Here is an 86,846-nt window from a genome sequence, read left to right as displayed (position 1 = left end):
AATGTTCTTCGTTCTGGTTTGCTCATTTGATTCAATTAGTATGTAGCCAACAATATACCTTAACTTCGTGTCCAGTAAAATGTAGTAAGTCCATTGATTAGAATTAGCCAATGCCTGTCATTCTACATTTATAAATTCACCAACGAGTCCTTCCCCTTACAAAGGGGAAGACAGAAGGGGGCGTAAGTGCTAGACAAGCTTAATTTGCCTTATTTCCTCATCATGTCAACCATCCTGCCGGAATACAAGTCTAAGACTTGTCAGGGTTAAGCTATGTGCCATGTCAGACTACATCAGGGCTTTAACTTTTTAAGTTGCAAACTTAAAAGATCTACTTATGGATTCTGTTGATCTCAGATTCTAAATAATAATCATGCACATCCTCCAATCCTGATAATCATGGTTCTCAATGATAAACTTGCCAAGGCCTTGATATTTTAGCAACCCAAAACTCACCAACGAGTCCTTCCCCTTACGAAGGGGAAGACAGAAGGGGTCAAAAATGTACGGCAAGTTCCATCTGTTTTATTATCTCATCATGTCAACTATTCTACCATAATACAAGTCTAAGACTTGTCAGGGTTAAGCTATGTGCCATGTCAGACTACATCAGGGCTTTAACTTTTTAAGTTGCAAACTTAAAAGATCTCCTTAGGCCTCTTGATCTCAGATTCTAAATATTAATTATGCACATCCTCCAATCCCGCAAATCATGGTTCGCATTGATGCACTTGCCATTAAGAGAGAGACCTTAACTACCCCATCTTCCTATTTCCATTCTAACTCTACCCGCCAATACGTTCCCACGCAGAGCGTAGGAACGAGGAAAACTACCATTATGCGTGAGTGCTTAACTACCTGAGCTGCCAATCTTCAATTTTTAGTCTTCAATCTTTAATTCTCCCCACATTTCCCGGAATGTTCCCGCCAAATAATACGCTATATAAATATCGTCCAAAACATACATCCCGGTATCTCAGAATAATTATTGGAGATGATTGAAACCGTAAGTATGTTTTGTAGCTATATAGTTAACAACCCTAAAAATCATTTTAAATAAGCAATTATTTCATGGAAGTAAGCAGTATTTCAATTTCATCGGGACAAATACCATCCACCGAAGGAAACCCTATCCGCTATGATTTGTATTCTCCCATATCCAGAAATGGCTTGAGTTTTCCAGTTATCATTTTTCTGCATGGATTTAAGGGATTCAAAGACTGGGGCCCCTTTCCGGATGTTTGTGAAGAACTAACCCGCGCCGGCTTTGGAGTGGTTGCCATGAACTTCTCACTGAATGGCATTGGCGATAATCGTACCGAATTCACGGAGATGGATTTATTTGAACGCGAAACTTTTTCCCAGGACCTGGATGACATCGGTTCGGTTATTGATGCCTTGCAAGATGGTACTATATCTGATAAACATGCGCAGCTAAACACGGACAAAATCGGACTTCTGGGACATTCAAGAGGGGGCCATACCGCAATAGCCGCCGCTGCCGAATACACTCCTGTGCAGTGCCTGGTAACATGGTCGGCCGTAGCAGATTACCGGGAACGCTGGACCGAGGAGATGAAAAAAGACTGGGATGAAAAAGGCTACACGGAGATTGAGAACAGCCGAACCGGCCAAAAGATGAAAGTTGGAAAAGTGGTGTATGAAGATTCCATCAACAATGCCGATCGCGTGATTGCTATGGAACAAGTGAAAGAATTACGCATCCCTACCTTATTTATTCATGGACGCGAAGACGAATCCGTACCCCATACCGATTCAGAGAAATTGCATATCGCCTGTGCTTCTAAAGAAAAAGAACTTCGCCTGGTTGCCAATGGAAGCCACACCTACGGAGCAGCCCATCCCTTTGATAGTCAAGACTTTCCGAAGCCTCTGTCTGAAGTACTGGAATGGACCGAAGGATGGTTTTTGGAATATTTAGGGTAATTCTAAATTTCACATAAATTCATTTCTTCAAATAAGATTTATATCTGATTTATTAATGCATTGAAGCGCTTTTGTCAAAATTTAACTTTTTAAAAGCGCTTTCGGCATTATTACAAGTTTCATTTGCTTAGAAATTCGATTATTGTTGGGGATGCTACCTTTTTACAAGCATTAATTACTAACAATAAAGATCAGATATGAAAAAGCTACTACTATATTGCAGCTCACTGGTGCTGCTTTTTTTCGTTTCCACCGGATTTACTTATGCCCAGACAGTGTCTGGTACGGTTATTTCCGCTGATGACGAATCACCTATACCAGGCGTTACTATCCTGTTACAGGGAACAAACAAAGGAACCGCAACAAATATTGATGGTGAGTATGAAATAGAACTTACCGACTCAGAATTTGAGAACGGCATCCTTGTATTTTCGGCTGTTGGATTCATGGAACAACAAGTTTCTGTTAACGGTCGATCTACTATTGACATCGAATTAGCAACTGACACACAGCTTTTGGATGAGGTTGTTGTGACAGGTTATGGTTCTCAGATTAAGGAGAAAGTTACAGGCAACATCGCGTCTGTTTCATCAGAAGACTTCGAAACCGTTAGCCTAAACAGCTTTGAAGAAGCCATTCAAGGCCGTGCTTCAGGTGTATTTGTTCAGGCTGATAATGGTAAACTGGGCGGTGGTATCACTGTTCGGGTACGAGGTACAGCTTCTGTGAATGCCAGTTCACAGCCGCTTTATGTTGTAGATGGTATTCCCGTCAATACCACTGACCTTTCTAGCAATGGTTCGCCAACCAACCCATTAGCAGATCTCAACCCTAACGACATTGAGTCTATTGAAATTCTTAAGGATGCTTCGGCTTCTGCTATCTACGGCTCCCGTGCTTCCAACGGTGTTGTTTTGATTACCACAAAATCTGGTAGATCAGGAGATGCTCAGTTTAACGTAGACTATTCTCTGTCTACCCGCACCCCTACCAACCACAAAGAGTTTCTAAATGGTCAACAATACTATGACTTGTTTGATGAAGCTCGAGCAAACGTAGGTATTACCACTCCTATTGACGCATATTTTGATGTTTACTTAGGTGGTGTTTGGGACCCTGAAAACAATGTAGATTGGGAAGACCAAGCCTATCAGGACAACCTCTCTCAGAGTCTGGAAATTTCTACCAGCGGTGGAAATGACCAAACCCAATATTTTATAAGTGGTGCTTTTGATGACCAGGAAGGCCACATTATCGGTGATACTTTTAACCGAATTAACGGACGTGTAAACCTGGATCACCAGTTTACTGACCGTTTTGATATTGGCGTAAACATGGCATTAACTCGCACCTTGAACGAAAGGATTCCAAATGATAATTCCTTTGCTACGCCTATTCAGCTTGCTGCTCAAAGTCCTTTAACCCCGGTTTATACCGAAGACGGGACCTTGAACATGAACACCTTGTATAATAATGGTCTTTTATACCTGGACGGTACAAACTATGATACTGAAGTATACCGTACGCTGGGTAAAGCCTTTGCCCGCTTCGAGATAACTCCAAAAATCCGTGTTCAGGGTGAATTTGGATTGGATCTTCTGGATCAACAAGAAAAGGCGTGGTACGGAAGTTCTGTATTCCAGTTTACGGGTGCTAATAACGGTTCTGCCTTCCTTAGTAACGACCGCATTAGAACTATGATTAGTCAGGCTTATCTTGAATACAATGACACTTATGGCAGTGACCATAGCCTGGATGCCGTAGTTGGTACTTCTTATGAAAATACCCTTCAGGAATTCAATTCTGTATCTGCAGAAGATTTCCCAAATGATGATTTCACTCAGATCTCGAGTGCTACTACCGTTACGGCCGGTACAGGTGGGGAAACGGAATACAGCTTTGTAGGTTATTTTGCCCGTGCCAACTACAGCTTTAAAGATACCTACCTGCTTACTTTAAGTGGTCGCGTTGATGGATCTTCTCGTTTTGGTGAAGACAACCGTTACGGTTTCTTCCCTGCGGTTTCAGCCGGATGGATCTTATCTAACGAGGACTTTCTGGACGTTGAAAGCCTTAGTTTCCTAAAATTACGAGCCAGTGCTGGTGTAACAGGTAACGCTGCTATCGGTAACTTTAGCTCAAGAAACCTTTATGGTGCTGCAGGTTATGCCGGGCGGTCTGCTCTGGAACCTGATCAAACTCCGAACCCTGCCCTAAAATGGGAAACAGCTACTCAGTATAACCTGGGTGTGGATTTTGGATTGTTCTCTGACCGTGTTAGTGGTGAAGTTGACGTGTATTTGAAAAAATCTGAAGATCTGCTGCTGGATGTAAACATCCCAATTACTTCCGGATTTACCGAGCAGACGCGTAACGTTGGTTCTCTGGAAAACAAAGGTTTCGAATTTGTAGTGAATTCCATCAACACGGTAGGTGCTTTCAAATGGAACACAACCTTCAATTTCAGCATCAACAGAAACGAAATCACAAATATTGACGGCCAGGTAATTTCTGATGGAAGAAATCGCGCGATTGAAGGCGAGCCTATCGGTGTATTTTATGCACTGGAATGGGCTGGTGCCGATCCTGAAAATGGCGACGGCTTGTATTATGTGAACAGCCCGGAAGGCAAAGATCACAGCACCGGAACTACCAACAATCCCAATGCAGCTAACCAGGTTGTAATTGGCAATCCTAACCCGGATTTCATTGGTGGTATTACCAACAGCTTTGCTTACAAAGGCTTTGACTTGAGCCTGTTCTTCCAGTTCGTATATGGCAATGAGATTTACAATGGCGGCGGTGTCTACCAGGCATGTTCAGCTTGCTATTTTGATAACCAAACGCTCGACCAATACGAAGACCGCTGGCAAGAACCCGGTGATGTGACCGACGTACCTCAGGCACGTCTTTTCGACTTCAACGGATCAGCGCAGTCTTCCCGTTACCTGAGTGACGGAAGTTACCTGAGACTTAAAAACCTGAGCTTTGGTTATACACTGCCTTCTAGTCTTTCAGAAAAACTGTCTATCAATAGAGCACGCATCTACTTTACTGGAGTGAACCTGCTCACATTTACGGATTATGATGGATGGGATCCCGAGGTTAATACCGATATTAATGACGGAAATATTGCCATTGGTGAGGATTTCTATTCTGCACCACAGGCAAAGATCTATACCTTTGGTATAAGCCTTGGATTTTAATCTGAATTAATGAGCTTTATAAACATATTAGACTTGAACAACATGAAAAGATATAACCTATTAATTGCTACCGTCTTGACGCTTTTTATAGCGACAAGCTGCGATAGCTTACTCGATATTGAGCCCACTCAAGAGGTATCTGAAGAAGCTGCATTAGCAAGTTCAGAAAACATACAATCGATTCTGATTGGGGCGTATAACAGCATTGCTGACGATGATTTTCTTGGAGGCGGTTTGGCCACAGAAGCCGAACTGTTATCTCATGATAGTGCCGATCCTGAAATTAATTTCACCGGTACATTCCAAACTCTTCGTCAGATTTACAACAAGCAGGTTCAGACTACGAATGGCCAAATTGAAGCCACTTACAACCGTGCTTACATCACGGTCAACTTGACTAATATTGTCTTAGCAAACCTGGATAAGATTGAAGATGAAGCCGTTCGTCAGCAAGTGCAAGGCGAGGCTCTTTTCTTAAGAGGACTTACCTTCTTTGAGATGGTAAAAATGTATGCCGCACCTTATAGTGCTGGCAACACTGGAAGCAACCCTGGCATCCAAATTGTTACGGAACCGGAAGAAGATTATGCAAATATTCGCATGATCGGCCGAAGCTCCGTAGAAGATACCTACCAGCAAATCCTCTCAGACTTAACAACAGCTAAGTCTTTGATGGCTCCAACAAATGGAGTATTTGCCGGTTCGCTAACTGCTTCTGCCGTACTCTCAAGAGTATACCTGCAAATGGGAGACTATGAGAATGCCGCTATCGAAGCCAGCACGGTAATCGAATCCGGTGCTTATTCTCTGGTTAGTGATTATAGCGCTGCTTTCAATAACTCCAACGTGAATACTTCAGAAGATATATTTGCGATACAGGTAAGCGACCAGGACGGAGCAAACGACCTGAACCTCTACTTTGCAGCTGAGAGCGCTGGTGGTCGTGGTGACATTGACATCACCCCAGCCCACATTGCCCTGTATGAAGAAGGAGACGCTCGATTAGACTTATTCTACTACGACGATCCTTCAGCCCCAGAAACCAGTCCGCTTAGAACTGGAAAATGGAGAAACCAATATGGGAATGTTAATGTGATACGTCTGAGCGAGATGTACCTGACAAGAGCTGAAGCCAACTTTGAGCTCTCTGTTGCTAATCAGGTTGGACCTAATACTCCTATTGAAGATGTAAACATCGTTCGTGAACGAGTAGGCTTAGACCCACTCTTACCCGTCGACTTCACTCTTGAAGATATCCTGATGGAGCGTAAGCTCGAATTGGCTTTTGAAGGACGCTTACTTCACGACTTAAAAAGAAGACAATCTGATGTAGGTACGGTTGCTTACGATTCACAAGCAATCATTTTCCCTGTTCCACAGAGAGAAACCAACATCAATCCCGATTTAAATTAATCGCTTGTAGTTTCTACAAACGTGTTTAGTGAAAGGCCTTGATCCATACGATCAGGGCCTTTTTTATTTTTTTACACTCCTGTCTTTATTCCTACTTGATTAGCACATAAAGTAGCCTCAATTTTGGGTGCTACCATAAAAATCATCATTAAACCAATCACACATGACTAACGGGAAATTACCTATCACGAAACTCTCCGTGCTTTTCCTGGGGTTTGCACTTGCTTTCACAGGCTGTAAAACCGCAGAAAAGGCGGCGAAACCGGCTTCCTCATCCTCTGAGGCCCCGGCATCAAACGGAGATAAAAAATCTTTTGACGATATTATCACCGACGAGGCTGAAAGCGATGAAGGCCTTTTTACCGTACACAAAGTTGACGACAAATTTTATTACGAGATCCCAGACTCTCTGCTGAACCGTGAAATGCTTTTGGTAACCCGCGTTGCCAAAACAGCCGACAATATTGGCTATGGCGGTGAGAAACTGAATACGCAGATTATCCGCTGGCAAAAGAAAGGTGATGACATTCTGCTCCGCCATATTTCTTATGAAAACGTAGCTTCCGACACACTACCTATTTATGAAGCCGTTCAGAATTCTAATTTTGAACCCATCATAGCTTCTTTTGAAGTGGAAGCCCTGAATGAAGATTCAACCGGCTCACTCATCGAAGTAACCAGCCTGTTTACCGACGACATTCCTTCGCTGGGACTGGAAAGTGATCAGCGTAAAGAATATCAGGTACGCCGTCTTGACGGGAGCCGCACTTTCATCGAGCACATCAACAGCTATCCCCAAAATATTGAAGCCCGCAACGTATTGACCTACGACGCTGGCAACCCTCCTTCCAATTCATCTACCGGAACTATTTCCCTGGAAGTAAACCACAGTATGATTGTGCTGCCTGCTGAAGAAATGCGGGCTCGAAGCTACGATCAGCGCGTGGGCTTTTTCAGTGTAGAAAAAACCAAGTACGGCGAAGCTCAAAAAGCCGAAGACATCCAGCACATCACCCGCTGGAAGCTGGTCCCCAAAGACAAAGAAGCCTATGAAGCATGGCTGGATGGCGAAAGCGACGAGTTGGTAGAACCTGAAAATCCAATCATCTATTACGTTGATCCCGCTACTCCCGAGAAATGGAGAGAGTATTTGATTCAAGGTGTAAACGACTGGCAGGTTGCTTTTGAAGCCGCCGGTTTTAAGAACGCCATTATTGGTAAAGAAGCCCCGACGAAAGAAGAAGATCCTGAGTTTAGCCCTGAAGATGTTCGCTATTCTGTGATCCGTTACTTCGCCTCCCCTATTCAAAATGCATACGGTCCGCATGTACACGACCCACGCAGTGGCCAGATTCTTGAAAGTGACATTGGCTGGTACCACAACGTGATGAACCTGCTACGCAACTGGTTCTTTATCCAGACAGCAGCGGCCAATCCCGATGCACGCGGTGTTGAGTTTGATGACGAGATTATGGGCGAACTGATTCGCTTCGTATCTGCACACGAAGTAGGGCATACGCTTGGCTTCCCACACAACTGGGGTTCCAGCTATGCCTACACGGTAGATCAACTGCGTGATCCTGAATTTACATCCAATAACGGAACGGCTCCTTCTATCATGGATTACGCCCGTTTCAACTACGTAGCTCAGCCCGGCGATGGCGTTACCAACTTTTATCCCGCTGTTGGTCCCTATGACAAATGGGTTACCAAATGGGGTTACACTTGGTTCCCTGAAGACATGAGCGACGAAGAAATCGAAGCGAAACTGAACGAGTGGACCCTGGAAAGAGCCGGCGATCCGCTGTACTTCTATGGCCGTCAAACCGGTAGCAAAATTGATCCACGCTCTCAAAACGAAGATCTCACCAGCGACGCTATGGATGCCAGCGAATTAGGTCTGGCTAACCTACAGGTAATCACCGACAACCTGATTGAATGGACCGAACGCGATGGTGCCAATTATGATGAGCTTGAAGAACTGTATAACAACGTGATTGGCCAATGGAGACGATACATGGGGCATGTGCTTTCAAACATCGGTGGGGTTTATGAAAACTATAAAACCTACGAGCAAGAAGGTGCCGTATATAGTCCCGTAGAAGAAGCTAAGCAAAAACGTGCTATGGACTTCCTGCAAAAGCATGCCTTTAGTACTCCAAGCTGGGCGTTCAAAGCTGAAATTTTGGACCGCATTAATCAGGCAACCGCCATTGAAAGCTTCCGCAGTGCCCAGGCCGGTGTACTGAACCAGGTAGCTGACCCGCAACGCATTGCTCGCCTAATTGAATTTGAGCGACGTGCCGAAGGCGATGTGTACACCGCTTTTGAAATGATGGACGACCTCCGTAACGGTATCTTCAGCGAAGTGCGAGCCAGTGAAGACATTGGCGTACACCGCAGAAACCTGCAACGTGCTTATGTGGAACAAATGGAATCCCTGATGACGGAAGAACTTCCTTCTGTTCCTTCGCGATGGAGAGAATTCCTGGGCTGGACGGAAGTGGATGTGTCTCAATCCGACATCCGTCCTATTGTTCGCAACCAGCTTAACATCCTGGACCGTGATGCCCGGAACGCCCTTGCCCGCGGCGGTCTTGATCGTGCTACCCGCATTCACCTGGAAGATATCCGGGCACGCATTGCCGATATCCTGGATAGTGACGACTAATTATTTGTTGGGTTGATTTTATTCAACCTTGAGAAATGCTCAAAAAGCCCTCTGTTTCCGCAGAGGGCTTTTTTATTGGGTTGAGGTGGACTTTTGGCTGGTAAAGAAATCTCGTTACATTGACCGTTTTGGAAAACCAAATGCCTACTAACTAATAATGGAATTGGATAAGTAGTAAATCAGGAAAACCTACACCCGATGGCAACCTGTTAAGCATTGCCTGGCCAAGTTTCATTGGCAGTAGCCTCTGAATGACGGGACTTAGTTGATCTAATTCCCTATAATCCCATAGCGCCATCCTGAAGCTACCGTTGAAGGATCTTACAGCCTGTGGAAAGATTTAATTTTCAATCTTCCATTTTTTTAATCTGAAATTTGCAATCTGCAATTACCACTATCGCTTATAACACACCAGCGTTTGTTCGTCCTTACGTATCACCCGATAGCCCAGCAGGTGAAATATTTCCTTCACAAAAAACCGGGCAACTCTAAGATCTACGGTAAATGAACCATGGCCAACCTTATCAACCCCGGGTAAGAAATGCAGGTACTTATTTAAAAAACTATCCCGAAAAACAGAAGATACTTCCAGCCAAAACGGAGAACGGCCTTTCAGAATAAAAAAACCATCCCTCCCCTTGGATTGATACAGCGGCATAAAAATCAGTCCATCGGTTGGGGCATACACTGGCTTTTCGTGATCGTAAGCCAGCAAGTCACCTTTACTTATTGGATCAAAATTCTGATATCCTTTTTTCATATCAAATTCGCGGGCATCTTCCACAAAATGATGATAGGTGATTTCATAATATTCATCGAGGTTCCCGGAAGGAGCACTCATGACTTCTTCGCAACGCTGAAGCTCGGGCAGCTTCAACTTCAGGATGTTTAAGAAATGAAGGTATAGCCTCAAAAATGCTTCCGTACGCAATACCGATTGGGGATCGTTATGCTCGCCGGCTTCAAAACCAATGGCCGGATATCCCAGGTCATTAATAAAACTGAGCAGCGTACCATGGATGGATTCTTCAATACCCAGAATCTGTGGAACAGGAAACACTGATGCACTTCGCCTGTTTTCCAGGGTATCATTAAAAAGAATAAAAGCACAGCTTTGAGCAGAGGTAGTATGGAGGTCACAGAAATAAACATCACGGTGGGTATTCTTATGCTTGTCCACAATAGTATTGATGACTTGCAACAACTCCAGGCTCTCTTCCCACTCAATATCGTCCTGCAACTCGGGATTGGCTTTTACCCCTTCAGTTACCTCGTTCCAGATACGGTTCAAATCCCGGTTGATATACCGGTAGCCCATTTTAATGGCCTCCCGGTTTCCGCTAATCATGTAGACCGAGCCTTCCAGCTTATCCGTATTTTCGGATAGCTTTTTAGACAAACGCTGGCAAGCATAAATTCCTGCCAGCTCATTCCCGTGAATACCTGCAAAAATGACTAAAACCGGTCCCGTATCGGTCTCATGGCTCCATATTACTCTTTCAATATCTGATAAATCTGTATGTAAATCGGGGGGCGTCTCCATGAACGTTTTGGTCTGCAACAGCTTAAGCGTCTCCTTAAATTTATTCTTTTTGGCTTTCCAGGGTTTGCAGAAGGCGAATGGTGATTTTCATAAAATTGCCTTCGGTGATGATCCCTACCAGACGGCTATTTTTAACTACCGGCAGGCATCCAATGCCCTGATCCTTCATAATCGCCATGGCTTCCATAATAGAAGCTTCCGGGTGAATGGTAATAGGATTTTGAATCATAATATCCTCCACTGTGAGCGAACCGGTATCTCCTTCGTCATCCACGGATTTCGAATATTCCCGCAGAAGCTGGCGCATGGTGATCAATCCAATCAGGTGCTTTTGATCATCCTCGACGGGAAGATAACGAATCTTTCGCCAGTCAAGCAGGTTGGCTACAAACTCTAATATATCATCTTTGCGAACCGTGAATAAATCAGTCGTCATGAATTCTTCCACCATCAGGTTAGACGGCTTCCACTGATCCATCTCTTCAATACGGGCCCTGCCCCATTTGTGCACCGGCTCTCCTTTTTTCTGATTCTTCACCATGGCCGTTGTAATGGCCGAAAGGGCCTGCTCACGATTGTTTTCTTTCGTCAGGTTTCCGTACGACTTTACCAGCCAATAGGAACCGGTTTGTGCAGAATCCACTCGGCTCTCTATCACTCCAAGGTACGTATCAATATCTGAAGCATCTATATTCGCCTTTTCTAAACCATTACGCGCAATGGGAAGTAGTTCTTCTTTGATGAGATCCATAGCAGTAATCTTACGATCGCCCGTCCATTCAAACTTGGTATCCAGTCCCATTTTGGAAGCTGCAAAAAAATTCATTCGGGCACTGTCAAAATCCAGCTCTTGGGTGATATCAGGATATTTATCTTCAAAACCATTCAAGAGTCCGAGCCAAAAAGCCCCGTTCGCTACTTCATCTACCACCGTTGGTCCGGATGGAAACACCCGGTTTTCAATACGCAGATGAGGTTTTCCATTGCTGATACCATAACAGGGACGGTTCCAGCGATAGACCGAAGAGTTATGAACCTGCAGGGCAATAAGCTCAGGCACTTGCCCTTCTTCCATCATTTTTTCCACTTCTTCCCTTTCATTGGTACTTAGCATTACCCGGTAGCGGGAAATATCTTCCCGGTAGATATCAAGTATACTGTCTTTCAGCCATTCGTTGCCAAAAGTCACCCGTGGACTCGAATCCCGCAAATGCTCTCCCACTTGCCGGGTATCGATGGATTGGTGAAAAAGAGCTACCCGGGTTTCTGCCCATAATCTTTTTCCAAATAGAATGGGGGAATTTACGGCACAGGCTAAAACCGGGCCTGTTACCGCCTGGGCAATGTTATAACGATTTACAAATTCTGAAGGCTTTACCTGCAAATGTACCTGGAAACCGGTGTTGCAAGCTTCCAGCAAGGGGGAATCAAATTTCATCAGCAACTCATCCATTCCCTGAATGCGCAGTTCGTACTCCTTGCCCCGAAGTTTATTGATGGCCTTGCACAGGGCTTTATAGCGAGGAAGCGGAGTCAGGTTCTCCATATCCACATCCATTTTACGGATAGTGGGCAAAATACCGGTAAGCAAAATATCCCCGCCCATTTCCCGGACGGTATTTCGAACATGCTCCATTTCCTGGTGGAGGTTATGCTCCATCTGGGATAAACAATTGCCCCCAAACTCCAGGGGCTCCATATTTATTTCCAGGTTGAACTTAGCAAACTCGGTGGTGTAGTTGCCATCCCCCAGCCGCTCTAGTACCTCCAAGGACTTGGGAAAGATGCGTCCGTGCGGATCAACCATGCACAATTCCTGTTCGGCCCCAATCCGGATCGTATCCGTTTCAAACCAATCTTCGTCAAGCATTTTGTTGAGTGCCCGCAAGTCGCGAAGCACATGCTTCATAAAGGTTTGCACCTTTTCGTTATTGTCAGCAAGCGTTACGCGCTCTTCTCCCATCTGTGTCTGATTTTATAGTAAATGAACAGCCTTAAATACCGACTTTGTGCGGGCTTTTGCAAATTTTAGTTCGGTGATTTTAGGGGGATAAGTGAATTGGGGAATAAGGGGATAGGGTTGCGCTACAAAATGATTGCCCCAACAGTAACTGGATCCACTCATTCAGTTTAGCCACAAGAGTTTTCGTTCCAACGCAGAGCATGTGGAACGAGAAATAGATGAACATATAGGACTCGTTCTCAGAAAATATTATGAAATTGATTGGAAATTTTTGGGCGTTGGATACTTTCATCCACCCTCTATCCCCGCCTAAGCGGGGAACTCTCTGGGTTAATCCTAGCTTGAATTCTCAGCTTTACCCAATCTTCAATTTTTAATCTTTAATCTTTTAAACCGGTGCGTTATCTGGCCGGATGTTCGGCAGGTTTTTGTTGTCGTCGTGCATTTGTGTAGAAGTGGACGGCACTTTTAGTTTTTGAGGAACGGTAACGAAGCGTCCGTTAGCGTCCTTGCGTGCTTCGTGCAGTTGCGAATCCTTTATCCATGCCCGCCCGCCGTCGTGCTGAAGGCGTTTGGTGTTTTTATATTTAAAGGCTTGTTCGTGTAGTGATGGTAGTTTTTTCATGGGATAAATCACTTAATTTTTTGCTTTGCCCTAAATGTAAATGAAGTTTGTGAATTTATCAGCATAGATTTGCTTTGTTTTCTCTCATATAAACGCTATCTTTTCAAGCTCTGAATTAAATGCAAAAGAAAGAAATTAAACGATTATGTACGCTATTGTTGAAATCGGCGGACACCAATACAAAGTAGCTGAAAACGACGTACTGTTTGTGGACAAACAAAACAGCGGCGATGACACGCTTACCTTTGACAAAGTGTTGCTGGTAAAAGATGACAACGGAAATGTGAATATTGGAAAACCCGTTGTTGAAGGCGCTGAGATTACCGCTAAGCTTCTGGACACGGTTAAAGCCGACAAGGTACTGGTGTTTAAGAAAAAACGCCGCAAAGGATATCAAAAATTGAACGGTCACCGGCAAGTGATGTCTCAGATTCAGATTGAGACAATTACCGCTTCCGGAGCAACGGCCAAGAAAAAAGAAGCTGCTCCCAAAGAAGACAGTTCTTCTAAAAGTGAAGAAGCAGCCTCCGTTGATTTGAGCTCTAAAACGGTTGCGGAATTGAAAGACATGGCTAAAGAACAAGGCCTCACCGGATATTCCAGCATGAAAAAAGCCGAACTCATAGAAGCACTCTCATAAACTTTTTAACTAACAAACCCTACTGTTATGGCACATAAGAAAGGTCAAGGTTCTACAAAAAACGGTCGCGATTCGAATCCTAAAATGCTTGGCGTTAAGAAATTCGGTGGCGAATTTGTACGTGCAGGCGGCATCATTGTACGTCAGCGCGGTACCAAGTTCCACCCGGGCATGAATGTTAAACGAGGCGGCGACGATACCCTTTTTGCTACTTCCGACGGCACTGTGAACTTTAAAGTTCGTTCCGGCGGCCGTAAGCACGTTAATGTAGAGCCGGTTAACTAAACCAATCTGCATTTTTCAGAAATTAAGCCTTGGCTCCGTGGGAGTTAAGGCTTTTTTTATATCTTCAATTGGTTATTCGCGATTTGTTAATGGTTATTGGTAAATGCTTTTAGCAACGTACCTTTCATAAATAACAATTATCCATTAACCGATAACAGATTTAGCCTAGTCACCCGTTAACCGTCATAACTTGTATATAAAACCAGTCTGATGGAACACCCGCAAGTCCCCGGTCTCGACATTCCTGTTCGTACTATCTATTGTATCGGCAGAAACTATGCCCAGCATGCTAAAGAAATGGGCAGCCCTGTCCCAAAAATTCCCTTGGTCTTTTTGAAACCACTGGGCACCATCTGCTATGATAATGCTACTATCTCGCTTCCTCCGCAAAGCAATGAAATTCATTACGAAGCTGAAATTGTGGTAGCTATTTCTAAAACCGGGAAAAGCATTTCTCAGCAACATGCCCTGAAATATGTTGCCGGCTATGGAGCAGGCATCGATTTTACGGCGCGGGACATACAGCGGATTTCAAAGAAACAGGGCCGACCCTGGGCGGTGGCCAAAGGCTTTGACGATTTTGCGCCCATAAGTAATTTTGTGCCGGTGGACGAGATCGAAGATCCCCAAAACATAGACATCAAACTCTTCCAGAACGGTTTTGTTAAACAACATGGCAATTCTTCCGAGATGACCTTCCCCATTGCCAATCTGATTTCCTACCTCTCTCAGATTTATACTTTGCACAAAGGCGACCTCATTTTTACAGGCACGCCAGAAGGGGTTGGACAAGTAGCATCCGGGGATAAGCTGGAAGTGCTCCTGGAAAATGGCCTCCAATCTTTAACTGTCAATATTTCCTGAGCCGTGCGGTACATACTGTTATTTCTTGTTTTGATGATGGGCATAAGCCCTGGCACCGTTCAGGCTCAAACCTACCTATGGCCTACTGATTCCGGTCAGTACCTGAGCTCCACTTTCGGCGAAACCCGCTCCCAACATTTTCATGCCGGACTGGATATTAAAACCTGGGGCCAAGAAGGCTACCGTGTTTTTGCATCCCGAAGCGGTCACTTGTACCGACTCCTGGTAACCGAACGTGGCTATGGCAATGCCATTTACCTGAAACACGATGATGGCAGCTACACCGTATATGCGCATCTTCAACGATTTGCGCCGGAGCTCCAGGCCATTGCAGATTCCATTCGCTTGCAGGATTATTCTTTTGAAATGGATGCCACCTTTGATTCCACTGTTGCCACATTTGAGCAGGGCGACCTCATTGGATACACCGGCTCAAGCGGTATCGGACCGCCCCATTTACACTTCGAAGTCCGTGATTCTCTTCAAAATCCTGTAAACGCACTTACTACCAATTTAACTGTTAAGGATGAATTATCCCCTGTTTTCAGTTCTTTGATTGCGGAACCACTTAACAGCGAAAGCCGCATCAATAGCCAGCCGATATCACACTATGCTACTCCCGTAAAGCGGCCTAACGGTGTGTATGATTTTGGAACCATCCGCTTACACGGCAGTACAGGCTTAGCCGTAAACGTGTATGATCGCGCCAATGATGTATACAATGTCTATGCCATTTATTCACTGGCCCTGCTACACAAGAAAGACACCCTATTTTATCAAGAATTGAAGCAGTTTAGTTATGATGAATCCGGGGAAATGTACATCGACCGCATTGCCCCATTTGGCTCTACACGTCGGGGTCATCAGCGGTTGTATGCCAAAGAAGGTGGCGAACACCCTTTTCATCTAAAAGTTACTGACCGTTCAAGAATCTCTGCATCTGATTCAACCGATACATATACCATCATTGCAGCTGATTATTTTGGAAATACATCCAAAGCAAAAATCACGATTAAGCCTAATTCGTCATCAACAACCTCATCGCCTGTAGATTTAAGTCGCCCCATAAGTGATTGGTACTGGCATCAAGACTGGGTATCTCCGGATTTAATGAACACCATCAACCTTAAGAGAACTTCTGCTGGATGGCCCTGGACTGATGATCAACGGCTACTTTTTCGGGATGATACAAATTCAGTGCCCATTTTATTGGCTCGAGTTTACCCTGAATCAAGCAAAAAACTCACTCTGCCCGACCGGCGATTGCAGCTGCGCTTTCCCCGATCCGCATTTTTTGATACGCTTTCTGTTGCAGCTACCTACACCATTGAAGACGAGAAAGCTCACATTTCTGTTCAGCCACAGATGCTGGCCGCCAAGTCGGAATTTGGCATCGCTTTTTATTTGGGAGATCTGGCCAAACCGGGTGAAAATTACCGGCTGTTTCGAAAGCGCCCTTCAGGCTCCTTATCCTATGTTGATTCAAGATTGATTGGACGCACCGTATGGGGATTTCCTTCACAGCTTGGTGAATTTGTGATTCAGGCCGATAATGAAGCTCCGGAAGTATCCAGCTTTAAAATCTATAAAACCGACTATGGGGAATGGAGAGCCCGCGTGCGAGTCAGCGATGAAAAAACAGGCATCAACTCCTCCTCCGCCCGTTTTATCATCAATGGCCAACGGGGCATTGCTGAATATGACTATGAGGAAGAGGTTTTAATATATTACCTGCCTGATTTCACTCCTTCAAATACGAATACAGCCGAGATCTACATCGAAGACCCTGCGGGAAACGCCACCCGCATTCACTTTAAAGAATAAGCATCGGTCAGACTTCGTATTGCTCATATTATCGGGACTGAGTTTTACATAAAAAAGCCACTTCTACCTTAAGGTAAAAAGCGGCTTTAAAGACTTGTTAAGTTCCTTCTTTATATATGTGCAATACAACTGATTTCAACCAGCACATTTTTCGGAAGGGTTTTAACTGCTACCGTTTCGCGGGCGGGCGGGTCGCTCTCAAACTTTGCCCCGTATACTTCATTAACGGCCGCGAAATCATCCATATCTGCAAGAAAAATGGAACACTTAAGCACCTTTGAAAAATCAGAGCCGGCCTCTTCCAATACCGCTTTTAAGTTTTTCATAACCAAAGCCGTTTGTTCGGCGGCGGTTTCGCCCACAACTTCCATAGTATCTGGATTAAGGGGTATTTGCCCCGAGCAATAGAGTACGCCATTGTATGAAACTGCCTGACTGTAAGGGCCAATAGCAGCTGGAGCTGAATTTGTAGAATGTATTTTTTTCATGTTGATATTCATTAAAAATTAATGTGATAAGCTATATTTAGCTTATCTGCGAATAAATTGCAGGTAGTACCACATATGATTATTTTTGACAACATATAAATTTGATCTGATTTCAACCAAATTCAATACCACTAAAATGAAACATCACCTAAGCAAGTTATTAGCTGCCTTCCTTATTGTTGGGGTTCTGGCCAGTTGTGAATCATCTGACCCTCTGATTTCGGAAGCACAAAAAAATATTTATACCCAAAACTATGATGAAGCTATCGCCATGTTGGATAGCTCCATCGCTACCAATCCCAATAGCGGATTGCCTTATTACTACAAAGCTCTCGCATATTCTGAAAAAGCGCTGAGTTTTGATGACCCTGCTGAGCGCAAGCCTCCTTACAAAAACTTCCGGGAATCTATTGTAACTGCCCGTGAGCTTTTTGCTGGTATGGAAGAAACCCCCGACGTTGCCGGCGATGTTAACAACCTGATCCTGAATACCTGGGGTGTTGAACACAACGCTGCTATCGAATATGCCACCGATGATAGTGTAGCCGCTACGGTTGAACAACCGCTCAAGCTTGCTATTAATCACTTGGAAAATGCTATTATTGTAAACCCTGACAGTACGCTTTCTTATGATGTACTTAGCCAGGTTTACTATATGGATAACAACCTCCAGGGAGCAGCCAATGCTCTTAACCAAAGCATGGACCTGAAGAACCCTCCACCAGCTGCTGATTACGAACGACTCTCTGCCTACTATGCCAACCTCAACAAGGTAGATTCTTCGGTTGTAGTGTTGGAAGAAGGCATGGAAATTTATCCTGACAGTGTAAGTTTGGTACAGCGTCTGGCCGACTCATACATGCAAGCAGGAGATCGAGACCGATCTATTGAATTGATTCAAACACTGATCGAAACAGATCCAAGCAATCCACAGTATCGATTGGCTCTGGGTACACAGTTATTGCAGGCTACTTCTGAAATTTCTGAACAGGTAAGCGATAATTACGATCGCATTTACGAATTGCAACAAGAAGCACGTGGCGCCTCTGGACAAGCTAAAGAAGCCCTTAACGAGGAAATTGCTGAGCTTGAAACTGAAACTGCCGCTCTTGAAGCTGAAATCGCTGAACTCAGCACGTTAGCTGAAGAAGAACTTACTGAAGTTATAGAGCTTCGTCCTAACGACGATACCGCTTATAATGCGCTCGGTATCATCTACCAAAACAAATCTGCCGCATTGTTTGACAAGCGTAACTTTACGACCGATAATCAGAAAGCTGCTGAATATGATGAAATGGCTAAAGAAGAACTCACCAAAGCCATGGAATATTACGAGCAAGCGGCTGAGTTAGATCCTGACAATACTCAGTACTGGCAAACACTTTCTCGTATCTACGTAACACTGGATATGCCTGAGAAAGCACAAGAAGCCATGGAAAAAGCAGGAATGTAACATCAGATCATCTGCATTCAACATTATGAATAAACTTAAAAAATCATTTTTTACCCGGCTAACAGGCTTACTTCTGGTAGCCGGGTTTTTTTATTCTTGCAGTACCACTCAACCCAGTGTTGATCAGCTGCTGAATAACAAAAACTATCAACAGGCACTCACATCCATTAATAACCAACTGGCGGAAGATCCGGCCCAACCGGATTTATACATCCAAAAGGCAAAAATTCATGCTATCCTGGCCCGGGATAATGATCCTGAAGTGCGAGCAGAATATTATGAGTCTGCCGTTGAAAGTTTTAATGCCGCCGGGGACTATCAACCAACAACCCGCCAACAAAACCAAATTGACAGCTTACGCCAGCAGTACTGGAAGTTTGAACACAACCTTGGGCTTCAAGCATCCGAAAATGAAGAGCTCGATGAACATTTTCAGCGGGCAACCATTCACTTTCAGAATGCTTTAATACTTCAAAGCGATGCCGTGAGCACTTATAAAAGTCTGGCTATCACCCAATTTAAAATGGGAGAACTCGATGTAGCTATAGCTACGTACCGGCGAGCATTGAGCGCAAGTGATAATCCACCTCCCCAGCTATATGAGAACCTGGGCTACCTTTATCTTGAAAAAGGCGATCCCGAACAGGCAGCCTATTATTATGAGCTGGCCAATAAAAGCCTGGAAAATGACCTCAATACTGCCTTTGGCTTAATCAATGCTTACGTCTCCAATGGCAATCATACGGAAGCTGTTGAGATATTAAAGCCACTGGTTGAAGAAAATCCAGACAATGCCGGTCTTAGGAATGTTTATGGAACACAGCTCTATGAAATCACCGAGATTGTTATTGGTGACTTGAAAGCAGCTTACCGAGCTCAGGACAGCGCTTTAGTTAGCCAACTTCGTTTTGAAGCCGAAGGCACTGGTGAACAAGCCGAACAGCAGCTCATTGAGGCTTTCAGAAGAGATACCGCCAATGTTAATTACCTGGAAAGTCTGGCTGTGTTTTACAACAATTTGTCTGCTCAGTACTTATCCCTTCAAAAAGTAGTTTTCTCGGAAGACCTACCTGAAATACGAAGTAAAGCCTATACGTTAATTGACTTCGCCATTGATTACTATGAAAAACTAAGCGATGCCAATCCTGACAATGAACAATACCAGGCTAAACTGAGTACCCTGGAAAATTTAAAAGCGCAAAACTCCGCCTCCCCTAACAACTGATTTATGAAATTTAATACCAAAGCCATCCACGCCGGACAAGAACCTGAAGAAACATCCGGCGCGGTGATGCCTCCTATTTTTCAAACCTCAACCTACAAACAAGAAGCTCCTAACAAACACAAGGGCTACGATTACGCCCGCGTGGGTAATCCTACCCGAACTGCCCTGGAAAAAATGATTGCCGGACTGGAAGGAGCCAATGAAGCCGCTGTATTTTCAAGTGGTGTGGCGGCAATGGATGCCATCATGAAGATGCTCCGTCCCGGCGATCATGTGATTACTACCAATGATCTATATGGTGGATCATATCGTTTATTCACCAAAGTGTTTGAGCCCTACGGCATTGATTTTTCTTTTGTGGATATGCGGGAGCTTGATGAGGTGAAGAATGCTATCATCCCGAAAACGCGGCTCATGTGGATTGAAACCCCAACCAATCCCCTTCTGCGTTTGGTAGACATTAAAGCCCTTTCTGAAATTGCCAAAGAAAAGGAAATCCTTACCGTAGTAGATAACACCTTTGCGTCTCCCTATCTGCAGCGCCCGCTTGAACTCGGTGCTGACGCCGTGATGCACTCGGCCACCAAATACCTGGGCGGTCACTCCGATGTGATCCAGGGTGCAGTAGCCAGTTCGAACCAGGAGATTATGGAAAACCTCCGCTTTCAAACCAAGACATCGGGAGCCGTTCCCGGGCCTATGGATTGTTACCTGACCCTGAGAGGCATTAAGACACTGCATGTTCGCGTACAACGCTCCGTAGACAATGCAAAGAAAATCGCTGAATTCCTTGAGAATCATCCAAAAGTTGATGTGGTGAATTATCCCGGTCTGAAATCTCACCCGCAGCACGAGCTCGCCAAAAAACAGATGGATGATTTTGGGGCCATGCTTTCTTTCAGTTTGAAGGATGACTCTATCGAGGCGGCTGAAAAGTTCATGCAGAACACAAAGATTTTTACTCTGGCTGAAAGTCTTGGCGGTGTGGAATCACTAATCAGCCACCCGGCTTCCATGACCCACGGCTCCATCCCGAAAGAAGTCCGTGAAAAAGTAGGTTTGAAAGATTCGTTGATTCGAATCTCGGTAGGTATTGAAGATGCCGATGACCTGCTCGATGACTTAAAACAGGCCTTTTAATTACTTTCTTACCTAATACCTCAAACCCTCCAAGGGTTCAAAACCCTTGGAGGGTTGATTTTAAAACTTCCCTCCTCAATAACGCATCCAGTTTTTCCTTATACATTTTTTAAACTAATACTGCCGGAATTCCCTTCTTTCCGATATCATCATTGCAAGTACTTTATTATCTTTTCAACGCTTAGAAAAGCGCTTACAATACTTACATTTTATTAATCTAAAAAAATAGTCAGAATCATGCGAGACGTAGTCATAGTGGCAGCAAAACGAACACCCATGGGCGGCTTTGGCGGCAGCCTTTCCTCCTTCAGCGCCCCGGATTTGGGAGCTGCAGCCATCAGGGAAATCACCAAAGCGGGCGGCATCAAACCCGATGATATTCAAGAAGTGGTGATGGGCAATGTTTTATCAGCAGGAATTGGACAAGCCCCGGCCCGTCAGGCAGCACTCAAGGCAGGTTTACACGAACGCACTCCGGCTACCACTGTGAACAAAGTATGTGCTTCCGGGATGAAAGCTATTATGATAGCGGCCGATCAAATTCGTCTTGGTCAAGCTGATATCATAGCAGCCGGTGGTATGGAAAGCATGAGTAACGTACCCTACTACCTCCCCAAGCAACGCTTTGGTGCCAAATACGGTCATGTAGAAGCGCAGGACGGCATTGTAAAAGACGGTCTTTGGGATGTATACAACAATTACCTGATGGGTAATGCCGGTGATTTGTGCGCCCGCGAATGCAACATCAGTCGGGAAGAGCAAGATGAATATGCCATTACTTCTTATAAGCGAGCTATTGAGGCTACAGAGAAGGGTTATTTTGAGGATGAGATCATCCGCATGAAGGTGAAAGACCGAAAGGGTAACGTTAGTGAAGTGACCAAAGATGAAGAACTCGATAAAGTTCGCTTTGACAAAATTCCGAATCTACGACCCGTTTTTGATAAAGAAGGTACCGTAACGGCTGCCAATGCCTCTAGTATCAATGATGGCGCGGCGGCCGTATTGGTGATGAGTGCCGAAAAAGCCAACGAGCTTGGGCTGAAACCCCTGGCAAAAATTCTCAGTCATGGCAGCGCAGCCAAAGCACCGGAATGGTTTACTACAGCTCCTGCCGATGCCATCCCCATCGCACTCAAAAGAGCGGGTTTAAGCAAAGATGACATCGACCTATTTGAAATTAATGAAGCTTTCTCGGTAGTTGCTCTTGCGAACAACCAGATCCTGGAGCTGGATCCTGAAAAAGTAAACATTCACGGGGGAGCCGTAAGTATCGGTCACCCGCTGGGTTGTTCAGGTGCTCGTATTATTGTGACTTTACTACATGCACTGCGCCGAACAAACGGCAAATACGGATGTGCCGGCATTTGTAACGGGGGAGGCGGAGCATCCTCTTTAGTTATAGAAATGCTGTAATTAAGTAAAACAACTTAAAAAGAGCCTGTATAAAAACAGGCTTTTTTTTATTGACATTATTCGCTTACTAAGCTATTATATATGCGACCTGAAAACCAAACACAGCACACTATAGAGAAGACTCGTTACTATTCATTCGACAACGACAAATAAATAACAAAGAGTACAGGCTGTACTTATCTTTTAACAGGTCCCTTAATCCAAGAAGTACTATAGATATATAGAAAAACTGCTACTAAACCATCGCGCTTAACGCGTAAATTGTAAACCATAAATTTTCATATGCTTACCAAACTGCTAAAAGGTAGTTTGCTTTGCTTATTGTTTGCGTATGGGGTGCAAGCCCAGCAAGTGAAAGTAGTAGCAGAAACAGATACTTTTACGGATTATGAATTTCTTAATCCCAATCAGGAAATTCTATCTCCGCACGCCCTTACTATACCTGTTAGCGGCGGCTCTCCCCAATTCCAGATTTTGGAACAAAAAGTATCTACGCTCCCGGAAGTTATTTCGCAGGAAAAAGCTGCTGTTATGGCATTGGCAGATGATAACACTCCGCTTATTGAAACGTCTGCACCAGGCGTTTACCGTGGGAAAAGGGTCAGCCCATCCCAAATCCATATTGCCCGGGTTGGTGAGAACAGTACTAAAGTACTTACTTCCCTTAAATTACGTGTATACAAACAAGGAGAACGGGTATTACCACGTAAAGCAAACTCCGGAACAGAAACAGAGGGTCTCTTTGAAACCGGAACCTGGTACAAAATTCCCATTACCAAAAACTCTATTTACGAAATTGACGCAGACTACCTGGAAGAACTGGGAGTAGAAGTCTCATCTATTGATCCACAGAATATCCAGATATGGGGCAATGGCGGATACCCCCTACCCGAAGTAAACGATGCCCCAAAACCTGTATTCAAACAGATTCCTATCCTTGTAGAAGGGCAGTCTGACAATTCTTTTGACAGCGGAGACCGAATTATCTTTTATGCTAATTCTCCGGATAAAGTAGAACGCGATGTCGCAGGTAACTTCAGCCACCAGGTGCATCCTTACAGTAATGAAAACTATGTATTTCTTACGATCGGTTCAGAAAGCGGTGAACGCCTCTCCCCGGTAAATAACAATCTGGCGGCACCTTCCTCTACCATTAATACTTTCACTGATTTTATCTGGAAAGAGGAGGAATTATACCGCGCCGAAGAGCGCCACAAATCTGGCCGCGACTGGCTGGGACAACGCTTTCCTGCTTCAAGCAATGGCGTTTGGAACACTATTTTGCGTGATACCCTGCCCGGCATTACTCCCAGTCAGGTTGTAAAAATTGAAGGAGAATTGGTGAGCCGTTCTTCTAACAGCAGCTCTTTTGATGTACGGATGAATAATTCTTCTACGAGCAGCAGTATATATTTCACCAGGATAGACTATAACGAATCGACTGGAGAAAGTGCCGAATCACTCCGTTTTAATACTTCTTCAAGTGTTTTAAACGGAAATCAGATTGAATTAGAAGCCCGTTACCGGCACAGTGATCCAAATTCAACCGGCTTTGTAAACTGGTTACGGATTACCCTAAACCGCCGACTGCAAGCCAAAAATAACCGTTTGTTCTTTTTCACTTCGTACAACGGTTCTGATAATGAAATTGCCCGGTATCAACTTACCGGTTTTTCGGAAGAGCCTACTGTGATGGACGTTACTGATGTCACAAGCCCCAAACTGCTTTCTGTATCGGCTTCAGGCAATAGTTATAATCTTAATTACTACACCGGACCCAACCTGCAAATTATGGCTCAGTCTGGGTATTCTACTCCTGCAATGGGAGAGTCTATTGAATCCCAAAACATTCAAGCCATAGCCGGTTATCCCGAATACCTAATCATCACTTCAGAGTCTTTCCGCGACTATGCCGAAGACTTGGCTGGATACCGTGAACAACAGGATGGACTGTCTTCACTGATTGTAACCCAGGAACAAATCCTGAATGAATTTTCCAACGGCGTTTCTGATCCTACCGCTATTCGAAATTATGTGAAGTTTTTATACGACCGGGCCCTGCAAAACGGACAGGAACCGCCCCGGTATCTATTGCTATTTGGAGATACCACCTTTGATTACAAGAATATCATTGAAGACAGCTATACCAATTATCTCCTGACCTATCAAACAGAAGAATCCTTGCACCGAACTCAGTCCTTTGGAACGGACGATTATCTAGGTTTTCTTGATGATAACGAGGGAGATATTGATGGATCAACGACACCATCCTCCCATCTAATTGATATTGGTATTGGGCGCATATCAGCCCAAACCGAGACAGAAGCCCGTATAGCAATTGATAAAATTAAGCGATACGAGAACCCGGAAAACAATGGTGACTGGCAGAACATTTTTACTTTTGCAGCCGATGACGACCTCCCTGAGCCTGACGTTAATCGTGATGAACATACTTACAATGCAGATGTTACCTCTCGAAGACTACAAATTGTAGAACCAGGTATCCGAATTAACAAGATCTATGAATTCAATTATCCTGAAGAAATTACTGGTTCAGGGCGACAAATTCCGGGAGCCACGGATGCATTTATTAATTCTTTCAATAACGGAACCTTAGTACTTAACTATTCCGGACATGGGAATGAACAAACTCTATCTGATGAAAATCTATTTCATATTAATGACATACCTCGACTGAATAACAGGGATAAATTGGCAGTATTGGTCACCGCCACTTGTCAGTTTGGTCGATATGATGATATTGACGTCCAATCAGGAGCAGAACAATTATTTTTTGCAGAAAATGGAGGAGCTATTGCTGCATTTACTACCACTCGAGTGGTCTATACAAGTGTAAGGGAAAGTTCAAATAATAATTTTGCTCTTAACATCGCAATGTCCCAACGCATTACAGAGCGTAATCCGGATGGTTCTCCTCAAAGAATGGGAGATATAATAAAAAACACGAAAAATTCAATCATATCCGGAAACCGTATAATTTCTAGCGACAATAATAAAAAATTCATCCTTATTGGTGATCCAGCTGGCAAGTTCAAATTGCCTGAAAATCGTATACGCCTCAGCCAGATTAATGACCAAAACTCAGATACAGGTATGGTTACTATTCAAGCTCTGGATCAAGTGAATTTGAGTGGTGAAATCACCTCTCCTTCTGGTCAGTTGCTTTCAGACTACAATGGCGAGGCGACTATTACGGTATTTGATGCTCCTCGGGAAGTAAACCTGCCCACCGACCGCGATTGGGTAAGGGAAGACCGCTGTGTTTTAGATGAATGCAGTTACCAAGTTGAAAACGACATTATTTTTAAAGGAAAGGCGGGCGTCGAGAACGGGCGTTTTTCCAGCACCTTTGTAGTACCCAAGGATATCAGCTTTTCGGAAGAAACCGGGCGCATCGTTTTTTATGCCGAAGGTACCGAAAACACCGCGGGCGGTTCTTTTACCAACGTACAGTTTAACGGCATTAATGAAGACGCCGAGAACGACGGACAAGGCCCCGAGATGGATGTATTTCTTAACGACGAGCGTTTTGTGAATGGAAACCTCGTCAACAGTTCACCAACACTAATTATTGAGCTTGAAGATCAATCAGGCATAAACACTACAGGAACAGGAGTAGGACATGAAATAATTGCTACTATCGATACCAAACCACAACAGTCATTTGTTCTCAACGATTTTTATGAGGGCAGTCTTAATGATTTCACGCGGGGGCGTATCGAGTACCCTCTGGACCAGCTTCCGGAAGGTAGTTATACCCTTACTGCTCGGGCGTGGGATGTGCATAATAATCCTTCAGAGAAAGAAATTTTCTTTGAAGTAAAATCGAATGAGGAGTTATCCGTTAGAAACGTGTTTAATTTCCCGAATCCGATGAATGATGCCACCCGTTTTACCTTCGAGCACAATCAGCCCGGCACCCCACTGGATGTATCCATCCGGATTTACACCTTAAGTGGCAAGCCGGTACAGCAAATTCAAGAATCACTCATAACTACAAGTTCTTATGCCAGTATTTCATGGGATGGCCGTGACCGGGATTATGATCGCCTGGGTAACGGTACTTATATTTATGTGCTTCGGGTTGCAGCAAATACCCCGAAAGGAAGACAATCAACAGAACAAATCGAAAAGCTCGTGATTATTCGATAGTCACAATATTTAAACCGGAATCTTTTATATTCATTCTTTTAAATCAGCAGTAACTATGAAACGAACAGTAGCCATTATTGCGGCCGCCATTGTATTTATGTGGCCCGCTTTTTCTAACGCACAAGTTGCCATTACGGCCGTGCCTTTTCTCCAGATTGAACCAGATTCAAGAGGGGCAGGTATGGGGAACACCGGTGTGGCCATTGCAGACAATGCCTCCGCTCTATACTGGAACCCAGCCGGTTTAGCTTTTCAAAAAGGCGGAAACCAGGCTAGTATCACCCACTCCAACTGGTTGGCCAACTTTAATGTAGATGACCTTTTCTACGATTACCTGGTAGGCCGCTATTATGTGGAAGGGATTGGTACTTTTGGTGCCCACATCACCTTCCTGAACCTGGGTGAACAAGCCGAAACCCGGGAAGACAGCCCGGAAATCATCTCCCGCTTCCAAAGTTATGAAGTAGCCGTGGGTGGTTCTTACGGATATGAGGTGAGTGATAATTTTGCTGTTGGTACCAGCCTGAGACTTATTTATTCCAGTTTGGCCAGCGGAACCACGATTAGTGCCCAGAAAGTAAATCCCGGTAGTAGTGTTGCCGTTGACCTTTCTTTCTTATACCGCACTGATCCTTTTGATTTAGGTGGCAGAAACGCTCGTTTCAGCTTTGGTACCAACCTGGCGAACCTCGGTCCTGGTATCCAATACACCGATAATGCCCAAAAAGATCCGTTGCCAACTACCCTGCGCTTCGGCTGGGCTTTTGATATTGATTTGGATGATGAAGGCATCAACCGCCTGACCATTGCCAACGATATTTCTAAAGTAATGGCACGTACTACGCCAAAATATACCGAGAACCCAGATGGCTCCACCGATACTACACGTGTTGCTGCAGGTCCTATTGAAGCCCTGTTTAAATCATGGGATAGCTTCACCCGTAATACCGGTGGCGGTAACATGGTAGAAGTAGGCGTACTTCAGCAATTTATGATTGGTGCCGGTTTGGAATACTGGTATAACGATCAATTTGCCCTGCGCAGCGGTTATTACTACGAAGATCCCAACAACGGCGACCGTGAGTATATCACCTTTGGTGCCGGTATCCGCTACAACTTCATAGGCGTAGACTTTAGTTACATTAGGACATTAGAATCTGACCACCCGCTGGCGAATACCCTCCGATTTAGCTTGCTTATCGACTTTTAATACATGCAGAACGTAACGCATTTCATAAAGAGCATGTTAGCTTTTAGCATGCTCTTTCTATTTGGACAACAAGCCACACACGGCCAACAAATACCCATCAAACGTACACATGCCCTCTCGGAACTCTCCGAAGACATGCTACAAACCCGAAGACCTGCTACAGGCGTTTTAAACGTCGTAGCTATTATGGTGGAATTTCAACCGGATAGTAATCGGTTGACTTCAGGAACCGGGATTTTTGGCGAAAACGGAATGGAAGGATTGCCCTACATGAGCAATGCCGAAGATGTCCGTATTGAGCCTCTTCCCCATAACCAGCAGTATTTTGAAGCACACCTCGAGTTTGCTAAAAATTACTACGAGAAATCCTCTGATGGACAGCTCACCCTGAACTACCAGGTGCTGCCCGATGTGTATCAGCTTCCCCGAAAAATGGAGACCTACTCTCCCACCGGTGAGACTTTTACCAATGAAAAAGTAGCGCAACTTGCCCGGGATGCCTGGCAACAAGTAGAGGAAAACGGAGGGTTCGATGCTACCGGACTCAATCCCGAAAACACAGCTTTCGTGATTTTTCACGCCGGTGTGGGCCGCGATATCGAACTTACCGGTACCAGTCTCGATATCACCCCATTTGATATCCCCTCCCTGTATTTAGGAAAGGATAATCTGGGCCGTTTACTGGATCAGCCTGGGTTTAATGGATTTTCTGTTAATGACGGCCAGTTTCGCGTCACCAACTCTATGATCATTCCCCGTACGGAATCACGCCGCGGAGAAGATATCACCGAAACCGAATACGTGTTCTCCCTTTCCATAAATGGGCTGCTGGTGGCTTCTATCGGTAGTCATTTGGGACTCCCTGATCTATTTAATACCGAAACAGGCGATCCCGCAATCGGACGTTTTGGGTTGATGGACGGGGCAGGTTTCTTTGCCTTTAACGGTTTGTTGCCACCTGAGCCTTCTGCCTGGGAGAAAATATACCTGGGTTGGGAAACGCCCTTTGTGATTCAAACCAATGGCGGAGAGCAAGAAATTGAGCTTCCAGCCGGTTCACTGGATGAACCCAACAGTATTGCCAAATACGAACTTTCCAATACCGAATACTTTTTGGTTGAAAACCGTCATCGCGATCCAAATGGCAATGGAGTTACTTTCACAATCCGTCAGCCCGATGGAACCGAGGTTCAGCAAACTTTTACCAATGATGCTGAAGATACCTCGTTTGTCTTCCAGCAAGCGGACTTTGATACCCTTTTACAAGCTGGAACTTTCGTAGATGCCTCAAATTTTGACTTTAGTCTGCCCGGGGGCTTCTTTATTCAAGATAAAAATGACCCTTCCGATGATCGCTTATATAATGGAGGCATTCTGATTTGGCATATTGATGAAGCTATGATTCGTGCTCAATTATCAAACGAGAGAGTAAACGCTGATCCCTGGCGTCGCGGGGTAGACCTGGAAGAAGCTGATGGAGCTCAGAATATCGGACCTGGTATACCAGGTGCTATTAATAACACCGCTTCTTTTGGTACTGAGTTAGATTTTTGGTGGAGTGGAAATGATAGCTATACTCAACTTGAATCAGGACGACGCGTCTCTTTGTATGAAAACCGTTTTGGTCCGGATACTTACCCCGATAATGAAAGCAATTCTGGTGCTCCCTCCTTTTTTGAGTTTTTTGAGTTTTCTGACATCCTGCCGGTAGCATCTTTTAAACTTCGTGAAGTGCAACCGGAGCATGGACTCTTCCGGTCTGGATTTACTGCAGAACTACCAGAAGACAACGATTATTTTACCGGGGATGATGAGTATTATAATTACTATCCCCTTTCTTTAACTACGTATGAAACCGCTACGGATACATTCCTGGTGATACCCAGCCAAAGCGGTGCCTGGGCATACAATCTCAGCCAACCTGAAAGTGCTCCGTATGAGCTTACTGATGTGCCCGTACAGCAACCTTTTATTGGCAATGAGCTGGTACTGGCAGAAAAGCCCTCTGCTGCCTCCGACGAGATCAATGTGGTATCATTGCAATGGAACAGCAGTATGGCAACTTTCGATACTTCCTGGACCGCAACTGCACCTGCCAACCTGGGCTTTTTAAGCTCAAATGATGGCAACACCATTCATCCCGATTTTACCGCAAACGGACTGAATGCCGCGGATGGTAGTATAATAGATTTAGGCAATGCCCCCTTTCAACGATCTGAAGTGATTGGCGGAGAATATGCAGAAGCTGAAAACAACCGCGTTACCTTTACGGCCCTGCCCTCCTTCACTTTCAACCCTCAGAGTACCGAAAACCGACTGTACACAGGTAGCATTCTTTTGGGGAATAGATCCCTGGCTTATGTTTTTGAGAACGACCGCTTTAGCCTGATTGATCCTGAGATGAGTAATCCTGTTTCTGTTTTATTTGAAGAAGAACAGGCAGAATGGCCTGCTATTCTGGATGATGCTCAGGTTTTAAGGGTTGATAAGATCCATAACCGTATTACCGGCGAAAACAAAATTGGAGGGCAGCAAAACTTCACCCCTATTGATGCACCGGATGGTGTCCGGTTTATAGGTTCGCCACTGGTTGCCGATATCAGTGGAGATGCCACAGAATATTCAACCTTAGTGGTTGGTCAAGACAGTTTATCGCTCAACATTTATGCCTATTCCAATCGCGGAAAACTCATGGAGGGATTTCCCTTATATGTGGGCGCTGTAGAATCAGCTGATACCCAACCCATTCATCCGGTTATCTACAATAACCATTTATATGCCCTCAGCCACGATGGAGTTTTAAAATCGTGGACCCTCCCCAACATCACCAACATACAATGGGGAAGCAGATACGGCAATGCAGCCTGGAATAAAGTATCGGCCCGTGTTTTTGCCGACGCTGATAATCAAGCTTCTGATTTCGGGGTGATCAACGGCGATGAAACCTACAACTGGCCCAACCCTGCCACGGACGAAACCAACATCCGGTTTGAAGTGGCCAAGCCTGGTGGAACAGTTGAAATTACGGTGATTACCACCAGTGGACGCATCATTTTTGAAGAACAATTAGATACGCCCGGCGGATACCCGCAGGAAATTCAGGTTAACACCCAGTATTGGGGAAGCGGCGGTTATATTGCCCGAGTGAAAGCTACAGTAAACGGCAAAACAGAAACCAAACTCATTAAAATTGGAGTTGTACACTAATGAGAAAACTATTATTCATCTTTATTGCCGCCGGTTTTTGTTTTAGCTCTCAGCCGGTTTCGGCCCAAACCGACATCGAATTTTATGACTATCCCCAAAACCACCTGGATTGGTTTACCATTGAAAGTGAGAACTTTCTGATTCATTTTCAGGAAGGTAACAGCCGCTCGGCACAGGTAGTTTCTCGTGTTGCGGAGGAAATATATGGCCCTATTACCAGCCTGTACGAATACACGCCCGATGAAAAAGTAAGCATAGTGCTCAAAGACCGCGAAGACTATAGTAACGGTGCCGCGTATTTTTTCGATAACAAAATAGACATCTGGCTGCCCGCCCTCGATACGCCTTTACGCGGTACTCACAACTGGCTGCGTAATGTAATTGCCCACGAGTACGTGCATATCATACAAATTCAAAAGGCCATGAAGCGCGGCCGAAAGATCCCTGCATTTTATCTGCAGTGGCTGGCCTATGAAGACGTGCGCCGCCCCGATGTACTCTATGGCTTTCCGAATGGAATTGTGACCGCTCCGTTTGCCACGGTAAATGTTCCTGCATGGCTGGCCGAAGGAACGGCTCAGTATCAAACCGCAGGCCTGTTATATGAAACCTGGGACAGCCATCGAGATATGATTCTGCGCACCCGAATTTTGAATGACACCTATTTTTCACTGAATGAGATGGGCTCTTTCACTTCTAAAACCAGCCTGGAACGTGAAACGGTCTACAACCAGGGCTATGCTTTTGTGATATACCTGGCCAGCCGTTTTGGCGATGATGTGTTACGTGAAATAAGCGAAGCACTCGGCACCAGGGGAGTTTATCGTGTTTCTGAGGCTATTGAAATGGCTACAGGCGTCAACGGTTACGAGGTTTTTGACGACTGGATTGCCGAACGCAAAGCATTTTATGCGGATGCCGTCGCCCCCATCACCCCCACCGAAACGGATACTGTAGAACCCTTGGGATTCTATAATTTCTATCCGCAGCTCTCTCCAGATCAGTCTAAACTGGCGTACCTGTCTAACAAATTCCTCGATTTTGGTTTGTTATCACTTTATTTGGTTGATGCCAATGGGGATTCCACCGAGGTAGCCGTAGTGGATGACATGCAGTATCGCTCATCCCATAATCACGCTACTTCATTTGAACCCAAGATTACTTTTCTCGAAACAACATTTTCGTTTTCTCCCGATGGAAATCAGATTGCCTATGCCATCAACAAGAAAAATAAGTATGGCGAGCATTACCGCGACATTTTTCTTTATGACATAGATAAAGACGAAAGTACACGCCTCACCAACAGTGCCCGTATTCAATCACCTGCGTGGAGCAATGGCGGAGAACAAATTGCGGCTATTCAGTTTAATGAAGGTACACAGAACCTTGTAATACTTAATCCGGATCAGCCCGATTCCGTTACTCAACTCACTGATTACGGACATGGCGAAACAATCTTTACTCCAGCCTGGAGTAAGGACGATTCAAAGATCTATTTTGCCTCGGCAAGCCTGACTAATCGCAACATTTATATCTATGATATAGAATCAGGCGAGATTAATGCCCTGCTTGAAGATGAATACATCGACTACCGTGATCCGCGTATGGGACCCGATGGAAAATACCTTTATTACTCCTCCAACCCGGATGGCATTTTTAATATTTACCGGATGAACCTGGAAAGCGGCGACACTCAGAAACTGACCAGCGTACTTGGCGGCGCTTTTATGCCCTACATTGGAGACAATGGGCTTTTGTATTACTCAGAGTATCAAAAAGGAGGATACAAGATTAAATCCTCCACTCTGGATGAACTTTTGGCACAAAATACCTCAGGTTCATACAGCCCAAATATTCCTGAAGGCTATCAAAATACTTCCGAAGAAATGGCTAAAATCGAAGAGCTCAACGATTTTGACGATGCCGATATCGAGCCTTTTGATGAAAAAGCCATGGCCGTAGCCGATACCGGCAACTATTATTTTGACCTGGAAACCAAAGGGTCACCCGATCAGCGTCGCTTTAGCGAATACACCGATACCTACTCCGGTTTCAGCATTTTCCCCGTATTGCGTTTCGACAATTATACCAAGAAGAACGGCAGTAATGGCACACTCATCAAAAACGGAGACATTGGAGGGCTGGGGGAGAATTTGCTCAGGGATGTAAAACCCGGCCTGTATTTTTCCTCCCGGGACGTAATCGACAAGCTGAGTTTATTTGGCGGGTTGATGGTAGGGGTAGGCTCACAGCCTGCCGAAAGCATTGGCGGCTTCTTCCGCCCCGATCGCTTGATAGGTTTAGACCGCGATGCTTTCCTGATCGTGGAACACCGCGGTTTGCCTTTTATCGAGCGTAGCTGGTCGCCGACTGTAGCTCTTGAGCTGTACAATATGACCCGAAATGTATCCAATGGACTGACCATTGAGGAGTTCCCCTGCACCTCATGCCTGCCCGATACGGTAAACACCGACATCAAATACGACATTTGGGAAGCCGGACTTTTCCTGAGAAGTAAACTAAGCCGCCGAAGCATGCTTGAACTTGGGGTAACTTACAGCCCATATCGTGTTTCTACCGAGAATTTTTATTCCAGAGAACTGAAGCAAGATGTTCCGGGTGAATCCTCGCAGTATTTCAGAGGAACTACCTTCTCGGCGGCCTACAATTTTGATTATTACATGTACTCTAACGACGCCGACATTGCCCCGCTGGGTTTAAAAGGCTATGTACGTTATCAGTATCAACCCTCTAAATTACTGGAAGAATACGAGATCAAAGAGGGTACACTCTCACCGGTCTATAAAACGTCCAACAATCATTCAGCCGAAATACACATGCGGTATGGGTTTAAAACATTTGGCAATCAATCCTTCCAGGCGCGCATACGTGGATTCAATTATTTCAACAGCCCCGGTGATTCCTTTTACTCGGATTATGTAGGCGGCTTTTTGGGCATGCGGAGCTATCCTTACTTTGCACTGGCCGGAAGTACCACTGGCTTTACCAGCTTGTCTTGGTTCACTCCTATTTTCAGGAATATCAACAAACAGGCCGGCCCTTATACCATCGACAAGCTTTTTGCACGCTTCTTTTTTGAGACCGGAAATGGTTGGCGTAGCCCTTATGAAACAGGCAACAATTTAAAATCAGGTATTGGAGCTGAACTTCGCCTGGCCGTGAATGGATTTTACCTTTTTCCACTCAAGCTATTTGTGAGTGGATCTTATGGACTCAACCGTTTTACTCTGACTTTGCCGGATGAATACATCACCAACTCTCAGGATAATAAAGTAACCTATGGGCGAGAGATTTTGTTTCACTTTGGCATCACCTTTGACTTTGAACTGCTATGATACGATTCACACTGATCTTACTGTCAACGCTCTGGGCCTGTAGCTCCATACAAGCTCAAAACCTGAGTGCATTTCAAAACGAGATTTTTAAACAGGAAGAGTCTTCCTCTCCAGAAAAACCTAAAGAACTGGACATCTCAGATTTTAGGTACCAGGGAAGTTATGCTTCCTCTTCTTCGGTCTTAAGTCTTCCGAGAGAAAAAGCCGGTGCTGCTTTTTTGGCATCTGCACTGGTTCCGGGCTCAGGTCAAGCCTTCAATAAAAAATGGGTGCGAGCCGGACTTTATTTTACCGCAGAAGTTCTCGGCATTGTTTATTACCTGGACCGCAATGCCACCGCCCGCCGGCAAGAAAAAAATTATGAGGAATTCACGCATCAAAACTGGAGCGTGATGGCTTATGCTCAATGGCTGGTTCGTTATTCGGATGCCAACAATCTTAGCCAGCCCCAGCTGGATCAACTTCGCAACATGGTATTTGAAAACGGACGCCCCCTTAACCCAACCTGGGGAAATACCCCGGCCGACTGGCAGAAGGTCAATATTTCTGTGTTACACACGGTAGAAAATAACACCCCCTTTATTTTAGATACTCCTGCTGGTTGCTGGGATAATGATCCCCCGGATTGCAATCGCCGTAGCAACTTTTCGCACACGCTCCCCCAATATGGTTCTCAGCAGTATTATGAGCTCATAAGTAAATATTATCAGTACCAGTCGGGGTGGAGAGACTGGTACGGCAATGTAACCACGGCCGAAAACCAGGATGCACCTGCTCTTTATCAATACATGTGGAACGGCCGGGATGAACCCAACGGACTTTTTTACACTGGGCGCGACCGGGCCGAAGAGTTTAACGACAATTACCGAATCGCAGGGAACATTCTTAAGTTATTGGTAGTAAATCATGTTGTCTCGGCCTTTGATGCCTTTATTACAGTAAAGCTGAAAAACAGCCGCATTGAAACCCAAGCCAACCTGTTGCAAATGGAACAGGTATCTCTGACTTGGCACTTTTAACCTGTACTTACTTCCTGTATTTTAGGGTATGTTTAAAAAATTACTAACCAGCAAATATTTGTATATCGGTCTTTTATCAGTGGCCGTGTTTGGTGCCCTTGTTTTGTTATTGGCGGATAAAGTGATCATGCCTGCCTACACCAACTACAATGAAGGCATCACTGTACCCGATGTAACACGTATTTCTCTAACGGAAGCAGAAAGTATGCTGGGGAAATATGGCCTTCGCTACGAAGTAACGGAACGTCGCGCCAATGCAGCTTACCCTGCTGATTATGTGATTGATCAAAGCCCCGCATCCGAGACTATTGTAAAACCCAATCGCAAGATTTACCTAACCGTTAACACCCAGATCAAACCAAAAGTTGAAGTACCCAAAGTGGTTGAACTATCACTGCGTAATGCGGAACTTCAGTTGCAAAATTATGGACTCACCGTTGGCTCCAAAAGCTATGAGTCTTCAAGATTTAAAAATGTGGTGTTACGGCAGTCTATTCCGGAAGGCTCGATTGTTGATAAAGGTTCGGTTGTGGATTTAGTAGTAAGCGACGGACTCGGAGAACGCATCATTGAAGTACCTGAAATTATAGGCGACCGGCTCCCCACTGCACAGCAAAAACTAAGTGAAGCCGGATTTAGAATCGGAGCTATTCAGTTCCGCCCCACCCGGGATGTAATCCCTAACACCGTACTTGATTACTCTCCCAAAGAGGAACAATTACGAGAAGGAGAAACCCTGGACCTCATTATTTCTGAACGCTATGAAGCTATTGAGCAAAGTGAAGATGGGGCCGTGATTATCGATTCTACCGACCAGCAGTCACAAGAACAACCAGCCGATTCTGTTAATAACCAACCCGACATCAATAATTGACAATTAGATGAATTTTGAACTGCCCGTTCTGGCACCTTCCATTTTAGCAGCAGATTTCACCAAACTGGGAGAGAATATCCAGGATTGTACCAAAGCCGGGGCTTCCTGGATCCATTGCGATATCATGGACGGACATTTTGTACCCAACATCAGTTTTGGTCCTTCGGTAGTTGCAGCGGCTAAAAAGGCAGCGCCCGAAGCCTTTGTTGACGTTCATTTGATGATTGAAAACCCTGATAATTTTGTAGAGGATTTTGTTGAAGCCGGGGCTGATTCCATCACCGTACACTACGAGACTTGCCCCCACTTACACCGAACCATCCAAAATATTAAGAAATACGGGGTGATGGCCGGAGTTGCCATAAACCCTGCCACAACCATCTCAAATATTGAACCTATTTTGGGTGATGCGGATTTAGTACTCGCCATGAGTGTAAATCCGGGCTTTGGCGGCCAAAGTTTTATACCTGCTACCTATGATCGTATTAAAGAACTCGCTCGCATCCGGGATGAGAAGGGCTACAGTTACCTAATTCAAGTGGACGGCGGGGTAAACCTGAGAAATATTACCAAAGTAGCAAAAGCAGGAGCCGAAGTATTGGTAGCGGGCAGTAGTGTATTCCGGGCTGAAGACATAACCACACGCGTTGAAGAACTCACCGAAAAACTTAGCAGCTCTAACGAATAGTCCCGACTCTTTTTTTCAAGTTATTATTATAGAGGCCGATCAGCTTATTCTTCTTGTACATTGGCCTTGTTAATCTTTAACTTTTGTCGAGTCAAGATATAGGGCAGTTGCCCGCATTAACAACGTGGACAACTATTCTTATTTTTCTGCCCTTCTGATATTGAAATCAATCATTTTTTATTCTATCTTGTCAGACTTTCCAATAAGATGAAAATAACAGAGTTTAATCGTGGACACAACAAGTTTTAAAACGTACTCAGCCAAACCCAGCGATATTGAAAAGAATTGGGTGCTCATAGACGCAGAAGATCAACCCCTGGGGAGACTGAGCAGCGTAGTTGCCAGCATTTTGAGAGGTAAGAACAAGCCAACCTTCACTCCGCATATGGATACGGGTGATAACGTGATTGTTATCAATGCCGAAAAAGTGAAACTAAGCGGGAAAAAAATGACGGACAAAACATATTTCCGTCACACCTTCTACCCTGGCGGTGAGAAATTCACTACCGCAGAGGAAGCCTTGGAAAAAGACCCGACATTCTTAGTTACAAATGCAGTAAAAGGCATGCTCCCCAAAAATAAGCTGGCGAGCAAACTGGCTACCAACCTCCGAGTGTATGCCGGACCTGTTCACCCGCATACCGCACAAGAACCAGAAATCATTGAGCTTTAATCCATCCAAATTAACTAGTTAATGGCACAAGCGAATTACATAGGACGAAGAAAAACAGCTACTGCCCGCCTGTATATACAATCGGGAAGCGGCGAAATCCTCGTCAACAACAAACCTATTGAAGAATATTTTCCAGTAAAAGCACGCCGTAACATCGCGCTGCACCCTATGACCGTTACTGAAACGGAAGGGCAGTACGATATCAAAATCACTGTGCGTGGCGGTGGTAGCACCGGACAAGCCGGTGCTATCTCTCACGCTCTTGCACGTGCTTTAGACGGAGAGAACGAAGATTACCATAGCATCCTGAAAGGACACGGATTGCTTACACGGGACGACAGAATGGTGGAGCGTAAGAAGTACGGTCAGCCTAAAGCCCGTAAGAAATTTCAGTTCTCTAAACGATAATTCCGTTATTCGTTATTTGTTAATGGTTATTGGGCTGGAAGCACACGCATCCACCAATAGCCATTATGCATTTAATTGATAACCCACAACAAACTGAATCACACATATGCGGCGACCCTGCGTTTGGTGTTCTGGCGCCGGAAAGTATCCGGAACAGGATTAACGTTCGGGGCAGACCCGCATAGAGGATTAACCTAAACATACATACTAATACACATGCCAAAAGCTGCATCTATCCAAGACCTGCTTAAGTCAGGCGCACATTTCGGTCACCTTACCCGCCGATGGAATCCTAAAATGAAGGAATTCATCTTCATGCAACGTAACGGGATTCACATCATTGACCTGAAAAAAACTCATAAATACCTGCAAGAAGCTCTCGACGAAGTTCAGAAGCTTTCAAGAGCCGGAAAAACTATCTTGTTTGTAGGTACCAAGAAGCAATCTACTGAAATTATCAAAACGGAAGCTCTCCGTTGTGGTATGCCTCATGTAACCCATCGTTGGTTAGGTGGTATGCTCACAAACTTTAGTACCGTTCGCAAAAGCATCTCTCGTATGGAAGATATTGAGCGTATGAAAACAGACGGTACTTTTGAAGAGCTTACCAAGAAAGAGGGCCTGATGCTTCAACGCGAGCAGGACAAACTGAATGATACCCTGGGTGGTATCAAAAACATGGGCCGCCTTCCCGGTGCTATCTTTGTAGTTGATATCATCAAAGAGCACTTGGCTGTAAGTGAAGCCATCAAGCTGAATATCCCCATCATTGCTATGGTTGATACCAACAGTGATCCGGATGTACCTGATTATATCATTCCTTGCAACGATGACTCTGCACGTACTATCCAGTTGGTTGCAACACAGGTTTCCGATGCCATTATTGAAGGTACTGCAGAACGTGAAGCTCAGCAGGAAGAAGACGTAATGGAAAAAGCTGCGGCTGAAGCCAACGAAGGCGATGATTCTGAAACTACCGTTAAAGAAGCCAAAGGTACCCGGTTGCGTTCTCGTCGTAAGAACAAAGACGACGACAATACCAAAGATGCTGCCGACAACGACGGCGACAGCAACGACGAAGAAGAATAATTACAACCTCATAAAACACTATTCAAAATAATGAGCATTTCTGCTGCTGACGTTAAAAAACTTAGAGACATGACCGGAGCGGGCATGATGGATTGTAAAAAAGCTCTCTCCGAAGCAGACGGTGACTTTGACGCTGCCGTTGAACTCCTTCGTAAAAAAGGACAAAAAGTATCTGAAAAAAGAGCCGATCGTGAAGCGAACCAGGGATTGATCCTGAGCCGCATCAGCGACGATAAATCTAAAGCAGCCCTGCTGGAAATTAACTGCGAGACTGACTTTGTAGCTCGTAACGATGATTTCCAAGAAGACGCAGAGCTGTTTCTGAACGCTGCTTTCGATAACGACATCGACAACAAAGAAGAACTACTTGAGCTTGAATTGGATGGCCTCACTGTAACCAAGCGTCTGGAAGAGATGGTTGGTAAGATTGGTGAGAAAATCGAAATCAACAATGTAGTACTTGTTAAAAGTGAAGGAACACTGATCGATTATATCCACCCTGGCAATCAGTTAGGTGTTTTGGTTGAATTTGACGGTGACCTCACTAACGAAGACATTGGCAAAGACGTAGCTATGCAAGTAGCCGCCATGAAGCCACTGTCCGTTACCCGCGATGGCGTTGACAGCACTTTGGTTGAGAAAGAACTGGAAATTGCCAAGGATCAGCTGTTGAATGAAGGAAAGCCTGAGCACATTGCCGAGCAAGCTGCCAAAGGTAAACTGCGTCGTTTCTATGAAGAGCGCGTTTTACTGGAGCAGAAGTTTGTGAAAGACAATGGCGTTTCTGTGAAAGAATATCTGGAACAGAACGATGCTCCGCTGGTTAAGTCCTTCCACCGGCTTCAACTCGGCGAAGACTCTTAAATATTTTCTTTACCTTAAGGCTGTCAGAATTGACAGCCTTTTTTTTGTCTAATAATTATTAATAAAGATTACACGTGGGAAAAAAATACAATAGAGTACTTCTCAAACTCAGTGGAGAAGCTCTTTTAGGAGAACAAGGGCATGGTATTGATGCAGACATTCTAAGCACCTATGCTCAGGAGATTAAAGCCGTACAAGAAGCCGGCGTAGAAGTGTCCGTCGTGATTGGCGGAGGAAATATCTTTCGGGGGGTAAAAGGCGCTACACAGGGCATGGATCGCGTACAAGGTGATTATATGGGCATGCTTGCTACCATGATTAACAGTATGGCCTTGCAGGACGCCCTGGAACAAATCGAAGTACAAACCCGGCTAATGAGTGCCATTCGTATGGAGGCCATTGCCGAGCCATATATCCGCCGTAGAGCCGTTCGCCACCTTGAAAAGGGTCGCGTAGTAATATTTGGTGCCGGTACCGGAAACCCCTACTTCACTACCGATACGGCAGGATCTCTCAGAGCCATTGAAATTGAAGCAGACGTTATCCTAAAAGGAACAAGAGTGGATGGCATTTTTGATTCCGATCCTGAAAAAAACAAAGAAGCCAAGAAGTTTGATCAAATCACCGGGGATGAAGTCCTCAAGCGACGTCTTTCGGTCATGGATCTTACCGCTTTCACCCTTTGCCGTGAAAACGAAACCCCTATTATCGTTTTCAATATGAATAAAAAAGGCAACCTGAAACGCATTGTGGTGGATGGAGAGCCTGTAGGTACTACGGTAATTTGGGATTGAATTGATAAGAACTTGTTAAGTTATTTTCGTGCTTTGGATTTATGTAGAAGTCACTGATTGTTTACTATAAATGCTCTTACCACCACGTTTAATATGCTTAATGAGTTCTTCATTCTGTAAATGATGAAAGAGTGATAGATCTATTTTCCAGGGCAAAAGCAGGTCATCCAGCTCGTTTTCTACTTTTGTTAACTCTCGTTCACTCATATCGTTTCCCCGGATCACCAAGTCAATATCGGATGCTGGTTTAAAATTGCCCTTGGCTCTTGAACCATATAAAATTACTTCTTGAATAGCTTCGTGCTTTTCAAAGCAACCAAAAATTTGTTCCCATACACTTTCTTTTAATCCGTACATAAGAAGACCTTTAAACTTTTTGTGGTGTTGGTCGATTACAATAAGCTTTTCATTTTTTTGCTGAAACTTCTAAAAAGATATATATAAACATTAAATATACTGTCAACAATTTCAGCTGCTGTTATTTCATCATACAAATGTGAGGTCTTATTTCTGCTTTTGATTGTTTCCATCCATGCCTCTCCATCCTCAATGATTTCTTTCTGAAAAGCTTCCCGAAAAGCATCTCTTGAACCGGTTAATCCTGTAATACCCTGATATTCCAGGTAATCCTTCATCACTTTCCAGGCCAATTCCTGAGTATACTCAAACCGTTGTATCACACCTTCTTTCTCTAATTCACTCAATTCATCTGGCGCTCTGGTTTCAACTACATCTGCAAGCTTATCCAATGCTTTTTCATAATTCGAATATCGCTGTTTCCATCTAACATCTTGCTCAGACATAGGCTGTGATTTAAAAATGAATTTTGATGTGTTTCATTAGACAATCAATAAACTTCAATTAACAGTTAGCATAAATCTATAGAAAAATTCTGATACTACCACATAATACAAAAAGGGCGTCAATTGACGCCCTTTTTTCTTCATTAAACTAAGTAAGCCTATAGCTTCTTTAAAAAAAACTACCAGACTAAAGTCATTATTCGTTCTTCAAGCGTTCCTGAAGATCGTCCCAGTCAGCAAGGAAACGCTCCAGTCCGCTATCGGTCAATGGATGCTTAAGCAGACTCTTAATTACGCCAAGTGGCATTGTAGCTACATCCGCTCCTTCTTTGGCACATTCGAGCAGGTGCATTGGGTGACGGATACTGGCTGCAAGCACTTCCGTTTCGTAGCCATAGTTGTCATAAATCTGAACGATGTCGCGTATAAGCTGCATGCCATCCGTAGAAATATCATCCAAGCGTCCCAGGAACGGGGAAATGTAAGTAGCACCAGCTTTGGCAGCAATCAGTGCCTGGGTTGGAGAGAAGCACAATGTACAGTTCGTTTTAATGCCTTCTTCCGTCAGGGTTTTGATAGCTTTGATGCCGTCTTTGATAAGCGGAATTTTTACCACTACATTATCAGCAATAGCAGCATTAGTACGGGCTTCTTCCATCATCTCATCATAGGTGGTAGCAACTACCTCTGCAGAAACATCGCCATCTACGATATCGCAAATTTTGGCAATATGTCCTTCAAAATCTCGTACTCCTACTTTGGCACACAAACTCGGGTTAGTGGTAACACCGTCTAATACCCCGAGGTCGTTCGCCTCTTTGATTTCGTCTAAATCAGCTGTGTCTATAAAAAATTTCATAAGTGAGCAAAAGTTTGGTTTGTGATTAGCATCAAAATAAGGATTCATTTGCATTCATTCATACTGAAAGCCCATTATTTGTTGCTTTTTTTTACAAAAAAAATACGCTCAAAAATAAACTTTTTATTGAACTTAGATGTAGAGCAAAAAGCAGCTTACTAAACCCAATAACTCATTCATCAAAAATATCAGAACGTGAAACAATTATTTGTTCTAACAGCCCTTACCAGCTTACTTATTCTTGGTTGTGGCAACGACAATTCTAACGGAAATCAAGGTGGATTTGGAAACTTTGGCGGTGGTCCCGGGCAACGAGCTACCAGTGTAGAGACGAGTGACATACAAATTGGTACCATTGCCGAGCAAGTACGGTCATTCGGTAATGTGAAGGCCCAAAATGTTGTATCTGTTATACCCCAGGTGAGTAACCGTATCACTGAGATGTATGTTGATCTTGGAGATACCGTACGTCAGGGAGAAGTGCTGGCTAAAATCCATGATGCCACTTTTCGCGACCAATTGGCACAAGCCCGCTCCCAAGTAGCACAGAGCCGGGTAGCTGTTCAACGTGATAGCACCGAGTATGCCCGTATGCAGCAGCTTCGTGAACGGGATTTAGCCAGTGAGTCTGAACTGGATGCCGCTCAAGCCACCTACCAAAGTTCCCTGGCACAGTACGAATCGGCCCGGGCATCGCTGACACAAGCGCTCGAAGATTTTAACAATACGGAAGTAAAAGCACCGGTTCGCGGAGTGATTACGTTACGGGCAATGGAAGAAGGCGACCTGGCAACAACCGGAACTGAAATGTTCCAGATTGCCAGCACAGGTGGGTACGAATCCCGCATTTATTTGCCGGCTGAGGATTGGAGAGCAGTAAAAATCGGGCAGGAAGTAAATCTGAGAAGCTCTAATGAAAGTGATATCAGCGCAAGAGGCGTGGTGTCGAGAAAAAGTCCCCAGCTGGACGCCACAACCGGCTTGGGAGAAGTCGTTATCACCATAACCCAGGCTGGTTCTTCTGTTTATCCCGGTGTACTCACTGAAAACATTGTGAATATTGAAGTGAAGGACCAGGCCATGATTGTGCCCCGAAGTGCCCTCGTGGAACAGGTGGAGACCGTCATCAACCCGGAAACAAACACCATAGATTTAAAGCGCAGTTATTCTGTGTTTGTATCTCGGGGTGATTCTGTGGCCGAGCGCCGAAATTTAACCCTGGGTATCCAACAAGGTGACCGCATTGAAGTATTAAACGGATTGCTGCCTGATGATCAAATTATTGTAACCGGCCAAAATGGGTTGGAAGACGGCGCTCGCATATCTGTAGCCACCGGCGTACAATTCCAGGCCCCTGAGCAACGCCCCATCAATAGCGGCGATGCAGACACGGCCAGCCAGGACGAAACCGCAGCAGATTCAACTTCAAACGAATAAGGACTATGGGATCTTTGTCCAAACTGGCGGTTGACCGTCCAATTACATTTTTGATGAGCACGCTCATTTTGCTGGGCTTTGGTATCTATGGCCTGCAAAATCTGCGGCTTGATTTATACCCCGATGTCTCCTTCCCAACCATCACCGTGTATACCAGTTATGAAGGTGTAGCGCCGGAAGACATCGAAACGCTGGTAACCCGCCCCATCGAAGAAGCGGTGGGCAGTATCAGCGGGATACGCCGGGTACGTTCTCTCTCAAGCCAGGGCGCTTCGGTGGTAAAATTGAATTTTGAGTGGGGAACCGATTTATACGAAGCCGAAAACGATGTCCGCAAGGAATTGGGCTTTGTAGAACGCGCCATCCCTGATGATGCAGAGACTCCTCTGGTATTCTCCTATGATCCCAACCAGGAACCCATCGTGGTTTTGACGGTAACCTCCAACGCACGCAGCCAGAGAGAGTTAAGAACGTACTCGCGTCAAATTCTGGAGCAGCGGCTTGAACGGCTTAACGGTATCGCCTCGGTAGAAACCTCCGGCGGACTGGAAAGACAAATCAATGTTCGCATCAGCAACAACAAGATGCGACAGTTTGATGTAACTATTGCCGATATCTCCTCAAAATTACAGCAGGAAAACATACAGGTACCGGCTGGTCAACTTGCAGAGGGCAATACGATTTATTCGTTGCGTACTATCGGTGAGTTTAAAGATGTGGATCAAATACGCAACACCATCATCACCGTACGAGACGGACAACCACTGCTACTAAAAGACGTGGCTGAAGTGGAAGATGGTATCGAGCAACCCATCGGCAACGTGCGCATTAACGGTGAAAATGGGGTTATTCTGAACGCCTATCGCCAAAGCGATGCCAATGTGGTGCAGGCTGCCAACGCCGTAGTTAACAGCCTGGATGAGATCAAGCAAAGCCTGCCGAATGATATTCAGATTAAAGTGCTCACCAATAAAGCCGACTTCATCGAGCAATCGATCAGTAACCTGCTGCTAACCGGAATTCAGGCTGTTATACTCGTAGTATTGATTCTACTGGCTTTTTTACGCAGCGGACGATCAGCCCTCATTATTGCTATCTCAATCCCGGTATCTATTATCACCACTTTTTTGGTGATGGATTTTGCCGATCTCAGTCTCAACATTATTTCATTGTCGGGGCTTACACTGGCGGTCGGGATGGTAGTGGATGATGCAGTGGTAGTACTGGAAAACATTTTCAGGTTCCGCGAGCAAGGCTCGGATCGTGATGAAGCGTCGGTGAGTGGCGCTAAAGAGGTAGCCGTTCCCGTAGTTGTTTCCACGCTCACCACGTTGGTGGTATTTCTGCCCATTTTGTTTGTGCCGGGTATTGCAGGATTTCTTTTTCGGGATCTCGCCCTCACTATCTCTTTCTCACTGATTGTCTCCTCGCTGGTAGCTCTCACACTCATCCCGCTGATGACCTCACAGTTTTTCAAGGACGGTGTTCAATCTTTTGAAGCGAAAAATAAGATCGCCCGCTTTTTCAGCAATCTCCTGAATCGACTTGAGTCCAGCTATCATCGGCAATTGGATTCCGCCCTTAATAGAAGCGGATTGGTTGTAACCGGAGCCATTGTATTGTTTGTGGCCAGCTTGCCCATTTTCTATTTAATCGGGGGTGAGTTTTTCCCCCGCGTGGATGAAAATGCTTTCACCCTGGAAGTACAGCGCGAACCCGGCGTAAACCTGTTTGAGCTGGAACGCTCCATTGGTCAGGTTGAGTCCATCATCCAGCAAGAAGTGCCCGAAGCCCGCTTGGTAGTATCCGATTATGGGGATAAAGAAGGCATCGAAGGAGCCGACGATCCCGGAGGGTTCACCGGCACGGTTCGGGTAGAACTGGTTCCACAAGACGAACGAAGTCGTTCCCAGTTTGACATCACTTCCTCCCTTCTGAAAGAGCTACAGGTGGTACCTGGGGTAGAAATTCAGGAAGTGATTGTAGATCCATTGAGCCCCGACGGTGAAAATGGATTGATTGTTCAGATTTTTGGCTATGATCCTGAGGTCAAAGAAGATTTAGCTGATGGCGTAAAAGAAAAATTACTGGAAATTGACGGTATCACCAGTGTATTCAGTACGGCTGACCAGGGACGCCCTGAGCTCCGGCTGCAAATGGACCGTGAACGTATATCCCGGGTAGGAATGACGACCAACCAGGTTGCCACTGCGGTAAGTAACGCTGTGAAAGGCAACATTGCTACTGCCTTTGTAGACCAAGGCGTAGAATACGAAGTAGTTGTTGAGCTTTCCGCTCAGGATAAAGCACAGTCGGTGGATTTAGAAAACATCCAGGTGCAAACGCCCGAAGGCGAATGGATGCCTCTGAAAAACCTGGCACGGTTGGAATATTACACAGGTCCTACCAATGTGTTGCGTATCGACCAGGAACGGGTTACCGAAATTACCGCCGAACTTTCAGGCATAGACCTGGCTACTGCTTCAGAAGAAGCACGAGCCATCCTGGATCAGGTAGAATGGCCGGATGAATACCGTTATCAGATCTCGGGTACTGCCGAGGAACAAGCCGAATCCTTTGGCTTCCTGATGATCGCTTTTATGATAGCCGGCATTCTCACTTATATGGTGATGGCCTCCCAGTTTGAGAGCCTGGTTGAACCTTTTATCATCATCCTGACGATTCCTTTGGCCCTTACCGGGGTGTTGTTAATGCTCTGGGTAACCGGGACTTCGATTAGTGTGACCTCGATGGTTGGGCTTATTCTGCTCACTGGTATTGTTGTAAACAACGGGATTGTAATGATTGACTACATCAAAATTTTGCAGGCACGGGGTATTGAGCGGCATAAAGCCATTGCTGACGGCGCCACCCGAAGGTTACGTCCCATTTTGATGACCGCCTTTACCACCATCCTCTCTATGGTGCCTTTGGCGCTGGAACTGGGTTCCGGCTCCGAAACGTGGAGCCCCATGGCCCGGACCGTTATTGGTGGGCTCACTATGAGTACCTTACTGATGCTGTTTGTGGTTCCCTGTTTCTATAAAATCATCAACAGCATGGTTGAGAAAATGGGTTTTGATGCCGTTCATAAAACGGATCCACTTGCAATGCAGGCTGAGGTGGCAGAATGAAAGTATCCCAAAAAGCATTAATCCAATATCTTTCAGGATATTTAAAGTATAACCGAGGTCGGTCATGAAGAAATTTTCGATAGCCGGAGGCATATTAAAGCGCCCCATTACGGTCATTATGATGACGTTGATTGTGATTGGCTTTGGCGTATTTTCACTTACCAATTTAAAGATCACCCTCTACCCTTCATTTAATATACCGGTGATTGCTGTGTCTTCGGGTTACAACAATGTGGCGCCGGAAGACATCAACCGGATTATTGTAGATCCCATTGAAGGAGCCCTATCCGCTATTGAAGGGGTAGAAACGTTGGAAGCCCGCGTAAGCCGCGGTAATGCTTTTGTGATGATGCGCTTGCAGGAAGGCACGGATATACGCAAAACCGAACTGAAGGTCCGTAAAGCCATCGATCAAATTCGGGGCGATTTACCCCAGCAGGCCCAGGAGCCGGTCATCTTCCAGTTTGATCCGGAAAACCGGCCCATCATGCGTTTGAGTATTGACGCCGAGAATCGCGGGCTGGATGAGCTGCGTAACATTGGACTGGAACTGGTAGAAACCCGCTTAGAACGCATCGACGGGCTGGCCTCAGCCGAGACCCAAGGCGGACTGGAACGGCGCATCTACATCGATGTCTCGCCCATGTCGCTAGCTCAGCACAACCTGGTTCCCGCCGACATTGAAGGTGCTTTACGATCCAACAACGTGCAGTTGCCTATTGGCAATGTGGTAGCCGATAAAATCAACTATAGTGTGCGGGCTGAATCCACCTATCAAACCGTAGAAGAAATAGCCAATACCATTGTTACCATTTCCGAAAACGATATTCCCATTCGGGTTAAAGATGTTGCGGAAGTAAGCGATGACTTCACTGAAATTACCAGCCTTGTGAAAGTAAATGGGAAAAATAGTGTATCGGTAGATGTGCAAAAAAGCTCGGATGCCAACACCCTCGATATTGTAAATGCGGTGAAGGAACTCATCCCCGAAATAAACGAAATCTTACCTCCCGGCGTAACACTTAGAGTCCTTTCGGATGAGGGAAAAACAATTGAAGATTCCATCAATAATTTATCACAGTCAGCCCTGGCTGCCCTGATCGTGGTAATTGTGGTAATCTTATTGTTCATGGGAGGCTGGCGCATATCACTGGTTGTGGCTTCCTCCATTCCCGTATCCATTGCGGCAAGTTTTGCGGCCATGTACGCGGCAGATCTTACCCTAAATATTTTAACCATCTCTGCGCTGGCACTCGCCATTGGTCTTTTGGTTGATAACTCCATTGTGGTAACCGAAAGTATTGCGCGAAAATTAGAGGAAGGCTTACCACGCTTTCAGGCCGCTCTACAGGGAACCAATGAAGTAATTGGCGCACTTTTCGGCTCCACCCTCACCACGCTCGGTGTATTCGTCCCCATCATCCTGATTTCAGGAACACAGGGAGCTTTCTTCCGGGAGTTTGCTTACACCATCTGTTTTGCCATCGGGTTTTCCTTTTTGTCCTCCATTATCCTGGTACCCGTTATTTCACTGTTAACCCTTGAAGCCTCACAGTTCAATAAAAAGAATCTGGCTTTTAAAGGTATTGCCAAACTGGAGCGTGGATATACCAAAGTTTTGGGATGGCTCTTCCAGCATAAATGGATTCCCCTGCTGGGGATGATTGCCATTGCGGCCGGCACTTTTTTCTTGTACAGCAACATTCAAAAATCAGGATTTCCAGAAGCCGATTCCGGTCAGATTGATATCGACATAAGTCTTCCTGAAGGCAGTCAGCTGATCAAAACGGCCGCCGTGATGGAAGATTTCAGCCAGCATGTAAGTGAGATACCAGAGGTTGAAACCATCATCACTAACATCGGGCGCAGCCGCTGGAATGCTCAAAGCAATCGGGGAGAAATTAGCCTGACGCTGGTACCTGAAAGTCAGCGAGAACAAACCACCAATGATTTTGCCGTTAAACTCCGCAACGAACTTACAGCCCCCGGCGTGGATGTGAGAGTACGTGTAGAAGGCGGCGGATTGCGTTTTGGCCGGGGCTGGGACTCCGGGAGCAATCGTATTCGCCTGAGCCTCATCGGTCCGGAAATTGAACAGCTGGTAACCATCTCCAATAAAATTGAAGCCAAACTGCTGGAAGACCCTACCGTTATCTCCGTGGATAATGGCTGGACTGATCCAACCCCGGAACTCCATTTCTATCCAGACCGCGTACGTTTGGGGCTGCTGGGAGCTAACCTGAACACTGTAGCCGGAAACCTCCGCACCCAAACGCTGGGCAATCAGGCCGGTTATTACATTGATGAAGGGCGAGAAATTCCCATCGAAGTGCGCACCCAAAAACAGGCTTTAACCAGTCGTGAAGAATTGTTTGATCTGGAGGTATTACAATACGAAGACCAGCGCGTGCCCGTACAAGCCGTGGGTGAATTCGTACCCACACGTGGCGTCGATTCCTTTCAGCGCCGTGACCGGGAAACTATTTTAGATGTAAACATTCAGATTCAGGGAAATGCGTTGGAGTATGAACCGATAGTTCGTGAGTATTTACAAAATGAGGTCATTCTACCCGAAGGCTATCGCTATGAATTTACCGGGGGTACCCAGGAGACTCAGCAGGGACAAAGTGAATTCGGTTTTGCCTTGATCGCGGCCTTGATTCTGATGTTTATGATTATGGCTTCCCTGTTTGAAAACTTCCGTGATCCATTCGTGATCTGGCTTTGTATTCCGTTGGCCATGTTTGGTGCCATTGCCTTTTTATATTTGATTGGTGATCCGCTAAGTACCACGGCCAACATCGGGATATTTATGCTGGTGGGAATCATTGTAAACAATGGCATTGTGCTGGTGGATTATATGCACTTATACACCAAAGGCATCAAATACGATCTATTGAATCGAAAATCCGTCCATTGGAAAAACCTGTTTATTCCCGTGTTTTTCTGGAAAGAGAAGCCAACCGTGAAGGATTCAGAATTGCTTGAACACCTCCTGGAAGCTTGCCGCCGACGTATGCGTCCTATTCTGCTCACAGCCATCACTACCATTTGCTCCATGATCCCGCTTTCACTGGAAATTGGCTCAGGGGCCGAAACGTGGTCGCCGCTTGCCAAAGCAGTTATTGGCGGGTTGATGTTTGGTTCCATTCTTACCCTGTTCATCACCCCGGTACTCTCTGTATCACTGAGTATGACGATTGAGTGGTTCAAGGAGTTGTTTCGTAGCCGGAAGACTGCTGTGGAAGGATGATTAGGTTGGCTGTCAGCTTTCAGGCTTCAGCTGTTAGTTTTTTGCCATGGTTAAACTGAAGAAATTGAACGCGGATGCCACAGATTTGGCGGATAATTTCAGAAGGGTTTAAGGAACTGTAAATCAATTACCATTCGCCCACCCCACGTATCCGTGTTCTATTTTTGCCCCGTTCCACACACTCTGCGTTGGAACGTAGTAATGTTTAACTACTGACTCTTCAGGTGCATAATTTATGGATAGAAGTCACCATCTCACATCCCCCTGCCCCGAGTGGTCGGGGGCGAGCTGATTTTCCGGTCCCTCTTCCCCGATTGGTCAGGACAGGCTAAAGAGGGACTTTTTCCATGCATGGCTAGTAAAAATGCTCTTTTTAATACCAGAATTTAAAACCATTAGTAATGCAGTATGCGATGATTCTCCCTTCGAAGGGAGACCGGTTGAGAGCTTCAGCTCGAAACCAGAGGGATGTACGGTGGTGAATCTGGCCTACAATTGTGCAATCAAACCAAACTTATTCTTCGGTAATCTCCCACCACGCATCAAGCACTTTATCACCTACCACAATTCTATCCACGGCTTCCATACCTTCGGTCACTTCTCCGATTACCGTGTAACGACCGTTTAGATGCGGAGCCCAATCATGCATGATAAAATACTGGCTGCCCTCGGTGTCAGTGCCGGCACTGGCAATGCCTACCACGCCCCTACGGTATTGTTTTGTGGACGCTTCCGTAGGTACCACAAAATCAGGACCACCAAAACCATCACCGGTTTCTACATCTCCACCCTGTACCACAAAATTGGGCACCACACGGTGAAACGCCACATTATCATACGCATCGGCTCGGGTCAAACTATCAATACCTGAGATAGTAGCCGGGGCCGAAAGCACATCCATTTTTATGCGAATGGTATCCTCTTCCATTGCCAGTGCCCAGGTCGGTTCATAGCCCAACTCCCCCAGACGAGCCCAGTCAGGTTCCCGAAATTCAGGCCGGTTTTCTGCCACAGGCACATCCCAACCCTGTTGATTCAATGTGCTGTTAAGCGCCGGATTCCCCTGTTCCGCCCAATCATCAATCAAGCTACCGGCTTCCTCTTCAAAATGATCATGCAACAATTGCCCAAAAGCTTGATAGACCTCTACATCCGCAGGCAAAGAATAACCGGACATCAGCTCTTCAATTCGTTCAAAATCTTCTGCTTCAATCAGTTCCTCATCATTCCAGACCTGCACTACCAAATAGGTTATAGATCGGTCGCCTCGTTCCAGCAAACTGGTTAATACCTCTCTCACTTCTTCCCGATTATCTGCAGCATTCTCATCCTGATTCCACCGATTCGCTAACACATTGATTGCAGCCACCGCTTCCATACGATCATCACTTTCAGCATACTCAGAGAGCATTGCTAAAAATTCATCTCCGGATGTTTCATTAGCATACACGCCTAATTTTTTGGGGAGCAGATATACATTGCCATCTGCCAACTCATCCGCAACCTGCAGGTGCTCACCGGCATCACTCATCGCCAGTAATCCAGAGAGTTGAACTGTGGCTTCTTTTTCTTGATTCTCCAAGATCTCGCTCACAATTATCTCATCAAAAGCATCCGGTTTTTCGGGATGATTTCGAATTTGCTCCAAGGCCGTGATGTTCACCACCGGGTTATCATGCTGCATGAGCAAGGTGTAGGTGTTCGCCAGTTTTTCGCTCCAATCCAGTTTTGATGTCAATTGTGCCAGCTCTACTGCCAGGCGCACATCCATCGTATCAACCCCCTCAATATTCAACCTGTCAAAAGTCCATGCTGCATCGCTGTTCATGGCAATGCGCAACACATATTGCTGGATGCGGGGATTCCTGGACCAATCATAACTGTCCCATACATTTTTCAACAACTCCTGACTTTCAATCGCCTCCCCTGATCGATACAAGCCATAGAAATAAGCCTGAAAGAGCTCTTCCTCATCGGTAATGGCTGCGTACTTCAGAATGCTATTTTGACTCAAAGCGGGAATCTCATACTCCATGCTCAACCTGCTGATCGCCAAAGCCGATTCAAACTCATGGGCTTCATCGATGATGTTATCAAAATTACTGACCAGCATATCCAGTGATTCCTGGTTTCCTTGTCGTCCCAATACGGTGCTAATACCCGGCCGCATGGCTACTCGTTGATCCCACAAAGTGTGCAACCGTTGTAACTGACCATCATTCAAATCTTTCATACTCAATGCCATCCAGCCCTCTGTGGTATTACTGTATTGAACCTGGGTTAGGAAAGCATCCACATCTTCTACCGGGGTACTGATGAGTGCCCTCCAGGCTTGCTCACGGATGAATTCATCAGGGGAATCAACATAGGAAAGCAATGAATCCGCATCGCGCGAAAAAACATGGGTGTAAAGCTCGGGATAGTCCTCAGTGAGTAGCCGTGAGTATGCGCTCTCTTTTTTGCATGAGGTGAATGTGAGCATCAGAATGCCCATACCCAGAAATCCGCACATATTTTTCACACACTTTCTATTGAACTTCATCAACAAACTCCTTTTATTACACATGTTTTATACATTAATAAACTTCTAGCCATGGATAATGCACATTTAACGCGCAAACAGCACGAATTTTTCACCTTTATTGTAGAATACAAAAAGGAACATGAAGTGTGGCCCACCTATCGTGAGATAGCCGACCATTTTGGGTATGCATCGCCCAACAGCGTCACCCAAAATATACAGGCGTTATTGAAGAAAGGCTATTTGGTTAAGCGGGATGATGAGGAATACGATCTCCCCGAAGAAAAGAAAAGTCTGCTCGGGGAAACTGAAGAAAAAGAAGGCATACCCGTTCGTGGCCTCATTGCGGCCGGAAGTCTGCAGGAAGCGGTTGAAGCTAATTTAGGAAGTATCACTATGGATACGCTCTTTCCTGATCTTGAAGACCTTTTTGCCCTGCGCGTTACCGGTTTTAGTATGAAAGACGTGGGCATTTATGACGGTGACTTTGTGCTATTAATGGACACCGATGTAAAAAATGGCGATATCGGAGCGGTGCTTTACAATGGAGAAACCAGCCTCAAGAAGATTTACTGGGATGATGATGGCCTTCGATTGGAACCGGCAAATCCTGAGTATGAGGATATTTTTATTGAGCCGGATTTATTTGAAGAAGTACGCATTATTGGTAAATACATCGGCCATGTAAACCGTCAGGGCTTCCAGCGGGCCGTGCCTAAAGTAGCCTGATTTTTTAGTAATTTTAGCCCTTGGCTCCAACACCTCTCACAGCCAATCAGGAACAGCTGATTGGCTGATCTCTCCTCAAGGAGAGACTTTTTGGTTTTGTAATACAAAGTATCAGTTATAATAAGGTAAAGAACATGAATTCCACCTTGATAAAGTCCTCCCTTGAGGGAGGTGCCCGGTTTTGGCTCGCCAAAACCGGCGGAGGGTGTTCGTGGCCAAAGTTCGATTCTTTTGTTTAACTCGCAGGCTCGTTACTTAGCTCCTCTTTCCTAACCTTTTCTCAAAAGCAGATGCACCCCACTTTAGAATAATCCACTTCTATATCAAAACACCTTAACACTGTCATACTATAACACCGTAACACCCTAATTAATCGCATCCACATTCACGTTCACCCGCACTGAGCCAAACTTACCTTTCACATCAGCTTCGTACACTTCCATCGTTTTATCCACTAAAGCCTCGATATAGCGCGCACCTCGCTCGGGTTCTATTTTGAGTGTAACCTCCCAAATAAACTTTTTATTCATCCAGGGGATGGCTGCCGGAGAAGGTCCCAAAACCGGAATATCTGGCACCACTCGCTCCGCTGAGTTTTTAAGGGCATGTGCCGCCATGTTTACTTCATGACCCTTAGTTGATTTAAGCTCAAAACGTATCAATCGTGAGAAAGGCGGGTAATACAACGGTTTCCGAAACTCCATCTCCTGCCGGGCAAAACCGCGGTGATCGTGTTTCTTGGCAAAAATAAGGGCAGAATTATCGGGCTGTCGCGTTTGCAAAAATACAGTTCCCGGCTTCTCTCCCCTTCCCGATCGTCCCGAAACCTGGCTTAACAACTGATACATGCGTTCGGTAGCCTGGAATGACGGAAAAGCAAGTTCGGTATCTGCATTTACTACCCCAACAACCGTTACGTTTGGGAAATCGAGCCCTTTGGCCACCAGCTGGGTACCAATCAGGATGTCTGCTTTGCCCTCGCCAAACTGCTTCAGGATATTTTCATGTGCACCTTTTCGGGATGTAGAATCCCGGTCAAAACGAATGACATTTGCATTGGGAAATAGATCGTCCAGCTGCTCTTCAATATTTTGTGTACCTGAGCCCTGAATCGTCAGGTTTGATGAACCACAGTTTTCACACTGGGTATCCTTACGGCGAGAGTAGCCCGTATAATGATCCATTAGCAGGTTTTTTCGCTTGTGATAAGTCAGACTCACCGAACTCTCTGGGCTTTCAGGGATGTGTCCACAATCCTCACATTGCAAATAACTGGCGTACCCACGGCGGTTGTATAGCAGAATAATTTGCTCGTCTTTATCCAGTGCCTCTTCCATTGCCATAAACAATGGAACTGCCAGTTCTCCGCGCATGGCTCCTTTATACTGTTTCAAATCCAACACTTTTACTTCGGGAAGTTTAGCGTTGGCATGGCGTTTATTCAGTTCCAGCATCGTACATTTTTTTTTGGCTGCCATATTCAGCGCCTGCATGCTGGGGGTGGCAGATCCCATGATCACTACGGCATCATTCATTTGAGCTCGCATGATGGCTGTTTCGCGCGCATGATAGCGTGGCGCCGGATCCATTTGCTTGTACGAGCTATCATGTTCTTCATCCAGGATAATCAACCCAAGATTCTGAACGGGTGCAAAAACAGCAGAGCGAGGACCGATGGCGATGTTCTTTTTTCCGGAATAAAGATCTTGCCAGGCTTGCAAGCGTTGCCTATTGGTCATGCGACTGTGAAGCACGGCGATTTCATCCCCAAAAATGCGATAAAAGCGCGATACCGTTTGAGGGGTCAGCGCTATTTCCGGTACCAGTACGATGCCTCCCTTTCCACTTTCGATGACCTTTTTCAGGGCATGGATGTATACTTCGGTCTTGCCACTTCCGGTAATACCGAATAACAAATAATTGGCAAATTTTCCGTCAGAAAGTGATTCGTTTATTTCTCCAAAAGCAGCTCTCTGCTCATCGTTAAGGGATTTAATGGAGTCCGGTTCATGATCCAGATGCTCCATTTCGTTTTTCTTTTCCACCTCCCTGTAGGTGATCCACCCTTCATCCTGTAATTTCTTGAGGGTATAGGAAGTGAACACCGAATCATCCGGAATCTCGGACTGACGGATAGGGAGTTCTTCAGCAATATGGGCCAGGGCAGAAGTCCATTTTAGATCCTCATTTACTTCCTCACTTTCCAAAAAGGTACGGGCTTTTTCTTCATTCTTGTCATTGGCCCAAATCCATTCCCGCTCTGTAGCTACCGTCACCTTCATATCCGGTTCTTCCCAAATCTCGATCTTTTTGTCTTTTAGCAGTTTCGAGAAGACTTTATTCAGGCCAGTGCCTTTCCACCTCTTTTTCGCTTCATTCAGTGTAGTTTTATTTGCCTGTAGATCCTCAATGATTTCTTTCTGATCTTCATTGAGCTGCTCCTGATTCAAATCATCAGCAATATTCAGATATTTACGGGATACAAAGTTAAGTCCGGCCGGCAATGCAGCTTGAATGGTCTCCCCCCAGCTGGCGTAATAAAATTTGGAAATCCACTGGGTAAGATCGAGGAGTTCTTCGGAAAGCAAAGGTTCCTCGTCCAAAACCTTGCGTACCGGTTTGGTTTTAAAGGATGGTTTTTGCTGATGCACATTCACAATCACCCCAATAGCGTAGTAGTTGCGAAAGGGAATCCACACACGTTGCCCTTGCTGAACGGAGCTATCCAGCTCATCGGGCACATGGTAAGTAAACTGCTTCCGCACGGCCGCAGGAAGGGCTACATCAACAAAAATGGGCAAAATGATTTTCTGATCTTGGAGTTAAAATGGATGGAAAGCTTATCCAATTTCAGCGCTTCAGTCAACCGTTTTTATATTTTATAGCACCAGCCACAGGTACATCAAAATAATGAGTACAGGCAAACTGAAAACCAATCCACCTTGCCAATATGCTGTTCGTTTTTTCATAATGATTCTCTCTTTTGTTATATCAATCTTATAAGTGTACCTACTAAAATGTTCCCATTAGTTGAATATCGAATATTGAACAGAGGAATATTGAATATCGAAGTACTATTTTTTATCCATATTCCCCTTAGTAGTTTGAATACTCTTCACAAAAATTGAGATCAATTCTTCGCATTCTTTTAATGTTTTATTAAGAATAGGATCCGTTAGTAGCGGTTTTCTTTGAATTATTTTCATATTTGTTGATGACTCCCTTAATTCTTTTAAACCTATTTTTAGCTTATGAACAAAATCTTTCCTGGATTCTGCACTTTTCGCTTCTGAATAGTGAAAAGCAGGGGAAGTACCACAACGCACCAATTGCTGACTTAAATGCTTACCTATGTATGTTTTAGGAAGCTTTTCACTTACTTCCAACGTGTTTAAAGCAAATTGAATCAGCCGTTCTTCCAGATCAAATTTTTTATAATTCATTATTCAATATTCCTCTGTTCAATATTCGATATTCTCTAACCAAGCCACCCTTCTCTGTCCAAACTTCGGTACTGTATGGCCTCCGCTACGTGATTGGACTTGATGGTTTCGGAATGATCGAGATCGGCGATGGTGCGGGATACTTTGAGGATGCGATCGTAGGCACGGGCAGAGAGTCCTAGGGAAGTGATTGCTTTCTTGAGAATTTTAGAGCCAGCTTCATCCAGCTTGCACACCTTGCGGACCATCCGCGTGCTCATCTGCGCATTGCTGTATACGCCTTTCATCCCCATAAACCGCTGCGACTGTACTTCCCGGGCACCGACCACTCGCTTACGAATATCTGCCGAAGACTCTCCTTTAGCCTTACCCGAAAGTTCTTCATAACTCACCTTATGAACTTCAATATGTAAGTCTATCCGGTCTAACAACGGACCGCTGATTTTGCTAAGGTACCGTTGCATCTGCATGTTGGTGGTGCCGCTCATATCATTAGGATCATACCAGTCGCCCCCAGGCGAGGGGTTCATAGAGGCCACCAGCATCACCCGGCTAGGATAAGTAACACTCATGCGTGCCCGAGATATCGATACAAAACCATCCTCCAGCGGCTGGCGCATCACCTCCAGTGCACTCCGCTTAAACTCCGGCAGTTCATCTAAAAAAAGCACTCCATTGTGTGCCATCGAGATTTCACCCGGCATGGGAATACTACCTCCTCCCACCAAGGCCACATCCGAAACGGTGTGATGCGGCGACCTAAACTGCCGCCTTGTAATTAGCGCCTTGCCTGATTCCAATATCCCTGAGACTGAATGGATCTTAGTTGTTTCAAGGGCTTCGTCCAAAGTCAGCGGAGGCAAAATAGTTGGAATGCGCCGGGCCATCATGGTTTTTCCGGAGCCTGGCGGACCGACCATAACAACATTATGGCTTCCTGCCGCTGCAATCTCCAAAGCCCGTTTCACATTTTCCTGCCCCCGCACATCACTAAAATCCAGAGGGTTATGCTTTCCGTTTTGGTGAAAATATTCGTGCACGTTACAGTGCAAAGGCTCCATACTTCCGCGGTTTTCGAGCCAATCTTTTACCTGGTTCAGATGCTCAAAAGGAAATACTTCCAATTCCTCGACCACTGCCGCTTCACCACCGTTTTCTTTGGGTACTACCAGGTATTTGAATCCTTTCTTTGCTGCCTCTACCGCCACCGGTAACACGCCCTTAACGGGACGAATTTTTCCGTCTAACGCTAATTCTCCAAGCATCACGGTTTCATCCAGCTTATCGGTATGTAGCTGTCCTGACATATTCAGAATCCCAATCGCAATTGGTAAATCGAAGCCATTGCCTTCTTTGGGCAGATCGGCAGGTGCAAGGTTAGCGGTAATTCTTCCCAACGGATAGTAGGAACCAGTATTTCGTATGGCAGCTTCTACCCGGTCTCGTGATTCTTTGACGGCCCGGTCTGGCAAACCCACCAAGAAAAATTTTACCATCCCGTTGGTATGATGGGTTTCAACATCGATGATTTGAGCATCCACCCCGACAGTGGATGCGCAATATACCCGTGAAAGCATAGTTTGTACCTGAATCTTTTATATTATCTTTACGTAGTTAGAGCGGTGAGAAAGCAATTCCTTACAAAAAATTTTCACAAACGGTAGAAATCATGAAGAAAGAAGACGCAAAAACCAAGGCCAAAACCATTTACGAAGAAATCCAGGGCGGCGTAAATGAAGTCATCAAACAAATTCGCAAGCTTATCAAGGAAGGCAGTGCCCGCAAGCTCATCATTAAGAACAAAGAAGGCGAAGTCAAATTCGAGACCAATCTTACCGTAGGTGTCGGTGGTGTTACTTTAGCTGCAGCTATGGCACCGGTTATTTCTGCCATTGGGATGTTCGCCATGTTCATTAATGATTACCAAATCATTGTAGAACGCGAAGTCACCGACGAAGATGAATACTCCGTAGATGCTGAAATTATTGATATTGAAGATGAAGAGGAGGAGGAAGAATCCTCAGAAACGGATTCAGATTCCGAAGAAAAAGAAGAGAAAACGGTAGGAAAGAAAAAGGATGAAAAGTGAATGGGTGATATAGTAATAAAGTGATATAGTGATTTATCAGGTTTAAACCGACACTACCACTATATCACTAAATCACCATATCAATACTCTACTTCCAGTGGGATTCGGCAATGGCTTCTTTGCTTTCCAGCTCGCCGAGATAGCGTTCAGCATCAAGAGCAGCCTTACATCCGGTGCCTGCAGCAGTTACTGCCTGGCGATAAACCGCATCCATCGCATCTCCACAGGCAAAAATACCCGGAAGATCGGTCTCTGTTGATTGTCCTTTTGTTTTAATATAACCGACATCATCCATCTCAACTACGCCTTTAAACAAGTCCGTATTGGGCTTATGACCGATGGCTACAAATACACCGGTTACATCATCAAGGGTAATAACTTCATCGGTGTTATTATTTTTAATTTTCACACCTTCTACTACCTTATCGCCCAGCACTTCTACCAGCTCGCTGTCCCACATGAATTCAATCTTCTCATTGTTGAATGCACGGGTTTGCATGGCTTTAGAAGCACGTAGCTCATCCCGGCGATGTACCACGGTTACCTTGCTGGCAAACTTGGTGAGAAAGGTTGCTTCCTCCATTGCGGTATCACCACCGCCTACAATAATTACGTGCTGATCGCGGAAGAAAGCCCCGTCACAGGTAGCACATGCTGATACACCTTTACCACGCAACTTTTGCTCACTTTCAAGATGCAGCCATTTGGCTGAAGCACCCGTTGAAGCAATAATGGCATGCGCATATACTTCCGTTTCTTCATCAACCGTAATTTTGTACGGCTGCTTGCTGAAGTCAATATCTGTTACATATCCGTAGCGGCAGTCGGCTCCAAAACGGGTAGCTTGTTCGCGGAAATCCTGCATCATCTTAGGTCCCATCACCCCTTCCGGATAACCGGGAAAATTTTCCACGTCGGTGGTGGTCATAAGCTGTCCACCAGGTTCCGGCCCTTCAAATACAATGGGATTTAGGTCGGCACGGGCTGCATATAGGGCGGCGGTAAGTCCAGCCGGACCACTACCTACGATCACAACCTTAAATGTTTTTCCTGCAATATCTTCCATAATACTAAATTGACTTTGTTTGATTTTTCGACTGTAATAATACGGTTTTATCAGACAAATATATTTCTCAAAATATCTATGGTTTAGATAGAGCTCACTTATCCATGATTCATATAGTTTTCACAATTATCAACTATATCAATCACCAAACTGCTTTTTTAAAGGGCTTTTAAGCACAAGTCAAACACACATAAGCAATGAAAGATTATAATTTTTGTAAAAAAGCGCTCCCATTTAAGTTTGCGATTAACTTTCATTTCAGTATGTTATTTGCCGAAACGTTTTTAACGGAGGATATAAAGTGATAGTTGGAGTACTAAAAGAAACAGCGGAACATGAACGCCGGGTTGCACTTACCCCGGAAGTGACCGCACAGTTAGTTAAACAAGAACTGGAAATTTGGGTTGAAGAAGGCGCCGGTTTGGGGTCTAACTTTCCGGATGCAGAATATGAAGAATCCGGGGCTAAAATTGCAGAAAGCCGGGATAAGGTACTTTCGGAGTGTGATATTCTGCTGACCATCCAAACTCCCGATGAAGCCGATATTAAGAAGCTTAAGAAAGGCGCCATTCTTATCTGTTTCCTTTGGGCCTTGCAGCATCCCGAATTAGTAGAATTGCTTAAAGAGCAAGGCATTACGGGTATGGGCATGGATGCCGTACCGCGCATATCCCGCGCACAAAATATGGATGCCCTTTCCTCCATGAGTTCTATCGCCGGATACAAATCAGCCCTGATTGCTGCTAACGAACTGGACAAATACCTCCCAATGATGATGACCGCAGCAGGCACCATCCCCCCAGCTAAAACCCTGGTACTGGGAGCTGGAGTGGCCGGGTTGCAAGCTATTGCGACTCTGCGTCGTCTTGGAGCTGTAGTAGAAGCCTTCGACATCCGCCCGGAAGTAAAAGAACAGGTGGAAAGCTTGGGAGCCAAATTTGTAGAAGTAGAACTGGGTGATGACGAGACCCAAACCGAAGGCGGTTATGCCAAAGAACTTGACAAGAGCAAGCAAGAGCTACAGCGAGAGGCTATTCATAAGCATGCCAGGAAATCGGATATCGTAATTACCACAGCACTTATCCCTGGTCGACCTGCGCCTATACTTATTACTGAAGAAATGGTGAAAGATATGGCCCCCGGATCGGTGATTGTGGATATTGCCTCTGAAAATGGAGGTAACTGCGAACTTACCGAACACGGCAAAACGGTAGAAAAATATGGGGTGAGTATCGTTGGTCCATACAACCTGCCCAGCCAGCTTTCTCTGCATGCCAGTAAGCTATATTCCAAAAATATGGTTGCTTTGCTGAACCTGCTGCTCGAAGACGGCAAGCCGAACTTCAATTTTGAAGACGAGATTATCAAAAACACCACCATCACCCATCAGGGCGAAGTAATAAGCCCGATGCTTAAAGAATAGCGAATATTGAATATTCAATCGTGAATATCGAAGTATTCGTCTAAACAAATTTTTTGAATTGAATCAGATAACCATGTATTGAGCAACTTATTGATTAGTTCGTTATTCAATATTCCTTGTTCAATATTCAATATTCTACTGATATGTCAGCCTTAATATTTTCTTTATTCATCTTTGTTCTGGCCTGTTTCATTGGCTTTGAACTGATTTCAAAAGTCCCGCCAACGCTGCATACGCCGCTTATGAGTGGAGCCAATGCCATTTCAGGCATCACCATTGTGGGGGCACTCATCGTAGCCGGACACTCGGGCGTGGACTCTCAAACCAGTCAAATCATCGGTTTTGTGGCCATTGTATTTGCTACCATCAACGTGGTGGGCGGATTCATGGTTACCGATCGCATGCTCGAAATGTTCAAGAAAAAAGAGGATGACCAATGAGCCAGTTTTTACCAGAAGCTATTTTACCCTATCTGCCCGACACCATCCAAATCATCTACCTGGTAGCCACCTTCTTTTTCATTAGAGGGCTGAAGTTATTGAATTCCCCTGCCACCGCACGTAAGGGAAACCAATTTGCGGCACTTGGTATGTTTATCGGGATTGTAGTAACCCTTTTTGATCAACAAATTGTTTCTTTTGAATGGATTATCGGCGGTGTGCTCATAGGTGGATTGATTGGGGCCGTTCTGGCTAAAAAGGTAGCCATGACCGCCATGCCCGAGCTCGTAGCTGTATTCAACGGTTTTGGGGGTGGTGCCTCTGCCCTGGTAGCCTGGGGTGAGTTTTCACGCCTGGTTGATCCGACCACGATGACACCTGACAGCTTGGTAACCACCGGTTTAGGCGTATTCATCGGAGCCCTCACTTTCACAGGAAGTTTCATCGCCTTTGGCAAGCTTAAAGGCTTTATCTCAGGCAATGCCATTACTTTTCCCGGTCTGAATGTAATTAACATTGGCTCTATGATCGCGGTGTTGGTGCTGATTGGGATATTCACTTTTGATCCCACCAACCAAACTATTTTCTGGATTATCCTGGGGCTTTCTCTCTTGATCGGAATCACTTCTGTGATCCCCATTGGAGGCGCCGACATGCCGGTGGTTATTTCTTTGTTGAACTCCTATTCCGGTATAGCGGCTTCTATGGCTGGTTTTGTGATCGGCAACAACCTGCTGATTATTTCCGGTGCACTGGTTGGTGCTGCAGGACTTATCCTCACTAACATCATGTGTAAAGCCATGAACCGTTCGCTCACGAATGTGATTTTTGGTGCCTTTGGCGGCGACTCCGGCGGAGCTGGCGCTGGCGAAGACGGCGACAAAACTGTTCGCGAAACTTCCGCTGAAGATTTAGCCATTCAGGTAGCTTATGCCTCTAAAGTAGTAATTGCCCCCGGTTATGGACTGGCCGTTGCCCAGGCACAGCACGTATTAAAAGAAGTAGCCCAAAAACTCGAAGAACGCGGCGTGCAAGTTAAATATGGAATTCACCCGGTTGCAGGACGTATGCCCGGCCACATGAACGTACTATTGGCTGAAGCAGATGTGCCCTACGATCAGTTGCTGGACATGGACCAGATCAACCCGGAATTTAAAACCACCGATGTAGTTCTTGTAATAGGAGCCAACGACGTAGTAAATCCCGTGGCCAAAACCGAGCCCGGCAGCCCCATTTACGGCATGCCTATCCTTAATGTGGATGATGCTAAACGAACCGTAGTCTTTAAACGCAGTTTAAGTCCCGGTTATGCCGGCATCGACAATCCATTGTTCTATGCTGAGAAGAACCAGATGTTCTTTGGTGATGCTAAGAAAAGCCTGCAGGCGCTTAATGAAGCATTGAACGACGTATAGGATTTATGATTTTTGAAGGGTGATTGATGATTGATCGCTCCTTCAACCTTTCTTTTTAAAAGCTTCGATGCCAAGCATCGGGGCTTTTTTTGTATCTACCCGATACTTCATATGTAATTCACAAAAACTGTCGTAGTTCTTCAAGTATGGGTTTTTGAGTCGTAGCCTTTCCACTATCAGTTCGGGGTAACTGAGTTTCAGCGAATTGATTTTTTGATCTAACTATTATTTAAATCTATTTCCTTGCAGGGGAGATTTCATTTTTTGGAGGCTTGCCATGATCTGTTCGAAGGTCCTCAACACTGCACTTTTCATCCTTCTCACCTCAATTTTCCTCTCCAAAACTATTCTCGCCCAAGAGGTACTCATCCCCAAAAACTCAAACTGGAAATATTCGAATGATGGCTCCTTTCCGGGAGCAGCGTGGGTTGATTTTAATTACGATGATAGCAGCTGGCCAGCTGGCCCCGGCATACTTGGTTTCGGAGACGGGATTGAACAGACCACATTGAATTCCGGCTTACAAACCAAGCAAATGGCTAAAGAGGGGACTTTTGCATCAACGGCCATAACCGGTGAAAACCTGCTGGAAAACGGCAACTTTTCAAATGGAATGACCGGATGGGATCAATACATCCAAACTACAAATGCCGCGGCTTCTTTCAGTGCAGGTAATGGGATTTTGCATGCTTCAATTGCCGATGGCGGAGATCAAGGCTGGCATGTACAGCTTCACCAAAGAGATCTTACCATTGAATACGGCGCGACTTACGAGGTCAGTTTTGATGCCTGGGCAGATGGCAACCGTGCAATGAGCATGACCGTTGGCATGCAAAGTTCTCCTTATGATGAATTCACTAACGAATCCATTGACCTTACTACCTCCTCCCAAACATTTGCTTTCGAATTCACCATGGAGGATCCAACCATTCCCAAACCCGACTCAATTTTGACCTGGGTACATCCGACATGGATGTATATCTCAACAATATAGTGCTTAAGAAAACCGGAGAATCACAGTCAAGTGATCCCACTATCGCATACTATTTCCGGCAGCGATTTGAGGTATCCAGTCTTGCAGTCATCGATAAAATTCAGGTGAATTTATTAAGAGATGATGGAGCTGTAGTTTACCTGAATGGACATGAGGTGATCCGCGAGAATATGCCCACTGGTGCTATCTCTAATACTACACTGGCCGAAGGAGGCGTCAGCGATGCAGGTGAATCAACCTATTACTCCTTCAACCTGAACCCGGACTATCTCCAAAACGGCGACAATGTCATTGCAGTTGAAATACACCAGGATCAAATCGGGAGCTCCGATCTTGGCTTTGACCTTGAGCTTCGAACTCTGCAACAAAGTAATGAAGCCTTGGAACCGCGCGTCCGTGACCGGTGGATGGGCTATACCTACCCGCTGAATGCCTACTATGCCGAAGTTGATTTTGATCACCGCCATGGAGTAATCAATGGTCATATTGCCAACAGTTGTGGTCCTACTGCTTTCAGCAAGGTGCTTCATTATTGGGAATTCCCCAGAAAAGGCTTTGGGGAAGTGAGTTTTACCGACCGGTATGGAATCGATTACCATGCCAATTTCGGAGCAACAGAATACAATTTCGACCAGATGCCGGATTACCTGCCCCAATCTGCTTCGCAAGAAGAATATCATCATGCAGCAACTTTAGTCTACCATGCCGCCACTGCTATTCAAGACAAATACGTAACCGGTGGCAGTCTTGAGGATTTCAGAAATGGCTTCATCAACAACTTCGGCTACAAAAATTCGGCACAGGTTGTTCATAAAGATGATTTTACCACAGAGGCCTGGACGGAGCTCTTGAAAAACGAATTCCGAAACGGCCGGGTCGTCATTATAGCCAGCGGAAACATAGTGAATCAAGGCGGGCATTTTTACATAGCGGACGGCTTTAATGAATACGACGAAATACATGTGCGATGGGATTTTGGTGAACAGCATGGTTATTACCCGGTCAATAACTTCGAATTGTACCCCGATGATGTCTCCGCACTCGTCGGACTTGAGCCTGAGCCCCATGGAAAATCACTTACTCTCACCTATCCCGAAGGCGATGAAGAACTTGAAGCAGAAGATCAAATTACTATAGAATGGACTTCAGAGAATATCACTGAGCTGGAAATCGAGTTTTCTGATGATGGAGGAAAAACCTGGGAAGTAATAGCAGATCAGGTTCAGGCTTCTGATGGCCAATATACTTTCACTTTGCCGGGAGAAGTTTCAGATAAGGCAAAAGTCAGAATTACCGACGCAAGCACCCTCAATGTGTACTCCCGCAACAGAACTCCATTTACCATTGAAACGGCTACAGTCGATCCGGGCATCGTCGAAACCCCATTTACAAGAGGCGTAAACCTATCCGGATGGTTTCAGTATGTGAACAGAGCGCAGGACATCTTCTTTTCCGAATACACTAAACAAGACCTAATCAATCTTAAAAGCATCGGAGTGGATGTGGTTAGGGTACCCATCAGTTTCCATCTTTTTACCAGTGGGGCGCCCGAATACACCGTCGACCCTTTGCTGTTTAATCTACTTGACCGGGCGGTAAACTGGGCTGAAGAGCTGCAGCTAAATCTCATTATTGACAATCATACCGTGGATGAGGCACTGACAGATCCCCAGCTTTTTAATGCCCTTATCCCGGTGTGGACTCAGATCGCAAACCATTATAAAGACCGCTCGGAATACATCTTCTATGAAATTGCCAATGAGCCCAATATGACACAGGAAGAGTGGTATCCTGTTCAACAACAAGCCATTGAAACCATTCGCAGTATTGATCAAACCCACACCATCATCGTTACCGCACATGGATGGGGTGGAGTAGGTGACATGGAGGATATACCGGTGTATGATGATAACAACCTCATCTACACCTTCCATTTCTATGAACCCTTTATTTTTACGACACAAGGAGCAGACTGGGGCGAACTTTCCATGGAGTCGCTGGCTGGGATACCCTTCCCTTATGATGCTGCAAACATGCCTCCATTTCCACCTGAACTTGAAGGTACCTGGCTGGAATCCGAGTATCATAATTATCCTAATACCGGAACCGTTGAGGCGATTAAAGAACGCATGGATATCGCTATTCAATTTGGAAATGAGCGGGGCGTACCGGTGTATGCCGGTGAATTAGGGGTTTATATAGCCAATAGCGACCCAAGCTCAAGATTGAAATGGTACGAGGAAGTGACCAGCTATCTCACCGAACATAAGATCGGCTGGACGGACTGGATGGGAATCTATGAAAAAGATAGTGAAGAGTTTTTCGATCACGACCTGAATATTCCACTTTTAGAAGTGATGGGATTCGAAACTCCACCTCAAACCCCATTAACCATACAACCAGACACCACTGGTTTTACTATTTATGATGATTTCTTTGGCAGATATATAGGCAAGATGCCTTTCGGCTACCCGGAACAACTTAGTTTCTATAGACAAGATGCGCCACAGGAAGGTGACTTCAACATTCACTGGCCCAATCCTCAACAATATACAAGCATAACCTTCGATTTTAATCCTGACAAAGACCTTTCTGCTCTACTTGAAGAAGAGTACATGCTGGAATTTTATATGAAGTCGGATACTCCTGAGTTAAATATGGAAATCAATTTCCTGGATACCCAAACTGATGACCCGGGCGATCGGGCATGGCGAATGAGCGCTACCATTGATGCAACCCTGGTTCCCGGCGATGAAGAGTGGCGCCTTGTTCAGATTCCATTATCCGAGTTTATGGAAGCGGGTATCTTTGATGGCCATTGGTACCCGGCCCAGGGAGATTTCGACTGGACAAAGATTGACCGCTTTGAGTTTTCTGCACCGACTTCCCTTGAAGGTAATAATGTGTGGTTCGATGACATCAACATAAAAAAACAATCACCTCCTCCCGGCCTTGTTGAAACTCCATTTTCAAAAGGAGTGAATTTATCCCAATGGTTCCAGGACGATACCATACAGGAAACCTTTTTTACCCGTTACACCAAACAGGACCTGATTGACATAAAAAGCCTGGGTGCCGATGTAGTACGTGTGCCCATCAACTTCCATTTCATGACCAGTGGTGCCCCGGCATACACCATCGATACGTTACTACTAAATTTCCTCGACCAGGTTTTAGATTGGGCAGAAGAACTGAAACTCCACATCATCATTGACAATCACGCCATAGGGCAAGCTCTCACAAATTCGGATCGTCTGGATGCCCTGGTCCCGGTATGGACCCAGCTTGCCGAACGCTATAAAGACCGTTCGGAATTCATCTATTATGAAATCGCCAACGAACCCAATATGACGCCGGAAGAGTGGTTTCTGCTTCAACAGCAAGCCATTGATGCCATCCGAAGCGTGGATGCTACCCATAGCATCATTGTTACCTCCAATGGCTGGGGCGGCGTGGAAGATTTGAAAAATATGCCGGTGTATGAGGACGAAAACCTCATTTATACTTTTCATTTTTATGCACCTTTTGTTTTTACCACTCAAGGTGCGTTTTGGGGTGAACCCAACCTGGAATCACTCGCCGGTGTCCCTTTTCCTTATGAAGCCGCTACTATGCCCTCTGTTCCTTCTGAGTTGAAGGGTACCTGGTTAGAGGATGCACTTCATAGTTATCCGGAAGAAGGCAATGTCGAATTTATCAGAGAACAAATGGACATCGCCATTGAGTTTGGCAATAAACGTGGCGTGCCTCTTTACGTAGGTGAGTTAGGGGTTTATATGCCCAACGCTCAGCAGGAATCACGAGTAAATTGGTATCGTGAAGTCACCCGTTATTTTGATGAACACAAGATCGGCTGGACTTCCTGGGATTACCGGGATGGCTTTGGATTGTTTTACAAAGACAGTGATGAACTCTTCGAGCATGATTTAAACATGCCATTGGTAGAAGCCATGGGCTTCAATACCCCCCCGCAAACGCCCCTGAATATTCAGCCCGATACCACCGGCTTTACTATCTATGATGACTATTTTGGGGATCATATCTATGACTCTCATTATCGCTATCCGCAAGGGGTCAATTTTTACAACCAGGATACGCCCGACGAAAGTGAATTCAGTATTCATTGGAGTGATGCACGCAAATTTGGAAAAATCGAAGTCGACTTCAGGCCTGACAAGGACCTTACTCTTCTCCTTGAAGAAAATTACATGCTCGAATTTTACATGAAAACAGACGCCTCTGATCTGGATATGGAAATCCGGTTTGTGGATACCAAAACGGATGAAGACGGAGATCATGCATGGCGGATGACAACCACTATTGATGCAACCATGGTTACTGGCGATGAAGAATGGCATTTTGTACAGATTCCATTAACTGATTTCGCTGAATCGGGTAGTTACGAAGATGGTTGGGACTACGAACCACAAGGGGATTTCGACTGGAGCAGGATTGACTTCTTTGAGATCTCAGCTGCAGAACCGCTTCAGGGCCAGAATGTTTGGATTCATGACATCCACATTGTGGAACAAGAGCCGGCCGTTTCTATAAAGGACGAAGGGAATAAGCCCATAGCTTTCGCTTTGCATCAAAATTATCCCAACCCTTTTAATCCCAGTACCATCATCAGTTACGCCCTTCCCGAAAAGAGTAATATTCAGATTCAGGTATACAATGTAATGGGGCAAAAAGTGGCTGAACTTCTCAATAAAACTCAGAGTAGTGGGCGCTACACGCTTAGATGGCATGCTGATGATTTACCCAGTGGCATGTACCTGATAAAAATCAATGCAAACCAGGCAAATGGACAGAGAAATTTTACCGATACGAGGAAAGCCTTGCTCATTAAATAAACCACCTTGCACTGAAAGTGCAGGGGGTTGGTTGGAGACTGAAAGTCCCGGTCGCTCCACCATCCCGGTCATCCAGAGGGTACCCCCGATGGACCTTGCATTTTGCGGAGCATCTTTAACCAATTTCCTGAGCTATATTTCCAGTGGCTCAAGCGCTGTTGCCACTGGTTGGTTGGCAATCATTTCTTGGCTAAGGTTCTTCAGCGGTAGCTTCTGAATGACCCCATGATCTTAGCCATTAGATTTTTTCGGAATACTAAAGTGCAGGTTTTTTCACCCTCAGCTGGGACCAATAAAACAAGCAGGCTTTGCCATCAACTTTTTCTTTAAAAAACGATCAGCATCTAAGCTACAAAACAACGTATCTTTGCAGCCTATTATAATTTCAAAAAGATATCATGAAATCTACGTTTGTATTTGCTGCCGGAATCCTTTTCACCCTTTTCCTATCCGGGTGCTTACCCGATAATTCCTGTGATGTCAAGCCCAACCTGAATGTGGACGAAGCCCAACTGCAAGCAGATATCGATGCGATTGAAAGCTATCTATCCGAAAATAACATTGATGCTGAAGTAGATCCTTCAGGCATACGCTACGTCATCCACAACCCCGGCGACGGTAAAAGCCCATCTCTTTGCAAAACCGTAGCCGTTACTTACGAGGGGCGCCTGATGTCAAACGGCAATGTATTTGACGGTACTGACAGTTCCGTAGCTTTTGGATTGAACCGGCTTATCACCGGCTGGCAAGTCGGTATCCCCTTGCTTGAAGAAGGCGGAAGCATCACGCTCTACATTCCATCGGTTTACGGTTATGGCAGTCGCGGCTCCGGCAATGCTATCCCTCCCAACGCCAACCTTATTTTTGATATTGAGCTCAAAACCGTGCTTTGATTTAGCTTTTCGCTAATCTGCAAATGGTAAGAAAAACAGATAAGCCTTAGAGTGCCTCCTAATTGAATATTGGGTGTTTAATACTCTTTAGTGGCTGTTTTACTCCTTTCATAAAGAAAACCTATCGCAGCTTAAATCTTTATTGATTTGGTTTGATTTCGGGGAATCCATTTCTTTGGAACATAAAAATCACACCGATCGATAACTGATTGACTGAAGAAACTAAAGGAGATACTATGGCGAATGAAACATCACAAAATGAAAGTAAGTGTCCATTTCATAATGGCGCTGCAAAAAGTGAAACAGCGGGTGGAGGTACCAAAAACCGGGACTGGTGGCCAAATAAACTGAACCTTGATATCCTTCGTCAACACTCACCTTCTTCCAATCCTATGGGAGAGGACTTTGATTATGCCGAAAAGTTTAATGAACTGGATTACGAGGCACTAAAGAAGGATTTACACGAACTGATGACTGACTCACAGGATTGGTGGCCAGCAGACTGGGGTCATTATGGCGGGCTTTTCATCCGTATGGCATGGCACAGCGCCGGTACTTACCGCGTGGCCGATGGACGCGGTGGCGGAAGCACCGGTAATCAACGTTTTGCCCCACTAAACAGCTGGCCTGATAATGTGAGTCTTGATAAGGCTCGCCGACTGCTCTGGCCAATCAAGCAAAAATATGGTGAGAAAATTTCCTGGGCAGATCTCATGATTCTTGCCGGAAATGTAGCCCTTGAAGATATGGGCTTTGAAACCTTTGGTTTCGGTGGAGGTCGTGAAGATTTATGGGCTCCTGAAAAAGATATCAACTGGGGACCTGAAAATGAATGGCTGGGTGATAAGCGTCATGATGATGACGGAAATCTTGAAGGCCGTCTTGCTGCCGACCACATGGGCCTAATTTATGTAAACCCGGAAGGTCCTAACGGCGAACCTGATCCTGCAAAATCAGCTAAATTTATTCGTCAGTCTTTCAAGCGCATGGCGATGAATGACGAAGAAACCGTTGCGCTTATAGCCGGCGGACATACTTTTGGCAAAGTGCACGGCGCGGGCCCTGAAGATCACAATGGCCCGGATCCCGAAGCCGCTCCAATGGAAATGATGGGGCTCGGCTGGAAGAACAGCTACGGTACCGGAATTGGACCTGATACCATCACCAGTGGACTTGAAGGTGCCTGGACCAACAACCCAACCCAATGGGACATGGGTTTTTTCGAGAACCTGTTTGGTTACGAATGGGAATTAGGAAAGAGTCCTGCCGGTGCATGGCAATGGCATCCTAAAGACGGAGCTGGCGACGAAACGGTTCCTGATGCACACATTGCAGATAAGAAGAATCCTCCGGTAATGCTTACCACTGATCTGGCTCTGAAAGTAGATCCGGATTATGAAAAAATTTCCCGACGTTTCTATGAAAATCCCGAAGAGTTTGCTGATGCTTTTGCAAAAGCTTGGTATAAGCTTACTCACCGGGATATGGGACCCAAATCACTTTATCTCGGGCCAGAAGTACCCGAAGAAGAAATGTTGTGGCAAGATCCTATTCCAGCCGTTGATCACGAACTGATCAACGATGAAGATGTTGAAGAGCTTAAAGGCAAGATCCTGAATTCTGGTCTTTCTATCTCTGCACTGGTTTCTACAGCCTGGGCATCTGCTTCCACTTTCCGTGGATCAGACAAACGTGGTGGTGCCAATGGTGCACACATTCGTTTGATTCCTCTGAAAGACTGGGATGTAAACAACCCTGACCAACTGGACAGAGTGCTGAACGTACTTGAAGGCATTCAGGAAGAATTCAATGGCGCACAATCCGGTAATAAAAAAGTATCCATAGCGGATCTGATTGTACTTGGTGGCGCCGCTGCTATTGAAAAAGCAGCTGAGAAAGGTGGACACGATATCACGGTCCCCTTTACTCCAGGTCGTGCGGATGCGCTGCAGGAAGAAACCGAGGTTGAATCCTTCGACTGGTTGAAGCCTCAGGCGGACGGATTCCGTAACTATTACAACCCACACGCCCGAAGTATTGCCACTACCGAAGAAATGCTGGTAGATCGTGCACAACTGCTATCACTAACCCCACCCGAAATGACGGTATTGGTTGGTGGCATGCGTGTATTGGATACCAATTATGACGGTTCTAACTACGGTGTGTTTACCGATAAGCCCGGAACACTGACGAACGATTTCTTCCTGAACCTTCTCGATCTCAAATACGAGTGGAAAGCCACTTCTGATGATGAGAACTACTTTGAAGGTCGTCACCGTGAAACCGGTGAAGTTGAATGGAATGCCACCCGTGCGGATCTGATCTTTGGATCTAACTCGGAACTGCGCGCACTTGCCGAAGTATATGGCAGTAACGACAGTGAAGAGAAATTTCTGAAAGATTTCGTAAAAGCATGGAATAAAGTGATGAACTTAGATCGCTTTGATCTGAAATAAATATAATTAGACCTTACCTATGAAGGTCGGTATATAGTCATCATGACCATGAACCTCCGGGGTAACCTCCGGAGGTTTTTTTATGTCTTTCATTTTTTGGGTTGATGATTTGAGGAATATCAGTCAAAATAAATCAACTTCGCGGCTCTGGCACCATCTCAACCTCTCCTTGTTCCTCTCTCAGGAGAGGTAACGCCTTGGTACTTTTAAAAACTTATTAGCAAGTTTTATCCACCGGTACTTTTGATGAAATCTGTATCTCAATTTACCACCAAGTTTCCCGTTCGGGCGGGGATTAAGGGGTGGGTAAATGGTGCCAAGGAGCAAAATGCTTTCCACAGACCCAAACTCATGACAGCCTTACGAAGCGGTATGCACGTCAGAGACTTGCGGATTTTCAGTATCGCATTATGTCAACAACCCATTACTGATACTTTCAAGTCTAAGACTCAAAAGATCTTCGCCAGCTATGCTACTCTGGCTCTATCCATCCCCCAAACATTCAAATCTTCAAAACTCCCCTAAAACCCCGGGCACCGTAGTAAGATTGTGCCCCATTGTGATACACAAAAACACGGCCAAAGCGGAAATCACCAAAAATAGCCCCCCCCAGCTCTCTCACCTCTGTTGGGGTATTCAACCAGCTTGAAGTTTTTGTATCAAATTCTCCCAACTGCTGAAGCTTTTGATATTCCTCTTCTGTTAAGAGATCAATACCCATTTCATTGGCCATATCTACAGCCGTATTATCCGGTTTGTGTTTTTTTCTGGATTCAAGTCCTTCCCGGTCATAGCAAACGCTTCGCCGGCCATCCGGACTTTCGGGAGAGCAATCAAAAAACACGAACTGATTGGTTTCTTTATCATAACCTACCACATCCGGTTCACCACCGGTTTCTTCCATCTGATATAACGACCACCGCTTTTCAAGCTCCGTGCTTTCTAACTTTTCCAGCACAGATTCCCAACTCAGGTCGGCATGGCGATTCATATTATCTTCGAAACGATTTTGTAACGTTGTGCAGAGCTCTTTCCATTGCTCTTTCAGTACTTGTTCATCAATAGTCATTTTGGTTTATATCCTGAAGGTTTCGATTTTTTGGACTACTCTGAAAATTTGTATTTGCCTACACTAAATCAATTACACTTTATCTCAGATTTCAGGCGAATCATTTCTCCCAATAACCGGGTTTTATTTACCATCTCCGGCTTCCCTATTTCATCTGCCATTCGGGCTATCTCCAGGTTTAGACTTTCTATCTCCGTTTTTCTTTTCTTCCGGATGTCTTCGTAAGTAGAAATAAGCTGCCCGTTTGACCGCTCGCTAATCAGCAACAATTTCTCTTCGATTTCCTCTTGGTCTAGCTCTACTTCGTATTCTCTTGCTAAAACCACGCACTCCGATATAACCTGTCTGGCTAATGTTGCTGCTTCCTTATTTCGATAAAAAATACCGTTGTCCTCTTCAAGCAGCGGACAGATGGAGTTAAAAGCACAGTTCAGAATCACCTTATCCCACACATATTTTAAAATATTTGGTTCATCCCTGAAACCAAAATGGGGCGTACTGATTTGTTCTATGAGCCCACCGGCCGTCCCTGTCTCATTATTCACCCTACCTACCGGAGACTCGGTAACCATTTTAAACGAAACTGTATTCTCTTCCACAACCTGGCTCGTGGCAAACAACACACACCGGTAAACATCATCAAAACCATAAAAAGGCTCTTCAACGTTGAGTCCGTTTTGCAATAACACAATTGAAAATTGTCCTTTTAATCCTCTTAGTTTTTCTGCTATTTCCTGATTTGCAAATGCCTTGGTTGCCACCAGTACAATTCCATTGATGGTATTCAGCTGGCTAAAAGTGGTAGTAATAATTTCTTCTTTGAAAACCTTATCCTCTTTCCCCTTCACCGTTATCACGTCTTCTTTTTCAGGTTGATAATCCACACTGCCTCTTACCAGCTTTACCGACTCTTGGGCCTGTTTTAGAAATACGGCCAGGGCTTTTCCAATAGCTCCCGATCCGATGATATAAATATCCGGCTTTTGCATACCATTACCTCCAGTATTGAATTGATGTGAAATTTTATTACTCGATTTACCTTAGTCTCCCTGACCCTTTTTGGGATTCATTAGAATGTAATAAAACTATGCTATGCCCTTTGTTAAAAGAAAACTAAAATAGCTTGAAGGGCTTGCACCTCAATTAAATAGCAGAACACCTCAGATTACAGGCAAGAATAAAAAACCGGGGATGGAACCAACCACCATCCCCGGCCCAACTAACCATTGTACTTATGGATACGGTACTTCAACACAAAGTGAGAAAGTAAGTACAACACCGCGGTCATGAATATTAAAATCCAGAGTTCACCACTTACATCACCAAGGCTTGCGCCCATCAGTTCCAGTTTACGATAGGCTTTCAGAAAATGAGTGAGCGGGATGATATCCGAGACATAGCTTACCAGCCAGCCGGGCATGCCCTCCAGCGGCCAGGTGAAACCACTAAGTATGAAACTGGGAAGAGAAATAGCCATCAGGATTTCCGTGGCCTTAAGCTGTGAGGGAAAAGCGATACTCACCAAAATTCCGAGGAATACATTGGCAAGGGTAAAAAAGAAAATTAGCGTCCAGTTACCCAACATATCGGCCGGCAGCGGTACCTTAAACAAAGGATAAAACCCGTAGTACACCAGTCCCCACATCAAAAAGGTGAGTACCGTAATCGGAATACTCTTTATGAAAATGAGGAAAACCGGCGAATCCGATAATTTTACCAAAGTCCGGAAGGTGTTGTTTTCAAACTCCATGGCAAAACTCAGGGCCATTACAATCAGGATCACCTGCTGCATCACCGTACCCATGATGCCGGGCCAAATAAAATGCAGGTAATTATTGGCCGGGTTATAGAAACGGTTCACGGTAACCTTAAAAGGCTGAAAATGATCTTTGGCGATTGCCTCCGGCGTGCCCTGTTTTTTCATCGACTCAATTTCAATGCCTGCATTCATAGTTCCCAGTACCTTTTGAATGCCGGAGGACGCATAATTGGCTGAAACCATGTTGCTGCCATTTAGCTCCACATTGATTTCCGCTATCCTCTTTTGAAAGATCTTGCCCTCAAAGTTTTCCGGGATATAAATTACGGCCACATAATCATTATCAATGACCTTGTCTTCAGCCCCAGCTTCCAGGTACTGAATCTCTGCCACTTCCAGGTACTGATTGTCATCCAGAGCGTCAATAATGCGATTGCTCAGCGGAGTGTCGTCGCTATCCACTACCAACACCTCCAGCTCGGTGAGTTTTCCCTGCATATAGGCACTTCCAATCATCAGGGCGTAACCTATGGGAGCGGCAAAAAAGATAAAGATGGCCACGCTGTTGGAGAAAAACAGCTTCAGTTCTCTTTTAAATAGTTTTGTGAAGATGCTCATGGCTTAGCCTATTGCTTAATAAGTACGGTGGTATTGGTATAAATACCCGCTACTTTATCCTGTGCATCAGGAATTAATTTTATTTCATAGATCGATTCTCCCATTGCATAATTGGGATAAGAGCTGGTTTTATTCGCATACGCAGCCAATTGACGTACACTCACCAGTTTGGCTGTAAACTCATCGTTGGTGTAGGGCTGGATAATCGTAAACTGCTGTCCAGTGCTAAATGAACCCACACGGCTTTCAGGCACCGTAAATCGTAGATAAGGTGCGTTGGGCTGATAGCCGGAAAAGATGGTGTATCCGGCAAGCGCCAGTTCTCCTTCTTCCAGTGCCACCGTTTGTATATCCATGTCGGCCGGGGCTACTACAAAGCGTTCATTATAGGCTACATTCGCTTCTTCCAGCGCACCTTTTGCACGTTCCATCTGTCCCTTTGCCATGTTTATTTTCTCTGAACGTACACCGGACATCACTTCTGCTCTCTTCGCTCTTGCCTGTTCGTATTGTGCTTTAGCTCCTTTGAATTTTGCGGATATTTCATCGAATTGTTGGCTTGAGATAAGCGAGTCTTTATACATTTCATGCATCCGCTCCATAGTTTTTTGCACGAACTCAAATTGCTCTTTTGCTGCCTGAAATACTGCTTCAACCTGCTCACGTTCTTCTTTGGTAGCACCACTTTGAGCCATTTCATATTGTGATTGGGCAGAAAGCCATGCCCCTTCGGCCTGCCGTAGTTTGGCTTCCACTTCCGGGATATCCAGCACGGCCAGCGTATCGCCCTTCTGCACGACATCCCCTTCCTGTACCATCATCTTTAAAATGCGTCCGGGTACTTTGGTGGTAATTTCAATTTCCTCGCGTTTCAACTTGCCCTGCAGGGGTTCCGTCTCAGAGTCCCCACAAGCCGTTATCAGCATAGTGAGGCTTACAAACAGTACGATATGTTTTTTCCAATTCATCATGGTTCCTGTTTTCATTTTATTATTGAATTTCTTGATTGATGTGCATGGCTTCAGACAACTTCCCGCCCGCAATCAGGTAGTCTATCACGGCCATATTTTGGGTGAATAACGCCTTGCTATGAGATAGCTCTGCTTGCTGAAGATCGTTTTCAGCTTCCAGGTAATCTTTTTGGGAGATAAGCCCTACTTCATATTGTTTTTGGCTAATGGTATATGCTCTTTGAGCCGTATGCATCTGTTGCTCGGCTACGCGAATTTTTTGATTGGCTTTGTCCAGATCCAGGTATGCTTTGGTCAAATTGAGCTGAAGCTGCTCTCCAATCAGGTCTTTCTTTAGTTTGCTGTTTTCTACTTCAATTTTGGCATTCTGAAGATCCCGGCTTCTCTTTAAGCCGTCAAAAAGCTCCCATTTTAGACCAACACCTACCATCCATTCTGGATCCAACAACGACAAATCATCTTCATATAATTCCTTTCTACCATATAGTTTCACTTGGGGCAAATAGGCACTGTACATTGATTTCTTCTTGAACTCGGTAGCCCGTTGTGCTTCCTTCAAAGCTTCCATCTCCGGGCGGTGACTGGCATCCAACATCTCCCCGCCTGTTTCCCACTGAGTAAGCACTGGTGACAGTTGTTTGAGCTCTTCTTCGGGATGCCCGGTAAGCTGCTGCAAGAGCGCAATCACCAGTTCACGCTGTGCATTTAGTTCGATTCTTTTTTCTTCCAGCTGCTGGGCGGCCAGGTTAATGCGCGCTGTTTCCAGCTCGGTGGCCATGCCCTGGTTCACCGCTTTATCGACATATCGACGCTGTTCATTCAAGCGACGTTCGCTGTTATCCAGTACCTCAGCTGATTTCTGAAGCAGCGCCAAACTTTTATAAGCCTCTACCGTCTGTCGGATAATCGCTGTTTGTTCTTTAACACTCAGGGCTTCATGTGCCTTTCGCTGGTGTTCGGCAGCCTTGGCCAGATACGGTACCTTCAATCCACTAAATAAAACCATGTCAGCACCCAGCGTAGCTTTCCAGATATCCTGCTCCTGTATCGGATCCACTTCCTGCAGCGGTACAGATGGAGGCAAAGGGTCATTAAATCCCATCCCAAGTTGCTCCTTGACAAGCAGTTGTTGCGTACCCATCAGCAAGGTTTCCAGATTTGAGGGGAAAGTGATGTCGTCATTCAGATGAGTAAAGCTTCCTGTAAAACTGATCGTTGGCAGGTAAGTTTGATAGGCTTTCTTGCGGTTGTTTTCTGCAGCCTGTGCGTTGTTCTGCTCAATCCCTACTGATTGGGAAGACGCAATGGCATCATGCACCAACCGGTGCAATTCTGCATCTGTGTTTAAGGTTTGTGCTTTCAATGAGGCAGGCCATCCAAGCAACAGAACTAAATAAGTAACTAAGTAAACTAATTTGGTATTTTTAGTTTCCATACGATAAAAAATTTTATGGTTCTTTCAATATTCCTTTCAGCATCACTTCTACCATGCCTTTAAACATATCGGTGGTTTTGTGTGGCAACCGGTTTTTCAATGTGTCAGGTACCTGGTCTATATTTTCCGGATTAATCACCCAGTCAATGATGGAAGCATACAAAACCACCACCATACTTTTGTCAATATCTTCTCGTACATATCCTTTACGGATGCCTTCATCCAGCAATGAACTAAACCGGCTGAAAGCGGCTTCTTTCTTGTAATTATCCAGCTCTTTACTGAGCTCCGGATAGGATTTTCGCAGATCAGAGATGAATGGAGCCTCCATCCCGGAGAGTTTATCCCCAATAAAAGAGAGGATTGAAGTGAGCTTTTCTACAAAATTCAGGTCTTCATCAATAAGTATCCGGTCCACCCCCGCCGTAAGTTCGGATTTCAAATCCTGTATCACTTGTTTCAGCATCTGAGACTTGCCATCGAAGTGATTGTAGAGCGTTTTCTTGCTCATCCCAAGCTCCAGGGCCAGCTCGTCCATTGTTACTTTATTAAAGCCACGCTTAAAGAACAGCTCTCTAACTTTGTTTAATATGCGTTGCTTGGTTTTGCTCATAATGGAAACTGAAATAAATAATTTAGTGTAAATTTATTTCAATTCTCCTTAAATGGCAATAGCTAATTTTTAACTCTTGAATAAGTGGTATACGTGTAATCCGCAGCTCGTAAAATTATCTTCAAATTCTTAATTCCAGGACATAAGATATAGAGGGCTAAAATATTTTTGGTATCATCCCCATTATTTATTGATTAATCCACTCTACAGGCGGGGTTTCAGGTATATATTGATATCGTGATGGATCATACTCTTCTGTTACTCGAAAAACCCGCTCCGATATATTGGGTTGATGAGCAGTGATCCTTATTAATTCTCCCTGAAATAAGCGGGTATAACTGGCGTCGTGCCATGTTGCAAACTCCCTTACTTCAGATGCTTCTCTGGAATCAGTCACATTTCCTTCAGAAACCAAACCAAAATAGCCATCCTTTTCCTTTCCTATCAGTAACTGAAACGAATATCCCAATTGATTGGTCAGTTCGCTTATAAATCCTCCGTCAGAGATACCAAGAAATTCTGCTACATGTGTGGCTGCCCTGCTAACTAATGTGTCCAAATCCTCATTACTAAATTCCTGAGCAATCAAATCCATTAAAAATGGCGTATATCCAATGGCATCAGCTAAAGCATTCTCTTCCTGGTAATCAATATCCGAGCCCATAGTACTGTGCAGCCGCTCTTTTATTCGTCGGAGTCCTTTAATACCATCTTTTTCCTGTCCTCCGCCTGTTGTCAATTTATCCTCTTTTTTGAAGGCCGTCATTTCTCGTTTTTCGAGTAACCGCCAGTACTTGGTAGTTACCTCTGAAAGCAAATATTGTAGATTCTCGGGAGGTGTTTTGTCCAAATTACCAGCAAGAGTCGCAATTTCATGGAGTAAATTTGCTTTGTTTATTCCAGAAACCTCATCCAGCTGAGAGGTATGCCGGGCTATTTCTATACCTTCAAGGTCACTCATCACCATGTGGTACAGCCCTTCCAGGAACCCATAGATGGTTTTACCCTTAAGAGATGATATTGATTCCTGTATGAGTACTTCCGCAACGCCATGATCGCCCTGACCTCCACTTACCGTAGTAGGCACTCTTTCAGCAAATTTGATATTCACTACTTTTGCGCCACCGCCGTCGTTAAATACTACAACATTAGCAATAGCCATCAGTTGTGCTACTTCCCCCTTCATTTCAGGTTGCTCAATTTCAATAAGTGAGTGCTTGTTAGCTGTTTCTTTTAACTGAGAAATCTCATCTGAACCAGACCAAGTGCGAGTTTTTAGTGTAGTGCCACCAAGTACTTCAGCCATTTTATCGGCCTCAGCCTCCAAGCCTGAATCATCATTAACAGCCACTCCTTTCTTTAATTGATAAGTTGGTTTAACACGTCCCTGTTTCTGTTGAACCACATGCCATGCCTCATGTGGCAGGTGCTTTTCTTGTCCAGGACCTAAATGAATTTCATTTCTCTGAGCAAAAGCATGAGCATTAAGCTGGGCGGGTTTACTTGAATTATAATTAACACGTACATCATCTAAAGAGTGACCGGACATACTTTCAATACCTGATTTCAAATCGTCTGGCAAGCCGGTTTTATTTTCTTTGTCAGTTAAGGCTTTCGATTGCAGGGAGCCAGTATCATTTTCAGAAGATGAGAACCTCTCGTGGGCTTCTTCGATACCTTTACTATTTGCCATGCCAGCCATTTTCATTTGGATAAGATGTTCCGGCCTTTTATCCTCAAAACAATGGCGCTGTGGGTACCGGTTTTTTGATTGTACTGCGGAATCTTGCTTTTTCTCTGAATTCTTTTCGGCGTAGCTATTCATTTTCTCTTTTATTTATTTGACAAACCCCTATCTGGTATACTATTAGCAGAGAAGCTAAATATCAAAAAAGGCGAAAATCAGCTAACAAGCAAGACCTTCTTCAATAAATACCCAATGAAACCCCAATTTTAGGATAGAAGGCGTTTAGGGTGATGTCATAATTGAAAGAGCCCGTGCCATATAAGAAAAGCCGGGGAGTTCCGTACACCGAAATAGGCGAAAGAGTTAGCACAGAGCGAAGTCCCACAGATTGGGTATAAAAATCGATATGCTCCTCTCCCATGTATTCTACGATTATCCCCATATGCCGATACCGGTTTCGCAACACCGTACCAACGGCTAATCCCAAGGGATTTCCATCCAACAGCCTGCGTTGAAAAATGAACTGGTATTGAAAACCATCCTCCCATCCATAACCTCCGGCAGCGGTAAGGTAATAGTGATCAAAAACGTTGTATGTAAAGTCAAATCCAGAGCCTGTCAGCAAGGGACCTATAGCCAGCGAAAATCCTATTTCTTTATGGTCTTTGTTCAGGAATATCAGATTGGTTGTAAGAGACAAGGGGTTACTGTATTCGATTTCTCTTTCTTCTTCGGGATAATGTTTCCTGGTGTAGTCGATGAGTACACCTTCCAAAAAATGATCCGTATTCGCACTGGCTAAAGCATGGCTATAGCTGGCATAATACGGCGCGCCGGCCAACGGCTTCTTTTTCTGGAACATCACCATTTCGCTCATGGGTTGGTGAATGGCGCAGGAAGACAAACAAAAACTGAGTAGTATCCCTATGGTAATGTGTAGGATGGTTTTGGGCATGTGGAATTTTTGGAGTGATTGGGTCTCTCGTTGGATTAAATGCCAGGAAATAAAAATTATGTTAACTATAATCTCTTAAAATCTTTCCGATTTTCATTTTGAGGTCTTCAATATCTTCAGTGGCAACAATCCAAATCATCTCAAGGGTAACTCCGAAATACTCGTGAATGATGATATCTCGTATTCCTGCAATCTGTCTCCATGGTATATCGGGATGATTATTCCGAACATGTTGCGGAAGGTGTTTTACAGCTTCACCAATAATCTCCAATCTCCGAAGCACAGCGTCCTGTTTCTCTACATTTTCATAAAATTCCTGCTCCGAAACTCCCTCAAGAAACTGCTGTATACGGTTAATACTCTCTAAAATATCCTGAAGGAAAACATCAGGCTTTCTCTTGCTCATAATACCGGTTCTTCATCTTTCAGGATTTCATCCCTTAACGCCGGCTTTATCGTTTCATACTCAACAAGATCTACGTCTATTCCCAATTCATCTTCCAATTCTTGCTGAATCTTAATAAAGGTCAATAAACTGATTTTATTCTCGATTTTGACAAGGAGGTCAAGATCATTGGCTATTGAATCACCTCGTGCATAGGACCCAAAAATCCCAGCTTTTTTTATACCATATTTTTTGAGAATAGGTCTAATCTTCTTTTTTATGCTGTCGAGCTCATTCATGATTCTGGTAGGTAATTACAACATCTTGCTGAATATAATAAAAGTAATGGGAATGTTACTTTTATTGGTCTAAACAAAAAGAGTGCTCTTTTTCTGTAACTGAAGCAGGAGCTTCACATTGGCATTCCCAACGGAGACGTTGGGAATGAGTAAAACTTGTACAAGAAGACAAACCAAAACTAATCAGTGGTGAGTGATACCATTACTAAGACAAAATTATAATGAGTAAGAACAGCAGCATTACCATAGTAGCCGCGAAAGCTTTTTTATCATACTCCCATATGGCCCAAAATATTCCACCAAATAGTACGACCGGCCAAATCCACCAGATGCCGGTTGCTGCAGAAAGGATGCCTAACACTAAGGGTACGATGATAAAAATGGCAATCCAGAAATTTTGCTTTCGGTGTTCCTCTTTACGATATGCATTTCGCTGTTCTTCGGTCATAATTATTCTTGTGACATGAGTAATCCGGCTAAACCAACGGCAGTGGTGAGGTCGAGTATCAGGTAGATGGTATTATTTTGGGAGCTGACTTCAGCCTTTTTTTGATGGGTACTTTTAATGTTGTGAAGATAGTGGTAGATCGTTCCGGACTGATCCACATATAGGTATATATATTTTTCTTTCTCGATGCTGCTTGGTGGCTCGGAGATTTGATATCCGGAGGAAGTGAAGGAACCTTCTATGCTATCCCATCCGTAAGGCTCTAATGTGAAATCGATGGTTGAATTATCGATAGATATACCCGGACGGTACTGGGTAGTTGTTTTGGTGTAGGCCAGTATTCTTCCGGTGTCGCTGTCAGAATATACATTGTCAGGGAGACCTAAATTCATGATGGCGAATTTAAATGGCTTGCCTACATATCTATCTAACATGCCACTGGCTGTTTTTTTGTAAGGCACAGTAGTGGCACAGGAAACTCCAAAAACAGCAATTAGTATGTAGCAGGTGAGGCGGTATAATTTGTTCATGATCTATCTATTGTAGAGTGTGGGTATTGCCTCATTAAGGAATGTATACACGTCTTGCCAGTTGGGGAATGCCATAGATAGATTTGCTAAATATATAATAAGAACCCATGCTTCTCCCTTTTCTCTATGTTTTATATAGTCGGGGTCCATCATTAAGTCAGAATAGAGCTGGTTAAGTAAGGTTAAAAACTTTTTCTGCCTCTTCTTTTCAGAAGAAAATATACCTCCTTTCTTAAACATCAATTTTTCAGCAGCTACTAATAAATCTTGTGCTGTTCTGAACGCTTTTGGATTACCACGATTAAGCTCAGCTGCCATCTCATGATCTGTAGTTCTTGTTCCAGGCATATGTATGGGTATTTGTACCTCAAATGTGCTCATATTTATATGATTTATTAATTCAGTAGAAACTCACAATTTATTTCCTCATTCTATAAGCAAAGTCATGAGAGCTATCTGTAAAACGGCATCAAATCTCTATTCCTTTAATATCCCCGCTTTCACACAAATATAATACCTTAAACCACTAATTCAAGTAAAGATAGCAATAAAGTATCAAAATGTTAGAAACGTAGTGTACAATGAATGCCCATCGCCTATCACATTCATGCCTGTATGTCATCTAACTTATTTTACATCCATGTTGCGCTAGAAAACTCAGCTTAGTCATAAGTTATGCAGTAAGGGCGCATCGCCATGCGCCCTTACTGGCTTTTTCGGGTTGTGATGAGAAAAGCAGGCATTCGATGTTTAACTCACTTTTCTCCCTCTGACAAGTAACTACATCACATCATGACTTTAACAAAATACATATCCCGTTGTTTTTCATGCACTCATCTTAGAAATATATTTATATGCAAATATGTTTCAATGCATAAAAGTATAAAAATACACCTATTCACTAAAGAGCATATAGCCAGAAAAAATAGGTAGTTGGCTTTGGCACCAACACCTCTCACAAAAAATGTGGAGACAGCCACATTGTTTGATCTCTCCTTAAGAAGAGAATTTCCAGAGCCGTTTTCAGGCTGTTTATTTAATAAATCCAAAAATATCAAAATCCACCCCGTCCACTTCGACATTCAATGTTCCTTATTCAATGTTCAATATTCCCCATCTCTACGGCCCACCCAAAACCCAAAACACACACCACGCATCACGCAACTCGCTCCAAAATCTCATAACTCAAATCAACCCAACATTTTGTAGATTTGGGGTGATATTTTATCCCTTCAAAAAATGAATAAACCCATGATCCGTGTTTCCCGGTTTTCGTTGATTTTTATTTTGTTGATGCTTCCCTTTTCGGCGGTAACGGCTTTCCAAGAAGAGGCGCCCCAACCACGTGACGGTGATCTGTTATCAAATCCGCAGCGAACGGTGCATACCTTTTTACATTGGCAGCAGTCCGGACATAAAAACCCGGAGTATGTCATCAAAACCATGAAGCTGGCCGACCAAAGCGACGAACAGAAACTGGAGCTCGCCGAACAGCTGCTCAAAGTGTTTGACGCCCGCGGACTGCTCATTGAGTACGAACGCATCCCTGCCGATCCTGCCTACCGAGACAGTTTATCTGGCATGCAGCAGTATATCCTGTTTCCTTCACTGCCAGAGGTATATCTCACCAAAACCGCCCAAAACGAATGGGTATTTTCCCGCACTACCATTAGTAACATCCCTGAGCTGTATCAAAATACTTTTTCAAGCTGGGTAACTTTTATTGTCGACAATCTTCCCGAATGGGCGCACAACGAGTGGCTGGGAATTCAAATCTGGCAGTACCTTGCGGTATTTGTGTGGTTACTATCGGGTTTAATCCTGATGAAAATCTTCAATTTCTTCCTGGACAACTACGTCCGTCGGGTGGCTCAAAAAACCAAGTTCACATGGGATGATGACCTGATTGACGGCGTGGAAAAACCGGCCGGCTATATCTTTTTGATGACCTTTTATTTTCTCACCTATTCCAACCTGCAATTTTCGGTGAGTATCAGTCATGTGTTGGCCTCAGTACTCGAGATCGCCCTGTCGGCAGCGGTAGTGTGGCTGTTTTATAACCTCGCGGACGTGCTCTCCAAATACCTGGGGATGCTTACTTCCAAAACTGAAACTACGCTCGACGACCAGCTCATCCCGCTCATCCGCAAAACACTGCGCGTGTTTGTTATTGTGATGGGAATGATCGCCATCCTCCAAAACAATGGCTACAACGTGGCCTCCCTCATCGCCGGGCTTGGAATTGGGGGCTTGGCCGTAGCCCTGGCTGCCCGAGAAACGCTGGCTAACTTCTTTGGTTCAGTCACTATTTTTATGGATCGGCCTTTTAAAATCGGTGACTGGATTAAAACCGACAATGTTGAAGGCACCGTGGAGGAAGTCGGCTTCCGGTCTACACGCATCCGGACTTTTCACAACTCGCTGGTGAGCGTGCCCAACTCCAATCTTGCCAATACCGATATTGATAACCTTGGGCTGCGTCGTTATCGCCGGCTGAAAACCGTGCTGAACCTCACCTACTCCACCACTCCCGAACAGATGGAGGCTTTCGTGGAAGGCATCAAGGCCATTGTGAAAGGCAATGATCATTTCAGACAGGATTTCTACGAAGTGCATTTCAACTCCTTTGGAGCCCACTCGCTGGATGTACTGGTATATGTATTTTTTGATGTACCCGACTGGAGTACTGAGCTACAGCAACGCCATAATTTTTTACTGGAGATCCTCCGCCTGGCCAAAGAAGTCGGAGTGGAATTTGCCTTCCCAACCCAAACACTGCATATGGACAGTTTTTATGGTGAAGAACCCCGCAAAATAGGCGCAGACCGCAGCGAGGAAGAATTGGCTGCAGCTGTGTACGGATTCGGTCCCAATGGCGAGAAGGCCCATCCGGAAGGCATACGCATTTATAAGGATGGAGAGGAAGTGGATTTTGGGGCGAATAAATAACCGCTAAGGACGCTAAGAGCGCAAAGGGTTAACGCGTTGCTCGTTGCTCGTTGCTCGTTGCTCGTTGCTCGTTGCTCGTTGCTCGTTGCTCGTTGCTCGTTGCTCTTAAGTTTTTGAATATGAGAGAAAGCTTTCCAAAACTTCGAAACAAAATTGGGATTAATATCTAGGGTCTTATGAAGCAAACGAGTCAAAGAGGATCCTCTCTGAGTCGTTTAAGCAATATGTGATATAAGTTATGATCGCGATGATTAAATCTAAA

General features: G+C 44.9%; 62 protein-coding genes. 37 read left to right on the top strand and 25 right to left on the bottom strand.

The window, feature by feature from the left end:
- Positions 1 to 1,071 precede the first annotated feature (1,071 nt).
- The 4 genes from FN815_RS17300 to FN815_RS17285 all read left to right on the top strand — a co-directional run bounded on the left by FN815_RS17300 (position 1,072) and on the right by FN815_RS17285 (position 9,237).
- Entirely contained in the window at positions 1,072 to 1,947 is an 876-nt protein-coding gene (locus FN815_RS17300; protein WP_142456084.1) for an alpha/beta hydrolase family protein, read from the top strand.
- A 197-nt stretch (positions 1,948 to 2,144) separates the two neighbouring features.
- Positions 2,145 to 5,153, top strand: a complete 3,009-nt coding sequence (locus FN815_RS17295; protein WP_142456082.1) for a SusC/RagA family TonB-linked outer membrane protein — start codon at positions 2,145 to 2,147, stop codon at positions 5,151 to 5,153.
- Between the two features lie 42 nt (positions 5,154 to 5,195).
- Positions 5,196 to 6,566 carry a RagB/SusD family nutrient uptake outer membrane protein gene (locus tag FN815_RS17290; RefSeq protein WP_185957357.1) on the top strand — a complete coding sequence of 457 codons (1,371 nt, stop codon included), beginning with the start codon at positions 5,196 to 5,198 and terminating at the stop codon, positions 6,564 to 6,566.
- Positions 6,567 to 6,729: 163 nt separating this feature from the next.
- Positions 6,730 to 9,237 (top strand): zinc-dependent metalloprotease, encoded by a 2,508-nt coding sequence (locus tag FN815_RS17285; protein WP_142456078.1) that lies wholly within the window; start codon positions 6,730 to 6,732, stop codon positions 9,235 to 9,237.
- Between the two features lie 394 nt (positions 9,238 to 9,631).
- Here the strand turns inward: FN815_RS17285 and FN815_RS17280 are convergent, their stop codons facing one another.
- From FN815_RS17280 to FN815_RS17270, 3 genes are all read right to left on the bottom strand, one after another.
- Positions 9,632 to 10,780 (bottom strand): succinylglutamate desuccinylase/aspartoacylase family protein, encoded by a 1,149-nt coding sequence (locus tag FN815_RS17280; protein ID WP_185957356.1) that lies wholly within the window; start codon positions 10,778 to 10,780, stop codon positions 9,632 to 9,634.
- 40 nt (positions 10,781 to 10,820) lie between these two features.
- Positions 10,821 to 12,743, bottom strand: a complete 1,923-nt coding sequence (locus FN815_RS17275; RefSeq protein ID WP_142456074.1) for a CBS domain-containing protein — start codon at positions 12,741 to 12,743, stop codon at positions 10,821 to 10,823.
- A 388-nt stretch (positions 12,744 to 13,131) separates the two neighbouring features.
- Entirely contained in the window at positions 13,132 to 13,368 is a 237-nt protein-coding gene (locus tag FN815_RS17270; RefSeq protein WP_142456072.1) for a hypothetical protein, read from the bottom strand.
- A gap of 145 nt (positions 13,369 to 13,513) precedes the next feature.
- Here FN815_RS17270 and rplU point away from each other — a divergent pair, with 145 nt between their 5' ends.
- From rplU to FN815_RS17250, 4 genes are all read left to right on the top strand, one after another.
- A complete protein-coding gene (rplU, locus tag FN815_RS17265) occupies positions 13,514 to 14,008 on the top strand; it encodes a 50S ribosomal protein L21 (RefSeq protein WP_142456070.1) in 495 nt (164 codons plus the stop codon).
- 27 nt (positions 14,009 to 14,035) lie between these two features.
- Positions 14,036 to 14,293, top strand: coding sequence for a 50S ribosomal protein L27 (gene rpmA, locus FN815_RS17260; protein ID WP_142456068.1), 258 nt, complete (start codon positions 14,036 to 14,038; stop codon positions 14,291 to 14,293).
- A gap of 210 nt (positions 14,294 to 14,503) precedes the next feature.
- Complete coding sequence (locus tag FN815_RS17255; RefSeq protein ID WP_142456066.1) at positions 14,504 to 15,157, top strand: fumarylacetoacetate hydrolase family protein; 654 nt, start codon at positions 14,504 to 14,506, stop codon at positions 15,155 to 15,157.
- 3 nt (positions 15,158 to 15,160) lie between these two features.
- Complete coding sequence (locus FN815_RS17250; RefSeq protein ID WP_142456064.1) at positions 15,161 to 16,981, top strand: M23 family metallopeptidase; 1,821 nt, start codon at positions 15,161 to 15,163, stop codon at positions 16,979 to 16,981.
- Positions 16,982 to 17,091: 110 nt separating this feature from the next.
- Here the strand turns inward: FN815_RS17250 and FN815_RS17245 are convergent, their stop codons facing one another.
- Positions 17,092 to 17,469 carry a RidA family protein gene (locus FN815_RS17245; protein WP_142456062.1) on the bottom strand — a complete coding sequence of 126 codons (378 nt, stop codon included), beginning with the start codon at positions 17,467 to 17,469 and terminating at the stop codon, positions 17,092 to 17,094.
- A gap of 136 nt (positions 17,470 to 17,605) precedes the next feature.
- On the opposite strand from FN815_RS17245, the gene FN815_RS17240 reads away from it, so the two are divergent.
- The 16 genes from FN815_RS17240 to pyrH all read left to right on the top strand — a co-directional run bounded on the left by FN815_RS17240 (position 17,606) and on the right by pyrH (position 41,058).
- Complete coding sequence (locus tag FN815_RS17240) at positions 17,606 to 18,922, top strand: tetratricopeptide repeat protein (RefSeq protein ID WP_142456060.1); 1,317 nt, start codon at positions 17,606 to 17,608, stop codon at positions 18,920 to 18,922.
- Between the two features lie 25 nt (positions 18,923 to 18,947).
- Positions 18,948 to 20,147, top strand: coding sequence for a tetratricopeptide repeat protein (locus FN815_RS17235; RefSeq protein WP_142456058.1), 1,200 nt, complete (start codon positions 18,948 to 18,950; stop codon positions 20,145 to 20,147).
- Positions 20,148 to 20,150: 3 nt separating this feature from the next.
- Positions 20,151 to 21,287, top strand: a complete 1,137-nt coding sequence (locus tag FN815_RS17230) for a cystathionine gamma-synthase (protein ID WP_142456056.1) — start codon at positions 20,151 to 20,153, stop codon at positions 21,285 to 21,287.
- 237 nt (positions 21,288 to 21,524) lie between these two features.
- Positions 21,525 to 22,703: an acetyl-CoA C-acyltransferase gene (locus FN815_RS17225; RefSeq protein ID WP_142456054.1), complete on the top strand. Its 1,179-nt coding sequence runs from the start codon at positions 21,525 to 21,527 to the stop codon at positions 22,701 to 22,703.
- Positions 22,704 to 22,985: 282 nt separating this feature from the next.
- On the top strand, positions 22,986 to 26,876 hold the full coding sequence (gene porU, locus FN815_RS17220) for a type IX secretion system sortase PorU (protein ID WP_142456053.1): 3,891 nt from the start codon (positions 22,986 to 22,988) through the stop codon (positions 26,874 to 26,876).
- Between the two features lie 55 nt (positions 26,877 to 26,931).
- Positions 26,932 to 28,086, top strand: coding sequence for a type IX secretion system outer membrane channel protein PorV (porV, locus tag FN815_RS17215; RefSeq protein ID WP_142456051.1), 1,155 nt, complete (start codon positions 26,932 to 26,934; stop codon positions 28,084 to 28,086).
- A 3-nt stretch (positions 28,087 to 28,089) separates the two neighbouring features.
- Positions 28,090 to 31,293: a T9SS-dependent M6-like inactivated metalloprotease gene (locus FN815_RS17210; protein ID WP_142456049.1), complete on the top strand. Its 3,204-nt coding sequence runs from the start codon at positions 28,090 to 28,092 to the stop codon at positions 31,291 to 31,293.
- Positions 31,293 to 34,649 (top strand): TolB-like translocation protein, encoded by a 3,357-nt coding sequence (locus tag FN815_RS17205; protein ID WP_142456047.1) that lies wholly within the window; start codon positions 31,293 to 31,295, stop codon positions 34,647 to 34,649. Before FN815_RS17210 ends, FN815_RS17205 begins: the two co-directional genes overlap by 1 nt.
- A complete protein-coding gene (locus FN815_RS17200) occupies positions 34,646 to 35,668 on the top strand; it encodes a DUF5683 domain-containing protein (protein ID WP_142456046.1) in 1,023 nt (340 codons plus the stop codon). Before FN815_RS17205 ends, FN815_RS17200 begins: the two co-directional genes overlap by 4 nt.
- 28 nt (positions 35,669 to 35,696) lie before the next feature.
- A complete protein-coding gene (locus FN815_RS17195) occupies positions 35,697 to 36,542 on the top strand; it encodes a PASTA domain-containing protein (RefSeq protein ID WP_142456044.1) in 846 nt (281 codons plus the stop codon).
- Between the two features lie 7 nt (positions 36,543 to 36,549).
- Positions 36,550 to 37,230 carry a ribulose-phosphate 3-epimerase gene (gene rpe / locus FN815_RS17190; protein WP_142456043.1) on the top strand — a complete coding sequence of 227 codons (681 nt, stop codon included), beginning with the start codon at positions 36,550 to 36,552 and terminating at the stop codon, positions 37,228 to 37,230.
- Positions 37,231 to 37,459: 229 nt separating this feature from the next.
- Positions 37,460 to 37,903, top strand: a complete 444-nt coding sequence (gene rplM / locus FN815_RS17185; protein ID WP_142456041.1) for a 50S ribosomal protein L13 — start codon at positions 37,460 to 37,462, stop codon at positions 37,901 to 37,903.
- A 21-nt stretch (positions 37,904 to 37,924) separates the two neighbouring features.
- On the top strand, positions 37,925 to 38,311 hold the full coding sequence (gene rpsI, locus FN815_RS17180; protein WP_142456039.1) for a 30S ribosomal protein S9: 387 nt from the start codon (positions 37,925 to 37,927) through the stop codon (positions 38,309 to 38,311).
- Positions 38,312 to 38,527: 216 nt separating this feature from the next.
- Complete coding sequence (rpsB, locus tag FN815_RS17175) at positions 38,528 to 39,400, top strand: 30S ribosomal protein S2 (protein WP_142456037.1); 873 nt, start codon at positions 38,528 to 38,530, stop codon at positions 39,398 to 39,400.
- A gap of 30 nt (positions 39,401 to 39,430) precedes the next feature.
- Complete coding sequence (gene tsf / locus FN815_RS17170) at positions 39,431 to 40,264, top strand: translation elongation factor Ts (protein WP_142456035.1); 834 nt, start codon at positions 39,431 to 39,433, stop codon at positions 40,262 to 40,264.
- 74 nt (positions 40,265 to 40,338) lie between these two features.
- Positions 40,339 to 41,058: a UMP kinase gene (pyrH, locus tag FN815_RS17165; RefSeq protein ID WP_142456033.1), complete on the top strand. Its 720-nt coding sequence runs from the start codon at positions 40,339 to 40,341 to the stop codon at positions 41,056 to 41,058.
- Positions 41,059 to 41,097: 39 nt separating this feature from the next.
- On the opposite strand, the gene FN815_RS17160 is transcribed toward pyrH, so the two are convergent.
- The 3 genes from FN815_RS17160 to fsa all read right to left on the bottom strand — a co-directional run bounded on the left by FN815_RS17160 (position 41,098) and on the right by fsa (position 42,720).
- Positions 41,098 to 41,415 (bottom strand): nucleotidyltransferase domain-containing protein, encoded by a 318-nt coding sequence (locus tag FN815_RS17160; RefSeq protein ID WP_142456031.1) that lies wholly within the window; start codon positions 41,413 to 41,415, stop codon positions 41,098 to 41,100.
- Positions 41,416 to 41,450: 35 nt separating this feature from the next.
- Positions 41,451 to 41,861: a nucleotidyltransferase substrate binding protein gene (locus FN815_RS17155; protein ID WP_142456029.1), complete on the bottom strand. Its 411-nt coding sequence runs from the start codon at positions 41,859 to 41,861 to the stop codon at positions 41,451 to 41,453.
- A 196-nt stretch (positions 41,862 to 42,057) separates the two neighbouring features.
- A complete protein-coding gene (gene fsa, locus FN815_RS17150) occupies positions 42,058 to 42,720 on the bottom strand; it encodes a fructose-6-phosphate aldolase (protein WP_142456028.1) in 663 nt (220 codons plus the stop codon).
- A 195-nt stretch (positions 42,721 to 42,915) separates the two neighbouring features.
- On the opposite strand from fsa, the gene FN815_RS17145 reads away from it, so the two are divergent.
- The 3 genes from FN815_RS17145 to FN815_RS17135 all read left to right on the top strand — a co-directional run bounded on the left by FN815_RS17145 (position 42,916) and on the right by FN815_RS17135 (position 50,544).
- Entirely contained in the window at positions 42,916 to 44,157 is a 1,242-nt protein-coding gene (locus FN815_RS17145; RefSeq protein WP_142456026.1) for an efflux RND transporter periplasmic adaptor subunit, read from the top strand.
- A 5-nt stretch (positions 44,158 to 44,162) separates the two neighbouring features.
- Complete coding sequence (locus FN815_RS17140; RefSeq protein WP_142456024.1) at positions 44,163 to 47,291, top strand: efflux RND transporter permease subunit; 3,129 nt, start codon at positions 44,163 to 44,165, stop codon at positions 47,289 to 47,291.
- Between the two features lie 64 nt (positions 47,292 to 47,355).
- The gene (locus FN815_RS17135; RefSeq protein WP_142456022.1) at positions 47,356 to 50,544 is read left to right on the top strand and encodes an efflux RND transporter permease subunit; all 3,189 of its coding nucleotides are present in this window, start codon (positions 47,356 to 47,358) and stop codon (positions 50,542 to 50,544) included.
- A 514-nt stretch (positions 50,545 to 51,058) separates the two neighbouring features.
- On the opposite strand, the gene FN815_RS17130 is transcribed toward FN815_RS17135, so the two are convergent.
- The gene (locus FN815_RS17130; RefSeq protein ID WP_185957355.1) at positions 51,059 to 53,086 is read right to left on the bottom strand and encodes a peptidylprolyl isomerase; all 2,028 of its coding nucleotides are present in this window, start codon (positions 53,084 to 53,086) and stop codon (positions 51,059 to 51,061) included.
- Positions 53,087 to 53,137: 51 nt separating this feature from the next.
- Between FN815_RS17130 and lexA the strand changes: the two genes are divergently transcribed.
- Positions 53,138 to 53,794: a transcriptional repressor LexA gene (gene lexA / locus FN815_RS17125; protein WP_142456019.1), complete on the top strand. Its 657-nt coding sequence runs from the start codon at positions 53,138 to 53,140 to the stop codon at positions 53,792 to 53,794.
- A gap of 365 nt (positions 53,795 to 54,159) precedes the next feature.
- On the opposite strand, the gene priA is transcribed toward lexA, so the two are convergent.
- From priA to FN815_RS17110, 3 genes are all read right to left on the bottom strand, one after another.
- Positions 54,160 to 56,595, bottom strand: coding sequence for a replication restart helicase PriA (gene priA, locus FN815_RS17120; RefSeq protein ID WP_142456017.1), 2,436 nt, complete (start codon positions 56,593 to 56,595; stop codon positions 54,160 to 54,162).
- Positions 56,596 to 56,868: 273 nt separating this feature from the next.
- Positions 56,869 to 57,237, bottom strand: coding sequence for a four helix bundle protein (locus FN815_RS17115; RefSeq protein ID WP_142456015.1), 369 nt, complete (start codon positions 57,235 to 57,237; stop codon positions 56,869 to 56,871).
- 35 nt (positions 57,238 to 57,272) lie between these two features.
- Positions 57,273 to 58,814, bottom strand: coding sequence for a YifB family Mg chelatase-like AAA ATPase (locus FN815_RS17110; RefSeq protein WP_142456013.1), 1,542 nt, complete (start codon positions 58,812 to 58,814; stop codon positions 57,273 to 57,275).
- 92 nt (positions 58,815 to 58,906) lie between these two features.
- On the opposite strand from FN815_RS17110, the gene FN815_RS17105 reads away from it, so the two are divergent.
- The gene (locus tag FN815_RS17105; RefSeq protein ID WP_142456011.1) at positions 58,907 to 59,326 is read left to right on the top strand and encodes a DUF4342 domain-containing protein; all 420 of its coding nucleotides are present in this window, start codon (positions 58,907 to 58,909) and stop codon (positions 59,324 to 59,326) included.
- An 88-nt stretch (positions 59,327 to 59,414) separates the two neighbouring features.
- Here FN815_RS17105 and trxB read toward each other — a convergent pair whose 3' ends face one another.
- Positions 59,415 to 60,392: a thioredoxin-disulfide reductase gene (gene trxB, locus FN815_RS17100; RefSeq protein ID WP_142456009.1), complete on the bottom strand. Its 978-nt coding sequence runs from the start codon at positions 60,390 to 60,392 to the stop codon at positions 59,415 to 59,417.
- A 301-nt stretch (positions 60,393 to 60,693) separates the two neighbouring features.
- On the opposite strand from trxB, the gene FN815_RS17095 reads away from it, so the two are divergent.
- The 7 genes from FN815_RS17095 (at position 60,694) to katG (ending at position 72,866) form a co-directional block, all read left to right on the top strand.
- Positions 60,694 to 61,815: a Re/Si-specific NAD(P)(+) transhydrogenase subunit alpha gene (locus FN815_RS17095; RefSeq protein WP_142456007.1), complete on the top strand. Its 1,122-nt coding sequence runs from the start codon at positions 60,694 to 60,696 to the stop codon at positions 61,813 to 61,815.
- A 143-nt stretch (positions 61,816 to 61,958) separates the two neighbouring features.
- Complete coding sequence (locus FN815_RS17090) at positions 61,959 to 62,255, top strand: NAD(P) transhydrogenase subunit alpha part 2 (protein WP_142456005.1); 297 nt, start codon at positions 61,959 to 61,961, stop codon at positions 62,253 to 62,255.
- On the top strand, positions 62,252 to 63,670 hold the full coding sequence (locus FN815_RS17085; protein ID WP_142456003.1) for an NAD(P)(+) transhydrogenase (Re/Si-specific) subunit beta: 1,419 nt from the start codon (positions 62,252 to 62,254) through the stop codon (positions 63,668 to 63,670). The genes FN815_RS17090 and FN815_RS17085 overlap by 4 nt, the downstream gene beginning before the upstream one ends.
- A 277-nt stretch (positions 63,671 to 63,947) precedes the next feature.
- The gene (locus FN815_RS17080) at positions 63,948 to 64,664 is read left to right on the top strand and encodes a carbohydrate binding domain-containing protein (RefSeq protein WP_142456001.1); all 717 of its coding nucleotides are present in this window, start codon (positions 63,948 to 63,950) and stop codon (positions 64,662 to 64,664) included.
- The gene (locus FN815_RS17075; RefSeq protein ID WP_142455999.1) at positions 64,640 to 69,517 is read left to right on the top strand and encodes a cellulase family glycosylhydrolase; all 4,878 of its coding nucleotides are present in this window, start codon (positions 64,640 to 64,642) and stop codon (positions 69,515 to 69,517) included. Before FN815_RS17080 ends, FN815_RS17075 begins: the two co-directional genes overlap by 25 nt.
- Positions 69,518 to 69,915: 398 nt before the next feature.
- Positions 69,916 to 70,410 (top strand): FKBP-type peptidyl-prolyl cis-trans isomerase, encoded by a 495-nt coding sequence (locus tag FN815_RS17070; protein WP_142455998.1) that lies wholly within the window; start codon positions 69,916 to 69,918, stop codon positions 70,408 to 70,410.
- A gap of 236 nt (positions 70,411 to 70,646) precedes the next feature.
- Entirely contained in the window at positions 70,647 to 72,866 is a 2,220-nt protein-coding gene (gene katG / locus FN815_RS17065) for a catalase/peroxidase HPI (RefSeq protein WP_142455996.1), read from the top strand.
- 502 nt (positions 72,867 to 73,368) lie between these two features.
- On the opposite strand, the gene FN815_RS17060 is transcribed toward katG, so the two are convergent.
- The 13 genes from FN815_RS17060 to FN815_RS17000 form a co-directional block, all read right to left on the bottom strand.
- The gene (locus FN815_RS17060) at positions 73,369 to 73,935 is read right to left on the bottom strand and encodes a DUF4256 domain-containing protein (protein ID WP_142455994.1); all 567 of its coding nucleotides are present in this window, start codon (positions 73,933 to 73,935) and stop codon (positions 73,369 to 73,371) included.
- A 68-nt stretch (positions 73,936 to 74,003) separates the two neighbouring features.
- Positions 74,004 to 74,924: a ketopantoate reductase family protein gene (locus tag FN815_RS17055; protein ID WP_142455992.1), complete on the bottom strand. Its 921-nt coding sequence runs from the start codon at positions 74,922 to 74,924 to the stop codon at positions 74,004 to 74,006.
- 230 nt (positions 74,925 to 75,154) lie between these two features.
- Positions 75,155 to 76,312, bottom strand: coding sequence for an ABC transporter permease (locus tag FN815_RS17050; RefSeq protein ID WP_142455991.1), 1,158 nt, complete (start codon positions 76,310 to 76,312; stop codon positions 75,155 to 75,157).
- 8 nt (positions 76,313 to 76,320) lie between these two features.
- On the bottom strand, positions 76,321 to 77,298 hold the full coding sequence (locus FN815_RS17045) for an HlyD family secretion protein (protein ID WP_142455989.1): 978 nt from the start codon (positions 77,296 to 77,298) through the stop codon (positions 76,321 to 76,323).
- Between the two features lie 4 nt (positions 77,299 to 77,302).
- On the bottom strand, positions 77,303 to 78,718 hold the full coding sequence (locus tag FN815_RS17040; protein WP_142455987.1) for a TolC family protein: 1,416 nt from the start codon (positions 78,716 to 78,718) through the stop codon (positions 77,303 to 77,305).
- Between the two features lie 13 nt (positions 78,719 to 78,731).
- Positions 78,732 to 79,331, bottom strand: a complete 600-nt coding sequence (locus tag FN815_RS17035) for a TetR/AcrR family transcriptional regulator (RefSeq protein ID WP_142455985.1) — start codon at positions 79,329 to 79,331, stop codon at positions 78,732 to 78,734.
- Positions 79,332 to 79,518: 187 nt separating this feature from the next.
- Complete coding sequence (locus FN815_RS17030) at positions 79,519 to 81,156, bottom strand: eCIS core domain-containing protein (RefSeq protein WP_142455983.1); 1,638 nt, start codon at positions 81,154 to 81,156, stop codon at positions 79,519 to 79,521.
- A gap of 100 nt (positions 81,157 to 81,256) precedes the next feature.
- Complete coding sequence (locus tag FN815_RS17025; protein WP_142455982.1) at positions 81,257 to 81,973, bottom strand: hypothetical protein; 717 nt, start codon at positions 81,971 to 81,973, stop codon at positions 81,257 to 81,259.
- A 61-nt stretch (positions 81,974 to 82,034) separates the two neighbouring features.
- Entirely contained in the window at positions 82,035 to 82,379 is a 345-nt protein-coding gene (locus tag FN815_RS17020) for a HepT-like ribonuclease domain-containing protein (RefSeq protein WP_142455980.1), read from the bottom strand.
- Positions 82,376 to 82,657, bottom strand: a complete 282-nt coding sequence (locus FN815_RS17015; protein ID WP_142455978.1) for a nucleotidyltransferase family protein — start codon at positions 82,655 to 82,657, stop codon at positions 82,376 to 82,378. The genes FN815_RS17020 and FN815_RS17015 overlap by 4 nt, the downstream gene beginning before the upstream one ends.
- A 205-nt stretch (positions 82,658 to 82,862) precedes the next feature.
- A complete protein-coding gene (locus FN815_RS17010) occupies positions 82,863 to 83,105 on the bottom strand; it encodes a hypothetical protein (RefSeq protein WP_142455976.1) in 243 nt (80 codons plus the stop codon).
- Positions 83,106 to 83,107: 2 nt separating this feature from the next.
- Positions 83,108 to 83,635 carry a hypothetical protein gene (locus FN815_RS17005; RefSeq protein WP_142455974.1) on the bottom strand — a complete coding sequence of 176 codons (528 nt, stop codon included), beginning with the start codon at positions 83,633 to 83,635 and terminating at the stop codon, positions 83,108 to 83,110.
- Between the two features lie 3 nt (positions 83,636 to 83,638).
- Positions 83,639 to 84,016: a hypothetical protein gene (locus FN815_RS17000; protein WP_142455972.1), complete on the bottom strand. Its 378-nt coding sequence runs from the start codon at positions 84,014 to 84,016 to the stop codon at positions 83,639 to 83,641.
- 858 nt (positions 84,017 to 84,874) lie between these two features.
- Between FN815_RS17000 and FN815_RS16995 the strand changes: the two genes are divergently transcribed.
- The gene (locus FN815_RS16995) at positions 84,875 to 86,584 is read left to right on the top strand and encodes a mechanosensitive ion channel family protein (RefSeq protein ID WP_246075344.1); all 1,710 of its coding nucleotides are present in this window, start codon (positions 84,875 to 84,877) and stop codon (positions 86,582 to 86,584) included.
- Positions 86,585 to 86,846: the final 262 nt, after the last annotated feature.

The organism is Gracilimonas mengyeensis (genome assembly GCF_900182705.1).
Classification (GTDB): domain Bacteria; phylum Bacteroidota; class Rhodothermia; order Balneolales; family Balneolaceae; genus Gracilimonas; species Gracilimonas mengyeensis.
This window is presented reverse-complemented; position numbering and strand designations above follow the sequence as displayed.

Excerpts from the sequence above, each read along its gene's own strand:
- FN815_RS17000 (WP_142455972.1), bottom strand. The coding sequence starts at position 84,016 with ATGAGCACATTTGAGGTACAAATACCCATACATATGCCTGGAACAAGA.
- FN815_RS17155 (WP_142456029.1), bottom strand. The coding sequence starts at position 41,861 with ATGTCTGAGCAAGATGTTAGATGGAAACAGCGATATTCGAATTATGAA.
- FN815_RS17105 (WP_142456011.1), top strand. The coding sequence starts at position 58,907 with ATGAAGAAAGAAGACGCAAAAACCAAGGCCAAAACCATTTACGAAGAA.
- FN815_RS17270 (WP_142456072.1), bottom strand. The coding sequence starts at position 13,368 with ATGAAAAAACTACCATCACTACACGAACAAGCCTTTAAATATAAAAAC.
- FN815_RS17295 (WP_142456082.1), top strand. The coding sequence starts at position 2,145 with ATGAAAAAGCTACTACTATATTGCAGCTCACTGGTGCTGCTTTTTTTC.
- FN815_RS17195 (WP_142456044.1), top strand. The coding sequence starts at position 35,697 with ATGTTTAAAAAATTACTAACCAGCAAATATTTGTATATCGGTCTTTTA.
- FN815_RS16995 (WP_246075344.1), top strand. The coding sequence starts at position 84,875 with ATGAATAAACCCATGATCCGTGTTTCCCGGTTTTCGTTGATTTTTATT.
- FN815_RS17200 (WP_142456046.1), top strand. The coding sequence starts at position 34,646 with ATGATACGATTCACACTGATCTTACTGTCAACGCTCTGGGCCTGTAGC.
- katG (WP_142455996.1), top strand. The coding sequence starts at position 70,647 with ATGGCGAATGAAACATCACAAAATGAAAGTAAGTGTCCATTTCATAAT.
- FN815_RS17050 (WP_142455991.1), bottom strand. The coding sequence starts at position 76,312 with ATGAGCATCTTCACAAAACTATTTAAAAGAGAACTGAAGCTGTTTTTC.
- FN815_RS17290 (WP_185957357.1), top strand. The coding sequence starts at position 5,196 with ATGAAAAGATATAACCTATTAATTGCTACCGTCTTGACGCTTTTTATA.
- FN815_RS17240 (WP_142456060.1), top strand. The coding sequence starts at position 17,606 with ATGAAACATCACCTAAGCAAGTTATTAGCTGCCTTCCTTATTGTTGGG.
- FN815_RS17205 (WP_142456047.1), top strand. The coding sequence starts at position 31,293 with ATGAGAAAACTATTATTCATCTTTATTGCCGCCGGTTTTTGTTTTAGC.
- FN815_RS17230 (WP_142456056.1), top strand. The coding sequence starts at position 20,151 with ATGAAATTTAATACCAAAGCCATCCACGCCGGACAAGAACCTGAAGAA.
- FN815_RS17070 (WP_142455998.1), top strand. The coding sequence starts at position 69,916 with ATGAAATCTACGTTTGTATTTGCTGCCGGAATCCTTTTCACCCTTTTC.
- FN815_RS17085 (WP_142456003.1), top strand. The coding sequence starts at position 62,252 with ATGAGCCAGTTTTTACCAGAAGCTATTTTACCCTATCTGCCCGACACC.
- FN815_RS17285 (WP_142456078.1), top strand. The coding sequence starts at position 6,730 with ATGACTAACGGGAAATTACCTATCACGAAACTCTCCGTGCTTTTCCTG.
- FN815_RS17115 (WP_142456015.1), bottom strand. The coding sequence starts at position 57,237 with ATGAATTATAAAAAATTTGATCTGGAAGAACGGCTGATTCAATTTGCT.
- FN815_RS17235 (WP_142456058.1), top strand. The coding sequence starts at position 18,948 with ATGAATAAACTTAAAAAATCATTTTTTACCCGGCTAACAGGCTTACTT.
- trxB (WP_142456009.1), bottom strand. The coding sequence starts at position 60,392 with ATGGAAGATATTGCAGGAAAAACATTTAAGGTTGTGATCGTAGGTAGT.
- rpsI (WP_142456039.1), top strand. The coding sequence starts at position 37,925 with ATGGCACAAGCGAATTACATAGGACGAAGAAAAACAGCTACTGCCCGC.
- rpe (WP_142456043.1), top strand. The coding sequence starts at position 36,550 with ATGAATTTTGAACTGCCCGTTCTGGCACCTTCCATTTTAGCAGCAGAT.
- FN815_RS17110 (WP_142456013.1), bottom strand. The coding sequence starts at position 58,814 with ATGCTTTCACGGGTATATTGCGCATCCACTGTCGGGGTGGATGCTCAA.
- FN815_RS17005 (WP_142455974.1), bottom strand. The coding sequence starts at position 83,635 with ATGAACAAATTATACCGCCTCACCTGCTACATACTAATTGCTGTTTTT.
- porU (WP_142456053.1), top strand. The coding sequence starts at position 22,986 with ATGCTTACCAAACTGCTAAAAGGTAGTTTGCTTTGCTTATTGTTTGCG.
- FN815_RS17040 (WP_142455987.1), bottom strand. The coding sequence starts at position 78,718 with ATGGAAACTAAAAATACCAAATTAGTTTACTTAGTTACTTATTTAGTT.
- FN815_RS17020 (WP_142455980.1), bottom strand. The coding sequence starts at position 82,379 with ATGAGCAAGAGAAAGCCTGATGTTTTCCTTCAGGATATTTTAGAGAGT.
- FN815_RS17080 (WP_142456001.1), top strand. The coding sequence starts at position 63,948 with ATGATCTGTTCGAAGGTCCTCAACACTGCACTTTTCATCCTTCTCACC.
- porV (WP_142456051.1), top strand. The coding sequence starts at position 26,932 with ATGAAACGAACAGTAGCCATTATTGCGGCCGCCATTGTATTTATGTGG.
- FN815_RS17130 (WP_185957355.1), bottom strand. The coding sequence starts at position 53,086 with ATGAAGTTCAATAGAAAGTGTGTGAAAAATATGTGCGGATTTCTGGGT.
- lexA (WP_142456019.1), top strand. The coding sequence starts at position 53,138 with ATGGATAATGCACATTTAACGCGCAAACAGCACGAATTTTTCACCTTT.
- fsa (WP_142456028.1), bottom strand. The coding sequence starts at position 42,720 with ATGAAATTTTTTATAGACACAGCTGATTTAGACGAAATCAAAGAGGCG.
- FN815_RS17280 (WP_185957356.1), bottom strand. The coding sequence starts at position 10,780 with ATGGAGACGCCCCCCGATTTACATACAGATTTATCAGATATTGAAAGA.
- rplU (WP_142456070.1), top strand. The coding sequence starts at position 13,514 with ATGTACGCTATTGTTGAAATCGGCGGACACCAATACAAAGTAGCTGAA.
- FN815_RS17055 (WP_142455992.1), bottom strand. The coding sequence starts at position 74,924 with ATGCAAAAGCCGGATATTTATATCATCGGATCGGGAGCTATTGGAAAA.
- FN815_RS17300 (WP_142456084.1), top strand. The coding sequence starts at position 1,072 with ATGGAAGTAAGCAGTATTTCAATTTCATCGGGACAAATACCATCCACC.
- FN815_RS17025 (WP_142455982.1), bottom strand. The coding sequence starts at position 81,973 with ATGCCCAAAACCATCCTACACATTACCATAGGGATACTACTCAGTTTT.
- FN815_RS17075 (WP_142455999.1), top strand. The coding sequence starts at position 64,640 with ATGGATGTATATCTCAACAATATAGTGCTTAAGAAAACCGGAGAATCA.
- FN815_RS17275 (WP_142456074.1), bottom strand. The coding sequence starts at position 12,743 with ATGGGAGAAGAGCGCGTAACGCTTGCTGACAATAACGAAAAGGTGCAA.
- rpmA (WP_142456068.1), top strand. The coding sequence starts at position 14,036 with ATGGCACATAAGAAAGGTCAAGGTTCTACAAAAAACGGTCGCGATTCG.
- FN815_RS17210 (WP_142456049.1), top strand. The coding sequence starts at position 28,090 with ATGCAGAACGTAACGCATTTCATAAAGAGCATGTTAGCTTTTAGCATG.
- FN815_RS17245 (WP_142456062.1), bottom strand. The coding sequence starts at position 17,469 with ATGAAAAAAATACATTCTACAAATTCAGCTCCAGCTGCTATTGGCCCT.
- FN815_RS17090 (WP_142456005.1), top strand. The coding sequence starts at position 61,959 with ATGTCAGCCTTAATATTTTCTTTATTCATCTTTGTTCTGGCCTGTTTC.
- FN815_RS17255 (WP_142456066.1), top strand. The coding sequence starts at position 14,504 with ATGGAACACCCGCAAGTCCCCGGTCTCGACATTCCTGTTCGTACTATC.
- FN815_RS17225 (WP_142456054.1), top strand. The coding sequence starts at position 21,525 with ATGCGAGACGTAGTCATAGTGGCAGCAAAACGAACACCCATGGGCGGC.
- FN815_RS17030 (WP_142455983.1), bottom strand. The coding sequence starts at position 81,156 with ATGAATAGCTACGCCGAAAAGAATTCAGAGAAAAAGCAAGATTCCGCA.
- tsf (WP_142456035.1), top strand. The coding sequence starts at position 39,431 with ATGAGCATTTCTGCTGCTGACGTTAAAAAACTTAGAGACATGACCGGA.
- FN815_RS17015 (WP_142455978.1), bottom strand. The coding sequence starts at position 82,657 with ATGAATGAGCTCGACAGCATAAAAAAGAAGATTAGACCTATTCTCAAA.
- FN815_RS17135 (WP_142456022.1), top strand. The coding sequence starts at position 47,356 with ATGAAGAAATTTTCGATAGCCGGAGGCATATTAAAGCGCCCCATTACG.
- FN815_RS17160 (WP_142456031.1), bottom strand. The coding sequence starts at position 41,415 with ATGTACGGATTAAAAGAAAGTGTATGGGAACAAATTTTTGGTTGCTTT.
- FN815_RS17045 (WP_142455989.1), bottom strand. The coding sequence starts at position 77,298 with ATGAAAACAGGAACCATGATGAATTGGAAAAAACATATCGTACTGTTT.
- FN815_RS17140 (WP_142456024.1), top strand. The coding sequence starts at position 44,163 with ATGGGATCTTTGTCCAAACTGGCGGTTGACCGTCCAATTACATTTTTG.
- FN815_RS17010 (WP_142455976.1), bottom strand. The coding sequence starts at position 83,105 with ATGACCGAAGAACAGCGAAATGCATATCGTAAAGAGGAACACCGAAAG.
- rpsB (WP_142456037.1), top strand. The coding sequence starts at position 38,528 with ATGCCAAAAGCTGCATCTATCCAAGACCTGCTTAAGTCAGGCGCACAT.
- FN815_RS17060 (WP_142455994.1), bottom strand. The coding sequence starts at position 73,935 with ATGACTATTGATGAACAAGTACTGAAAGAGCAATGGAAAGAGCTCTGC.
- FN815_RS17035 (WP_142455985.1), bottom strand. The coding sequence starts at position 79,331 with ATGAGCAAAACCAAGCAACGCATATTAAACAAAGTTAGAGAGCTGTTC.